This is a genomic window from Absiella sp. AM29-15 (assembly GCF_003434225.1).
Classification (GTDB): Bacteria; Bacillota_I; Bacilli_A; order Erysipelotrichales; family Erysipelotrichaceae; genus Hoskinsella; species Hoskinsella hominis.
Map to the genome: position 1 here is coordinate 1 of NZ_QVFL01000001.1, position 115,343 is coordinate 115,343.

115 protein-coding genes and 2 riboswitches (1 of these 117 running past the window's edge) are annotated in these 115,343 nt (G+C 33.8%); of the genes, 34 read left to right on the forward strand and 81 right to left on the reverse strand.

Translation table 11 applies throughout. From position 1 onward, the window contains the following. On the forward strand, nucleotides 1-1,367 hold a 1,367-nt coding region (locus DW761_RS00005; protein WP_394336538.1), incomplete at its 5' end, for an ISNCY family transposase. 189 nt (nucleotides 1,368-1,556) lie between these two features. Here the strand turns inward: DW761_RS00005 and DW761_RS00010 are convergent. The 5 genes from DW761_RS00010 to DW761_RS00030 form a co-directional block, all read right to left on the reverse strand. After that, nucleotides 1,557-2,759, reverse strand: a complete 1,203-nt coding sequence (locus DW761_RS00010; RefSeq protein WP_117516288.1) for a class I SAM-dependent rRNA methyltransferase — start codon at nucleotides 2,757-2,759, stop codon at nucleotides 1,557-1,559. A gap of 151 nt (nucleotides 2,760-2,910) precedes the next feature. Continuing rightward, complete coding sequence (gene thiE, locus DW761_RS00015) at nucleotides 2,911-3,543, reverse strand: thiamine phosphate synthase (protein ID WP_117516044.1); 633 nt, start codon at nucleotides 3,541-3,543, stop codon at nucleotides 2,911-2,913. Further along, nucleotides 3,540-4,358, reverse strand: coding sequence for a hydroxyethylthiazole kinase (gene thiM, locus DW761_RS00020; RefSeq protein ID WP_233511342.1), 819 nt, complete (start codon nucleotides 4,356-4,358; stop codon nucleotides 3,540-3,542). Before thiM ends, thiE begins: the two co-directional genes overlap by 4 nt. After that, nucleotides 4,303-4,872, reverse strand: a complete 570-nt coding sequence (gene thiW, locus DW761_RS00025; protein WP_117451505.1) for an energy coupling factor transporter S component ThiW — start codon at nucleotides 4,870-4,872, stop codon at nucleotides 4,303-4,305. The genes thiM and thiW overlap by 56 nt, the downstream gene beginning before the upstream one ends. A 232-nt stretch (nucleotides 4,873-5,104) precedes the next feature. Next, nucleotides 5,105-5,209, reverse strand: a riboswitch (TPP riboswitch). 85 nt (nucleotides 5,210-5,294) lie between these two features. Beyond that, entirely contained in the window at nucleotides 5,295-6,671 is a 1,377-nt protein-coding gene (locus DW761_RS00030) for an MATE family efflux transporter (RefSeq protein ID WP_117516045.1), read from the reverse strand. 181 nt (nucleotides 6,672-6,852) lie between these two features. Between DW761_RS00030 and DW761_RS00035 the strand changes: the two genes are divergently transcribed. After that, nucleotides 6,853-7,671 (forward strand): HAD family hydrolase, encoded by an 819-nt coding sequence (locus DW761_RS00035; protein WP_117516046.1) that lies wholly within the window; start codon nucleotides 6,853-6,855, stop codon nucleotides 7,669-7,671. 101 nt (nucleotides 7,672-7,772) lie between these two features. Here DW761_RS00035 and DW761_RS00040 read toward each other — a convergent pair whose 3' ends face one another. From DW761_RS00040 to DW761_RS00060, 5 genes are all read right to left on the reverse strand, one after another. Further along, nucleotides 7,773-8,630, reverse strand: a complete 858-nt coding sequence (locus DW761_RS00040) for a Fic/DOC family protein (RefSeq protein ID WP_117516047.1) — start codon at nucleotides 8,628-8,630, stop codon at nucleotides 7,773-7,775. A gap of 140 nt (nucleotides 8,631-8,770) precedes the next feature. Continuing rightward, the gene (locus DW761_RS00045) at nucleotides 8,771-10,681 is read right to left on the reverse strand and encodes an FAD-dependent oxidoreductase (RefSeq protein WP_117516048.1); all 1,911 of its coding nucleotides are present in this window, start codon (nucleotides 10,679-10,681) and stop codon (nucleotides 8,771-8,773) included. An 11-nt stretch (nucleotides 10,682-10,692) separates the two neighbouring features. Further along, the gene (locus DW761_RS00050) at nucleotides 10,693-12,042 is read right to left on the reverse strand and encodes a PTS transporter subunit EIIC (protein ID WP_117516049.1); all 1,350 of its coding nucleotides are present in this window, start codon (nucleotides 12,040-12,042) and stop codon (nucleotides 10,693-10,695) included. Between the two features lie 138 nt (nucleotides 12,043-12,180). Continuing rightward, on the reverse strand, nucleotides 12,181-13,005 hold the full coding sequence (locus tag DW761_RS00055) for a PRD domain-containing protein (RefSeq protein WP_117516050.1): 825 nt from the start codon (nucleotides 13,003-13,005) through the stop codon (nucleotides 12,181-12,183). 2 nt (nucleotides 13,006-13,007) lie between these two features. Continuing rightward, nucleotides 13,008-13,505: a PTS sugar transporter subunit IIA gene (locus DW761_RS00060; protein ID WP_117516051.1), complete on the reverse strand. Its 498-nt coding sequence runs from the start codon at nucleotides 13,503-13,505 to the stop codon at nucleotides 13,008-13,010. 969 nt (nucleotides 13,506-14,474) lie between these two features. On the opposite strand from DW761_RS00060, the gene DW761_RS00065 reads away from it, so the two are divergent. After that, complete coding sequence (locus tag DW761_RS00065) at nucleotides 14,475-14,969, forward strand: hypothetical protein (RefSeq protein WP_117516052.1); 495 nt, start codon at nucleotides 14,475-14,477, stop codon at nucleotides 14,967-14,969. Between the two features lie 53 nt (nucleotides 14,970-15,022). Here the strand turns inward: DW761_RS00065 and DW761_RS00070 are convergent, their stop codons facing one another. From DW761_RS00070 to DW761_RS00130, 13 genes are all read right to left on the reverse strand, one after another. Next, nucleotides 15,023-16,381 carry an MATE family efflux transporter gene (locus DW761_RS00070; RefSeq protein WP_117570486.1) on the reverse strand — a complete coding sequence of 453 codons (1,359 nt, stop codon included), beginning with the start codon at nucleotides 16,379-16,381 and terminating at the stop codon, nucleotides 15,023-15,025. 121 nt (nucleotides 16,382-16,502) lie between these two features. Then, nucleotides 16,503-17,732: a serine hydroxymethyltransferase gene (gene glyA / locus DW761_RS00075; RefSeq protein WP_117516054.1), complete on the reverse strand. Its 1,230-nt coding sequence runs from the start codon at nucleotides 17,730-17,732 to the stop codon at nucleotides 16,503-16,505. Further along, nucleotides 17,729-18,112: a transporter gene (locus DW761_RS00080; RefSeq protein ID WP_117516055.1), complete on the reverse strand. Its 384-nt coding sequence runs from the start codon at nucleotides 18,110-18,112 to the stop codon at nucleotides 17,729-17,731. The genes glyA and DW761_RS00080 overlap by 4 nt, the downstream gene beginning before the upstream one ends. Then, nucleotides 18,105-18,860 (reverse strand): DUF5131 family protein, encoded by a 756-nt coding sequence (locus tag DW761_RS00085; protein WP_117516056.1) that lies wholly within the window; start codon nucleotides 18,858-18,860, stop codon nucleotides 18,105-18,107. The genes DW761_RS00080 and DW761_RS00085 overlap by 8 nt, the downstream gene beginning before the upstream one ends. Further along, nucleotides 18,860-19,300, reverse strand: a complete 441-nt coding sequence (rpiB, locus tag DW761_RS00090; protein ID WP_117516057.1) for a ribose 5-phosphate isomerase B — start codon at nucleotides 19,298-19,300, stop codon at nucleotides 18,860-18,862. Before rpiB ends, DW761_RS00085 begins: the two co-directional genes overlap by 1 nt. Nucleotides 19,301-19,382: 82 nt before the next feature. Beyond that, nucleotides 19,383-20,570 carry an AfsR/SARP family transcriptional regulator gene (locus DW761_RS00095; RefSeq protein ID WP_117451485.1) on the reverse strand — a complete coding sequence of 396 codons (1,188 nt, stop codon included), beginning with the start codon at nucleotides 20,568-20,570 and terminating at the stop codon, nucleotides 19,383-19,385. A gap of 184 nt (nucleotides 20,571-20,754) precedes the next feature. After that, nucleotides 20,755-21,399 (reverse strand): L-threonylcarbamoyladenylate synthase, encoded by a 645-nt coding sequence (locus DW761_RS00100; RefSeq protein WP_243205918.1) that lies wholly within the window; start codon nucleotides 21,397-21,399, stop codon nucleotides 20,755-20,757. Nucleotides 21,400-21,437: 38 nt separating this feature from the next. Beyond that, nucleotides 21,438-22,787, reverse strand: a complete 1,350-nt coding sequence (locus tag DW761_RS00105; protein WP_158553715.1) for an AAA family ATPase — start codon at nucleotides 22,785-22,787, stop codon at nucleotides 21,438-21,440. Nucleotides 22,788-23,009: 222 nt separating this feature from the next. After that, the gene (locus tag DW761_RS00110) at nucleotides 23,010-24,470 is read right to left on the reverse strand and encodes a sulfatase (RefSeq protein ID WP_117516059.1); all 1,461 of its coding nucleotides are present in this window, start codon (nucleotides 24,468-24,470) and stop codon (nucleotides 23,010-23,012) included. Between the two features lie 15 nt (nucleotides 24,471-24,485). Then, the gene (locus DW761_RS00115) at nucleotides 24,486-25,496 is read right to left on the reverse strand and encodes a LacI family DNA-binding transcriptional regulator (RefSeq protein ID WP_117451478.1); all 1,011 of its coding nucleotides are present in this window, start codon (nucleotides 25,494-25,496) and stop codon (nucleotides 24,486-24,488) included. Nucleotides 25,497-25,567: 71 nt separating this feature from the next. Further along, nucleotides 25,568-26,887 (reverse strand): PTS sugar transporter subunit IIC, encoded by a 1,320-nt coding sequence (locus tag DW761_RS00120; RefSeq protein ID WP_117451476.1) that lies wholly within the window; start codon nucleotides 26,885-26,887, stop codon nucleotides 25,568-25,570. A gap of 212 nt (nucleotides 26,888-27,099) precedes the next feature. Continuing rightward, nucleotides 27,100-27,645, reverse strand: a complete 546-nt coding sequence (locus tag DW761_RS00125; RefSeq protein ID WP_117516289.1) for a nitroreductase family protein — start codon at nucleotides 27,643-27,645, stop codon at nucleotides 27,100-27,102. A 5-nt stretch (nucleotides 27,646-27,650) separates the two neighbouring features. After that, the gene (locus DW761_RS00130; protein WP_117516060.1) at nucleotides 27,651-28,523 is read right to left on the reverse strand and encodes an AraC family transcriptional regulator; all 873 of its coding nucleotides are present in this window, start codon (nucleotides 28,521-28,523) and stop codon (nucleotides 27,651-27,653) included. Nucleotides 28,524-28,682: 159 nt separating this feature from the next. Between DW761_RS00130 and DW761_RS00135 the strand changes: the two genes are divergently transcribed. Next, nucleotides 28,683-29,399, forward strand: a complete 717-nt coding sequence (locus DW761_RS00135) for a suppressor of fused domain protein (RefSeq protein ID WP_233512985.1) — start codon at nucleotides 28,683-28,685, stop codon at nucleotides 29,397-29,399. Between the two features lie 105 nt (nucleotides 29,400-29,504). Here DW761_RS00135 and DW761_RS00140 read toward each other — a convergent pair whose 3' ends face one another. From DW761_RS00140 to DW761_RS00220, 17 genes are all read right to left on the reverse strand, one after another. Beyond that, nucleotides 29,505-30,407: a homocysteine S-methyltransferase family protein gene (locus DW761_RS00140; RefSeq protein ID WP_199485562.1), complete on the reverse strand. Its 903-nt coding sequence runs from the start codon at nucleotides 30,405-30,407 to the stop codon at nucleotides 29,505-29,507. A 17-nt stretch (nucleotides 30,408-30,424) separates the two neighbouring features. After that, on the reverse strand, nucleotides 30,425-30,844 hold the full coding sequence (locus DW761_RS00145; protein ID WP_117451470.1) for a hypothetical protein: 420 nt from the start codon (nucleotides 30,842-30,844) through the stop codon (nucleotides 30,425-30,427). A gap of 78 nt (nucleotides 30,845-30,922) precedes the next feature. Next, nucleotides 30,923-31,717 (reverse strand): HAD family hydrolase, encoded by a 795-nt coding sequence (locus tag DW761_RS00150; RefSeq protein WP_117516061.1) that lies wholly within the window; start codon nucleotides 31,715-31,717, stop codon nucleotides 30,923-30,925. A 79-nt stretch (nucleotides 31,718-31,796) separates the two neighbouring features. Beyond that, entirely contained in the window at nucleotides 31,797-32,420 is a 624-nt protein-coding gene (locus tag DW761_RS00155; RefSeq protein WP_233509515.1) for an RDD family protein, read from the reverse strand. Nucleotides 32,421-32,537: 117 nt separating this feature from the next. After that, a complete protein-coding gene (locus DW761_RS00160; protein ID WP_233512986.1) occupies nucleotides 32,538-33,494 on the reverse strand; it encodes a D-2-hydroxyacid dehydrogenase in 957 nt (318 codons plus the stop codon). A gap of 15 nt (nucleotides 33,495-33,509) precedes the next feature. After that, nucleotides 33,510-34,820, reverse strand: coding sequence for an ATP-binding protein (locus DW761_RS00165; protein WP_117516063.1), 1,311 nt, complete (start codon nucleotides 34,818-34,820; stop codon nucleotides 33,510-33,512). A 185-nt stretch (nucleotides 34,821-35,005) separates the two neighbouring features. Continuing rightward, nucleotides 35,006-35,401: a PTS sugar transporter subunit IIA gene (locus DW761_RS00170; protein ID WP_117451462.1), complete on the reverse strand. Its 396-nt coding sequence runs from the start codon at nucleotides 35,399-35,401 to the stop codon at nucleotides 35,006-35,008. A 1-nt stretch (nucleotide 35,402) separates the two neighbouring features. Beyond that, on the reverse strand, nucleotides 35,403-36,197 hold the full coding sequence (locus DW761_RS00175) for a BtpA/SgcQ family protein (RefSeq protein ID WP_117516064.1): 795 nt from the start codon (nucleotides 36,195-36,197) through the stop codon (nucleotides 35,403-35,405). After that, the gene (locus DW761_RS00180) at nucleotides 36,190-37,173 is read right to left on the reverse strand and encodes a hypothetical protein (protein WP_117516065.1); all 984 of its coding nucleotides are present in this window, start codon (nucleotides 37,171-37,173) and stop codon (nucleotides 36,190-36,192) included. The genes DW761_RS00175 and DW761_RS00180 overlap by 8 nt, the downstream gene beginning before the upstream one ends. A 4-nt stretch (nucleotides 37,174-37,177) precedes the next feature. Further along, nucleotides 37,178-37,897 carry an amidohydrolase family protein gene (locus tag DW761_RS00185; RefSeq protein WP_117516066.1) on the reverse strand — a complete coding sequence of 240 codons (720 nt, stop codon included), beginning with the start codon at nucleotides 37,895-37,897 and terminating at the stop codon, nucleotides 37,178-37,180. A gap of 18 nt (nucleotides 37,898-37,915) precedes the next feature. Further along, nucleotides 37,916-38,734, reverse strand: coding sequence for a PTS system mannose/fructose/sorbose family transporter subunit IID (locus tag DW761_RS00190; protein ID WP_117451455.1), 819 nt, complete (start codon nucleotides 38,732-38,734; stop codon nucleotides 37,916-37,918). A 5-nt stretch (nucleotides 38,735-38,739) separates the two neighbouring features. Next, the gene (locus tag DW761_RS00195) at nucleotides 38,740-39,495 is read right to left on the reverse strand and encodes a PTS mannose/fructose/sorbose/N-acetylgalactosamine transporter subunit IIC (protein ID WP_117516067.1); all 756 of its coding nucleotides are present in this window, start codon (nucleotides 39,493-39,495) and stop codon (nucleotides 38,740-38,742) included. Nucleotides 39,496-39,517: 22 nt separating this feature from the next. Beyond that, nucleotides 39,518-39,985, reverse strand: a complete 468-nt coding sequence (locus DW761_RS00200) for a PTS system mannose/fructose/N-acetylgalactosamine-transporter subunit IIB (RefSeq protein WP_117451451.1) — start codon at nucleotides 39,983-39,985, stop codon at nucleotides 39,518-39,520. 13 nt (nucleotides 39,986-39,998) lie between these two features. After that, a complete protein-coding gene (locus DW761_RS00205; protein ID WP_117516068.1) occupies nucleotides 39,999-40,730 on the reverse strand; it encodes an amidohydrolase family protein in 732 nt (243 codons plus the stop codon). Nucleotides 40,731-40,929: 199 nt separating this feature from the next. Then, entirely contained in the window at nucleotides 40,930-41,664 is a 735-nt protein-coding gene (locus DW761_RS00210; RefSeq protein WP_117451449.1) for a GntR family transcriptional regulator, read from the reverse strand. 170 nt (nucleotides 41,665-41,834) lie between these two features. Beyond that, on the reverse strand, nucleotides 41,835-42,932 hold the full coding sequence (metK, locus tag DW761_RS00215) for a methionine adenosyltransferase (RefSeq protein ID WP_117451447.1): 1,098 nt from the start codon (nucleotides 42,930-42,932) through the stop codon (nucleotides 41,835-41,837). 43 nt (nucleotides 42,933-42,975) lie between these two features. Next, a riboswitch (SAM-I-IV-variant riboswitch) is annotated at nucleotides 42,976-43,095 on the reverse strand. Between the two features lie 361 nt (nucleotides 43,096-43,456). Then, the gene (locus DW761_RS00220) at nucleotides 43,457-44,734 is read right to left on the reverse strand and encodes a tetratricopeptide repeat protein (protein WP_158553716.1); all 1,278 of its coding nucleotides are present in this window, start codon (nucleotides 44,732-44,734) and stop codon (nucleotides 43,457-43,459) included. Between the two features lie 187 nt (nucleotides 44,735-44,921). On the opposite strand from DW761_RS00220, the gene DW761_RS00225 reads away from it, so the two are divergent. Genes DW761_RS00225 through DW761_RS00235 form a run of 3 tightly spaced genes read left to right on the forward strand, consistent with a single transcriptional unit; the run spans nucleotide 44,922 to nucleotide 46,451 of the window. After that, nucleotides 44,922-45,680, forward strand: a complete 759-nt coding sequence (locus tag DW761_RS00225) for a GDSL-type esterase/lipase family protein (RefSeq protein WP_117516070.1) — start codon at nucleotides 44,922-44,924, stop codon at nucleotides 45,678-45,680. Nucleotide 45,681: 1 nt separating this feature from the next. Then, nucleotides 45,682-46,146, forward strand: coding sequence for a DUF4358 domain-containing protein (locus DW761_RS00230; protein ID WP_158553717.1), 465 nt, complete (start codon nucleotides 45,682-45,684; stop codon nucleotides 46,144-46,146). A gap of 11 nt (nucleotides 46,147-46,157) precedes the next feature. Then, on the forward strand, nucleotides 46,158-46,451 hold the full coding sequence (locus DW761_RS00235; protein ID WP_117516072.1) for a hypothetical protein: 294 nt from the start codon (nucleotides 46,158-46,160) through the stop codon (nucleotides 46,449-46,451). 146 nt (nucleotides 46,452-46,597) lie between these two features. Here the strand turns inward: DW761_RS00235 and DW761_RS00245 are convergent, their stop codons facing one another. From DW761_RS00245 to DW761_RS00255, 3 genes are all read right to left on the reverse strand, one after another. Beyond that, nucleotides 46,598-47,791 carry a site-specific integrase gene (locus DW761_RS00245; RefSeq protein ID WP_117516073.1) on the reverse strand — a complete coding sequence of 398 codons (1,194 nt, stop codon included), beginning with the start codon at nucleotides 47,789-47,791 and terminating at the stop codon, nucleotides 46,598-46,600. A gap of 78 nt (nucleotides 47,792-47,869) precedes the next feature. After that, complete coding sequence (locus tag DW761_RS00250; protein ID WP_002607397.1) at nucleotides 47,870-48,073, reverse strand: excisionase; 204 nt, start codon at nucleotides 48,071-48,073, stop codon at nucleotides 47,870-47,872. After that, nucleotides 48,073-49,083: a replication initiation factor domain-containing protein gene (locus tag DW761_RS00255; RefSeq protein WP_117516074.1), complete on the reverse strand. Its 1,011-nt coding sequence runs from the start codon at nucleotides 49,081-49,083 to the stop codon at nucleotides 48,073-48,075. Before DW761_RS00255 ends, DW761_RS00250 begins: the two co-directional genes overlap by 1 nt. A gap of 538 nt (nucleotides 49,084-49,621) precedes the next feature. Here DW761_RS00255 and DW761_RS00260 point away from each other — a divergent pair. The 8 genes from DW761_RS00260 to DW761_RS00295 all read left to right on the forward strand — a co-directional run bounded on the left by DW761_RS00260 (nucleotide 49,622) and on the right by DW761_RS00295 (nucleotide 54,911). Beyond that, nucleotides 49,622-50,293 carry a helix-turn-helix domain-containing protein gene (locus DW761_RS00260; protein WP_117516075.1) on the forward strand — a complete coding sequence of 224 codons (672 nt, stop codon included), beginning with the start codon at nucleotides 49,622-49,624 and terminating at the stop codon, nucleotides 50,291-50,293. 242 nt (nucleotides 50,294-50,535) lie between these two features. Further along, a complete protein-coding gene (locus DW761_RS00265) occupies nucleotides 50,536-50,760 on the forward strand; it encodes a helix-turn-helix transcriptional regulator (protein WP_004613729.1) in 225 nt (74 codons plus the stop codon). Continuing rightward, nucleotides 50,757-51,074, forward strand: a complete 318-nt coding sequence (locus DW761_RS00270) for a hypothetical protein (protein WP_032519056.1) — start codon at nucleotides 50,757-50,759, stop codon at nucleotides 51,072-51,074. The genes DW761_RS00265 and DW761_RS00270 overlap by 4 nt, the downstream gene beginning before the upstream one ends. A gap of 146 nt (nucleotides 51,075-51,220) precedes the next feature. After that, on the forward strand, nucleotides 51,221-51,529 hold the full coding sequence (locus DW761_RS00275; RefSeq protein WP_117516076.1) for a hypothetical protein: 309 nt from the start codon (nucleotides 51,221-51,223) through the stop codon (nucleotides 51,527-51,529). 252 nt (nucleotides 51,530-51,781) lie between these two features. After that, nucleotides 51,782-52,201: an RNA polymerase sigma factor gene (locus DW761_RS00280; protein ID WP_199485563.1), complete on the forward strand. Its 420-nt coding sequence runs from the start codon at nucleotides 51,782-51,784 to the stop codon at nucleotides 52,199-52,201. Between the two features lie 4 nt (nucleotides 52,202-52,205). Next, complete coding sequence (locus tag DW761_RS00285; RefSeq protein WP_117516078.1) at nucleotides 52,206-52,445, forward strand: helix-turn-helix domain-containing protein; 240 nt, start codon at nucleotides 52,206-52,208, stop codon at nucleotides 52,443-52,445. A gap of 177 nt (nucleotides 52,446-52,622) precedes the next feature. Then, the gene (locus DW761_RS00290) at nucleotides 52,623-53,753 is read left to right on the forward strand and encodes an MBOAT family O-acyltransferase (protein ID WP_333782691.1); all 1,131 of its coding nucleotides are present in this window, start codon (nucleotides 52,623-52,625) and stop codon (nucleotides 53,751-53,753) included. 15 nt (nucleotides 53,754-53,768) lie between these two features. Further along, nucleotides 53,769-54,911, forward strand: coding sequence for a DHHW family protein (locus DW761_RS00295; RefSeq protein WP_158553718.1), 1,143 nt, complete (start codon nucleotides 53,769-53,771; stop codon nucleotides 54,909-54,911). A gap of 817 nt (nucleotides 54,912-55,728) precedes the next feature. Here DW761_RS00295 and DW761_RS00300 read toward each other — a convergent pair. From DW761_RS00300 to DW761_RS00395, 20 genes are all read right to left on the reverse strand, one after another. Continuing rightward, nucleotides 55,729-56,445, reverse strand: coding sequence for a glucosamine-6-phosphate deaminase (locus DW761_RS00300; protein WP_117516081.1), 717 nt, complete (start codon nucleotides 56,443-56,445; stop codon nucleotides 55,729-55,731). 11 nt (nucleotides 56,446-56,456) lie between these two features. Beyond that, complete coding sequence (locus DW761_RS00305; RefSeq protein WP_117516082.1) at nucleotides 56,457-58,340, reverse strand: beta-glucoside-specific PTS transporter subunit IIABC; 1,884 nt, start codon at nucleotides 58,338-58,340, stop codon at nucleotides 56,457-56,459. Between the two features lie 11 nt (nucleotides 58,341-58,351). Beyond that, nucleotides 58,352-59,185 (reverse strand): PRD domain-containing protein, encoded by an 834-nt coding sequence (locus tag DW761_RS00310; protein WP_117451431.1) that lies wholly within the window; start codon nucleotides 59,183-59,185, stop codon nucleotides 58,352-58,354. Between the two features lie 1,008 nt (nucleotides 59,186-60,193). Next, the gene (locus tag DW761_RS00315; protein WP_199483507.1) at nucleotides 60,194-61,621 is read right to left on the reverse strand and encodes a glycoside hydrolase family 32 protein; all 1,428 of its coding nucleotides are present in this window, start codon (nucleotides 61,619-61,621) and stop codon (nucleotides 60,194-60,196) included. Nucleotides 61,622-61,633: 12 nt separating this feature from the next. Continuing rightward, the gene (locus DW761_RS00320) at nucleotides 61,634-63,007 is read right to left on the reverse strand and encodes a PTS transporter subunit EIIC (RefSeq protein WP_117451429.1); all 1,374 of its coding nucleotides are present in this window, start codon (nucleotides 63,005-63,007) and stop codon (nucleotides 61,634-61,636) included. 184 nt (nucleotides 63,008-63,191) lie between these two features. Then, nucleotides 63,192-64,172: a LacI family DNA-binding transcriptional regulator gene (locus tag DW761_RS00325; protein ID WP_117451427.1), complete on the reverse strand. Its 981-nt coding sequence runs from the start codon at nucleotides 64,170-64,172 to the stop codon at nucleotides 63,192-63,194. 138 nt (nucleotides 64,173-64,310) lie between these two features. Next, nucleotides 64,311-65,381 carry a PTS fructose transporter subunit IIC gene (locus DW761_RS00330; protein WP_117451425.1) on the reverse strand — a complete coding sequence of 357 codons (1,071 nt, stop codon included), beginning with the start codon at nucleotides 65,379-65,381 and terminating at the stop codon, nucleotides 64,311-64,313. A gap of 14 nt (nucleotides 65,382-65,395) precedes the next feature. Next, nucleotides 65,396-65,710, reverse strand: coding sequence for a PTS fructose transporter subunit IIB (locus tag DW761_RS00335; RefSeq protein WP_117451423.1), 315 nt, complete (start codon nucleotides 65,708-65,710; stop codon nucleotides 65,396-65,398). Then, nucleotides 65,701-66,171 (reverse strand): PTS sugar transporter subunit IIA, encoded by a 471-nt coding sequence (locus DW761_RS00340; RefSeq protein ID WP_117451421.1) that lies wholly within the window; start codon nucleotides 66,169-66,171, stop codon nucleotides 65,701-65,703. The genes DW761_RS00335 and DW761_RS00340 overlap by 10 nt, the downstream gene beginning before the upstream one ends. Before the next feature lies 1 nt (nucleotide 66,172). After that, entirely contained in the window at nucleotides 66,173-68,065 is a 1,893-nt protein-coding gene (locus DW761_RS00345) for a BglG family transcription antiterminator (RefSeq protein WP_158552175.1), read from the reverse strand. Nucleotides 68,066-68,086: 21 nt separating this feature from the next. Then, on the reverse strand, nucleotides 68,087-68,698 hold the full coding sequence (locus tag DW761_RS00350) for a bifunctional 4-hydroxy-2-oxoglutarate aldolase/2-dehydro-3-deoxy-phosphogluconate aldolase (RefSeq protein WP_117451417.1): 612 nt from the start codon (nucleotides 68,696-68,698) through the stop codon (nucleotides 68,087-68,089). A 24-nt stretch (nucleotides 68,699-68,722) separates the two neighbouring features. Next, complete coding sequence (locus tag DW761_RS00355) at nucleotides 68,723-69,820, reverse strand: NAD(P)-binding domain-containing protein (RefSeq protein ID WP_158552174.1); 1,098 nt, start codon at nucleotides 69,818-69,820, stop codon at nucleotides 68,723-68,725. Then, nucleotides 69,817-70,701, reverse strand: a complete 885-nt coding sequence (locus DW761_RS00360) for a sugar phosphate isomerase/epimerase family protein (RefSeq protein WP_117451413.1) — start codon at nucleotides 70,699-70,701, stop codon at nucleotides 69,817-69,819. Before DW761_RS00360 ends, DW761_RS00355 begins: the two co-directional genes overlap by 4 nt. A 66-nt stretch (nucleotides 70,702-70,767) precedes the next feature. Further along, entirely contained in the window at nucleotides 70,768-71,511 is a 744-nt protein-coding gene (locus DW761_RS00365; RefSeq protein WP_117451985.1) for a phosphatase, read from the reverse strand. A gap of 152 nt (nucleotides 71,512-71,663) precedes the next feature. After that, nucleotides 71,664-72,791: a DUF362 domain-containing protein gene (locus tag DW761_RS00370; protein ID WP_117451411.1), complete on the reverse strand. Its 1,128-nt coding sequence runs from the start codon at nucleotides 72,789-72,791 to the stop codon at nucleotides 71,664-71,666. 136 nt (nucleotides 72,792-72,927) lie between these two features. Further along, nucleotides 72,928-73,458: a hypothetical protein gene (locus DW761_RS00375; protein ID WP_117451409.1), complete on the reverse strand. Its 531-nt coding sequence runs from the start codon at nucleotides 73,456-73,458 to the stop codon at nucleotides 72,928-72,930. Between the two features lie 197 nt (nucleotides 73,459-73,655). Further along, the gene (locus DW761_RS00380) at nucleotides 73,656-75,101 is read right to left on the reverse strand and encodes a glycoside hydrolase family 1 protein (RefSeq protein ID WP_117451407.1); all 1,446 of its coding nucleotides are present in this window, start codon (nucleotides 75,099-75,101) and stop codon (nucleotides 73,656-73,658) included. Continuing rightward, nucleotides 75,085-75,420: a PTS lactose/cellobiose transporter subunit IIA gene (locus DW761_RS00385; protein ID WP_117451405.1), complete on the reverse strand. Its 336-nt coding sequence runs from the start codon at nucleotides 75,418-75,420 to the stop codon at nucleotides 75,085-75,087. Before DW761_RS00385 ends, DW761_RS00380 begins: the two co-directional genes overlap by 17 nt. Nucleotides 75,421-75,437: 17 nt before the next feature. Then, a complete protein-coding gene (locus DW761_RS00390) occupies nucleotides 75,438-76,733 on the reverse strand; it encodes a PTS sugar transporter subunit IIC (RefSeq protein WP_117451403.1) in 1,296 nt (431 codons plus the stop codon). A gap of 26 nt (nucleotides 76,734-76,759) precedes the next feature. Beyond that, nucleotides 76,760-77,074, reverse strand: a complete 315-nt coding sequence (locus DW761_RS00395; protein WP_117451401.1) for a PTS sugar transporter subunit IIB — start codon at nucleotides 77,072-77,074, stop codon at nucleotides 76,760-76,762. Between the two features lie 193 nt (nucleotides 77,075-77,267). On the opposite strand from DW761_RS00395, the gene DW761_RS00400 reads away from it, so the two are divergent. Beyond that, nucleotides 77,268-79,163 carry a BglG family transcription antiterminator gene (locus DW761_RS00400; RefSeq protein WP_117451399.1) on the forward strand — a complete coding sequence of 632 codons (1,896 nt, stop codon included), beginning with the start codon at nucleotides 77,268-77,270 and terminating at the stop codon, nucleotides 79,161-79,163. A 41-nt stretch (nucleotides 79,164-79,204) separates the two neighbouring features. Here DW761_RS00400 and DW761_RS00405 read toward each other — a convergent pair whose 3' ends face one another. Continuing rightward, on the reverse strand, nucleotides 79,205-80,023 hold the full coding sequence (locus DW761_RS00405) for a Cof-type HAD-IIB family hydrolase (protein ID WP_117451397.1): 819 nt from the start codon (nucleotides 80,021-80,023) through the stop codon (nucleotides 79,205-79,207). A 295-nt stretch (nucleotides 80,024-80,318) separates the two neighbouring features. Then, nucleotides 80,319-82,088, reverse strand: coding sequence for an oleate hydratase (locus tag DW761_RS00410; RefSeq protein WP_117451395.1), 1,770 nt, complete (start codon nucleotides 82,086-82,088; stop codon nucleotides 80,319-80,321). A gap of 294 nt (nucleotides 82,089-82,382) precedes the next feature. On the opposite strand from DW761_RS00410, the gene DW761_RS00415 reads away from it, so the two are divergent. The 5 genes from DW761_RS00415 (at nucleotide 82,383) to DW761_RS00430 (ending at nucleotide 87,374) form a co-directional block, all read left to right on the forward strand. Further along, nucleotides 82,383-82,925 carry an RNA polymerase sigma factor gene (locus DW761_RS00415; RefSeq protein ID WP_117451393.1) on the forward strand — a complete coding sequence of 181 codons (543 nt, stop codon included), beginning with the start codon at nucleotides 82,383-82,385 and terminating at the stop codon, nucleotides 82,923-82,925. After that, the gene (locus tag DW761_RS20915; RefSeq protein WP_117451391.1) at nucleotides 82,915-83,637 is read left to right on the forward strand and encodes a hypothetical protein; all 723 of its coding nucleotides are present in this window, start codon (nucleotides 82,915-82,917) and stop codon (nucleotides 83,635-83,637) included. Before DW761_RS00415 ends, DW761_RS20915 begins: the two co-directional genes overlap by 11 nt. After that, nucleotides 83,612-84,487: an ABC transporter ATP-binding protein gene (locus DW761_RS00420; RefSeq protein ID WP_117451389.1), complete on the forward strand. Its 876-nt coding sequence runs from the start codon at nucleotides 83,612-83,614 to the stop codon at nucleotides 84,485-84,487. The genes DW761_RS20915 and DW761_RS00420 overlap by 26 nt, the downstream gene beginning before the upstream one ends. Next, entirely contained in the window at nucleotides 84,484-85,938 is a 1,455-nt protein-coding gene (locus DW761_RS00425) for an ABC transporter permease (protein WP_117451387.1), read from the forward strand. The genes DW761_RS00420 and DW761_RS00425 overlap by 4 nt, the downstream gene beginning before the upstream one ends. A gap of 140 nt (nucleotides 85,939-86,078) precedes the next feature. Next, nucleotides 86,079-87,374: a hypothetical protein gene (locus DW761_RS00430; RefSeq protein WP_233512987.1), complete on the forward strand. Its 1,296-nt coding sequence runs from the start codon at nucleotides 86,079-86,081 to the stop codon at nucleotides 87,372-87,374. 206 nt (nucleotides 87,375-87,580) lie between these two features. Here DW761_RS00430 and DW761_RS21605 read toward each other — a convergent pair whose 3' ends face one another. The 4 genes from DW761_RS21605 to DW761_RS00445 form a co-directional block, all read right to left on the reverse strand. Next, entirely contained in the window at nucleotides 87,581-87,712 is a 132-nt protein-coding gene (locus DW761_RS21605) for a hypothetical protein (protein WP_255412348.1), read from the reverse strand. 181 nt (nucleotides 87,713-87,893) lie between these two features. After that, nucleotides 87,894-88,625, reverse strand: a complete 732-nt coding sequence (locus tag DW761_RS00435) for a class I SAM-dependent methyltransferase (RefSeq protein ID WP_117451383.1) — start codon at nucleotides 88,623-88,625, stop codon at nucleotides 87,894-87,896. A 131-nt stretch (nucleotides 88,626-88,756) separates the two neighbouring features. Continuing rightward, nucleotides 88,757-89,317, reverse strand: a complete 561-nt coding sequence (locus tag DW761_RS00440; RefSeq protein ID WP_117451381.1) for a TetR-like C-terminal domain-containing protein — start codon at nucleotides 89,315-89,317, stop codon at nucleotides 88,757-88,759. Beyond that, nucleotides 89,250-89,594, reverse strand: coding sequence for a GIY-YIG nuclease family protein (locus DW761_RS00445; RefSeq protein ID WP_117451379.1), 345 nt, complete (start codon nucleotides 89,592-89,594; stop codon nucleotides 89,250-89,252). Before DW761_RS00445 ends, DW761_RS00440 begins: the two co-directional genes overlap by 68 nt. Before the next feature lie 105 nt (nucleotides 89,595-89,699). On the opposite strand from DW761_RS00445, the gene DW761_RS00450 reads away from it, so the two are divergent. Beyond that, entirely contained in the window at nucleotides 89,700-90,317 is a 618-nt protein-coding gene (locus DW761_RS00450) for a flavodoxin family protein (RefSeq protein ID WP_117451377.1), read from the forward strand. A gap of 75 nt (nucleotides 90,318-90,392) precedes the next feature. Here DW761_RS00450 and DW761_RS00455 read toward each other — a convergent pair whose 3' ends face one another. Then, nucleotides 90,393-91,280: a LysR family transcriptional regulator gene (locus tag DW761_RS00455; RefSeq protein WP_117516084.1), complete on the reverse strand. Its 888-nt coding sequence runs from the start codon at nucleotides 91,278-91,280 to the stop codon at nucleotides 90,393-90,395. Nucleotides 91,281-91,385: 105 nt separating this feature from the next. On the opposite strand from DW761_RS00455, the gene DW761_RS00460 reads away from it, so the two are divergent. Together DW761_RS00460 and DW761_RS00465 are read left to right on the forward strand one after the other, a co-directional pair. After that, entirely contained in the window at nucleotides 91,386-92,627 is a 1,242-nt protein-coding gene (locus DW761_RS00460) for a cation:proton antiporter (RefSeq protein WP_117516085.1), read from the forward strand. Between the two features lie 147 nt (nucleotides 92,628-92,774). Then, nucleotides 92,775-93,149 carry a helix-turn-helix domain-containing protein gene (locus DW761_RS00465; protein WP_117516086.1) on the forward strand — a complete coding sequence of 125 codons (375 nt, stop codon included), beginning with the start codon at nucleotides 92,775-92,777 and terminating at the stop codon, nucleotides 93,147-93,149. Nucleotides 93,150-93,186: 37 nt separating this feature from the next. On the opposite strand, the gene DW761_RS00470 is transcribed toward DW761_RS00465, so the two are convergent. From DW761_RS00470 to DW761_RS00480, 3 genes are all read right to left on the reverse strand, one after another. Then, nucleotides 93,187-94,083 carry an ROK family protein gene (locus DW761_RS00470; protein WP_117516087.1) on the reverse strand — a complete coding sequence of 299 codons (897 nt, stop codon included), beginning with the start codon at nucleotides 94,081-94,083 and terminating at the stop codon, nucleotides 93,187-93,189. A 62-nt stretch (nucleotides 94,084-94,145) separates the two neighbouring features. Then, complete coding sequence (locus DW761_RS00475; protein WP_117516088.1) at nucleotides 94,146-95,420, reverse strand: PTS sugar transporter subunit IIC; 1,275 nt, start codon at nucleotides 95,418-95,420, stop codon at nucleotides 94,146-94,148. A gap of 1 nt (nucleotide 95,421) precedes the next feature. Then, nucleotides 95,422-96,828 (reverse strand): glycoside hydrolase family 1 protein, encoded by a 1,407-nt coding sequence (locus tag DW761_RS00480; RefSeq protein WP_117516089.1) that lies wholly within the window; start codon nucleotides 96,826-96,828, stop codon nucleotides 95,422-95,424. A 143-nt stretch (nucleotides 96,829-96,971) separates the two neighbouring features. Here DW761_RS00480 and DW761_RS00485 point away from each other — a divergent pair, with 143 nt between their 5' ends. Beyond that, on the forward strand, nucleotides 96,972-97,766 hold the full coding sequence (locus DW761_RS00485) for a MurR/RpiR family transcriptional regulator (protein WP_117516090.1): 795 nt from the start codon (nucleotides 96,972-96,974) through the stop codon (nucleotides 97,764-97,766). Nucleotides 97,767-97,792: 26 nt separating this feature from the next. Here the strand turns inward: DW761_RS00485 and DW761_RS21115 are convergent, their stop codons facing one another. From DW761_RS21115 to DW761_RS00495, 3 genes are all read right to left on the reverse strand, one after another. Next, nucleotides 97,793-98,320 carry a DUF4143 domain-containing protein gene (locus tag DW761_RS21115; protein WP_199485564.1) on the reverse strand — a complete coding sequence of 176 codons (528 nt, stop codon included), beginning with the start codon at nucleotides 98,318-98,320 and terminating at the stop codon, nucleotides 97,793-97,795. Further along, nucleotides 98,278-99,141: an ATP-binding protein gene (locus tag DW761_RS21120; RefSeq protein WP_199485565.1), complete on the reverse strand. Its 864-nt coding sequence runs from the start codon at nucleotides 99,139-99,141 to the stop codon at nucleotides 98,278-98,280. Before DW761_RS21120 ends, DW761_RS21115 begins: the two co-directional genes overlap by 43 nt. A gap of 328 nt (nucleotides 99,142-99,469) precedes the next feature. Continuing rightward, nucleotides 99,470-100,738 (reverse strand): UDP-N-acetylglucosamine 1-carboxyvinyltransferase, encoded by a 1,269-nt coding sequence (locus DW761_RS00495; RefSeq protein ID WP_117451357.1) that lies wholly within the window; start codon nucleotides 100,736-100,738, stop codon nucleotides 99,470-99,472. Between the two features lie 925 nt (nucleotides 100,739-101,663). On the opposite strand from DW761_RS00495, the gene DW761_RS00500 reads away from it, so the two are divergent. Further along, nucleotides 101,664-103,148, forward strand: a complete 1,485-nt coding sequence (locus DW761_RS00500; RefSeq protein WP_117451354.1) for a DUF1846 domain-containing protein — start codon at nucleotides 101,664-101,666, stop codon at nucleotides 103,146-103,148. Nucleotides 103,149-103,192: 44 nt separating this feature from the next. Here the strand turns inward: DW761_RS00500 and DW761_RS00505 are convergent, their stop codons facing one another. From DW761_RS00505 to DW761_RS00525, 5 genes are all read right to left on the reverse strand, one after another. After that, nucleotides 103,193-103,468: a hypothetical protein gene (locus DW761_RS00505; RefSeq protein WP_233512988.1), complete on the reverse strand. Its 276-nt coding sequence runs from the start codon at nucleotides 103,466-103,468 to the stop codon at nucleotides 103,193-103,195. Between the two features lie 291 nt (nucleotides 103,469-103,759). Continuing rightward, the gene (locus DW761_RS00510; RefSeq protein ID WP_117516092.1) at nucleotides 103,760-104,602 is read right to left on the reverse strand and encodes a hypothetical protein; all 843 of its coding nucleotides are present in this window, start codon (nucleotides 104,600-104,602) and stop codon (nucleotides 103,760-103,762) included. A gap of 358 nt (nucleotides 104,603-104,960) precedes the next feature. Continuing rightward, nucleotides 104,961-105,182, reverse strand: coding sequence for a hypothetical protein (locus tag DW761_RS00515; protein WP_117516093.1), 222 nt, complete (start codon nucleotides 105,180-105,182; stop codon nucleotides 104,961-104,963). Between the two features lie 35 nt (nucleotides 105,183-105,217). After that, on the reverse strand, nucleotides 105,218-106,057 hold the full coding sequence (locus DW761_RS00520; RefSeq protein WP_117516094.1) for a hypothetical protein: 840 nt from the start codon (nucleotides 106,055-106,057) through the stop codon (nucleotides 105,218-105,220). A 222-nt stretch (nucleotides 106,058-106,279) separates the two neighbouring features. Further along, on the reverse strand, nucleotides 106,280-107,617 hold the full coding sequence (locus tag DW761_RS00525) for a glycosyl hydrolase family 18 protein (protein ID WP_117516095.1): 1,338 nt from the start codon (nucleotides 107,615-107,617) through the stop codon (nucleotides 106,280-106,282). Between the two features lie 246 nt (nucleotides 107,618-107,863). Between DW761_RS00525 and DW761_RS00530 the strand changes: the two genes are divergently transcribed. The 8 genes from DW761_RS00530 to DW761_RS00565 all read left to right on the forward strand — a co-directional run. Then, entirely contained in the window at nucleotides 107,864-108,841 is a 978-nt protein-coding gene (locus DW761_RS00530) for a zinc dependent phospholipase C family protein (protein ID WP_117516096.1), read from the forward strand. A 183-nt stretch (nucleotides 108,842-109,024) separates the two neighbouring features. Then, the gene (locus DW761_RS00535; protein ID WP_117451343.1) at nucleotides 109,025-109,855 is read left to right on the forward strand and encodes a PRD domain-containing protein; all 831 of its coding nucleotides are present in this window, start codon (nucleotides 109,025-109,027) and stop codon (nucleotides 109,853-109,855) included. Nucleotides 109,856-109,972: 117 nt separating this feature from the next. After that, nucleotides 109,973-111,571 (forward strand): PTS transporter subunit EIIC, encoded by a 1,599-nt coding sequence (locus DW761_RS00540; RefSeq protein ID WP_117516097.1) that lies wholly within the window; start codon nucleotides 109,973-109,975, stop codon nucleotides 111,569-111,571. Between the two features lies 1 nt (nucleotide 111,572). Beyond that, on the forward strand, nucleotides 111,573-112,895 hold the full coding sequence (locus DW761_RS00545) for a 6-phospho-alpha-glucosidase (RefSeq protein WP_117451339.1): 1,323 nt from the start codon (nucleotides 111,573-111,575) through the stop codon (nucleotides 112,893-112,895). Nucleotides 112,896-112,909: 14 nt separating this feature from the next. Then, nucleotides 112,910-113,377, forward strand: a complete 468-nt coding sequence (locus DW761_RS00550; protein ID WP_117451337.1) for a PTS sugar transporter subunit IIA — start codon at nucleotides 112,910-112,912, stop codon at nucleotides 113,375-113,377. Then, on the forward strand, nucleotides 113,358-113,582 hold the full coding sequence (locus DW761_RS00555; RefSeq protein ID WP_117451335.1) for a hypothetical protein: 225 nt from the start codon (nucleotides 113,358-113,360) through the stop codon (nucleotides 113,580-113,582). The genes DW761_RS00550 and DW761_RS00555 overlap by 20 nt, the downstream gene beginning before the upstream one ends. A gap of 170 nt (nucleotides 113,583-113,752) precedes the next feature. Next, a complete protein-coding gene (locus DW761_RS00560) occupies nucleotides 113,753-115,036 on the forward strand; it encodes an ATP-binding protein (protein ID WP_117516098.1) in 1,284 nt (427 codons plus the stop codon). 59 nt (nucleotides 115,037-115,095) lie between these two features. Continuing rightward, on the forward strand, nucleotides 115,096-115,343 hold the 5' portion of the coding sequence (locus DW761_RS00565; RefSeq protein ID WP_117516099.1) for a sugar O-acetyltransferase. The gene runs 337 nt beyond the window's last position; 248 of the gene's 585 nt are visible here — the first part of the coding sequence; it begins with the start codon at nucleotides 115,096-115,098; the stop codon falls past the right edge of the window.

A 115,343-nucleotide genomic window follows, 5' to 3' on the forward strand; every position in this document is an offset into this window, starting at 1 on the left:
ACAAATATGAGGTTATTAAAAAATTAGTTGATACACATGGAAACAAAAAGAATGCTGCTATCAAATTAAACTGCTCTGTTCGCACTATTGACAGATTGATTGTCAGATATAAAGCTGAAGGTAAGACTGGTTTTATCCACAAGAACAGAAACAGACAGCCTATCTCCACTTTCCCTGTCGAGGTCAAAAATAAAGTCATTGACCTTTATCGCACGAAATATTCTGGTGCCAATCTTCTTCATTTCTCACAGCTGCTTGCGAAGAAAGAGGATATCCATGTCAGTGACACTACTATCAATTATTGGCTCCGCAGTTGCGACATCCTTTCTCCTAAGGCTAGACGCAAAACTGTCAATACTCTTAACGCTGAACTGAGAAAACGTAAGAAAGCTGCCAAGACAAAAAAAGAAGCTGTTTCTATAGAAAATAAGCTTGATCTACTTGATCGCTTCGATGCACATCCCAGACGCCCTAGATGCGCTTATTTTGGCGAGTTAGTCCAAATGGATGCTTCTCCTCATCTTTGGTTCGGTACCTCCATCACTCATCTCCATCTGGCCATTGATGACGCCACTGGTAAGATACTTGGTGCTTATTTTGATACACAGGAAACGCTTAATGCGTATTATCAAATCACTCATCAAATCCTGATAGATTATGGCATCCCTGCCAAGTTTCTTACGGACCGCCGCACTGTGTTTGAGTACAAAAGAAAAAACGCATCCTCTGATGAAGAAGATACGTTCACGCAATTCTCTTATGCCTGCCATCAGTTAGGCATTGAATTGGAATGTACGAGCGTCCCGCAGGCGAAAGGTCGCGTAGAGCGTCTTAATCAGACCCTACAATCAAGATTGGTCATTGAACTTAGGCTTGCGGGCATTACAACCATAGAGGAAGCCAATGAATTCTTAAAATCCTACCTAAAAGAATTCAACGCTATGTTCTCTCTACCAATCAATGATACTAAAACTGTGTTTGAAAAGCAACCGTCAAAGCAAAAAATCAATCAGACGCTTGCCATTTTAAGCAACCGAAAACTTGATTCAGGTCATTGTATCCGCTATAAGAACAAGTATTTTATTCCTATAACGAAATCTGGTAGTAAAGCATATCTGAAAAAAGGTATGAATGTGATGGTGATCGAAGCATTTGATGGAAAGCTATATGCCAACATCCTAGATCATCTATTCGCTTTAGAAGAAATCCTAGAACGTGAGGCTACATCAAAGAACTTCGACACGCTTCCTATCGAGGTGAAACAGAAAAAGCCTTATATTCCCCCTATGTCACATCCTTGGAAACAGGCTTCTTATCTTGCTTATGTGGCAAAGCAAAAGCACCGTCAATCCGGTGCTAATGTTTAATTATTTTTAAGACATTTTCATTTTTGCTTGACATGCTAAAATTACGTATATGATTTACTTTTTAAATCAATAATTTTCATGACGTCTTATGAAAACGTGATATTATCATTAATATACCTTTTTGACTTTTTTCTTTGATTTCCTTATCAAAAAACTTTCTTATAAAAAAACGTGAATTGCTCACGTTTTTTATATAATCTGAAAGATATAAAATTTTAAATAAGATGTTTCTTCCATTGTCCAAAGGATTGGATGGTCATGATTTTGTTGTGTGACAGATACTTGTTTTAGAGTAACACCTGTTTCTTTCGCAGACTCTCTTAACATTTTTTCAAAGTTTGCTGTTTCCATAAAGCGTGAACAGCTGCATGTGATCAGATAACCGCCTCTGCCTAATAGTTTCATCGCCTGTTTATTGATCTTTTTATAACCTTGATATGCATGATCAATGGTTCTACGGGATTTTGTGAAAGCTGGTGGATCAAGAATGATAATATCATATTTTCCTGGTTCACATGTTTCTAAATAATCTAATACATCAGCTTTGATGAAAGACATTCGATCTTCTAAATGATTTAATTTTGCATTTTCATACGCTTGATCAAGAGCTGTTTGCGATACATCAACTGCATCTACATGTAGTGCTTTTCCATAAGCAGCATTAAGCGCAAAACCACCCGTATGTGTAAAACAATCTAAGACTTTTTTTCCATATGCCATATTTCTCAATAACACACGATTGCTTTTTTGATCAAGAAAATAACCGGTTTTTTGACCATTTTCCACATCCACATGAATCTGAAGTCCATTTTCATTGATAATTGTCTGTGTAGGCAAATCAGCATTTCGCCAGTACCCTTTTTCTAAAGGCAAGCCTTCTTTTGTACGAATTTTTACATCATTTCGCTCATAAATGCCTTTGACATCCTGACCATCTTCGCTTAATACTTCTAGTAGGATTTCATATAACATATCTTTGATTTGTTCCATTCCATATGTACTGATTTGTGCCACCAGAATATCATTATAACGATCTACGGTTAATCCTGGCAGTTCATCAGCTTCACCAAAAATCAATCGACAGTTTGTGATGTTGTCTTTTTCTAATGTCTTTCGGAAATCATAAGCAAATTGTATACGATGTTTAAAGAACTCACGATCAAATACTTCATCTGGGTTCTTTGATAGTATTCTAACAGTGATATGACTGATTCTTGATAAAAAACCAGTTCCTAAATAGTTGCCTTTCTCAGTCATAATATTTACAATTGCGCCATTTTCAGCATCATCATCAATAGAAACTACATTATTTTTATACATCCACATTTGGCCCTTTTCAAGCCATGATGCGCCTTCTTCTGATATGATGACCACAGGATATTTTTTCTTCATACATTTACCTCTCATTCACAAATACACCTCATTTTAACATAATCGTTTCCTTACATACAATCATTATCGTGAATTTTCATAATTAAAAAAGAGATTTAAAAAGAAAAAAACATAGAAAATCCAGTATTTGCATGGCTTTCTATGCTTCCTTCTATTTTAAAATTGTTTTGATTTTTTCTTTCAGTTCTTTAGCGGCCAATTCACAATCGGCCTGCTTCATAATAGCTGATACAACACAGATTCCATCGATATCGGTTTCTTGTAAAATATCGCAGTTATCTTTATTTAATCCACCAATGGCTCCTACAGGTATGGATACATGTTTACATATATCCTGTAATGTTTCAACTTTTGTGAGTACTGTTTTTACTTTTGTGGTAGTCGGATATATTGCGCCAACACCTAAATAATCTGCGCCATCAGCCTGCGCTTTTATGGCAGCTTCTACAGTTTTTGCGGTCGCACCAACGATTTTATCAGGTCCCAACAACTTTCTTGCGAGTGCCACTGGCATATCATCTGCACCAACATGAACGCCTGCGGCATCCACTGCCATTGCAACATCAATTCGATCATCAATCAGTAAAGGTAAATCATAACGATCACTAATCGCTTTTACTTTATTTGCTAAATCTATATATTCCTTCGTTGTCCGATTCTTTTCACGTAATTGGATAAGTGTGACACCACCTCTACATGCGGCTTCTACTTTTGATAAAAACTCTTCTTCTGTCATATTTGTAGAATCTGTGACCAGATATAATGTTAAATCTAATTTGCTCATAGCACTACCTCACTTATTTTTGCATATTTTAAATACTCTTCTTTTTCTAATGCATACAGCCAATCAAATAATTTATAATGAAAACTTCCCGGCATCGTGGTTTCTTTCAGACACTTTTCTGCGACAACGCCAAAATAGCTACATGCCAGCATACAAGCTTTTATAGGCTCCATACAGGATAAAAAAGTCGCAGTGATTACATTTAACATACAGCCTGTGCCCGTACATAAAGTCAATAATTCACAGCCGTTTTCTACTTTATAGGTATGTATCCCATCACTGATGATATCTATAGCTCCACTGCATAAGATACAACAGCCTGTTTGTTTCGCAAAGTCCTGAATCCAGATGGCACTGTCTTCTACACGTTCGATATCAGAATCTCCAACATCAATGCCAAGTGCATGTGCAGGCTTTCCTGCAATTGCACGAATCTCTGAAAGATTTCCTTTGATTACATCGATATGGTAAGCATCCATCATTGATTTTGCATAATTATAACGCAAGTCGCTACAGCCAACACCTACCAAATCTAAAACAACTGGTATGTAGTTTTCGTTAGCAGTTTTTATGGATACTATCATTGCTTTACTTCGGATATCATCAAAGTTTCCCAGATTTAAGGCTAGTGCTTTCGCGGTTTTGGTGATTTGTGCTACTTCATCCGGGTGTTGTGCCATAATTGGTTTTCCACCTAACGCAAGAACTGCATTAGCACAATCATTCATAGATATGGGATTGGTGATACAATGAATCAGATTATGCGTCAAGTGCAGCTTCGCTTTGTCCTGCCACAACTCCTCTTGTATATTCATAGGTCTTACCTCCAAGCTTTCTCTGCATTTTCGCAAGCATACCATTATGCTGCAGTTTCAACAGGAATGCGAAAGCAATACTTCCTCCAATGATGGTTCCCATCAGGAAACTTGGCACATAGAACATCCATGTTAATCCATTTTTACCCCATAGATATGCCATAACAGGATAGGATACGATAGCACCAATAATCCCTGTACCGATAATTTCTCCAAGCACAGCGGCCCAGATTTTTCCATTGCTTGCTCGATATAGTATGCCAGATAATGCTGCGCCAAAGACAGCTCCTGTTAATGCAAGTGGTGGAATTCCCATACATGCCATACGAATAATACCGATAGCTACAGCACACCCCAAAGAATACCATGGTCCCATCAATACTGCCATTGTGATATTGATCAAGTGGGCCATCGGACACATTCCTTCTACTCGAAGAATGGGTGATATTACCACACCTACCGCTACCATCATCGCAAAAAATACGCTACGAAAAATTTGATTTTGTTTGTTCATAAAAAACACCCTCCTATTTGTTCGCTGGAAATGCTGAACCAAATAAAAGGATACAAATAAAAATCAGCGCCGTTTATCGGGTTCAGTTTCCAGATATGGTACGGTCGAAACGCTTGCCAGTTTCCTCTCAGCCTGTCTGCAGGCTCCCTCGCTGATTATCTTTTAATGTAAGGCGCTCCCCTTCCATTAGCAGTAATAAAAAAGAGATATATCCACGTAAAGACATATCTCAGATTACCTCTGTTATACTCCCTACGCCGGCATTACCCGTATCAGGTTCACAGGGTCGAAACGTAATGTTTCCTCTCAGCACACATTGGCTCCCCTTTTTATTACATTAGTATGGTACCACTTTGAAATAAGGATTGCAAGAGCTTTTTTTCATAGTGATTTACATTAGAAATAAGATATATTCAGACTTTTTATGCAGTCACACTGCTTTCCTGCAGCTCCTTTTGTACAAGCGTTGTTTTAACCCATCGATTTTGTTGATAGATCCATTGCCCTACAATACATTCTAAAATATTACTTAACAACATCGCAAGCCATATACCGGTAATACCCAATTCCGTGAACTTATGAAACAGGATAATCATAGGAATGCGAAAGCCCCATAGCCGCAACATTGAAAGAATAAAGGTAGTATTGGTATGCCCGGATCCATTGAATACACTGTTTAAATTCATATACCAGCCCATAAAAACACCTGTCAATAATGCGAAAAAATTGTACTCAAATGCAATAGACAGTAACTCTTCACTGGCATCTGGAACAAATATACGGGTAAATGGATTGATCAACAGCATGCCGATAATCGTTAACGCAATGGCACTGATCACGGATATACGCATGGTTACCCAATAACATTTTCTTGCCCTTTCGATATTACCAGCACCTAAATTCTGACCGATAAATGTCGCAAGTATGGAACCGAAGGATACAATCGGTATATACATCAAATTCACAAGTTTACCACCAACACCATACGCAGATATCGCCACTGCTCCATAGAACACGATATATTTATTCATAATCACAAAGCCTAAACTTTCTAAGAATTGACCACTCGCTGCTGGTATACACAGACGTAGAATTGTTTTCCCATCAGATAATTGAAAAGGATATTTACGAAACGCCACATAAACTTCATTGTCTTTTGAGCGAATAGATCGATAAGCAAGTGGTAGTACAAGAATCTTTGATAATACTGTCGCTACTGCTGCCCCCATGATGCCCATATGGAACACAAAGATAAATAATGGATCTAAGAATACATTTAATATTGACGCAATCGCATTTAATTTTACACCGCTTTTACTATCCCCGGCACTTTGACGAATTGCCATATATAGATTTAATAAGATCAATCCCAGATAATCAAATGATATTCCAATCAGATAATCATGAGAATCCTGATATATTTCGGCTGGTGTATCCAGATATCCTAATATTGTATTTGAAAATAAGATTGTGCCAACGCTTAATATAATCGCAAAGATAAACGCAAAGTATACCAGGGCTGTCGCAAAACGGTTAGCTTCATCTTTTTGTTTTGCGCCTAGTTTCGTAGATATGATTGCAATCGCTGCCGCACTTAATCCAGATGCCACACTTTGTGCACACCACATAATTGGTCCAACAAGTGATACAGCCCCGACCTGTAGTTCACCAATCTGACCTACCCAGAACGTATCAATTACGTTATATAATGAGTTTAAAATATTAAGTAAAAATAAAGGAACCGCCATACGAAACAGTGCCTTTGTCAGATTTCCCTCTAAAATCCCTGTTTGATCCATAATCTCCCTCTTCTCTAAAATCTTGTAACTATTATACCACGTCATAAACGCCCTTGGCATGCGTAGTTTGGTTATCTTTTATGTGTTTTATATATTTCATTTCTTTTCTTAATCTTACACTGTTTTTTTCTCGTAAAAAGGCTATAATAGTCAATAGAGATACACTTTGAAAGGAGCTTATATGGACAAGAAAGTTGTTGTTTGTGATATTGATAATACCTTAATTGTAAAACATACGACCTTGACACCACGTGCAAAAGCAGTCATTCAAACGTTACAAAAGCATGGCATTTATTTTGGCATTGCTTCTGGGCGATCATTGATTGAAGTGAAGCGAATGATTCATGTATGGGGATTTGAGGATTTAGATTTATTGATTTCTTTAAATGGATCTATTTTATGGGATGGTATTGCAAAGAAAGAATATCAGTATTATCTAATGAAAAAGGAATGGATCAAAGAAGTCATTGCATTCATGAGCCAGTTTGATACCAATCCGATGATGTATAAAGGGAATCATTTGTTATGTGGAAAACTGGATGAAATGGTACGTTTGTCCACATCTTCTTCTAAAATGGAGCCTGTGGTTGTGGATTCTATGGCAGATTTTTATACTGAAGATAATGCGAAAATCATGTTTCGTACAAGTGAAGAGGATACCAAAAAGATAGAGGCTTATTTTAAGGAACATCCAAATGGTAAATATCGTGCATTTAAGACACAGTCTACATTAATAGAATTTTCAGATGATCGTGTATCAAAGGCTTATACGTTACAGAAGTTTTGTGATCTGCATGATTTATCTTTAGATGATGTGATTGCTTTTGGAGATACTTCTAATGATAACGATATGCTGATGGCGAGTGGATGGGGCGTCTGTTTACGTAATGGCAGTGAGGATACTAAGGCAATTGCAGATGAGATCACAGAGAAAACCTGTGCAGAAGATGGATGGGCAGATTATATGGAAACGCATGTGATTCAGCCAAAAGGATGGTAAAAGAAAAGGTTTGATTTGAAGTCAAGCCTTTTTATTAGTATGAAATTCATGAAAATCCTCTTTTATATTCACCGTGTGTTAAAACTACAGCTTAGTACCAATTATTCCTCAAATAATTCCTTTACAATCAAGTCACGATTATGTAAAACGTGCTGTTTATTCATTAAAAGATTCTCAAAGAAGCGAATTAAATATTCATTTGTCGCATAAACTTTTTTTGCATAATTTGAATAATTTGCTCTCACTAATGCATTTCTAAAATACAAAGAATGTTCTTTAAATATTTCATTTGTCACTAGATAACCCTTTGATCTAAGATATTTTTCTATAAATACTGCTGTTGTTCTTGTATTTCCTTTATCAAATGCATGTATTTGCCAAATAGATGAAGTAAATTCTGTAATTCTTTCTAATTGTTCTTTTAGTGTTTTATTCGCATAATCAAATTTCTTTTCTTCCTTAAAATCATAATCTAATGCATTTTCAATCATCATATGATTTGCATAATTTACAGTATCATTGTTTAAAATAACTTCTTCCTTTGTAATATTATATGTTCTAAATTTACCCGCAAAATCATATACATCTTGAAATAGATACTTATGGATCAATTTTAACGTGACTGGTGAAAATACAAAGCTTTCATCCTCTAATAACTCCTTAATTCTAAGTGAAACCATATCACATTCTAATTCACTTTCTAAAACTTGTTGTCTAGCTTCCTTTTCCTTATAGTAGGCTTTAATTGCTAATTCAATTTCATAATTACTTTTATTTCCTTCTACATTTTCTTTAATTAGTTCTTTGAAATATTGTGACGGTTTTAAATTATCAACATTATTTAAACCAATAGCGATATCCCAATATAGCTGTCTGGTTTTTTTGTCATATTTTATCTTTTCTTCATCTATTTTATTATACTGTTTTTCTTCATCAAGATTAATGTCATTTATATTCATTGTCATTTTCCTATCATTCTTTTATGGTACCATTCAACTCGTACTTTAACATACACACTCATTAATTTCAACCGTTTTAATATAAACAATTGATAAAAAAGCATGTTAAAAAAGAGTGGCTTTCACACCACTCTTACACATTATAAACTAGCACTTACATAATAACCATCATGAGTAGCTTCTGCTACTGTTGCTGGTCGATTTGCATCTCCTATGATATTAGTATCTTGTACAATACCATAAAATTCATTAGCGATATCACGACGAGATTTCATGCCAACAGATATAATTACAGTATCTGCATAGATTGTTTTTATTCCATCTTTTGTTTCTACAATAATCATATTTGAATGAATTTCTTTACATTCACTTTCTAATAAAATATCTATATCTCCACTCATGGATAGCTGCTGAAGCAACCCCATTCGCACATGTTCATTTAAGTTAGAACATAATTGCTTTTGATATTCCACAATGGTGACCTTCTTCTTTTGCTTTGCCAATAGTTTCGCAAGTTCAGTCCCTACAGAACCACCTCCAACAATCACAACATGTTCTTTTATTTCAGTTTGATGTTCATAAGCATATAAAGCATTCATAACATGAGGTTGATCAATCCCTTTGATATGTGGTACTACTGGTTGTGCCCCTACAGCCACGATTATAGAATCAGCATGTTTTAATTCTTCTTTACATTTTGTAGCGTCACAATGATAACGTACTTCAATATCTGATTTTTCAATCTGTCTAATCAGATAATCTTTATAACGTTTTAGATCCTGTTTCGATTCATCAAATTCACTACAGTATAATTGGCCCCCAAGATGATCTTCCTTTTCCATTATAATAACATCATGTCCACGCTCATAAGCTGTCAACGCTGCTTTACATCCTGCTGGCCCTCCACCGATTACATATACTTTTTTCTTATGCTCTGCCTTTGAAAGTTTCACAGGTACTCGATCCTCATGAAGATAACGTGGATTTACAGAACAACAGGTAATACTTTTCATACCATAATGTTTATCTTTTTCTCTTGCGTACATATTATAACAGTTTAAACATCGTAAACATGGCACGATATCTTCTGTTTTATCTTCCCATACTTTCTTTGTCCAGAAAGGATCCGCAATGATTTGTCTGCCAACAACTATTGCATCGGCTTCTTTATTTGCGATGATTCCTTCTGCTTCTTCTGGTGTCATGATAGCACCAACCACTGCGACAGGAATATGTACAGCTTCTTTCACCATTTTTGAATACTTTGTATTTACCATATGTGGAAAATAAGGAGATGTTGTCATCTTCGTCATTGCAGATAATTCTCTTTCCAATCCACATGATACATGTACCATGTCAATCTTATCTTCAATATGTTGAATAAATCTTATAATCTCTTGTGTATCAGTTCCATCTTCAATATATTCGTTTAAGCTGATACGCATATCTAAAGGATAATCTGGTCCTACCGCTTTTCTAACACGTTCCACAATCATTGTTGGAAATTTAATTCTGTTTTCAAAGCTTCCTCCATAGGCATCTGTTCGTTTATTAAAATGTGGAGATAAAAATTGTGTAGGCAGCCATCCATGTCCAAAATGCAGCATTACCATATCAAAACCATATTCTTTCGCATCCATTGCGCCCTTCGCAAAAGCATCTGCAACCTCATTCATCATTGTTTCATCCATAGCTTTTACTTCTGTACCATCTTCTCTAATAAATCCTACAGGGCCAATTGCATAATCCCCAGGTGCTACTTTCGCATATTGACCAACATGGCATAATTCAAATTCTGCTTTGGCGCCACGTTGACGTATAATGGATACCTGTTCTCTAACTTTTGTGCTTTGTATCATATCTTCAAAACAATAAGGCCCTGGAGCCATACGTGATCTACCATCCGGTACACAACCACTTGTTCCTCTGATAATCATACCAATTCCACTGATAGATTTATCAGTAAGACTGCCAAGCGGTGCAGATATGATTCGGTTTTTTATGATCATTTGATTTACCTTTAACGGTTCAAATAAATGTGGATATTTCATAATTTATACCTCTATTCTTCAGGGATATCCTTAAATCCCAAGAAATAAGTAATAGCGGCAGAACCAAAATATGCGACTAACATTAAGACACACCACATAACAAATGTATCACCTAAGAATAAAGGTATACCACCTAATCCACATAGTCCCAAGCCATAGGCTTTTACCATGAATACAAGGGATAAAGCCCCACAAATTCCTGACATAATACCAACAGCGATAAATGGTTTCTTTGTCGGTAATAAGACACCATATAATGCTGGTTCTGTAATACCAACAGCACCTATTACTGCAGAACTTAAACCTTCACCTCTTAAGTTTTTATTTTTAGTTTTTAAAGCAACACCTAGCGCTGCTCCGGCAACAGAAGCATTTCCAAATCCAAGAATCGGAAAGACAACAGAATATCCAACAGTTGCCAGCTCATTTAATACAATAGGGATTGCAGTCGCCTGGTGAATTCCTGTTAATACAAAGAATGGACAAGTTGCCCCAATAATGAGCCCACCGAAGATTGCAAAATTAGAATAAATATATGTAATTCCTTTACCTAATAATTCTGAAATGATCTGTGCCAGTGGCCCTGTCATAGCTAACATAATCGGTAATGCAACAAGGATTGTAATCGCAGGAACTAAAACGGATTTCAAAACCGTTGGTGATATTTTCTTTGCGATTTTTTCAATCCAATATACCACTGGCATAGTTAACATAATAGGTGTTAATGTTGATGAATAAGCAACAAGTTTCACTGGAATACCATAAAAAGATGCATAACTTTCACCAGAAGAAGCCAATGTTAATACAGAAGGATAAACCAATACACCGCCTAATACAGCCCCAATGTATGGATTCACACCTAATTTTTTCGCTGAGCTGAATCCTAATAAGATCGGCAAGAAATAGTAGCCAGCAGTTCCAGCAGCACTTACAATCTGATATCCATAGGTTGTCGCATCTACATTTAAATAAGATAACATCGCGATAATACCTTGAATTAATCCACAACCAATCAATACCGGGATAATTGGCTGAATGGTACCTGTGATATAATCAATAATCATTTGCCATGAAAACTTCTTATTTGTTTGATTCTCATAATTCTTTTCTTCTTTGATATCGGCAATCTTCATTAGTGCATCGTAGACATCATTACATTTTCCACCAAATACAATTTGATAGGTCATGTTGAAGAAAGAGGCACCTTTTACACCTTCTAAATGCCTGATAGCATCCTCATTTACCAATTCTTTATTTCTGACTTCGATTCTAACTCGTGTAAAGCAACTGATGATGCTGACAATATTATGATTACCGCCAACGTTGTCTAAAATCTGTTTTGCAATTTCTTCATAGTTCATTTTAATTTTCTCTCCTTTCATGGCTATTGACAGATTTGAGTTTTATCTTTTTTCGCCTCTCTTTCTAAAAAAACTCAAGTCCACAGTCTTTTACCATGTCTTGAGTTTAGCCTAATTAAATAGTAACTATCTCAGTGTCTATTTCAAATCCTTACAATTACGTAAATGAAGGATTAAATAGTTTTTCTCAGGGTTTTTGATTTCCCTTCCAAACGTTTTTTTCAAATGCTCACTTAACCGCTCAACACATTCATATTCTTTGATGAATACTTCTGTAATCGTCTTAGATAGTAATTGGTCATCTACATCATTCTCACTATCTTCTATATAGCGTTTCGCGAAATGTTTTACATGGTTTACTAATCGTGTATATGCAAGACTGTTTTCATCAATTGAAGTTAGATAATCTTCTTTGATAAAAGTGATTGTAGCATCTACAACATCTAATGTTTTACTTACATACCGTTTGCCCTGATTATGTGTATTTTCTATCAGATGTAATGCGATATAACCAATTTCTTCATCGGGAATATCCACACTATACATCTCATGTATCAGCTTTTTCGCATAGCATCCTATCTTAAATTCATCTTTGTAAAACTCTTTTACTTCTATCAAAAATGGATTATCTATATCCGTTTCTTCCTTGATTCGTTTTAATGCGAAGTAGATATGATCCGTTAGAGATAAATAAATATTTTCGCTTAATATCATTTCATAGTTGTTTTTTGCATAATCTACAATCTTTTCTGTTAGTTCTAAATATGAAGCAGGAATTTGTGAAATAAGTTCTCCAAGTTTTGTGTTTTCATTCAATACAAATACCTTCTGGATTTTATCATGACGTACATGATCACCAGCTTTTGCCTGAAAACCAATCCCTGTTCCCATCACGACAACTTCCCCTTTTCGACGATCCTTCGCAATCACAACATTGTTATTTAAGAGCTTTATAATTTTCATAATTACACCCTTTCTACTTCCAACACCTGCATACCAGGCTCCACTTCCCCCATTCTTTTATTTATGAAATGAAATTCCTCACTATTTTCAATTACCATCATCGTCGTTGCTTGATAATTTTTTGTAATTGTATGTAGATTAATTTTCATTATGAAACTTCCTGCATGTACTTTATCCCCAACATGTACATATGATTGAAATCCTTCACCATTTAATTCTACGGTGTCAATTCCTATGTGCAATATTACACGCATACCACTATCACTCTCTATACCAATTACATGCCCTGTAGGAAATACAACACTGATTTTACCATCAACAGGACTATATATTTTTCCATCTATTGATTCAATTGCGATACCATCTCCCATCATCTTACTACTGAAAACCATATCATCTACTAATTCAATCGGCTTCAACACCCCTTTTACAGGTGCATATAACGTATACGGATTTACGTTTTTAATATCAATCTTCTTTTCTTTTCTAAACAATGCCATATTATTCCTCCAAATAAACAAAAAACCAAAACTTACCGCATATCTCGGTCAGCTTTGGTTTCGCCTGCATTACCAGTGACAATCCAAATCAATACATCACATTCATCTTTTACATTTTCAGTTTACCATTCTAAATTCTAAAAGTCAACACATAGAATAAAAAGTACACTTGAAAATAATTTCCATTTCATTCTTTATTTTCGTTCTAATATTAATAGATCTAAAATCTGAACAGTAATAATTCCGTTATCAAAATAAACTAAATGAAGTTTTATGCTTGCTGTTAAGGTATAGATTTGCTAAGATATGAATACAATAAAAATGTCATATGGCATATATAGTTTGGCTTACTCATAATGATCTGGGCCACCGTAGACAGGGACATCTCCCTGTCTTTTTTTATAAGGAGGGTCATGAAAGAGTTAAGTATTTTTATTGATGAATCAGGTGACTTTGGTGTAGAAGATAGTAAATCGCCTTATTATTAGATTAAGCTCTTGCTGATTGTTATCATAATAAACAATGATTTTATCAAAACTTTGAAAGTAAGAAAGATTTGATAAAATCTTATTACAATTAGCTGATTTTGTATGCACATTAGAACTACTGAACATTAAATTCAAAGAAAAACATCTTAGTAAGAGTGAAAAATCTTTTTTCTATAAACCACAAGACCTTAAAAAATCTTTTTTAAAACTATTGGATAAGAAAAAGATTGGTTCACTTTGATTTTAAATGCGATTGAATAATATGATTAAATTCATAACTGTATTTTGATATTTGTCAAAAAGTTTATCAATTTTTATTAAACTTTCTGAATTTTTAGAAAAGCTTATCAATTTTTGATAAACTTCTAAAACATAAATTATGAAATATTCATAAATTTATACATAAATTTAAGTCCTTCGTAAGACTTGTCACACGTCATTTTTGTTACACTATAAATGTATAAGGAATGAGGGATAATTTATGAAAAATCGTATTTTCTTCTTATTATCATGTTTAGGTTTAGGATATATATTTACCACCATGGATATTTTTAATGGACCTATAATGCCTAAATTAAGCGATGCGCAAGAAAACTTAATTCATGATACGTTGGTTGATTATATGAAACATGATGATGTGGAATTAGTAGTAGTGGAATGTCATAAAGTATTGCGCAAAGAAGAAACACTGAAACATTTAAAAATTTATTTGCGTGCTTATGCTAGTTCATATACCAAAGATTTAAATGCTTATGAAGGCTTCCAGTCGCCTACTATTTTGACGTATACAAAAGAAAACAACAAATGGAAACTAAAAGACATCTGGTTTCCAAAAGATGGTAGCGAGTATGAAAGCAGTATAAGAAAAGCTTTTCCACCAAATTGCGTGAAAGAAGCAATGAATTTAGATGGTTATGATGAAGAAAAACATCAGGCTGAGCTTGAAGAAGTAAAAGCCTTATTTGATCAAGCATAAGAAAAGGATAGCAATCAATCACTTAGACTGACACTGCTATCCTTTTATAAAATCTATGCTGCTTTCAAAAGCGCTTTTCTTCTTACTACCAAGTAACATATCACATGCGCACTAAAAGTTAATATCCATGATATTGGATAAGATATATATAATGAGAATAATGTATGTTCCATCTGGAAAATCGTGAATATCCAAATCACACGGAATAAACATGCACCTGTTAAAGATACCAACATTGGCATGATGGAATACCCCATCCCCCTTAAACTGCCTACCATGACATCCATAATACCGCATAAGAAATATGAGGCACTCACAACACTTAAACGCGATATCCCATGCGTAATAACATCCTCACTGGAGGAATAAATACCTAATAATGTATGTCCACAAAGGAATGCACCTACGCCTAATACAAGTCCAACGGCTGTCACAACACCCAGACATTGTAGTAAGATCTTATCAATGCGATGATATTGTTTTGCGCCCATATTCTGTGATGTAAAGCTTAATGAAGTCTGATAAATTGCATTCATGGATGTATAAACAAATCCCTCTATATTACTGGCAGCTGTATTTCCAGCCATCACGACAGAACCAAAGGAATTAACAGATGATTGTATCAATATATTTGAAATATTGAAAATCATACCTTGTAGACCTGCAGGCAAACCAATTTTTAGCATACCGACTACCTTATCTTTATGAAACTTCATTTCCTTTAAATGAAGTCGCAGGATACCATCTGACTGCATCAGACTTAATATAATTAATCCAGCACTAATGGTTTCTGATATAATCGTTGCCAAAGCAACACCAGCAACTCCCATTTTGAATACAATTACAAATAACAGGTTAAACAATACATTGACGACACCGGCAACTGTTAAGAAATATAATGGTCGTTTTGTATCCCCAACAGCACGAAGTATGGCAGCACCAAAGTTATATATCATAAAAGCAGGCATTCCAATAAAGTAAATGCGCATATATAATACAGATAAATCAATAACATCCATTGGTGTTCCCATGAGTTCTAATAGTGGTCTTGCCAGTATTAATCCAGCAAAAATCATGATGACACCACCCCAAATAGCGATATAGATAGCTGTATGAACAGTTTCTGATGCGTTTTTATAATCCTGAGCACCGCAGAATTTTCCCAATAAGACATTGGCTCCTACGGAAACTCCAATGAATAAATTCACCAGCAGGTTAATCAAAGAGCTGGTAGAACCAACCGCAGCCAATGCATGACTCCCAGTAAAACGCCCAACCACAACAATATCTGCTGCATTAAACAGCAGCTGCAATACACCTGATAGTATCAAAGGTATCGCAAACATAATAATCTTGGAAAACAATGGACCATGACACATGTCCATCTCATAACTTCTTTTCAATCTTTTCATCCCTTTTCTTTTTTTTTTTGCTTTCCTATTATAGCAAGTTCTTATAAAGATGTTAATTTAATTTTTACATTTTTTTGCAAAAGAAAAGGATAAAGCGTTATATTCGCCTTATCCGAACCCTTTATTTATCATTTGGTAGTGGAAATTGTTCCGTTAATGCACAAACTTCTTTACGTACCTTCTGAATTACAGCCTCATCATCAGCGTGTTTTAATACTTCAGAAATCCATAAACCAACCTGTTTAAACTCTTCTTCTTTAAAACCTCTTGTTGTCATTGCAGCTGTTCCTAATCGAATACCGCTTGTCACAAATGGTTTTTCTGTTTCAAATGGGATGGTGTTTTTATTGCATGTGATACAAGCTTCATCTAATAATTTTTCTGCCTGTTTTCCACTCATACCAATAGATTTTTTCACATCAACTAAAATCAAATGATTATCTGTACCACCACTTACAATGCTAAAACCTTCTGCCTTTAATGTATCGCTTAATACTTTACAGTTTTTAATGATTTGTGCAGCATAGTCTTTAAATTCTGGCTGTAATGCTTCATAGAAACAAACTGCTTTTGCGGCAATAATATGCATCAAAGGACCCCCTTGCATACCTGGGAATACTTTTTTATCTAGCAATGCTGCGTATTTTTCTTTACATAATATCATACCGCCTCGTGGGCCTCTTAATGTTTTATGCGTTGTTGTTGTCACAAAATCTGCATAAGGTACAGGACTTGGATGTAAACCAGCTGCAACCAAACCAGCAATATGTGCCATATCTACCATAAAATATGCGCCTACTTCATCTGCGATTTCTCTGAATTTCGCAAAATCAATAATTCTTGGATAGGCACTGGCACCAGCAACAATCAGCTTTGGCTTGTTTTCTAAAGCAACGCGTCGCACATCTTCATAATCAATTGTTTCATCATCTTCACGAACGCCATAATCCACAAAATTATATAATGTACCTGAGAAGTTTAATGGGTGCCCATGTGTTAAATGACCACCTGCTGTCAGGTTCATACCTAAAACCGTATCACCTGGTTCAAGGATTGCCATATACACACCCATGTTTGCCTGAGAACCAGAGTGTGGCTGTACATTGACATGTTCCGCATGGAACAATTCCTTCGCACGTGCTCTTGCGATATCTTCCACTTCATCGACATTGACGCATCCACCGTAATAGCGTTTTCCAGGATAACCTTCTGCATATTTATTCGTAAGAATACTTCCAGCTGCCTGTAATACATCTTTTGATACATAGTTTTCTGATGCAATCAATTCAATATTATACAACTGCCTTTTTGCTTCTTTTTCTATTGCTGCTTCAATCATTTGATCTTTCATACTGCACCTCCATCGTTATTTTGTTTTTTATCACTTAATAAATATTTTTGGATCATAAAGATTACGGCTATTGCCGTTACACCAATCAAGTTATCTAAAGAACTGTCATGCGTGATGACAATCTGTCTTGCGACTGCATATAGCAGCACTTCAATCACACTTTGTGGTGTATGTAAAATCAACATTCGCACAAATTCAATACCAACAACCAGTGTCAGAATATTTTCCATAAATTCATTTAGCTGGAAAGAACCCTCCACAAATGCGCCTAGCGCATGACATACGCATATCACGGTAGATACGCCAATGGCAATCATGGATATTACCGCAATTGCGATTTCCATATATTTTACGATTTTTACCATCCATTCATTACTCATACTTGTTCTCCTTTATAAAATCACGGGGAATCTGTGCATCTACATTAATACATGCTTTTCTCGCCTGTTGATGCTGATATTTTCGTTGTATGCGATACAATCTGCCATTTTTGATAAATCTGGCTCCTGTCTGTTTAAAGTAAAATGATATTCCTTTTTCTATACATTGTTCACGGATATGTAAAATCCATGCATAATCACATGCACGTGCTTCATTACCGCTTTCTCCACCTGCTGTAATCTGTTTTATACTTTCATCTAGCATGCCATGAAAATCAATATCACTTAACAACGGTTCACAAATCAATTGTTTATGTCTGATTGGCATCTTGAGATAGATTGGCAAGCGGATATCTGCCTGTTTCTGATTTTCCATGGTACAACAAATCGTGACATTCTCATAACCATCGCCCCAATCTTCAGGTATACATTCCATAAAGCGGTGAATTCGTTTGGTTATCATAAAGAAATGTAAATCACTTCTTTCTTTTATGATCGCCCAGGCTTCTTTTCGCCATTCATCTGCTTCTTCGACAAAGAAGTCACTGGTAAAGCACGTATACAGCACTTCACCTGAAGGTATTTTATAGCTTCCATCCCGTTTTTTTGCGATTGGCAGATACATCGTTTTCAGTTTTGTCACAACACTGGCATCTTTACCATGTCGCTCATCCATACGATAGACATAACAATGCTCACAGCCTTCAGAGAACTTATGGCAGCCGTGCCATGGATTCCATTGTGGCATTATTTTTCTAAAGCCATTACTTTATCGATACGTCTTTGGTGGCGAGCATCATGACTGAATTCTGTACCCATCCATACACGTACGATTTCTTTCATTAATTCTACACCGATGATTCTTTGACCCATTGCTAAAACGTTTGAATTGTTGTGTTCTCTTGTAAGTTTTGCACTTACTGGGTCGCTGCATAACGCACAACGAATTCCTTTGATTTTATTGGCAGTGATACTTACACCAATACCAGTACCACAAATAACGATACCACGATCGTTCTTGCCATCCGCAACACTTTGTGCCGCAGGTCCTGCATAATCAGGATAATCTACACTTTCTGTGCTATAGCAGCCGAAATCTTCAACGATATGTCCTTCTTTAGTCAACATTTCCTTTACTATTTCCTTGTATTCAAATGCTCCATGATCACAAGCTAATGCTATTTTCATATGTATTTTTCCTCCTATTGTTTATATGGAACCATTATACCATAGGATAAGAAAAAACGAACAGAGAACTGCTCGTTTTATATTAAAGTATTGGTTTCATCTGATAGCTAACACTGACACAATCCTCTGTCTTGATTTGTTCATATTTTTCAAGAATACGGTTGATTGCTTTCTGGCAGCCTTCTTTTCTAGGTGTTGCGATAATCACAGAGTACTGTGTTAGATTACATTTAGAGAATACATCGTTTTTACGCAACATAGAATAGATAATATCTTTTAGTAAATCGCTTTCCTTCAATAAACGTTTTTCACTTAACTTGCCACTATCATCTTTTACAGTGATCAGCACTAAGAATCTTGCACGTGTAGAACGTTGTGCAGCACGTACATTGATACGATATATGTTTTTAAATACGTCAAAGTCACAATAGAATGTTCCCTGATCTTTTGTGGATTCATTCATTTCTCTTTCCAGTTCTTCTACACTGACTGGTGTTTTTGCGCTGGTTTCTTGAATCATTGCGTAGATTTCTTTCATACGTTCGCTGACTTCAATACCCAGACGACTGTAATAAAGATCAATGACTTTGTGATAGTATGACATTGCCATCGCAATCATGTCTAATTTATAATAAGCAAACAGCTTTAATTCGTGTACTTTGGTATTAGTAAATTCCTGATAATCTAATAAATCACATAAATTGATGATATCCTCATAACGTCCTAAATCCCCTAAACATTCTGCGACTTTACTGATGCATTCCAGTTTTAGATTGTTATAGTAGGTTCTCTGTAATACAATCCAGTTTTCATTTGGGAACTCAAACATGAATTCTTCTTTATATTCAGTAAGCATTTGACGGCATAATTCTAACGCCTTATCAATATCTTCTTCCTCTTTGATTTTTTCTGCCAGATTTTCAAATTTCACAATGTCAAGATCACATTCTAATTCACTGTTCCAAATATAAGAATTACTCTTTGAAAGGATACATTCTACATTTTCTCCAGGAAAGAATTTCTTTAGTTCTAAACGGGCACGATAAACCAGATTACGCAATGCTCCTTCTGGATTATCTGCGCTATTGTTTGGCCAAAGGATTTCCATTAATCTGGCCTTGTTTGTAAGTGTAGTACGATTAACGATTAAATAGGCAATCAGCATGATGACCTGCATGCTTTTTTTAGTTTCCTGTGGAAATTTATTGAATTCGTTACGGATAGAAAATTCACCTAACATCTCGATTTGTAAAGTATCTTCATATTTCATAATGTAACCTCTTTCTCTGCGTGAACATCACTGTCACAAATTTGCAGACTTTTTCCTACTTTAAATTTTAATGGGATGTTGGTGTGATGTCAACGAATCTTAAAAAATTAGAAATTTGTCTTAAATATATCGCAAAAAAGCAAAATTCATGGTCCTTTTTCCAAATTTCCATGAATTTTTTTCGCTATTTTAATGTATTCAAAATGGTTTCTTCATCAATTGGTCCACTTCTGATGATATTGATTTCCTCTTTGCTCATATCCACAATCGTACTTGCGACTTTTCCACCAGCTTCACCCAGCACAATTGCATCGATTCTGCCATCCAGTTGTGACAATACCTGTTCATCATTTACACCAGTTTCTTCACCGGATAAATTGGCACTTGTTACTAACAATGGCTTCTCACATTTTTCAATCATTTCCAGTACAAATGGATCATCTGGCATACGAATACCTACTGTATCAAATCCGTTTGTAATGTAATCCGGTAATGTATCTTTCTTTTTTAAAATGATAGTAAATGCCCCTGGCATAAATGCATTCACAAGCTTTCTTGCACGATCATCTACTTCTGCAATAGTTTCTATTTGTTCAAGACTTGCCACCATCGTTGGAATTGGCTTATTTTCTGGTCTGCCTTTGGCTTCTTTTAGAGCTTCTAATGCTTCTTCATTTTCATAAATGACGCCTAATCCATAAACTGTATCTGTAGGGAATGCGACAACGTTTCCTTCTTTCAACAGTTCTACAACTGCTTCTAAATCTTCTTTTTCAAAACGGATGGTATTCATCAAGCGTTCCTCCTTGCGTTTTTTTAACGTCATCATTCTACCACATTCTGTTTTTGATAGGAAGAAAATGTTATTTATTTTAATGTTTCATGTTTAGCTTTTCTAAATGCCCTCTTTATTTCATAGTTTTTTGTTTCCTCATACAATTGCTCACTTTGTCCACCTAACATAATATTTGTATAATAATAATCACGAATATTATTGTTTGGTTTTACTCCTGTTAAACGTATAAATCTGTTAGTTGGATTTACTGTTGTAAATATAATTGATTTATATGATAATTTTTCTAATGGTCTTAAATTATGTGAAGTAAATACAAATTGACCTTTTGCGGATTCATTCATGATTTCCAACAATTCTCCTAACAAGTATTCATAAATGCCCGAATCAAATTCATCGATCATTAAACATATTGAATTGTTATTATAGGCAGCAATTAAGGAGCTTGTTACTGAAATTATTCTCTTTATCCCCTCTGATTCATATTTTAGTGGTATAAATTTTGCATTTCTAACACTAACAACTTCAAAATTCATGCCCATAGAACCATCTTTTAAAAGCTGCTCTTTCTTGTGTATGATTTGTATATTCAAGGAAGGAATAATCGCTGATATTACTAGATCTATTTGCTGAATAATTTTTTCCATATCATGAAATAGTGCTAATGGCATCTCGTTAGGTTCTAAGATATTTACTGGTATTTCTCCAAGCTTTAATGAACCTTTTACAGGCAGGTAAACACTGATTGGCATAAATGTATTCATATTGATACTGCCCATCACATCATTCTCAATAATGATTAAACCAGTTTGTGCAAAGATATTTAATACTTCAATTGTTTTGATTAGATAATCTTCATTTTTATCTTTCAATTCAGAAATTAATGAATTCCTATTTCTTTCATAAAAAATAAAAGAAGCATCCTTTTGCATATCTTTCACAACCCTTAGTTCTATTAATAGATCCTTGGATATTTTATTTTTTAATTTTTTTAAAGTAATATCTCCAAAATCTGTTTGAATTAAAGTAACTTGTGGTTTCCATTTCTTTTTATCTTTATCGTATGATTTAGATAGTAGCTTTTCTGATGTTATATTAAAGTTACCATCTTCTAATTCTATTTTCACATGATATTCCACCAGCTGCATATTTGTTTCATGCTTTTCATTATTGATATACTGATCAATATTCTTTGGCAGGCACTCCCCTGACATGATTGTTTTAAGAATTTTAGTGGTCTCTAAAACGGCACTTTTTCCAGAACCATTTTGTCCATATATGCCTAGTACAGGGTGAAATGTGGATCTAATATCATCAAAGTTTCCTTTTAATATTTCACTATACTCCTGAAAAGCCACTTCACCATGAAGAATATTTTTAATGCCATTTATTTCAATTTGTTCAATTCTTACAAGATTATTCATATATAACACCTCCATGTCCATTGTAACACATGAGTATAACTTTCCAATCAAATTACGATTTCGTAACATTTTGTATCAAAATATATTTTTATAATGAATTTATTGGTAAAAAATATAATATAAAAAAGATACAAAAATGTTTTCATTCCTGTATCTCTACAAACTTTATAATTATCGTCTGTATCATTCTGCAAAAAATCAGATCATTAACAGCTTCTATTTTTAAATCAACAATCCCAAACGTTGAAATTCTTCTTCAGGCGCCTGATACTGTTTCAGTAATTCTTTTAATTTATTATCATATATTTGTGTATCTACTTTTCCCACAAGATTATATTTTTGATATTCATCTTCTTTGATATTAAACAATTGATCTCCAAAGATAGAAGCATCATAAAATGTTTTTATTGGAATTTTCAAATAAGATACCCCATTAGAATAAGCATCTCCTTTTACTAATTCTGCCTTATTGATTGCTTCACAAGGAATAAATCCTCTCATTTGGGTTGGCATTAATGTACACTCAACCAATGGATTTTCTGAATCAATATTGGCTTTCATATAAACATAAGATCCATCACTCATGCATGTAAAGCTTCCATGAACACCATATAATATAACATCTCTAGTATTTTGGTTATTCCTCATACATGTGATTAATGAAGAACCATCACATACACTATAATCAATATTAAAAAAGTCCAATAAAGTAGGAGCCACATCAATGGTCTGTGCTATAGCTTCACAGCTTTTATGCCCTTGATGATTTGGATCATATAGAAAAAAAGGTATATGTATAACTTCATCATACATTGGGCCAAAATTTTTGCCCATCATGCCATGTTCCCCCAGCAAAAATCCATGATCTGTATTCACAATAAACATTGTATCTTTCCATAAATCGTATTGATCCATTAAATCCAGCACTTTTCCTAGATAATGATCACACATTGTGATTAAAGAGGCATATTCTTTTCTAACTTCTTTTAAATTTTCCCCATGCAACTGTTCATCAATAGGACCATAAGCTGGCCAGTTGAATTCTGGTGCATTTTCAAGCTCATATAAATCACGATATCTTTGTGGAACATAAAATGGTTCATGTGGATCAAAACTTTCTATTTGAAGAAACCAGTTATCTTTATCAGCATGTTTTTTAATGAAATCTAGACCAGCATGAAATGTTTTTACACTGGACATATCTTCTTCTTTTTGTTGTCTTGTAATATTTGCATAATGTTGCTGAACTGAAATACCCTTTTTTGACAAAGCATTCCGTTGAGAAGGAAGCATTCCTTCATCTTGTGGTATCCAGCGATCACCTTCCTGTCCACGAAATCCTTCCCAAGTATTGTATCGATTATGATAGGTTGCACCTCCATCTTCGAAATAATGAGAATGATCTGTACATAAATGTGTATAAATTCCAGCTTTTTTTAACTCTTCAATCACAGAAAAATCAAATGGCTCTAATGGCCCCCAGCTTCTGTGAAGAAAATTATATTTTCCTGTATGCAATTCTCTTCTGGCAGGCATACATGGCATACTGCCTCCATAAAAATTATCAAAACGACAGCAATGTTCCTCTAGCCGTTTGAAATTTGGCGTTTTCACCCAGTCATTTCCATAGTTTTCTAAAAATCTTCTGCTCAGGGTATCAAACATGACCATGATCGCCTTCATAGTTTATTCTCCTTCTTATTTTTCCTTTACAGTTTCCCTTTCTACAACGTGTTCAATATCATTTTTACGATGATCTTTTGCTTTTTGAATTTCATCATATTCTTTATTTAATGCATGCATTAAGCAGTCAACTGCAAAATATGCACCCTTTTCCACCTGTAGATCAACTGTAGTTAATGCAGGACTTACAAGAGAAGATTCAGGAAGATTATTGCTTCCTATAATCGATATATCATCGGGAACTTGAATATTTCTATGTTGTAACGCACGCATGCCTCCCAAAGCAATATCGTCATTAGAATAATAGATAGCATCAATATTTTCTATTTGATCTATGATATTCATTGTTGCATCATATCCCCCAGCAAAGGTATTGCTACCAGCATCAAATACAAGTTCTTCACGATATGGAATACCAAATTTCAATAATGTGTTTTTGTATCCAGATAATCTTCTTGGTGTTCCCAAAGTTTTCATAGAGCCTTTGACAAAGGCGATACGTTTATGCCCTTTTGCGATTAAATATTCTACTGCTGCACTATAATCTGAAGCATATCTTTGAATATCATCGCTAAAGATATAATCCCCTTCTACATGATGTCCCATAATATACATAGGAAAATCTTCTCTTGCATAAGCCTGAATAAATTCATCTTCAATCTGATTGGTATAAATGATAACGCCATCTGCACGATGCTCTGATATAAACCTTTTCGCTGTACGTGAAGAGCTTTGTGTTGTCGCTATCAATAGATCATAACCATAAGATGCTACTCGTTCTTGGATTGCATGTAATGTTTTTGAGAAAAAAGAACGTGAAGCATCTGTTACTACAAACAATATAATATTGGTACATTTCTTTTGTAAATCTACCGCAATCCCATTTTTTACATATCCTAATTCTCTCGCTTTGTCCAAAACCATTTGTTTTGTTTGCTGCGAAATTCTTGAATTATCATTTAAAGCCATGGATACAGTCGAAACTCCCAGATTTAATTCTCTTGCTATATCCTTGATTGTTGCCATATCATCACCTTCTACCACATATTACTATTTTACTATAATAGGATGATGATAAGCAAATAGATAATCTTTAACTATTCATTTTCTTTCTTATTTTCATCAGCTAAAAGCTGTTTATCATATATTTTAATAAATGGCATTAAAATAATGATATCTAAAGCAAACAGTACTGCCCATAAGATGATAGTACGTATATCTCCACCTGTAGATAAGAATAAATTAAATACTCCAGGTATTGTAAATGGAAGCACAATATGAATACTGTTTACCAGCTCAGCACTCATTGCGATATATCCAATCGTACATGTGATTACGTTTGCTATCATAATTGGTAAAGCTACTGTTACATTCATTACAATTGGTACACCAAAGGTTAGTGGTTCATTGATATTAAAAATATCTGGAACCAAGGCTACTTTGCGAATAGATTTCAAAGTTGCACTTTTTGCAACTAGGAAGAAGCATACCATCATAGCAGGATAAGACATCCAATTACCGAAAATTGTAAGGAATGCACCTGATAATGGTGTTGGTGTTCCCTGTCCTGTAATATAATACTGTGCATTTAATGCGATATTTGCAGTTGTGATTGGTGTTAATACTCCACCAATCATGTTGTTTCCGTGGATACCAAAGAACCAGAATAAGCTTAATAAAATACTTAACAAAATTACTGCAGGCAGTGAAGATGACGCAAACATCAATGGTTTGATAACTGTGAAAATTAATGCACAAAGATTATTACCACTTAAAGATGTACAAATTGCATTTAGTATAATCATTCCAATTGTTAATACTGCAGCAGGAATCAATGCTTCGAATGGAGCTGTTACATTAGGTGGAACAGAATCTGGCATTTTGATTTTAATGTTTTTCTTCATAAAGAAACGCATAACTTCTACAGTTACAAAGGCAACAATGATTGCGTAAAACATACCAACAGCTCCCAGGTTGTTCATCTGTGATACTAATCCAAGTTTTTCATCTGTAATTGGTGCAGCACTTGTTAACCAGAATACAAATAGTGCAATCAATGCGCTGGACATTCCATTCATTTTGTATTCTTTTGCTAATGCATAGGCTACAGCAAATACAACATAAACAGATATAGCTCCAATAGTTAAATTATAAGGCGCCATTAGAATTGCATTATTTGAAACTGCCCATGACTGCCATGCAAGTAAGAATTGGTTAAAGATATTAGTTGGTTGTAAGCCAGCTGATACAGGTGGTACAGCCAATAACATTGCAAATCCTCCGATAATCGTTAAAGGAATCGTAATTGTCATACCATCTTTTAAAGCAGATAAGTGTGGTTCAGCGTTTAGTTTTGTAGCAATTGGAAACAAAATTTCTTGAAGCCTATCTTGAAATTTTTCTACAAAGTGGTTCATAATTTTCTCCTTTTTCTTTTTCTTCATTTACTCTTAAATCTTTTGTTGAAACGTTTCACATCATCATTATAACATCGTTGTAAGCGTTGTCAATATTTGTTTACAATTTTTTTATTTTTTTTAACGATTGCTTTTCTTTAAAATTCAGCAAAAAAAAGACTGCATATATAGAAAATAAAGTTCTAAAATACAATCTTTTTCACCCATATTTTTTACTTCAAAATTATTTCCTCCAACGTTTTTCTAGGACGTGGTGATGGTTGTTCATCCGCATATCCAACCGCAATACCAGACACCAGTAAATCATCAGTTCTCCCTAATTCTTCGCATATTTCTTCTCTTGTATAAACCGTATCTGCAATCCATACAGAACCTAAACCTTCATCCACTGCCTTTAAACAAATATGTTCTATGGCTGCACCTACAGATAACAAGTCGCTTTGTATCCATTCTTCATCTTTTGGGATAAATACCAATATCAATACTGGCGCATTCTTGATGATATTTGCGGAATTTCTAGAACTATTCATATAGCCATGTAGTTCTACATCATTTTGTTCAAAAAGGTTTAACATAATATCCGCAACACGATTTTTTCTATCTTCTGTAAGTACCATGAACCTCCATGGTTGACGGTTTTTCGCTGATTGGCATAACCTTGCACAGTCTAATATCGCTGTAATTTTCTCTGTTTCCACTGCTCGTTGGTGAAACTTGCGTATACTTCTTCGATTTTGTATTACCTGATCAAATTCCATATGCATTATCCTCTCTTTTTCACTGGTATCCAGATTTCACTTTGGTAATCACTTGCTGACATATCACCTTTAGAATACCATTCTAGATTCATACATCCATCAAATACATATTCTGGATGTTGTGGCAGCCATTCTTTATAAATTTGTGTATTCACAGATTGTAAGGCAGCAGGTAATGGTCCACTGCAACGAAACTTCACATAAGTTGCTTCTGGTATATTATAAACGATCATTCCTCGTGGTACTTCTTCTCCATGATATTGTCCTGCCATCAGATATTGAAAACCATCTTTTACACTTCCATCATCGATACAGATACCAAATTCTCCGACAAAACATGTCTTTTTTAGTTCCGTAAATTCATTTGATTGTTCACAATATATTTTCGTTAATTCATTCCATGCTTGCGGGATATCTTGATAAGCTGTTTCCTGCTTGATATCTTTGATAAAACCAATCACTTTCATTGCCTCCATGTGTTCTATCGTGTAGTCCATTTCATTTCCTCCTTGTATTGTAATGGATATTCTTAGAGGCAGGAATGGTTTCAGTTTGCGATTATCTTTTTTCAATTGCATTGGTGATATACCATGAAAACGGGTAAATGCTTTTGTGAAGCTTTCTGGTGTATCATAATGATATTTATATGCCAGATCAATTACTTTATCATTACCATCAATAATATCTAATGCGGCCAGATATAGTCTTCTACATCTGATATATTCTCCAATAGAATAACCGGTAATGATTTTAAAACCCTTCTGAAAATAAAAGGATGACATATAAACGATATCTGTAAGATCATCTGCATGGATATCTTCATAGATATGATCTTCTATATATTTCAATGCTGTTGCTAAACTTTCTGTCCATTCCATATCCTTACCTCCTGATTACATTCTAATCCTTGGGATGATTTGTTTCCTGTAATTTTTTGTTTCTTTTTGTCGCTTCTATCTTATTGTACCTTTATCTTTTCATGATTTATATATTTAAATAAAAAAACTTGTTTGACTTTCTTTTGTTTACATCATAAAATGAAGAAAATATGGTCCAATAAAAGGATAGAAAAGAGAGGAACTTATCATATGATGTCTTATGAAGAATTTGTTGAAAAAGCAGAAAAAGATGAAGAATGGGCACCTGGATGGGAAGCGATTGATGAAGTATTTGATCATCTGTATCCAAATCAACAGCCAAAGCATTTTGCCACAAATATGACAGCACGTGCAATGTTTGGTGGTAATGAATATCTGGATGGATATTCTATTTACACTTCCGCCAATGGTTATCAGCATATCGTTACTTATGGGATGACAAATCTTTATTTTGAAAAGGATAAATATGGTCAGGAATGGAATCGCTGGGGTTATGAAATGACAATGAAACTGCCTGTAGAAGATGTTCAGGATTGTATGTGGGCACTAGATGTGCTATCTAATATGGCTCGATATACATACACAACCAATCGTTTCTTTGAACCTTATCAATTAATTGGAAATAAAGGACAACCTATTAAGTTACATACCGATACTGCCATTACAGCACTACTTACCATCGCAGATACTGAGGCTCATGGCGTAGATACCGTTTATGGTAGAACGGATTTCATTCAATTGGTTGGGATCACACAGCCCGAATATGAAATGCTAAGCAACAATGTGCCAAGAATCAAAGAATTTGTGGAGATATTACGTAAAAAATATCCTAATCTGGAAACTGATTTGAATCGAACAGAATCTATAGTATTTTAATAATACATGATTCTTATAATATATCACTATTTATTTAATATTCCAGATACAAACTACAGGCTTATCATTGCTTGTAGTTTTTTAGATAGAAAAAAGCGTAATTGCTTACGCCTTTGTAGATATTATTTTTGCGATTTCTTCCATATGATGCTCATTTGTACCACAACATCCACCAAAGATCTGTAGTCCTAACGTTTTTAAACGAGCCATGGATTTTGCCAATGCTTCTGGATCACTGCTTTGTAGTTCTTCACTTTGATCTAATAGATCATAATCTAATGGAGAGGTATTTGCCTGAATTCCTTTAAAACGCTCTTTCACGAGTTCATTTTGATTACATGGTTGTGTCAATGCTTCATAAACGATATCTGGATGAACACAATTATTCATATAACAAGCAGGTTTTCTCAATGTACATGCATCAATATAAGCAATCGCATCATGAATGGTAGTACCATCTATCAGTTTCCCATCTTTACGGATTGTAAAACTAATAATATATGGTAATTCGGTGTCTGATAAAGCTTGTGCCATACCACATGCTTCAGGTAAAGTTGGCATAATACCAGCATATAAGAAATCAACACCTGCCACTTTTAATGCATTCGCCTGCCAGCTGTGGAATGCTTTTGCTTCTTCTTGAGATAATGCGCCTTCCCCAGTATAAGCATCCCCTTTGCATCCCATTAAACCGCCAATATACGACTTTGCTTTCGCATCCTTTGCGACTTCTTTTAAGAACTTTACATTTTCCACTAGTAATCGTTCATCATATGCAGCTTTTTCAATACGTTCTTTATTAGCTCTGCGCGTCGGTGTCGTCAGTAGAATTTCTAAATCATAACGCCTTGCGATATCAAGATATTGATTCCATAACACCTTCAATGCTTGTTTGCTTTTGGTATCATAGATCAAAGCTCCCATATCCACAAATTCGTTGAATTCTATTTGATACTCCCTTTTTAAGCGTTCTTTTAATGCGCCTTCCATTAATACACATCGTTCCATTTCTATCTCCTTCTTATTTACTTTGTATATGCTTCTTTATTCAAAACCCCTTGATCATATAAATACTGTTTCACTTCATCTGTGGCACGTTCTGCCTCAAACGCATATGTTTTTTCATAGATCTGCGTTGTGATTCCAACGGTATCATATAATTTTTTTAAGATACGAGAAAATTCTTCCTGATCAATGTGATTACTTACTTCCAAAAAGTAAAAATCTTTCCATTCATCACTAACAATATCAAAGATTTCTTCTACACTTTGACATGCATCAATGGCATCTTTTACTTCTTGAGTACCGCATGATGCAAAATCGGTTTCTATAATTTTGTTCAAAAATGGATATACCTGTTTTTCAGGATCATCTTTCTTTGGTCTGGTTTCTCCATAAGATAATTTATACTTCCATAAAAATTCTTTGTGACTTTGTAAATCCATCTGCTATTCCCCTTTTCTTTTACATCATATACTCATATGGATCATGACTTAAACATACAGCGATAATTACACATGTTTCTACTTTGATATATCTTCAGGTGATATCCATCCAAAGTGTAAACATGCTTTTTGGATACCATCCTCATCACTTCGATCTGTTACATAAGTTGCTAGTGCTTTTAATTCATCAATCGCATTGCCAACTGCTATCGACATAGGTGCCTGTTGAAACATTTTGATATCATTTTCTCCATCCCCAAATACCACAACATCCTCAATTGGTTCTTTTAAAATTTCCATCATTTTTTTGATACCCTTGAATTTATCATCTGGTTCTATCATAACATAGGCATCATCATATCGCTGTGGTACCAAATCAGGGAAAGAAGTTAACTTTTTCTGTTCTTCCTTATTTACATAGATCATTAAACGTTTCACCTGTGTTAAGTGTTCAGGATCAAAATCTGCTTCTTGTATAAACTGACTTAAAAAGTCATTATCTAATTTAGGCAGTGCCTTCATATCTTTTGTTAGGAAGTAGAAATCATCTGCCTGAGATATACAATAAGGAAATCCAAATGCAATGCATTCTCTTAATAACTCTTTTACATGAGCCTGATCCAAAGGTTCATTGTATATCTTTTCACCTTCATAAACAACGGTGTTCCCACCATTACAAATAAAGGAATCTATTTCTAAATCTTTTGCGACATCCTTACTCATCGCATATGGTCTTCCAGTCGCAATTGCCACTACATGACCGTTCTTTTTTAAAGCTTTTAATGTATTTCTGGCAGAATCAGGAATAAAGCTTCCCATACCTCCTGTTGTTAATGTGCCATCAATATCAAAAAATAAAAATTTCTTTTCCATACCAATACCTCTTTCTTCATCCACTATTATACAGGATTTTTTCCAGTTTCTTACAAGATAAAGAAAAAGAAACAGTTTTTTACTGTTCCTTCGTACTTATAATTTTGGTTTTTCCTACATAATCATGAATCATACGTCTGGAATCGGTTTTCAGTGCAATCAAAATAGATATGATACATAAAACGGAACTGACACATTTTAATGGTAAAATAATATTTACCTGTGCGATCAAAACAACAATCTGGAAAATATAATTTCCTACTGCCACAAGACTTGCTTCTAAAAGAAATCTTCCTAATACTTCTCTTTTCAGCATTGTCTTAAAATCAACATCACTTCCATCAAGTTTTACAACTTTCACATCCATAAATTTCTTACCATAGGTCTGTCCTTTATGAACTTTTACTGGAATATACACATAATAAATCATCGCAAACAGAAGGCTCAATCCACCTGCGATCAGTGCATAAGTGATAGTAGGGAAAGTTAGTAGATTTTGATTTAATTCTGTAGATTTCGTGTAAGACATATACATAAATACCGTTGGGAATGCAGTCACAAAGCTACCAAGTACCCAGTCAATGATATATGCGAATGCTCTTGTTGTCATATCTACGTTTGTTTGTTCATTATCCAATTTAGAAAATAGCTTGAAATACCATTTTACACGAATGGACTGTGTGTCTTTCATTGATTGTTCCATATATTGAACATCTCCTTTAAATAACCTGTATTTTTTAGTGGTCTATACCACTTGCAACTACAGTATACCACAGATGAAAGCGCATTCCAAGTCCTTTTTTTATAATTTGTGATACCGCTATGATTTCTTTAAAGCGTAACTTCGATACCCTTCTTTCACGTCCACGATATTACGAAGTGGTTCTTCATTTTTAAAAGCTTCCAGATTTTCACAAAGAATATCCACAAAGATATCTTTGGTTTTTGGTAATTGGAATGTTCCTGAAATATGTGGTGTGATAATGATATTTTCCTCTTTCCAGATAGGATGATCTGCAGGAATTGGCTCTGTATCACAAACATCCAGCACAGCACCTAAAATTTTCTTTTCTTTTACTGCATTTACCACATCCATTGTTTCCACAACATCACCTCGACCAACGTTTGCCCAGATGGCTGTTTCTTTCATTAAATCAAAATATTCTCCATGAAAGCTTTTTCTGGTTTCTTCTGTACTAGGTAATGCCATAACGACAACATCAGCTTTTGGTAATACATCTTCGATTTGATCCATGGTATATAATTGATCAATGTATTCTACAGATTGTTCTATGTGTTTTTTGATTCCTATCGTATAACCACCCAGTGCTTTGATTCGTTTCGCAAATTCTATTCCAAGATTGCCCAATCCCACAATTAAGAATGTCGATCCATAGATAGAATAAATAGGTCCTTCTATCTGCCATTTTGCCTGTTCTTGGTTTCTAACATATAAATTCATATTACGCATCAACATTAAGATCGTACAAATCAAATACTCGCTGATGGTCAAACCGAAGCTGCCTGTTGCATTGGTTAGTACACAGCCTTCTGGTAATAATCCTGCTTTACAATAGTGTTCACTTCCTGCACTATCTAGCTGTAGCCATTTTAAATTCTTTGCATATGGCAAAAGTTCAAAAGGCGGGCGTCCTACGATTACCTCTACATCTTTGATTTCTTCTTTGTTCAATTCTTTTGAGAATACATACTCGTATCCCTTTGGTAAGCGTTCTTTTTGTGCCTGTGTTAATTCTGTTAATACCCATGTTTTCATATTGATCATTCCTCTCTATTCATTTTCTAAAAATCCTGTCATATATAATGGTAAATATAACAACTTACCATCTTTTTCTATATTACCTTTACAAAAAACGATTGCCTGATCCATATCCGCATATTGCGACATAAATCGATCAAGCGATGGATGCTTTTTATAATCATCCCCTGATTTTACCTCAATAGGCAATATGCCTCCTTGATATTGTATCAAAAAATCAATCTCCATTTGTAATGGCTTTTTACAATCATAATAGTAAATATTGAATCCCTTTTTTAATATTCCGGCAGCAACATCATTTTCCACAACAGCTCCATTGTTTATTGTTAATTCTCCTTTTAAAATATTAGGCTGTATCCTACCATAACTCATTGCGGTTAAAAGTCCTGAATCGCATATGAATAATTTAAACAAATTACGTTTTTGATTAAACGATAATGGTAATTGTGGCTGCGTAACATTACAACACATGCTTGCAATACCAGCATCATTCAGCCATGTGATGGCACCTTCATAGCTTCGTAAAGCTGGTTCCGCTGTTAAGCTGCTGAAGTAAAATCTTTGATTTTTTTTATTTAATTGTTCTGGAATCGCCTCAAAAATTTCTTTAACTTTGGCTTTTTTTCCTTCTGCATACTTTAATATATCATCGCGATAAGAAGCGATAATATCCTTTTGTATACGGATGACTTCATTAATGTCATATGTTTCAATAAATTCATTCACAACATTAGGCATACCACCAACGATAAGATATTGATAATATAACTTCATCATTTTATCATGTATAAATGCTGGGACTGGACGTTGATCTTTGAAGCACTGTTTTAATTCTTGGATAACATCTTCGCCGATATGATTTGCCCACATAAACTCTTCAAAATCCAAAGAGTGCATCCTTATATGTTCTTCAAAGCCAACGGGATAAGATGATACATCTTTATAATTGATTCCAAGTAAGGAGCCTGATTCTATAAAATCATAACGTCCATCCTCCACAAGAAATTTTATTGCGGTTCTTGCTTGTGGACATGATTGAATTTCGTCAAAAAATATGAGCGTCTTGCCAGGTTTCATTGGACCTAGTCCCATTGCGGACATATTCATATAAATTGTCTTAGGCTCTAAATCATCCATGAAGATATCTTTTAATTTTGGATTTCGCTCAAAGTTTAATTCTATAAATGATTCATAATGTTGTTTTGCGAATGAGCGAATGGAAGTTGTTTTCCCTACCTGCCTGGCACCTTCTACCAATAAAGCTTGTTTATGTCTACGGTTTTTCCATTGTATTAAATCACTCTCAATTTTCCTTTTTAGCATGATTTATCATCTCTTTTCTATCTAAAGTATACCCTTATTCCATGTTTTTCTCAATCATCATAAATATAAATTACATGTTATTCTAATATTTTTATTTATTTTTCCCATGTTTTTCTGATGCTTTATCATCCTTTTCACCATTTTTTTCTATAACATAAAAAGGAAGGACTTTGCCTTCCTGATCATTATGCTTCTAATTTTATTTCCATTAACGCTTCTCTTGCATTTACAATACTTTGTGCAATTAATTGATCAATATCCTCTGTATAATCTTTGGATAGTGCAATTTCCATTAATACTGGAAAATTGATTCCGGTCAATGCCTTTACATGATCGTATTGAAAGGTTGCCAAAGCGGCGGCTTTAAATGGAGAACCACCAGGTAAATCTGTTAAGATAATCACTTTATCATTTTCAAACTTATCAATTTCTTTATTTAATTGTTCGCAAAGATCTTCAAAAGATGTTCCTTCTTGAAAGTCAATACTTACCAGTCCTTCACATTCTCCATTTAATAATCGAAGTGCACTATGCATACCACTCGCAAAATTTCCATGTCCTACTAAAATCAGTCCTGTCATATTAACCTTCTTTCTTTGCTCTTGCGCACTTTACTCCATTCATAAAGATTTCTGCACGTTTTGGGTCAATTGGATTTTTCATATCACCATTTTTTACCCATGTCGCCACCGATACACCATCATAATATTCTAGTAATTCTGTGATATTATCTCCAGTAGCTCCACCGCCTAAAATAACAGGTGTATCAGGTAGTTTTTTTCTAACTGCCTGTATCATTTCTAGACTTTCCTGTTTTGTTTTACCTGAAACAAATAATCCATCCGCAAATGCTTCATGTACCGCTTCCCATGCTGCAGCATCAATTGGTTTGCCACCTAGAGGTACGCCATGCACCTCCTGAATATCTGCATATACAGGGACTTTTGAACGTATTCTTTTTCTTAGTTGTGCAATTTCTACACACTGGCCTTCCAAGATACCTGCACTTGTCACATTCGCTCCAGTAAATAGATGTTCCACTCTGACAAAATCTGCATTTACAGCATCCGCAACTGCAAGACTTGCGACACCATCCCAATTTACAAGAATACCTAGAACCAGATAAGGGTAATGCTGTTTAATTTCAAACGCGATCCTTGTCATATAGGCGATTGCTTCAGGTGGTGCAATTTGTTTAATCGGCATATCATTCATATTTTGTAGAATTACACCATCAAAGCCATTATCTACAACCATCTGTGTTTCATCTAAAACTTCTTTGACAATATCATCTATGGTTTTATCTACATGACGATAACTACCAGGTAATGGACTTGGCTGTATCATCGCAAATGCAGTACAATTTGGTTTAAACATCTTCTTCACCTCTTAATTCTTTTATATATTGCATAGCAGTATCATATAACTGTATACTTGGAATTACCCCCTTTTCAGTGATAAAACCTTTGATATGTTCTGGACAAACACCAAGTAATTCTGGTGTATGATAATCAATATCTTTATGATTATCAGGATCTGCCACATCTTGTAACTTATCCTTTAAATCATTGATTACAGTCTTTTTTTCTTTTCCATATACTGGTCTGACATCTAGTTTTATGAGCGGTGATATAAAATATAATGGTTTTTTATAATAATCACATATCAACCCTACAATGTCTGACCCAGTTGTATTAAATCCAGTACCATCGGGATAAATGGATTCAGCACCCATGAATGCGCCATCACATTCTTTCATGTAATACATTAAACTTGCATCAGGTATGAAGTGAATCTGATGCCCTGCTTCTATACAAGGTTTTACAAACGGCTTTCCTCCATTGATAACGCGGCTTTCTGCGATATAGATTTTCTTACCAGCCTGCAATCCTCTTAAAAATGCTTCAACAGTACTTGAATAATCGTATACTAAAATATTCTGCATACGATTTCCTATTTCCACAGCATAGGATACTGCCTGATCAATTGCCTTTTTATTACTTTTCGCATATGAATCTTTCACATCAATAATTGCTTGTACAACTTCAGATGACTGTTCATGATTTGTATGATGATGAATACCTTTTATCATCTGATAAATTGCATTGGTAATTGCCTGACTTGCTTCACCTCTTGTTGCGATAAAAAAGTTACATACTTCATCGATTCTTTGAATCATTTCTTCTATATTACCATTTGTTTTATACTCTAAAGCAATCTGCTCAATCATATTGCCAATCATTTTGATATGGGTGCTTGCTCCTAATACTTTTTGTGTTACAATATCATCAAAATCCTGCACCACACTTTTTGGTAAAGCGGCTCTCGCCTTTTCTTTATCTACAACATACATAACTTCACCCCTGTCTTAAAAGTTGTTTTGCATTATCATGAAAATAAGCCTGTCTTGTATCTTTACTTAATGGGAATAAATCAAATATTTCAATTGCATTTCTCGTAAATCGTTCAGGATAACTACTTCCAAACAGAATTTTATTTTCCGGTAATTGTTGAAATGCTTTTCTTAGTATCTGCATTTCATATTGATTACTGGTTTCAATCCATGCATTATCATTTCGTTTTACAATATCAACACAGCTATAACCATAATCAAAGCACCCCATATGAAGAAAGATAAATGGAATATCTGGATATCTGTTTACATAGATTTCCCATTGATGAGGAAGTGCTTTGGCACCAATACCAGAAAATACTTTTACTGGAAGTTTTCTTTCTTGAATCAATGAAAATACTTCATCTAAAACAGGACAATCATCTGGCGCATATCCATGTTCATAAGAATTAAATTCTATCATTTGTATTTCTGGTGTTGCACATGCTAATTTTGTATCTTCAATAATTGTAGATAGAGAAGGATTCAATAAAGCACATCCAATCAAACGCGCAGGATAGGTTTTTACTGCTTCCGCAATCTGTTGTATTCCTTCCTGTATACCATCTACCCGTAAATCTGAAATTACTCGTTTTTGTATCTGAAAGCGATCCATATCTGCTAGAAGTTTTTCCAGCAGATATACGCCATTTTCTTTTTCGATATGAGAATGAATATCAATCATTCCTATACGCCTCCTTTATTATCCTAAGATACCTGCATATACTCCAAGAATTGCGACAACCATCGTAATAAAAATTAATTTAACTGCAGAAATCTTTTTCTTTGTGACGAAATAATACATTAAAAATGTGTAAGCTAATCCCAGAACACCTGGCATTAAACCATCTAATGTTTCCTGAATTTTGATAACTGTATCACCTGATGCTATTTCAATAGGTATATTCATAACAACTAAAGCTGGAATAAATCCTCCGACAATGGTGTATGCCGCAATTGCCGCAATATCTGTTATTTTTGAAATTAATCCACTTGAATTAATCTTTTCTACTAGTTTAATTCCTTGTTTATATCCCTGGAAAACACCTAAATATCGAATACCCAAAGATACAATACTCATACCAATAACGAAGAAGATTGGGCCAATCCAGCCTAATTTTGCATTCACTAAGGAAATCGCAAGACTTGCTAAAATTGGACGAGCTGTACCATTTAATAAGGAATCTCCCAAGCCAGCAAGTGGACCCATCAGGGCTGTTTTTACTGCATTGATTGCACCTGGATCCATATCAGGATCATTAGCGTGCATTTCTTCCATTGCTGCTGCGATACCTACAGGGATGGCACTGGTAATATCATTAGTTAAGAAGTACTCCATATGACGTTCATAAGCTTCCAGTTTTTCTTCATCTGTATCATAAACTTTTTCAATAACTGGCATCATTGCTTGGGTAAAACCAGCATTTTGTTGACGTTCATAGTTATTCGCTCCACGAATGGTCAATTGTCCAAAGAATACTTTCCATAAATCTTTCTTTGTTAATTTTTTATTATTTTCCATATGATTTACTCCTCTCCCTCACTTTGATCAGCTAATTTAAAGTAAAAGTATAATGCCGCAAAAACCACAGCTAATAATGCGATACCGACCATATTGATCTTTAAATATGCTGCAAAGAAGAAGCCTAAGAATAAGAACGGCCACATTGTTCGATTCTTAATAGAACTTAATAACAATGCAAATCCCACCGCGCCAACCATGTTGCCACCAACGGATAAACCTGTGATGATCTTATCAGGAATGGCCTTGATAATTGCTGCTACAAAATCAGCACCATAATATACTGCTAGAAACGTTGGCACGCCATATAATAAGGCATTCATTGCCATGGTATAGACAATATTATTCATTACCAGACCTCTGGTATTTAATTTTTCTATTGAATTTTCTGCACGATGCATAAACCATACATTAATAACAGAGTTCTGTACAGTTTCAGCAATTTGACCGATAAATGATACAGGAAGAGCAGTAGCAACAGCTAAATCTGTACCACCTCCTCCAAGAATTGCAACTGCGGTAGCGATTGCTGTAGAAATAGTAGGATTTGGTGGAACTGCTGTACCAACAAAGATAACAGCAAGAAACATCAATTCTACTGTAACACCAACTTGAGGTCCTGTTTGAAAATCGCCCATAATTGCCCCTACAACCGGTCCTATAAATATTGGACGGAAAATATGTGTCTGTGTTGTATGTGCATCAATAAATGCAATCGTTACAGCAACTGCCACAAGCAATGCCTGTAAAAATAAACTCATAATTTTATCCCTTTCCTTTCTTTTATAGTAAATGAACTAGAATTTTTTTCTGTTCATTAGGTACTGCACGAACTTCTACTTCAACTTTTTCTGCCAGTTTGCGGATATCAGCTTCTTCTTCCTCATTCAACCAGCAGTTGCCAAGAATTTTTCTTTTTCCTTTTTTCATATTGATATTTCCAACATTAATACTCTTTACATCTTTACAACTATCAATCAGATATAGTGCCTGTTTTGGCCCTCTTACTAATAATAAAGTTTTTGTATCTGATGTATCTGTTTCAATCATCTGCTTTGCTTCTTCTAAATTTTTAATGATCAGCTTCACGTTTTTAGGTGTTGCCATCTTCAATAATGATTGTTGAAGTGTATCTTTTGCTGCAGCATCATCACATACCAAAATCTGTTTTGCATCAGAATGAGCAATCCATGCAGTAACAACCTGTCCATGAATTAAACGATCATCAATACGGAATGTAGTAATATTCATAAAATGTTCCTCCTTATTTTTTTATCCATAGATATTCAGCATTTTTATAGAAGATATCTTCCAGCTGTTCTTCACTTAAGCCTAATTCTTCAAACTTGCTGATTTCTATATTTACTGGTTTATATGGCCAGTCTGTTCCAAAACATACTCGTTTTGAACCTAATACATCAATTGCTGTTTTTAACACTCTTGTATCCATTTGACCACTTGTTTCTACCCACACATTATCTAAATCTTTAACTGCCATAATCGTAGACATACCAAATTCATAATATCCGATATGTGTAAATACAAAGCGCAGATTTGGATGTTTTTTTGCATATTCTGCCCAGACGTATGGATTAGAAATCGGTGCAGTTCCTACATGTGTCTGCACATGAACGCCATATGTTTCAATTTTATCAAGAAGTCCATCTAAAGCAGGCGAGTTATCAGGATAATACCCATGCTTCCATGAGTGAAACTTTACTGCTTTCATATGATAAGTTCCTAAACACAAATCAATTTCTTCCAATGCTTTTGGATCTTTTGGATTAATGAAAGCATATCCTTCAATTATGTCTGGATATTCACACATTGCTTTATAGATAAAATCATTTTGATACCGTGTGGATATACCAGATAAACAGCTGATACCAACTTTTGTGATTCCATGTTTTTTCAAATCTTCAACCAGCTCTGTTGGCGTATTTTCTTCTCCAGAACTAGTTTTTCCCAAATGAGAATGAATGTCATAATATTTCAAATTATCTCCTCCTATCAGCATTTCATCTTGATATAACATGTTACATCTGTATAATAACTTATCATATCAAGTTTGTCAACATAATATATCATATTTTTACATATTTTATTAAAATTGATAACGTTTTCTTAAAATTTCACCATTATAAGGTATAAACTTGTTATAAAAAAACTATCTAGGTTGTATTACTAGATAGCTTTTATAATTCTTCTTTTTTTAAAGTGATTACATATTTATACTCATCAGCTTTATAGGAATTAATAGATAATTCTAATGGTCTATTCAAATAATCATAAGTAATTCTCTCTCTTCGGAAAAGCGGTTCTCCTTCATCCATATACAGTTCTTTTCTTAAATTAGGTGTTGGCATTACAGCTTCTATGGTTTCTACTGCACGTTCAATATGTAATCCCTGTTCCTCATACAACGCATAAATAGATGTTTTCTCGTTTAATTCTTCACCATGTATGACAACACCAGTATCACGGGATATAAATTGCTCATTCATACCAATAATTCGGCCATTTTTCAACCTTAGCCGTTTTAGTCGATATATATCTGCACCTTCCTCAAGCTGAAGATAATCACATACAATACCAGTTGCTTTTGTTTCCTCAAATTCCAAAATAATAGATGATGGACGTTCTCCAGCTTCTCTTGCTTCCTGAGAGAAACTGCTTACGCCAACTAAGTCTGAGTATTTTCTCATTGGCTGTACAATCGCCCCTTTTCCTTTTCTGATTTTTATGAAACCAGCTAGTTCAAGATCTTGCAGAGATCTGCGAATTGTTATACGACTGACATTAAATTCAGCCTGTAGAGAGGATTCAGAAGGTATTAATTCATTTTCTTTATACACACCATTTTCAATGCGTTTTTGCAGTTCTTTATAAATCTGTAAATATAATGGCGCATCTTTTTTCTGTTTCTGCATAAAAGCTTTCCCCTTTCCATATGACACTTACACTATAACATAACATGTCATAAAAATAAACACTACATGATATAACATCTTGTTAAATAAACAGAACTACATATAAAAAAACAGTAATCAACAAAAAAAGCCATAGCATATAAAACACCTGCTATGACTTATTTTATAATCTAGTACTTTAAATCAATAATCTTTTCCCATGTAAATTCTGGTCTGCCAAAGTGACCATAACATGCTGTTTGTTTGTAGATTGGTTTCTTTAAATCTAATTCATCAATGATATCTTTTACTTCAAAGCTAAAGTTTTCTTTGATGATATCTAAGATTTCCGCATCACTCTTTGTGCCAGTACCAAATGTATCCACCATAATAGATACTGGTTTTACTTTACCGATTGCATATGCTACCTGTACTTCACATTTGCTGGCAAGTCCTGCCGCAACAATATTCTTTGCCACATAACGACAATAATATGCTGCACTACGATCTACCTTACTAGGGTCTTTACTTGAGAAGCATCCTCCACCGATTCTTCCCATACCGCCATATGTATCACATACGATTTTTCTTCCTGTTGTACCACTGTCACCAAAAGATCCACCTACGACAAATGATCCACTTGGATTGATCAGATAAATTGTATCTTCATCGACTAAATCATCATTAATGACTGGATTGATAACTTCTTTCATTACTAATTCTGCGATTTCTTCCTGTGTAGCACTTGCGACATGTTGTGTAGAAACAACGATTGTATCGATACGTTTGATTTTATCATCTTCATATTCTACTGTTACCTGCGTTTTTCCATCTGGTAATAAGATATCACTTTTTCTTCTTACATCACTTAAACGTTTTGCTAACTGGTGTGCATAATCAATAGCGGCAGGCATGTAGTTTTCTGTATCATCACATGCATATCCAAACATGATCCCCTGATCACCTGCACCAATTTCACCATCTTCCCATACAACTGCATGGTTAATTTCAGATGACTGTTTATTTACTTTTGTCATAACCGTATAATCTTCGGTATAGCCAATTTCTTTGATCACATCTTTCGCAATCTTTTCGTAATCAATAACAGCTTTTGTATTTGCTTCTCCATAAACCAATACAAAATCATCTTTAATGGTTGCTTCTACTGCCATTTTACTTTCTGGATCCTGACGTAATGCTTCATCTAAAATACTGTCCGCAATCTGATCACAGATTTTATCTGGGTGTCCTTCTGTAATACTTTCACTTGTAAATAAATAATCCTTCATGTTTTAATCTCCTTTACACATATAAAAAGCCTCCTCAATAAGAGAAGGCAATCTTAGTTGAACTATTCTCTTATCGTTGTTAGCAGTACCACCTTATATGATGCTTCATACAGGTTGGCGTGGGCTGCGAGCTAACTCTCTAACCCAACTCTTGATAAAAAGGCTCTTATATTAAAACACACGCCAAGCTATTTGGCAACTCTTTTCGCAAAAAATATTACAATCATTTTGAAAACACCGATTGTCTGATTTTCAACTTGCAGGATAATCATTGGTTTTCAACTAGTTAACAGCTTTCAATGTATTGATGAAAAGCTGAAAATTCATTTATTTTACGTTCTCTCATGATTTTTATATAACCATTATCTTTATATTACTCTAACTGGGATTTTTCTAAAAGCCCATCATTCCATATCATCATTCCTGTTTTCACAATATTTTCTAAATCTGATGATGTCATTGACAGATTAAGTAGAGGATGTATATAATCTATAAATACTTCATTAATATCGTCTGATTCTATATTATCCTCTTAGCTTATATCCACCAAATAAGGATTTCTTAAATTTCTTTAATTGTGCATCTGTGTAATCACTCTTACCAGATACTGCCTGATAATAACGTACGGCCTCATTGTAGTTTACTTCCGTACCAAGCCCTAACATATAAGCATCACCAAGTCCATTAAACATTTCTACCATAACAACAGTAGAGAATGGTGAAATATTATTTTGAATATTTTCTTTATGATACTGATAAGCTTCTTGTAAATACTGGAAACCTTTATTTGGATCTGCGGCAGTTCCAATGCCTCTTAAAAGACATCTTCCATAATGTGGATATGCGGACATATGCTTGTTTTCAGCTGCTTTTTTTACCCATGCAAAACCTGTTGTTTCATCTTTTGTGATATCACGATTGCCATTTAACAACATAATTCCCAATAAACATGCGGATACATTAGAACCATCCTTAGCGGCAATTTCATAGGCTTCTGCGGCTTTTTTCATATCAATAGGAACACCACGTCCATGTTCATATGCATATCCTACATCATAGTATGCTTTTAGATATCCATGCTGAGCAGAACGTAAGAAATATTGGAAAGATGTATCATAATCTTCTAATTCATCATAATATTCTCCATAATCCTGTTCCCATTTTGGATTACCTTTTTCTACACAGAATTTAATAATCTGAACCTGTGCATCCCTGTTTTTTGGCAATCCTTCAGAACCACTGAATAAATTGTATAAATTATTCGCGCAATGTGTATAACCTGCACCTACGGCTTTTGCCAGCCATGGTAATGCCAGTTGTGCTGATTTTGTGTCTAAATCTTCTTGAGAACTGAATGTGTTTAATACATCTATCTCATCGATATCTATATAATCCTGAAAATAATATGTATTACCTATCACGTATTGCGCGAACGGATGCCCTGCTTGGGCCCATTCCAATACTTGATCACGTGCTTCTTTTAAGGTATACGGCATTCTTGCCTCGATTTCCTCATTCATTAATCCACAACGTTTTGCTATCAAAATACATAACATACTGCCTCTTGAAATACCTTCCAATAACAACTCATCTGCTTTTTCATCAGATTCTTCAAATCCTGCATATTCCCATACATACTGAAATCCCATGTAGGTTCTGGCAAGAAAACAATATGCTTCCGGATCACCTTCAGCGACTGCCTCTTCCAACAAACGTTTTCCTTCCTGTTGTTTTGTTTTATCAAATTGCATCCAGATCAAATCGAATGCCTGTTCGGTTTTATCTGAAAAAAATTGTCCCATTTCATTCTCCTCCTTTATTCTATACATTTACCTTTTTCTTGTTTACATTATATAGAAAAAAATAATAAAAGTCAGCTTTTCTAACATATTTGTTTGATTTTCAGTTTTTTTCTTAAATCCCCTTAATTTTAAATATAAAATCGCAAAAAAGAAGTATAATTTAAGTGTAGAATGCGTGGTGTTGTTTATGATGAGAAAATTCGTCAGATATTTATTTTTTATCGCCTTATGTTTTCCGTTAAGTTTATTTTTTATTCATCAACATATCGAAACAAAATCAGATGAAGATTTAAAAAATGGATTATCCAAGCTTCATGCTGTAAGTCATAAAGATTTAAATGATGTTACTTCACATGTACAAAAGGTGGGGAAACAAATAGAAGAAAAGAAAAGACAAAGTGCTATAAAGTCCAATCTTCCAATGTCTAGCCGATTCAAAAACACGGTAATTCTGGGGGATTCTTTATCTGAAGCATTTTTAGACTATCGTCTTTTGCCACAAAACATCGTACTTGCTTCACGTGGAAAACGTACAGATAATTGTGATACAGAAATACAATCCGCAATCTCTCTTTCACCAGATAAAGTATTTTTAAGCTTTGGCATGAATGATCTGCTTTATTGTAGAGGAAATGCACAGCGCTTTATCAATCAATATAAAAAACTTGTGACAACAATTCAGAAACAACTTCCGGATACAAAGATATACATTAATTCCATTATTCCAATGAATGAAAATGGTTATGCTACAGATCACAATATGCGAAAAGATAAGGCATTTAACACAGCTTTAAAATCTATGTGTAAAGAAATGCATATCACTTATATCAGTAACGATTCTTTAATTGATGGCAGCGGGGATCGTTATGAAAGAGATGGAATACATCCCAAATATGCATTTTATCCACTATGGCTTTCCCATATGGCAGAAACGGCAGGAATTTAATATGTTGAATAAATTTCGATTATTGTTAGAATTTGGATGTATGATTTTATTGTTAATTTTACCTTTTACAAATGTAGATAAAACCGTATCCATGAAACAGGTTTCTTCCATTATAGAATCCTATAGCAAAGCATCAAAGTATGAACACGAGGATACAAAGTTTATACGAAAATATTACCATTTAAATAAAGAAGATTATCAGAGTGCTGTTATCTATAAACATCCTTCCACAATGGAAGCTGAAGAACTTAGTGTATTTTATGAAACAGACGAGAATAAACAAAAAGCTATTTATGATAAACTAGAAAAACGTATGCAGGATAAAATGCAAAGTTTTAAGGGGTATGGACAGCGACAAAGTGATTTGATACAAAAAGGCTTTATTTTTCAAAAAGGACCATTCATCTTTTTGATGGTAGATGAACAGGCAGCAACTTTAAAAAATAAGATTTATCAATTATTTTAGGAGGGGAATTTATGGCATTTCAAAATTACATATTTATCTTTTTCCTTCTACCCTGTCTATTGATTCTCTATACCATTACACCAAAAAAATATAAATCTATCTTACTCATTGTGGCCAGTTTGATCTTTTATGCCTGGGGCGAGCCTGTATATATTATACTATTGATATTGCTTACGATATTTAACTATATCATGGCTTTATATATGCAAAAGAAACAAGACAGAAAACGTAAGTATATACTTGTGGAAATCATTGTGATTAATTTGTTTCTATTGTTTCTTCTAAAATTATATATGTCTTTTTGACTATCTTTTTATATCTTCTTAAATGTCCGCAAAGCCTTATTTTATCGGCTCTACGGGCATTTTGCTTTTGTGGTAAACCTCACATATCTAGGTCTATCTTCTTATATTTTCTCTATCAAACGTGGTTAAAATCGTGGTAAATACTTCTATGCAATTAGACGCTGAACCTCTGATTTTGCGGTATCTATGGACGCATGAGCGTACCAATTCATTGTGATACTAATGTTTGAATGCCCCATGATATACTGTAAATCTTTTGGGTTCATGTTCTTGCTTGCCAGCCTTGTGCAGAACGTATGGCGTAGCGTATGCGGTGTGATATGTGGCAAGGGATTGTCTTTGTGGTGCTTGTTGTATTTCTTTACCATACGGACAAATAAGGCGTTGTAATCAATCGCAACTTTGGGCTTGCCTTTATGATTGACAAATAGGAAATTGCCCCGTCCGTCTATCACAAATGGTTCTGCCTTTGGGCGTTTCTTCATAACCCGTTGAAATGCCTGTATCGTTTCTCTGCTTAATGGTACTTGCCTTATTCCGCTTTTCGTCTTAGGCGTTTCAATATAATAGCCTTGTTCCTTGCTCTTTAGTAACTGGTGGTCGATAATCACAACTTCATTCTTGAAATCAATATCGGCTACTGTCAGTCCGCACAGTTCCGAGATACGAAGTCCTGTTTTTAACAGTATCAGCACATCATCATAATGCTTGTGATACACATTGTCCGTCTTAATAAATGACAATAAGGCTTGTTCCTGTTCCTCTGTCAATGCGACTTTCTCTTTGGTATCATTTTCTAGGACTTCACTTAACTTGAAATCAAAAGGGTTTTTCCTTACACAATCGTCTTGTATGGCGATATAGAATGACGCTTTTAACGAGCGTTTATGGTTGTTAATGGTATTGTAGGAAAAGCCTTTGTCTTTCATGCGTAACGCCCATTCTTTAGCGTCAGAGGGTTTGATTGTATCAATGCTCCTAGCACCTAACTTGTCCTCTTTCAATAACCGCATGAGTTGTTTCCGTTGTTTCATTGTGCTTTTCTTCACATTTGCCCTCTGTGCGTTCTGTTTGGCATAGAGTTGGCAAAGCGTCATTTTCTTGCCTGTGCTGTCGATACCGTCCTCAATATCCCGTCTTATCTGCTGTTCCAGTTCTCGAAGTGAGAGTTTTTCCCGTTTTCCCTTTGGTGTCGGGTCTGTGGGTGTCAATCTCCAAGCATACACATATTTTGTGTTTCCAAATGCGTCCACATATTTATATAAGTATTTCCCGTCTGTTCGTTGGCTCTCTCCAGTATGCAGGATACGTCCTTTGTTATCCCGTCTTTTTTCTTTCATGGTGTCTGCTCCTTTCCTTGTTGGAAAGAGCCTTGATATGACTTGTGTTCATCATAACACATACAAGGCTCATTTGCACTAGATAGCGTCCAATTTGTCAATGACCTGTTCAAACTGTCGGCGTTTAATCTGTATGCGGTTGCCATTCATAATGAGCCAGCCAGCGTCCTTGTTTTCCTCTGCCAATCGTCTTAACTTGTTTTCTCCGATACGGAAATACTTTGACGCTTCTTCAATGGTAAGGGTGTATTTTTCCCATACGGGAATATCGTTGTTATTCATCAGATACCCCCTTTCCCATGTTTCGTGTCATACTGGATATAGGGGATAAGGTCGGTGCGGTTTATCCTCTGTAAATGGGCGGTTAATTTACTGGAAAGGGAATTGCTGTATCTTGCCTTATCAAGCATAGTTCCTACTTTTTTCAGTCCACCTAATGCGTCATGTTCTTCTAAGAAATAAAAACTTTTGACAGCGGAAATCACGCCACCCTCTGTGAGCCATTGCTGTGTTTCCTCAAGGGAATTTTGCTGTTTTGGTACTTGCAGTTTCAAGACCTCCACAGCCCCTAAAAAGCGTTCCCAAAATCGACACGTTTTCCACCTGCTTTTATTACTTTCGTTTCTGTTTGGCACGACAAAGCGTAGGTTGTTTGCCAGTAGCCCGAAAGCCAGTTCCCCAAGTTCCAGCGGTCTGTCCTTAAATGTCATGGCAAAAACATGAGCCTTATCATCACGCAGTTGCATTTCTGTTCGTTTCCAACTGCCGACTTCCTCAAGCGTCTTATTATGTTTTGAACAGACTTCCTTATCCTTATCATAAAAGCGGTAGGATAATCCAGATTTTCCAGCACCGATATAAACAGTCTTTGCGGTGTCGAAATCGTCAAACTTGCTTTCATCAAAGTGGTAGCCCTCACTATTGGAGATAAATTCCTCTTTTTCGCATTTCTTCTTTATCTGCTCTATGGTAAAGAATGGCTTTTCGTTCCTATCATCAATGGCAATATCAAGTCTTGTGAAATGGAAGTTATCCAGTCCGTATCTTCGCTCGCAACGTCGGAACATATCCCCAAAGGTATAATTCCTACTGTCGAGAATACGGAAAATATCATCACAACCTCTGCCAGTCATAACAAGATAACAGCCTAACCCTTGTGGGTTGTCCTCTGTTTTTCTTGCGTCCCCCGATACATAAATATCTCCAATCTGCCAGCGTGCTTGATAGGTCTTGAATTTAACGCTTGCCGAATAGACATTGAAAATGTCAGTCGGTAAACCTAAAATGTGCATGATAACATCTTCTGCGGTTACAGTATCAAATACAATGCTGATGTAATCAATCTTAACGGATAAATTTTTGTGTGTAGTTATAGTGCATTACTCCTTTCGTATGCCCCGTTTTTTTGCGGGGTAAAAATAGCGTTTTGTCCTTTATTTATCACAGTTTCTAGGTACTATGACATGTATGCGCAGGGCGGTGTTACATATACGCCCTCTGCGAACGCCTAAAGGCGTTCCCTTTCCAAAAGGAACTGCCTGTCCGAAACACGTCTGGGGGACGTGCCCCGTTCAGCCAGCCCCTTTTGGAAACCACTATTTTCTGTCTGATAGTCCATGCCTATTCATGCTATCAAAGTGAAAATATATCTTTTCTATGCTTACTCAAGCGTGTGATTGACCTTATCGTGCTTAATCACTCTATCTGATACGATAATAACGCCATTAGAATTACTTGTCAAGAAGTTTTTGTTGACTTTTAGATATATATTAAGTATGATATGCTTATAAGTGATGATAAAAGCAACGAAAGGAGCGATTATACTAAGTTATGGAGGGTTATATAAAGAAAATCAGTTTCTTAGGAGAGAACATACAGACCATAAGAAAACACAGAGGAATGAAACAACAGGAACTTGCGGACAAAATCGGTATCAATATGCAGAGCCTTTCCAAGATTGAACGTGGTGTGAATTATCCTACCTTTGATACGCTGGAAAAGATAATGGACGTGCTGGGTGTAACGCCCAATGAATTATTATCGGGGGAATGGAAATATATCGACCATACCGAGCCATATATCATGGATATTATCAAACGGGAACAGGACTTCAATGTTTCCTTAGATTATCTGTCTGAAAATGAGTTTTTCAATGATGAAAAAGAATACAGATTTTACATGGAAACCATATTGATTAGATACATCAGCAATTATCTTTCTAATGAGGTTGTAGAAGTGGAAGAACTTATGGAAATCAAACAGTTGATACAGCGTCAAAAAATAGAACGTATGATGAAAGTACATAAGGAAATGCGAGGATTAGACCGATACAGAGAACAGCCCAAAGAGTATAAATATCACAACCCTTATGATGACTGGATATTCCGTCAACTTGCGGATATTGACAATAGAAAAAACATTCCTAATACTTCTCCACAAGTAGACTTTAATGAGGCAGACTATGAAGATTATCTAAAGGCGAAATGGAACAGAGGTCTTTAATTTCCTCTTGCATGAAAGATACAGCAAACAAAAAGCCCAGTAAAGAGTGCAAAGCACCACCAATGGTGGCAAGGCTCTTGACAGGGCTTTTTCTTTTCTGTGGTGGGTAATCAAGAGGAAGAAAGGGATATAATCTGCTTTATGGCAAATCAGATAATACCAACACTGGTATTACAATAATTTCGCACAAAAAGTAAGGAATATGTTATAATAAGATGAATTTAAAATAAGGCGGTGGCTAAATGGCAAAGCAAAAGTATTCTTTTGACAGCAAGATACATATTTATAGAGCTACAAAACGAATGAGCCAACAGGAACTCGCTGACCTTGTTGGAGTATCTCGGCAAACAATTATACAGCTTGAAAGAAACCGATATAATCCGTCCATGTTGTTGGCATATAGCATTGCGAAAGTATTTGATGTAGCGATTGAAGATTTATTTGACTTTGAGGAGGCAGAAAAATGATAGAATTGTTTGAGTCGATTATCAATAATAAAACAATACTTGTAATAGGAACATATTACTGCGTTCCTATTACTATTGCTGTAATTGTACTATTCTTTTTGAAAACATCACGAGATGAAAGAGGACGGGCAATTATCGGCAAAGCAAGTATTATCTCGACGATTGCATTTATTATTCTTGTCAATGTTTTTGCGAAACTTTCTATGCGAACACCTATGGATTTTTATAGTATGGCTAATGGTGTACAATGGATATATAATATTGTATTAACGATACAAGTTGTTGCAATCTTGATATATAAGAAGATTGAATGATGAATATTTTTCGTGCTTGTTTTCCGTGTTAAAAAACAGGCACGATTTTTTAATACAAATAGTAAGAAATACTTTACAATTAGATTGAAAAAAATTATAATAAAAGAGGGAGATAACTTCCAATAATCTTGAAAGGAGTTGCTATTATGGCAGACAAACATTTAACAGAAAATTATTTTTCAAGTGAAAGAAAAGACATGAAGTTTTTAAAAGGCTTTACTTTAGTTGCTTTACTTCCTCTTTGGGCGGGATATGCTTTTGCCCTTTATAATGGGGATAGTAACAATTTATCAAACTACTCTTTATTGATTTTAGCATTTTCTCTGATGAATTTTAATGCTATATGCGGAGTAGAAAAAATAGAAAATAAAGTCTTGAATTTGGTTGCTAAGTTGGACGGTGTTCTATTTTTTGTTTGGGCATTCGTAACTATTATTCAATTACTCTTAAAATAAATAGAAAAGGTGTAATACGAGAAAGTGCTGTGAGGAGGGCTTATACTATGGAAAGTTTTAAGCATAATTCCATACGAGCAACAAAAACCTAACAGTATTTTATCAACAACTAAATATTTTACAATATTAAAAGTTCGTACAAACAAGGTATTTTGTGCGGACTTTTTTCTTGACCTTCTTTTCGTATTTTCCAAAGGTATAGACGGTATTTCCGTTTATATATTTCAGCGTATGCGGAAAGGAGGTGAGATTATGAACACATCTTCTTTCGAGCATATCGTTAGAATACAGTTTAATGCTTTGATGATGACTGTTATTAAATGTACAGTAAAAAGCAGAAACAGACAGTTTGCAAGACGTTCTAAGCGTGAAGTTTTATTCTGTGAATTATCAGATACAAAAAATCTTGAATGTGTAACAGAGGATAAATATTCTTGTGATTACATTTCTTTTGAAGTCTTGAATTTCACAATTCAAATATCAAACGAGAAACTTGCTGTTGCTTTATATAAGTTATCGAGTAAAGAGCGTGATGTAATTCTATTACGCTATTTTCAAAGCATGAGCGACCAAGAAATTGCAGAATTATATCATGTATCACGTTCTGCTATTTATCGCAGAAGAAGTAATGGATTGAAGAAATTAAAAACAGTATTGAAAGAAAGGAATTGAACCAATGAAAAAAGAATATGGCTACCCTACATTAAAAGTAATATGTCAAGCGTCTGCTGGAAATGAAACTGCCATAAGAGAGATTTTGAAGTTTTATGACGCTTATATCTGTAAATTATGCTTGCATCCGTTTTACCACTCTGAAAGTGGTAAAATCATTATGCAGGTTGATGAAGAATTAAAAGGTCAAACTCATACAGAAATGATGAAAGCAATCTTGAAATTTGAAATCAGAGTGAAGTAATCATATTACATGAATAAAAAACGGGAGATACACAGATGTTTGTGCTATCTCCCATGTTATTTTTTGTGTCATATCAAGGCTCATTCAATCGTGGTAAATTCGTGGTAAAATGAATGATTTTATATACTTACAAATGCTTGAAAGTGTAGTATTTATAAGGAAAATCAAAAATCAGATATAAAATTTCTTCTAAAATATTATAATTTTTTTCTACAAGAACTTTCTCATATCCTGCCAATACCAAAGCATAATGATATTTCCTCCATGCCTCTAGGTATTTCCTTTTATCTATTTACGATTTTATCATACCAATTTGATGTATATCGCAGACATATCAATGCAGAAAGCCATTTTATTACATATGCATTATACGTTACATGGTTTCCTAAATTAATTATGGGACCTATTATGCGTTATGAAGATTTCAAGAAACAGCTTCCCCTCATGAAAATTGATCGTAAACATTTAGAATCTGGTTTGACGTACTTTATCATCGGACTTGTGCAAAAGGTATGGATTGCGGATTCTTTATCCATAGTTTTCTCACAAACAAACGCATCTTTATCCTCCACTGGCATGTTCTGGCTGGGGATTCTGGCTTATACTTTACAGATATATTTCGATTTTCAGGGATACACGCAAATGGCCATTGGCATCTCAAAGATTTTCCATATCCAGCTTTATGAAAACTTCCATTATCCTTATATTGCGACCTCTGTCACAGACTTCTGGCGTCGCTGGCATATATCTTTATCCTTGTGGTTTCGTGATTATGTATATATTCCTTTAGGTGGTAATCGTAAAGGCCTATGCATACAAATACGTAATCTAATGATTGTATGGATGTTAACTGGTATCTGGCATGGTGCTAACTGGACATTTCTTTCATGGGGTATTTATTATGGATGTCTGTTAATCTTTGAAAAGTTTTTATGGAGTCATGTGCAATCTAAATTACCTGTTATTTTGAACTGGTTTCTTACCATGATTTGCATTATGATTGGCTGGGTATTCTTCTCTAGTGAAAGCATCTCACAGGCCTTTCAGTATTTACAAGGAATGTTCTTCCTTAAACAGTTACCCCTTATGAATGAAGAATTTTTATTTATCTTACATTCCTGCTGGTGGATTCTAATCATAGCTATGATATGGGCCAGTCCGCTATTCCATTATATTGGTAGATTGGTATCTAAACAAAAAGATTATGTTTGGATATTAAAGCCTTTAGGTATCTTATGCTTATGGTTGTTGGCATTATTATATAGTGTTGGCGGTCATGTACAATCATTTCTATATTTTCAATTTTAAAGGATGCGATGTCAAATGAAAACAATGAAAGAAATTATTCAGTCTTATGGTACAAGCATGGTATCCTTATGCTTTATTATAGGGGTTCCCTTATGTTATATGCTCATACCCGATCAAGTAAATTCAATAGAAGAAAACCGAACTTTGCAGCAAATGCCAAAGTTGCATATTGCGGATATCTTACAAAAACAATACCAGGATGATATGTCCTCTTATCTAAATGATCAATTCCCCAAACGTTTTGCGTTACATAAACAAAAGGTTTCATTGGAACATGCTTTAGGAAATAATGAATTTTCCTCTGTCTTAATTGGTAAAAACGATATGCTTTTTCAAGATATTCCAGCTATAGAGGATACGAAAATCAAGCAATTGAGTGATACCATTAACAGTTTTGTGAAACAGTATCATAAAATAAATATGCATATGTTGATAGCAGTTAATAAAGCCGAAATCTATCCTGAAAATCTCCCTGCGCATATCACGCTTCCCAGTCAGAAAAAAACACTTTCCAGCTTTTATAAAACATTGAATAAAAAGATAAAAATCACAGATATTGAGGATCATTTTCTTGATCAAAAAAAGGAAAACTTATATTATCGAAGTGATCATCACTGGACAACCAAGGGGGCATATGAAGCTTTTCAGGTCTATTTAAAAAATGATTTAAAAGCAAAAAACACTTTACATTATGAACCTTATGTTATTCATCAAACATTTCAGGGTGCTTTAGCTAATACCAGTGGTTATTATAGTAAGAAAGATGATCAGGTTGAAATCTATGTACCAGATAAAAATGATCCGGATGTATTAGTTGAATATGTGAATGAGAAAGAAAAGGCAGCCAGTGTTTATGTGGAAAGCAAAGCCTCATCCTCTAATCCTTATGAAGTATTCTTTGGTGGCAATCATGCGTTGATCCAGATGACCACAAGTAGTGAAACAGATAAACGTTTACTTGTTATTAAGGATTCTTATGCGAATGCTTTTCTTCCATTCTTAACTCCTTATTATCATGAAATTACAGTGATTGATCCACGTTATTATATGGACGATGTAAATGAACTGATGAAAAATAGAAATATTACAGATGTATTATTTCTATATAATTTTAATACCTTTTTCACAGATTCTTCTTTAGTAAATTTACTACAGTGAAGGATTTCCAACAAGATCGTGATATATGCTATTCTAGTACATAATCTTTATTCTCTTATCATTATTATTTAATAAAATATGATAAATAATATACATTTTATTAAATTTTTTAATATATATTTCTCACAAAGATTTCTATCATCATTTAGATATTGCCCTTTTTATATTTTCTATCATATAATTCCTTTAATTTCTTCAAATTTTAGCTATTATTTGTTGACTTCTTGTAGTACGAGTGTTAATATAATAGCGGATGGAGTCTATGGCTTGTAAAAGCCGAAGAAAAGAGAGTGTTGTGAGCACTCTCTTTTTTTGTTGAGGAATTCGGATGGAGTTGACATTGATATCAAAAAACAATATTCAATATCAAATAGTTTCACTATCTAGAATTCGTGAACTGAGTTATATTTCTTTTCCAAACAGGATGCAAATATATCTCAGGGTGACATTTGCTTCTGCAATGATTTTCCACACCAGAAACAGTGTAAAAATATCTTGCATAGCTTTTTTACCTCCTATGTAATCTTCGTCCGAAATCCCCTATTTGGAAATTCCAATAGACAAGTTCCTCCTTCTCTCAACACCCTTTCCATCATATACGTTTCTGAAAAGTTAAGCTTATTATAGCACTAAGCAACATAATTAGATATAGTATTTAGTTATCTTTTGATAATTAGAAATCAGATATTAAAATTGGTCAATTTAGCACATTTACTTTATATATTTCTGTTTTTTAATTACTTATATATGCTTTATTAAAATAAAAAATACTAGATAAATGATGTCATCTAGTATTTAAACTTATAAAGGATTTCAGTTATGGTAATAAGCTTGCGGCTTCTTCATCCATGATTAATGTAAAGTGTGGATGTAAGGTCAAGATTGTAGCTGGTTTATTTTCATCGACAATGCCTTCCATTAATGTTTTTATAATCTCAGCTTTTTTTACACCACTGGCAATCATGATGATATGTCTAGCACGCATAATGCTTCTAGGTCCCATCGTAATATAATAATCAGGCACATCTTCTTCCACATCATTAAATTCTGGGAGAATACGGTCTTTTAATCGACGATCACATTCCACACGTGTTGTAAGGTCACCAAATTTTGTCGTTTGAGGTAAGTTCCCACAGAAATGTCCATCAGCACCAACACCTAAAATTACCATATCCAAACCACCATCTTTTTCAATACGCTCATCCTGCGTTTGATAATTAAATTGATCCAGTTTATGAATTCTTTCTTCTGGTATACCTGCTGGTGTAAAGAACGCCTCTCTCAATCCTGAAATAGTAACTCCTTCGCGATCTTCTTTACGATAAGGAATTTCATCAAAGTTATAAAAGTGTACATGATCAAAACGATTGGTATCTTTTACTTGTGGAACTAATAATTCATACATACGCTTTGGTGTAGATCCTCCTGTAATGGATAAGTTCACACGCTGCTTTTCCTGATACATATAACTCATAACATAATCTGCGGCAATTTTACTCATTTCTTCTACATCTTTTCCAATTAAAACTTTCATTTTACGTCCTCCTATTGAATCACTGTCAGGATATCCATATCCTTTGTGACTGTTTTTATTTTTTGATTTGAAAATATATCTAAATAATCATCTGAATTTGTAATTACCATTATTACATGTGTATCATAATGTTCTTCAGCTACTTTTTGATAATCAAAGACAATCAACGTTTGCCCCTGAACCACTGTATCACCAATATTCACCTTTGCTTCAAAGTATTTACCATTCAAATTTACGGTATCAATGCCTATATGAATCAACACTTCTAAACCATCTTTTGTTTTCATACCAATGGCATGTTTGGTTGGAAATAAAGCTGTAATGATACCATCAGCAGGTGCACAGATTTGATTATCCTGTGGTAAAATAGCGATACCTTTTCCCATCATTTCTTTTGCGAATGTTTCATCTGATAAATCTTGTAAAGCACAGATTTCACCTTTTGTGGGAGCATTTAGTTTTAATAATTTATCATCCATATTCACACTAATTTTTGGTTTTATCATTTCTTCTGCTTTTGATGTATCTACACCTTGATCTTCTTCAATCACTTTATTCTTAAACACAAAGATGATAGCCATTGTTATGATAATGGATGCTGGTAAACCGATGATGATACCCATAAATCCATTACCAAATGTTGCTGGAATCGTGATTAAAGATGACATAACCATCGCATATTCTGCGGATCCAAATACTGATGATATCGCACCACCAATTCCACCGCCAATCATCGTTGCGATAAATGCGACTTTATATTTCACGATGATTCCATATAATCCTGGTTCTGTAACTCCAAGGAATCCTGAAACAGCTGCAGATAGTGATAAATTCTTCATTTTTTCGTTGTGTTTTCTTAATACAAAATAAATAGCAAGTGGTGCAGCGGCCTGTGCCATGGTACTCATATAATTCATAGCGCCTATTGTAGTATATCCATAAGTTGCTAACTGCTGAGATACAATTGCACGAACTGCATGATGTGTTCCAGTTAATACTGTAAATGGACGGATAGCACCAATTACAAATCCTGCCACAATTGGTGAGAAATCAATTAATACCTGAACACCCTGTGCAATATATTCGCCAATATAATAACCCAATGGACAAATCATGATCATACATACAGGAATGACAATAACCAATGTTAACATTGGTGTAAAAATCACACTTACAATGTCTGGTATTTTTTTCTCAAAGAATCGATATACATAACTCATTACCCATACAGATAATATAATCGGGATAACAGAGGAATTATAATCAAGATATGGTACACCAATAGAACCTATTACTTTTAAACTTTTTAATCCAGCATTAATGCCTTCATAAATGGTCGGATGCATCATAGATCCGGCAATCGCAAGTGCCATGTATGGATTTGTTTTAAAACGTTTTGCGGCACTGACTGCTAACAGGAATGGATAAAAATAGAACATTCCATCAGAAATAATATTTAATAGATTAAAGATATCACTTCCCCATTCAATCCATCCAAACTCCCAGAACATAAAGAGGAAACCTTTGATCATACCTCCGCCAATTACTGGTGGTAAGCTTGGAATCAATATAGAAGATATCGTTTCCAATATATTAGAAATCACTGATTTTTTCTTTCCCGTTTCTTTTGGACCATCCTCAGATAAAGCCAATTGTGGATTGCCGATTAATTCCTGGTAAACTTTATTCACTTTACTTCCTACAATGACCTGAAATTGTCCTCCCTGCTCCTGTACTCCCAGAACACCATCTAAATTCTCAATGGTTTTTTTATTTGCTTTTTTATCATCATATAACGTAAAACGTAATCTTGTAACACAATGTGTTAGATTTTTTATATTTTTCGCACCGCCAACATTTTCTAGAATCAGCTTAGCCAGTTCCTCATTTTTCATAAATCTTCTCCTTATTTTTTATTTAACAATCGGTTAATATGTAATGTTAGATATAACTTTTCACTATCTGCAGACTTACTTTGATATAAATGATCTAAATGATCGGTAATCATTTGTGCACAATGAAATGCTTCAGGGTATTTCTCTTTCACAATATCCAACAGCTCATCATTGATGGAATCATCAATTTCAAATTTCAGCTGACGAATCAAATAATATCGTAAGTGTGTAATGAATCTGGAAAATGAAGTACTGTCCTGATCGATGGTACAATGGAAATAATTCTCAATAAATGAAATTATTTTTGACATCATCTCTGTTAATTCTGCCACGTCATATGCTTCACTTAATCCACCTGCTGCATTTACGATATGCATTGTCATAAAGACGGCTTCCCCTTTTGGCAGTTTGATATTCATCTCTTTTTCTATTAACTGGATTGCATATCTGCCTACTTCCATTTCATTAGGGTAAAACTGTTTGATTTCATTTGCCAAAGGATGATCAATCAACATATTTTTAGATGATCGATCCAGCGCAAAGTTTAAGTGGTCCGCTAAGGAAAATATTAGATTATCTGACAATGGTTTTCCTAACAGTTCTCTGCCTTTTTCCACAATCTTCTCACATACCTTTATTTGTTCTAATGGTATATTCTTTAACATTTTTACGTAATAATCTTCATCACTGTTTTCCTGAAGGATAAAACGTTGTTCAATTAGACGTTCATTAATGCTATCCCCTGGATAAACCTTAAATCCCAATCCTTTTCCAGTGACGATTTTCTTTTGTGTACCATCTTTCACTAATACGACATTGTTATTGATTCGATTGATAACTCTCATAGTCACACCTCATTTTTTCGCAATTGCTAAATTAAACACAAGAATAAAAAAGACCCAAATGATTATAAAAAATCACTTAGGTCATGCCGGCTTATTCCGTAACAAATCCTGATACGTTTGTATTTAATTCGTTTATATCTTAACAGACAGTTTTACCATTGTCAATGGTTTTTATTTACATTTTGTAAGCGTTTTAATATAGTTGTGTGCATTGTGTTTATGCAACTCATTTTTATTTTCTTATTAAACATCTCCATATATTAGATAATATAATATCAATTATATAACATATATATTATATTTTTTTAATATAAACTGTTTCATTAATAATCATATGATAATTCAATATGCTTCTTCTAGTCTTTTTCTTCAGATTATATTCAATAATTCCTAAAATTTCCTTAAAATTTAGCTATTATTTGTTGACTTCTTGTAGTACTAGTGTTAATATAATAGCGGATGGAGTCTATGGCTTGTAAAAGCCGAAGAAAAGAGAGTGTTGTGAGCACTCTCTTTTTTTGTTGAGGAATTCGGATGGAGTTGACATTGATATCAAAAAACAATATTCAATATCAAATAGTTTCACTATCTAGAATTCGTGAACTGAGTTATATTTCTTTTCCAAACAGGATACAAATATATCTCAGGGTAACATTTGCTTCTGTAATGATTTTCCACACCAGAAACAGTGTAAAAATATCTTGCATAGCTTTCTACCTGTACTCTTCGTCCGAAATCCCTTAAATGGAAATTTCATTAAGACAGTTTCCTCCTTCTCTCAACTAACTTTTTTTGTGCACTTATGAAAAGTTAGGTTAATTATAGCACGATATAAACTAATTAGATATAATATCAAGTTAATTTCTCATAATTAGAAATATGATACATAATCTATGTAATTTTGTACAAAATTGAAGCTATTTTCTAATTTTATTTTTTTATGAAACAAAAAAGAGTTTAATTTATCAAATTAGATATTTTAAACTCTTTTTAATATTTATACTTTTACTAACAATTTTCAATTTCTATTGGCTTTAACGACCAATATTTTCCTTTTGCGTTTACAACTTTCATTTGTTTTATGTCATTTAAATAGAATCTCGAGGTAAATACTGTTTTTCCCTCATCCGCAAATATTTCAATGCTGGAATGATCAACAAATATCCTGATTTTTTGATTTTCTTTGATTAGTCTTTTAGCATAGCGTCTAGTTCCATACTTCTCATTATACATAAATGTCATATGACTACGATCTAAAATATAATCTTTTTCATTCATCTCAAAAAATATATAGTTTTCTTTACTTTCTAAAATCTCAATTTTAAAATAATCATTTACTTCCAATTCCAATTCAAATGCCGCTTGTTTTAAATTCATACATGTATCTATTTGACGTTCTTCATCACGTAACGATTTTAACTCTTCTAATGGTTCTTGCACAAGTCGATCACCATCAACAATAATTTTTCTAGGTATTGTAAGCATATGTGCCCAGTTATTTTTATCTGATGGATAAATACATTTTGAATTGCCTAGCCATCCAAATAGTATATATCTTCCACTCTCATCTTTGAAAATTTGTGGGGCATAAAAATCAAATCCTTTATCCATTTCATAATATGTCTGTGCGTTAAATTTCAAATCATTTTGAATAGGATCCCCGATTCCATAGGTGACAGAAAAAACATTTTGATAATCGTAATGATTAGAACTTTTTATTCCTTGTGGGGAAAAGAATAAAATTCCTTTCCCGTCTTGTTCAAAATAATTAGGACATTCTAACATATAACCAAAATTATGATTTTGCAAATTTAAATTTCCCTGATAGGTGAATGTGTGAAAAGTATCTCCATGATATACTGGCAATATTCCTATTCCATTTACTGATTCTCCTCCAACAAGCATCCAATATGTATCCTGTTTTTTGAAAACACATGGATCGCGAAAATTATCAGATGTAATTTTTTTATCCAAAGATACTATAACTCCTTGTTTATCAATCTTATCTTGTCTTAAAAGACCATAACATACATTTGCCTTGTCATCCTGATCAATTCCAGTGTAATATACATGACAATGTTTTCCTTCCTTAAAAGCCATGCCACTATAGCATCCATGTAAATCATATGAATCATCTGGATACATTGCACATCCGTAATCATCAAAGTGGATAAAGTCTTTTGTGGTTAAATGCCTCCAATGTTTTAATCCATGTACTGGTCCTAATGGAAACCATTGATAAAAAATATGATATGTTCCCTCTATTTGACATAATCCATTTGGATCATTCAATAGCCCATGTGGTGGTGCAATATGAAAAGATGGATACCAACGATCTTCGATAGTTGTTTGATGAATATAATTTATATATTCATCTGAAACATCCTCTATACGAACAAGTCTGTTTTGATGATTTGAAAAATCAATTAATTTCATACTATCACCAATTTATTCTACTTTTCCTTTCATAACGATTCTCGTTAACAAATATGCAACACCTATAGAGATAACAAGTACTAGTAGATATTGGATCATACCTCCTTGTAAATATAACAATGTTCCTGGCAACATACTTGCGCCTGTTCCTTTTGCTGCTAAAGATACAATTCCAGCAAATGCACCACCAGCTGCACCACCAATACATCCCATTAAAAATGGTTTAATCAGTGGGAAAGTTATCCCATACATAACAGGTTCAGATATACCAAATAATGCTGGAATTAAAGCTGGAATCATATTTGCCCGTTTTTGTTTATTTCTCGTCATCATTACAATCGCAAGCCCTGCACCAAGTTGACCTGCAATCGCTGCACTTCCCATAGGATTGATGAAATCAAGACCAGTTTCAGCATAAATAGACACAATTATTGGTGTAACAGTATGATGCATACCTACAGAACATAATAATTGAATTCCACCACCATATACAATACCACCGATACCAAATGGTAATTGTAGCATACTTAAAATAATATCTGTAAGTCCTTTCTCAATTGCACTTAATACAGGTCCCACAATAAATAATCCCAATAACAAAGATATTAATAATGTTAAAAATGGTACTAATAACATATCCACAATATCAGGGATAATCTTATGTAATTTTTTCTCTAAAGTTGCTGCAAACCAGCCTAAACAAATTGCTGGAATAACAGAACTTTGATATCCCGTAACATTTAAAGTTATTGGCCCAAGAACAAACTTCAATGGTTCTGCCAGACCATTCACAACATTCCATTTATCTGGAAGATTAGGTGAAACAAGCATTAAACCTAAAACGATACCTAAAATAGGTGATCCTCCAAATTTTTTACAAGCTGACCATGTGACTAATACTGGGATAAAAGTGTAGGCAGTTCCTGTAAGAACATTAAACAAAGTATTTAAATTATCATCAAATTCGATATGAAGTCCATTTGTCATAAAACTTTGTAATCCCATTAAAATACCTGTCGCTAATAATACAGGAATAATAGGGATAAATATATCTGAAATCATCTTTGTCAATTGTTGGAATTTACCTGTAGTTTCATTTGTACTTACTTCTTGACAATCTTGTTCATCATAAATACCAGTTATCTTTTGTACTTCATCACATACTTTATTCACAAAACCAGTACCTAAAATGATTTGATGTTGTCCACTTTTTTCAAAGTAACCAGCAACTCCAGGTGCTTTTTTAATATTTTCAATATCTATTTTAGACGTATTTTTCAATGATAAACGTAGACGGGTTGCGCAGTGCATAACACTTACAATGTTTTCTTTTCCACCAACTGCTGCAATAATTTGTTCAGCTGTGACTCTTGGATCTTTTTTCATATGTTTTCTCCTCTCATGTCAAACCGGTTTTATATTTTTCGAAAAATAAACGTCCAATATCATGATATGCATGCTTTATTATGATATCGAACCGGTTTTACACATTAATGATATACTGCAAAATTCACTTTGTCAATAGAAACAGCAAAATTTATGTATGCCTTTACATAAACTTTGCTGTTTTTCATAACGTAGTATCTCCTAATTGTACTTCTACATCTAATATGATTTCTTTCTTTGCAGTTATTTTTCCTTCTATCATTTGAACAATTGTATCAACACTAGCATTTGCCAGCTTTTCAATTGGTTGCTTTATCGCAGTTAATGTACGCTCACCAATTCTTGTAATATACGTACCATCAAACGCAATTAATTTTAAATCATTTGGTACATGAATATTCCGCTCTTTAGCAATTGCAAGACATTCCATAATTGCCATATCTACACCAATAATGGCATCAACGTCTGGATATAAATGAAATGCCATTTCTGCTGCTTTTTTATATTTTTCTGTTGTAAAAGTGTTATGTCCTACTTCCACCTGATGAACTTGTATTCCATGCTTCAAAAACAATTCATGACAACATGATGCATAATCATTTTCCGCTTTCACAAGTATCATACTTCCTACCAATTGTATAACATGACGGCATTTATTATTTAATAAAATCTCTAATGTTTTTTCTGCTGCCTGATAATGATTAGAACTAACAACTGGTATATGTTCCCCAATAAACCTGTCCAAGGCCACAATAGGTTGTTTAGTTTTTTTATATCGATCAATATCCAGTGTATGCGCCCCCATAATAATCCCATCCATCGCTTTTCGATCTAACATATCAAGATAACTTTCCTCAATTTGTTCTCGACCAATCGTGCCACATACCATAGTCATATAACCATAATGAAATAATTTTAATTCTGCATATTTTATAAATGTTGCAAAGAATGGATGCATCACATCTGGCATTACAATACCGACAATATTACTTCTTCTGCTTGAAAGATTTTTAGCTAATTGACTGGGTACATAATTAAGTTCTCTCATCGCTTCTTCTACTTTAGCTCTTGTTTTAGCAGATACATATCCACTATTATTTACGACTAATGAAACTGTACTTTTCGCAACATTCGCTTTTTTTGCAACATCATTGATACTTGCCATGATAACACCCCATTTTCTTTTATAATGATATCATTCTTTCCAATACTTTTCTACTTCAATCTCATAAAAAAGAAAAGCAGCTTTCGCTGCTTACTTATTTGATTATCAAATCAGATATTTTAAACTCTTTTTTAATATCTATGCTTTTTCTTCCACTTTTTTTACTTTATCCTGTTCAATTGGCTTCTTTAATATACCCATCATGACCGCTGCAACAATGGTACCTACAACGATTGCGACAACAAACCCTACTTTTCCACTAACCATTGGCAAAGTAATAAAACTACCATGAGGTACTGGAGATGTTACACCAGTTAAGGAAGCAATCACTGCTGCGACAATACAACCGGTAATTGTAGATGGAAGAATGTGTTTTAAATCTGCGATTACAAATGGAATTGCGCCTTCTGTAATGCCCATGATTCCCATAATACCAGCTGTTTTCGCGGCACTGCGATCTGCTGATGTCCATTTATTTTTGAACATAATTGTGGATAAAGCTATCGCCATAGGTGGAATACCAGGGCATACACGGTAGATACCATTTGGTCCCATAACGCCTTCTGAAATTAATGCGATTGTAAACATTGTTACAGTCTTTGTAATTGGTCCACCCATATCAATTTCGCAAATTGCGCCAATGATAATCGCAAATAAGATCTGGTTAGCACCGTTAAGATTTGTTAAAAACTCCATTAATACATTAATCAATGATCCCATTGGATTTGCAATACAATAGATATAGAATAATCCTAATACTCCAGTGGAAATAACTGGCACAATTAAAATTGGCATAATAGACTTAATAACATTAGGAACTTTCCATGACTTCATCCATTTTACAAGGTAACCTGCCATAATTCCAAGAACCAATGCTCCTAAGAAACCTGTTTTTGCACCCGTTTCGCCAATCGTATTATTCGCAAGATATCCTAAGATAAACCCTGGTACAAGTCCTGGTCTGCCAGCGATAGAATAAGCAACATAAGCTGCTAATACAGGAATCATCATGAATAATCCAGCTGCACCTATTGTTTTCAGATTTGCCATTAATGGATTCGCAACAACAATACCTGTAGACGTTGCATCCCCTCCTAATAAGGATAATGAGAACAGAATACCACCGGCCACAACCATTGGCATCATGTATGAAGTACCTGTTAATAATGCTTTTTGTATATTCTTTAGTTCTTTCTTAAACCCTTCCATTGAAATTCTCCTCTCTATTTCAAATTATAATGTTGTAAAGCTTTATCAACGACACGTTCTGGATAAGATATTGCTTCATCCACATTTCCATAATAAATATCTTTTCCTTCAAATCGCTCTTCTTCTTCAATTTGGATACTAACGGCTAAAATAATCATATCTGCACGTTCTATATCCTCTTCGCTTAATTCATTTTCAATACCAATACTTCCCTGTGTTTCAAAATGATATTCATACCCTCTTTTTTTACATTCACTTTCTAATGCTTCCTGTGCCATATAGGTGTGGGCAATCCCTGTAGGACACGCTGTGATACCAACTACAAACATACGATCTCCTTTCTGATGTCATCATTGATCTGTTTTAAAAACTCAAATGCTTCTTCTTTTGTATTACAGGATTTTAAATGCTCTCTAAATTCCGGTTTCATCAGATTTTTGGATATCTGTGAAATAAATTTTAGATGTAATACATTTTTATCCTTTAAAGGAACACCAATCATAAAGATTAATTCTACTGGTTTTGTTTCAGCTTCACCCCAGTTGATTTCTTTTTCTGTTTTCATATATGCGATAAACGCTTCATTAACTGCATCACTCATGCCATGTGGAATCGCAACATCAAAACCAACTGCTGTAGAAAATTCATGCTCCCTTTGATACACTGCTTTTTTATATTCTTCTTGATTGTTAAGCAAGCCTAATGTTTCTGCCTCTTTGCATAATCGATTAATCGCTTCCTCTTGTGTTGTCACTGGCTCATTTACCATGACCAATTCTTTGCAAATCATGTTACTCCTCCCAATCTATACATTCCAGGAAATTCTTTTTTGTGATTCCTGTTTCAAACAGTTTTTCCAATTCTTCTGATTTTATCAGGTGATAAATTTCATCCAGTATCGCTTTACAGCTCATAAGATCCTGTTTATTGACATTGAAGAAAATTGCCATATGTACACTATGATTGGTCCACTTTATTGGTTTTTCTCCAATCCAGATGGAAACTGTAGTCTTATTCACAAAGTTTAGATTTCCATGCGGAATTGCTACCCCATATCTGTTATCTGTTGCGCCTTGCTGTTCACGCTTCAAAAGTGTTGCTTCGTATTCTTTCTGTACAATACCCTTTTCTACCAAATGTGTTACCATATGATGAATCACTGTTTCTTTATCTGTTTCATTTCCAACAAGTATATTTTCAGCTCGTAGATACTGGGACAAAATACTTTTGTCTACACTTCTTTTTTTCTCTTTCTGAAAAACAATATCCTGATAAAAAGCTCGTATATTTTGAATATCCATATCGCCCATTAATGCTGATACAACAATGGTTGGTTTACGCATCTCAATTTCTACTGTAGATATGATGAAATCAATGGATTCCAAATTAATTCTTAGTGCTTTTTCAACGGAAGCAACCTCCAATATATCTAATGGCGGCAATACGTTTTTGATACGATTTAAAACCATTTGACTTGATGCGATACCTAAAGGACAAATCAATAATACTTTCTTGCTCTTCTTCTCAAGGTCTACAATGTTTTGAAAATGAATCATCACAAACCCTACTTCATCTTCACTTAATTTTATATGTAATGCTTCACTTTCACTGTCCAACACGAACCATGTTAATTCAAACATAGAACCGAATTCTTTTTTCGTTTGTTCTAAAAGTTCATTTTGTAAATTAATTCCTGTACGTAAGCGAAATACCATGGCATGTAAATGTAGTAAAAGATTTTTCACAATATCCTCATACTGAAAGATATTCACATTTAATAATTCTTCCATTTTATGAATGATTCGATAAAAGATTTCTATCTCTGTTTCAGGGATTGTTTCCGTGCTTGGAAACTGTATTCTATCCGCAATCAGATAATTTGCGAAATAGTGGTAGTCTGCTTCAGTAAATTCTACCGTGATCTTTTTTGTGATGAAAGATAAGATTTCCCTAGCCAGCAACATATTCGGCTGTTCCATGATTTTATCTAATAACAAAGCATCCTGAAGGGCTTGAATATGGTGATTTTGTATACATCTGGTTGTCAATATGACCATGATATTCACGATATGGTTAAAGTAATGCTCTGGTATTTCCATTTTTCTGATATCTTCAAAACTTCGTATGATATCAAAACATGTCTTTACGATAACATCATCATATATCTCTGTTAATTTCATGGATTGACTCACTGCATCTTCACTCGCCATCAACATCAATCTTTGAATCTGTTCCTCACTGCCTTTGATACAGATATGCATTTTTTCAACACATAACTGTGCTCCTGAAGTAACATAGCGACGATTCAAAATATCAATATCATTTCTGATAGAACTTACAGAAACATAAAACTCATCACTGATATCCTCTATTTGACAAGGTATTTCTTCAATAATGATTCGCTGTAACAGAATAAATCTTCTTGTTTCTGGATAATAATCCTCTTCTCCATCATCTATGTTATCGTACGTCGCCACATCTGTATTTTTCTGAACCCTGATTCCTTGTCCCGGCATTGTTTGTATTTGATAACCCTTTTTCTCCATTAACGGTTTTATCTTATCTAAATCAGAATAAATTGTACGTTTACTAACACCCAGCAATTCTGCATAGTCAGCTACCGTTAATACCTTTTTTTGTTTAATCAAGATTGCCATTAATTGATCTAACCTTTTTGAAACCATACCTTCACCTGCTTTCATTGATCAGGGCAGCTGTTCTTCAAAGATAAGAAGTGATTTTTTTAGATTTTCTACATTTTGTTGTAAAATATCTTCTTTTTTGAAAATACCGCCTGCACTTCCTGCGTATGTATATCCCCCTTTCGTTAATATCTCTTTTACATTGCCACTGTTTACGCCACCAACTGCCATCAATGGTAATGTTCCTAATGGTTCACAAACTTTATTTGCGTAATTTTGTGATACTTCATTTGCGGGGAAAACTTTAATAATATCAGCGCCTAATTGTATTTGATGATAAATCTCACTTGGTGTAAATGCTGCTGGTATAGAAGTCACATGATGTTCTTTACAATATTGAATCATTTCTTGTGTAAAACCAATTGGCGATAACACGAAGGAAACACCCAATGCAATTACTGCTTTTAAATCATCAAAATGTATGACAGTTCCTGCGCCTATACATAACGCTCCTTGATATTGTGATACGATTTTTTTAATTGTATCCAAAGCATTTTCTGTATTGAGCGTAATTTCTACATTTTTCACTTTGGATCCCATCTTTAATACTTCACATACGGTTTTTACTTGTTCATAAGTATAACCCCGCAATATAACTGTTACATAACCTTTCATTCCATCACCTTCCTTACAATTTCATTATACCTTGCATATTTCCTTTTCAAAGTCAGCCTGTTGCAATGGCTTGTTGCAACTTTTTTGCATATACTCTGTATAATATTTCTTAATGATTGTATAAGATTTATCATCTATTTCCATTGTTTCCAACAAGCGGACTCCTTGTTTAGATTCTTCCTTTTCATCATATACAAGCGCTGCTGCTATCGATTTCAAAAGGATATTTGCATCCTTTTGTGCTTGATGTAGTAATACAAAAGGCCTCATAAATCTTTCGTTTGCTTCCAGTTTACGCTTAACATCTCTACAATTACGCTGTATACTGTCCTGAATAAATGGATTTGAAAATTTATCTATTGCACCTTGCGCAAAAACCTGTTGATCATGTAATGATACATGAAAATAGTCTGCTAAAATAGGATTTAAAGATTGCATTAAATCTTCTGCATCTTTTCGTATTTCGATATCTAATGCTGCTTCATGTAACAGTTTGTATCCTTTTAAATATCCTGAGTAACAAAACAAAGCAGATAATAAATTATATGTATAAAGCTTACGTTCCATAAAAAGATGAAAATCTTCTATTGGAGTTACATTTTCCAGATATATTTGATCTAATGCTTTATTTTTGATTGGCAAGTAACATATATCCTGAGAGATGATATCAATTTCATGCATGGTATTGGTTGTACAAAAAATACTGCCTTCACTTATTTGAATATCTTCAACACCTAAAAATCCTTGTAATTTAGATGCTACATCTATTCCATTTTCAAATGTTACGATTGCTTTATCTTTCAGAAGATGGCAATATGGTTTCAAATTATTTGCCAATTCTTCATAATGCTCTAATCCTATAGAAACTGCGACCATATCACAATGTGTTAAACAGTATTGATAATTTTTCTGTGTCGCACAATAAGCCTGATAATTAAAAATATTCTTAGCAGGTTTCGTATTACCATAAAATGATATCTCATAATTTTTAGATGCTTCCAATTTATCAATGAGAGCTTCATCCTTATCCACAAACAAAATATGATCTTTTGAATCAATATATTGTGGTAAAAATCCTCTGCCACTTTTCCCAGCGCCTATAATCAGAATGGTATGATTCATTGGATAACATCCTGCAAAAAGTGATAACATTTATCTTCTAATGCCCATACTTTTTCCTTATCGCTTTCTCTGATTTCCATTGTGACAAGAATTTCTCCAGAACTGACTTCATCTAATGCTTCTAATATATCTCTTGCGACTTGTTGATTTAAAAATCCTTCTTCACATAAATCAATATGCCAATCACCAAAACGTGGATTCGTTTCATCTAAAATGGCATTCGCAAAATGTACACGTGAAATATATGGTGCTAAAGCTTGGATGCTTTCTTTGAAATCATCTTTGTTTAATGCCACATGTGCACTATCCCAGCTAATGGACAATTTTTGGTCTTGAAATACAGATTTATCGAATCTTGATAGGAACTCCAATGTTGTCTTGGTATCTCCCAACACATTCTTTTTATGTGCAAAAGCATCTAATGGTTCTACCAGAAGCTTTGTAGGATAGCCTTGTTCCTGTATATAAAGCAATAATTCTTTAAGGGATTTTTCAAATTGACATAAGCCATCTGCACGCTTGCCATCGACCATTTTTCCACTTGCTAATCCAATAAATTCTCCATGAGTTTTGGTAGAAGTTGTAATCATTTCTTTTACTTTTTCTACTGCTTTTATTCTGTTCTCTTCGCATAAATCACTAAGATTTAATCCAGCTCTACCTAACTGTCCTGTTGTCCAATAAGTAATTCTCCAATCTGGTTTCAAATCAAGAAATGCTTGAATAAATTCTTCTCCTTCCACTAGCCTGGTTTCAATACTTGTATAATGACCCTGTGTTTTTAATCTACGATATAGTTCTATAGAATCTTCTGGTGTTTTTATACAAGGATCAAAAACATTTGACACAAGTAATGATGGTATGTATGTAATATTTTTCATACGCTCGCTCCTTTCTTTCTGATTTCATACTATCATGTTTCCGTTTTGAAGTTTAATCAACGAATTTCAACTAGCTGTTGCAAAAATCTTCTTTTGTATGAATGAAAGAAAGTCATCTTTTGTATAATTCATAATGAGTTCATCTGGAAAATCAATATCATAAAAATATTGCTGAATCTCTTGATAGTTTTTGATATCTGAAGGATCATGCGCATCACTGCTTAAAAGTATCTTCACTTTGTAATATTTACACAGATTCAATAATAAATGATCATTTTCTATGACATTTTTTCTAATATCAAGATTTCTTAAAGAATTATTGTTTATCTCTATAAGGACATGATGATCTTTAGCCACCTGCACAATCTTCTCATAATCTAATGGAATGTTTGCGTCATCTGGATGTGAAATAATATGTATTTTAGGATGTTTCATTGCCTCTATCATATTTTCTGTATTTGTTTTTTTGTCTTTACTTTGATAACAATGCAAGTGAAAGCCCGCAATCGCATAATCTAATAAATCAAGTGTTTTATCGTCCATAGACAATTTTCCATCTAAGATATTTACTTCTGCACCATATAGTATTGGTAAACCATATAAACATTTTGGAGCTACATCTAAATTTCTAAAATAAATAGGATCACATGCCCCCGGTATCCCCTGATCATGCTCACTAAAACCTAAAAGCTGTAAGTTTTTTTCATACTTTGCTGCATATGCCATTTCACGAATTGTACCAAAAGCATGTCCACTGGCAATGGTATGTGTATGTACATCTAGTTCTATATCTTCTAATCTGATTTTCATTTTCATTCTTCCTTCCTGCTTTTTTATCACAGTACCATAGAGAGCCTTTCATTAAAAACTAGATTTCTGCAACAATAGGTTGAAAAATATATAATTAAAAAATACGTTATCCGCGTATTTTTCGCAAAAGAAAAGCAGCTTTCGCTGCTTACTTATTTCACTTCAATCAATTCATATTCTCTTGTACCTAAACCAATCTTTTCCGCATGTTCCAAGCATACCTTCCAATTTGTTTCAGGTGTTGTATTCGTAAAGTGATCATGATGATCATGGAATCCTTCCTCATGCATATGATCATTTAACAAACTGTTTGGCATTGGTGTTTGTGCATTGCAGGCATCTGCGCAAGCCTGATCTAATGCAACAGGATCAAAACTAGCAAACATACCAACATCAGGTAAAATCGGCGCATCATTTTCCGCATGACAATCGCAATATGGTGAAATATCAATAACTAAATTAATATGGAAGTTAGGTCTGCCGTCCACAACAGCTTTGCTATATTCCGCGATTTTTTTATTTAAATCATCATTTGCACTATCATTTTCGTTATAAATAGCATCATAATTACAAGCACCCATACAACGGCCACAACCAACACATTTATCATGATCAATAGAAGCGTGATTGTTTTCATCAAAACTGATCGCACCATGTGCACAATTTTTAAAGCACATATGACAACCTGTACAGATAGATTTATCTACACTTGGCTTACCAGATTTATGTTGATCCATTTTTCCTGCACGTGAACCACATCCCATACCAATATTCTTTAAAGTTCCTCCAAATCCAGTACATTCATGTCCTTTAAAGTGGCTTAATGAAATAAATACATCCGCATCCATAATCGCACGGCCAATTTTTGCACTCTTACATAATTCTCCATTCACAACAGGTACCTCTACATCATCAGTACCTTTTAAACCATCACCAATGATCACATGGCATCCAGTACTAAATGGTGAAAAGCCATTTTCATATGCTGCCTCCATATGATCTAATGCATTCTTTCTACGACCAACATAAAGTGTATTACAATCAGTCAAAAAAGGCATACCACCTAATGACTTCACAACATCAACGATAACTTTTGCATAGTTTGGGCGTAGATAAGAAAGATTTCCCGGTTCTCCAAAATGAATTTTTATCGCAACCATCTTTTTCTCAAAATCAATATTTCCGATACCAGCTACTCTGACTAACTTATTCAATTTCTGAGGCAGGTTTGTACCAGGCAATGCACGCATATCTGTAAAATAAACCTTTGATTTTTCCATATCCTATTTCCTCCTTATATTTACTAAATCCATTTTATACCAAATAAATTCACATAGCAATATTTAATCAGAATCACTTTTTAGAATATTAAAAAAATACTGCTATTTAAACAGTATTTTTATAAAAATTTATATTTTAATACGCCAAATCCAACAAGCCATCGAGATTACCGCAATAGCATAAATCAAGCTCTTTTATATCCATAAAATCATCTGGTAAAAATAAAGAACTGGATTTTTTTGAAGATATTACCTGACTGCTTTGTAGAATTTCTGCCACAAACTGTGAACAGAAATAGCGATGGTTGATTTTATGTCCGATATGCAAAAGACATAAAGCCACTCCCAATTTACTATACTTATAATGTTTAGATCTAGCCTCATGCCGTTTTAAGATGATACAAATTTCTTCATATACCTCATCACTAACATGAATTTTATATAACCGGCATGGCGTTTCTAACCTGCATTCTTTAGAGAATCTATGGAATTGTTCCCTGCGAAATCCTTTGGTCACAATACTATAAAATTCTTCGTATTTCTCATCAATACCAATAGAAGCATGCGTATAAGAAGATCTTGTCAATCCTCTGATGGCTTTAGAAGCTCTATCAGAAAATTTTGTTAATAATACATAAACGTATTTATCATTTGGTTGAATGGACATAGCTGCATCCTTTCTTATTTTTTTAAAGTCCAGTCCATTGTACCATACATGATATCTTTTCGTATACTGATTTTTTCAGAAACTTATACCAATTTCCAACAATGATTATAAAACGCCTTTATATTCCCCTGATTTTAATCTTTTGGTAAAAATTATAAAAGCAGTATAGCTTAAAATTGTTATACTGCTTTTACTATCTATTCTAAATTTTTTCCATTTGTTGCGATAACATTTTTATACCAATAGAATGAATCTTTTTTATATCGTTTGCATTCTTTCACATCATCATCGCTGCGGTCAACGTAAATAAATCCATAACGCTTGGCGATTCCATTGCTTGTGGATAGTAAGTCAAATGCGGACCATGGGTTATATGCAATCAGCTGCACACCATTTGAAATTGCATTTTTCATGGCTTTGATATGTTCTCTAATATATTCAATACGATAAGGATCATGTATTGTACCATCTTTTTCTAATGTATCATATGCGCCAAATCCATTTTCACAAATCATCATAGGTTTATGATAACGATCATTAATATCTTCTAACACATATTGTAGTCCCATTGGATCAATTGGCATAGAGAAATCTGTAGCGCCAATGAATTCATTTTTACAGCCTTCAAATAAATCTGGCTGCACTTCGTAAACAACATCTCCTCCTTTACCGATTTTATTGTTCTGTTTAGAGCGTCGTGCTGCCCCAGGTGTAGGTGCTTTTACACAGGCACTTTGGTAATAGTTGATGCCAAGGAAATCAAAACATTCTGAACCTTTTTTAATTAAATCCATATCACCTTCCTGTATTTCAAATTCAAGACCCTGACGTTTTAAATATGCCATAACAGAATCTGTATACACACCCTTAAAATATGCATCCATATAGAAATAATTTTTAAACGCATTCGCATTTTTAGCAGCAAGAACATCCTGAGGTGCACATGTATGTGGATAGTACGGTGCCATATCCAATGCTGCACCACATTGCCCATTTGGTACTATTTCATGAACAGCAATTGCAGCCTTTGCATGTGCTAAATTCATATAATGATTTGCCTGATAACGGAATTTCGGATTAAATTTATCTTCCATTGAGATTTTATTTTTACGGTCAATATAATTTACTACAATACTTTGTTCATTGATTGTTAACCAATAACGTACCTTATCTTTATATTCATTCAAAATAAATCTTGCATAATACTCAAAATCATCTACAATTTGGCGATTCGCCCATCCACCATATTTCTCAACTAAAGCCATGGGTAAATCATAATGCCACATAGTGACAATCGGTTCAATATGATGAGCTCTTAATTCATCAATTAAATTGTGATAAAATTCTACACCTTTTGGATTTGGTTCACCTACTCCATCTGGCAGTACTCTTGACCAGTTGATGGAAAAACGATAAGACGTAAATCCCATTTCTGCCATTAGTGCTACATCTTCTTTATAGTGATGATAATGATCACTTGTAACACTGGCATCTGCATATCCATATTCATCGTGAATTTCACGATTGATAACATCCTGTTGATTGTCTTTTTTTCCATCTTCGTTTGCAGCGCCTTCACATTGATAAGCACTCGTTGCGGCTCCCCATAAGAAGCCTTTAGGGAAACTATTTACATATTCCATTAATTTTTTCCTCCAGTTTTCTATTCATCTTCATCATTTGTTCCATCACATTCACTTCTGATGCAATTGTCATCAATGTATCCTGTGCATGTATAAACAATAAGCATATTTCGATTTTATCGCCTCTTGCTTCATCCTGAATTACCTTGGTCTGTGATAGATGTGCTTTTTTTACATTTTCTTTTGCAGAAACTAACAACTCCTGTGCTTTATCTTTTTCTCCATCCATTTCTGCAATCATCGCTTTTGTGGCCAAATTTCTTGCTTCACCTGCATGCAGAATGATTTCCATAGCTACATTTATAATTTTTTCATCCATATAACAACGTCACCCCTTTAAGCGATTGCTTTCGTTTCTGTATTCTTCACTTCTTTTCGTTCTTCTTTTTTTAAAAGTTTCATCTCTTCTTCTGCCATTGTTACTTTTTCAAATGTTTTGAAGAATGGATAATAAATGATGATATCCAACGCAAGAACGACTGCCCACCACAGAATTCCCATCATATCGCCTGTAAACATAACAGTTGAAATAGGTGCTGGAATAGTTGCGACCATTGCAAGTTCAATAGTAGGAACAGCTAATAATCCCATTTTCATAATAACATATACAATCGTTGCATTTACAAAGGTACAAATATACATTGGAAGCATTAGAACTGGATTAAATACCATTGGTGCTCCATACAATACTGGTTCATTAATGTTGAAAATAGAAGGTCCAATACATACTTTACCTAAAGTTTTTAATCGTTTACTTTTTGATGTTAGCAATAGAATATTAAATGCTAGTGTACATCCCATACCACCCAATACACATAAAGCGATTCCATTACATACTTCTGAAGTTGTTAGATTTGTCGCAATACCGCCAGCTGCTACTGCCGCAACATTGGCAGCCTGTGCAGGAATAAAGATAGCATTTCTAGGACCTGACCAAGTCCAGCCAGATATACCAAGAGAATAGAAGAATACTGGAATAAAGATAACCAATAAGAAACCAGGATATGTTTGTGCGATTGCCTGTACTGGTTCAAAAATCAATAATACCAATGGATATAAATCTACATCAAAATCGATAATTAATATCTTCATGGTAAGAATTGTTATAAAAATCGGTATAATATTTTTAATCCATTCCTGAACAAACTCTGGAACAGTTTTATTATTTTTAAACAATTTCATCTTAGCAACCATATGGAAGATAAATGCAACGTATAATCCTACAATAATTGCAACTACAATACCCGTAGGTCCAAAACGGTTCCATGTAACAGAATATACTCCATCCACAATGGTTCCTTTCATTGTTAGAATATATGCACAGATACCAGTTAACCCTCCGACAACCTGATATCCACGATGTTTCAAAGATCCCATTAACTGATACACCATCATAAATGATACTAACAGAGCTAACAGATTGAATGTATATGTCGTAACATCACTTAGATTTGGTAAAAAGTTTGGAAAATATGGTTGTACAACATTATAGAAGAAAATGACACAACCGGTTAAGATAAATGGTAAACATTTGACGATACCTGCAGAAAATCCAGATACCCATGGCCTATTAGTAAATCTTTGTACTGCTGGCGTTAATGAATTCTGAAGCCAGTCCATTAATTTTTTCATATTTGCTCTCCTTGTTTTACATAATATTATTTTTCTAATTGCTCTAATGCGAAATCTACAAGTCCTTCTCCATCAAGCGCTCCATAGATTTTTTGTGGAATCACTGCGACTGGAATATCATATGGCTCTGCCATTTCCTCAAATTCATCTAAGTGTGATTCATAATGAGGTCCTAAGAGTAATAATTGATAATCCTCTAATACATCTTCTACCACACTTTGACTTTTGGCATCGATATTGATATCTGCTTGTTTCATGTCTGCAGCTTTTTGTGCTCGTTGTGCTAAAAATCCAGAACTCATTCCTGCTCCACAGCACAATAAGATATTATATTTTGGCATTTGTTTTTGCCTCCTTTCAACTTACACCACTATTATGCGAAAACTTACATAACAAAAAAAGTTTAGCATTTTCATTCAATGACGAAATTTTGGAACTTTTTTAAAATACCATGAAACGGTATAATTTGATTGTAAATTAAGATATAATATGTATCATGTTTCATAAAATGGTTCATATTGGGAGGTATATGAAATGGTCACGAAAAGAGATATCATACAATTCTTAAACAATTCTCATACAGAATTATTAACTACCAAATCTATTGCTGCTCATTTTAATGTTACTCAAAGAACCATACAAAATTACTTAAAAGAGATCAAAGAAGAGTATCAGGATTGTATAGAAACTACATCAAAAGGAATTATCGTTAAGCAATCATTAGAGTTAAAAGAAGATTACTCTATTCCTTTGACCTATGAAGAAAGAAAATCCTATATTCTACGAAATCTTTTGGTAAATAATTATCGCTTTGATATAGATAATCTTGCTGAATATTTATGTATTTCAGAAGTTACCCTACAAAATGAAATAAAAAAGATCAGACGCAGTATTGAAAAATATGGTCTGGTCCTTAAAACAAAAAATAATCAATTATTTATCAATGGTACCACAAAAGATAAAAAAGCTCTTATGATTCAGCTAATTTATGGTGAAGCAGAAAATTCACTGGTCAGTCTGTCAACACTGAATGATATCTTTCAAAATTATAATGCAGAAGAAATCCGTGATATTCTCATACAAAAGCTAAACGATGCACATTTCTTTATGGATGAATATTCCCTGATTAATTTATTACTTCATATATTAATCGCGATGGATCAGCAGCAATCTTTATCTCTGACACAAATCAATGAGGATATGCATCAAGAATTTAGAGATTTAAATCACCATTTTGTATCAATTATTGATGAAGTGTGCAAATCACTCGAAGAAATTTATAAAGTGAAATTCACTAGTAGTAATCGTTATCAGTTTACACTGCTCTTAATGACAAGAGCTATCAGAAATAAAGAAATCGAAGGAATTGATCGTACAAAATTATCTGTAAGTAATGAAATATTATCATTGGTAAGCTACATCATATCTGAAATTTACAAAATTTATGACATTGATTTAAATACCAATGAATTCGTCATCGCATTTTCTTTACATATTAAAAATATGTTGATTCGCCTAAAAGAACAAATTTCCATTCATAATCCATTATTATATAATATAAAATCTACTTCCCCATTTATCTATGACATTGCTGTTTATATTTCTAATTTAATCAGCAAGGAACAACATGTGGAAGTATATGATGATGAAATCGCCTATATTGCTTTACATATCGGTGCTCGAATAGAGGAATTAAATAGCATCAGAGATAAGTTAAAAGCAGTTTTGGTCTGTCCACAATATTATTCTTATTATAATCAACAGTTTAAAAAAATTGAAACGTACTTTCACGATGATATGATGATTTCATCTATTGTCACAAATCCTATTGAATTAGAGGATATATCATGTGATATTATTCTTTCCACAATTCCTGTGAATAAAGGAAATCATTGTGTGTTGATATCAAATTTTTTCAATGAAAATGATAAAGACAATATCAGCATCATGATCAAACGATTAAAAAAAGCAAAAGCAAGGGATAAAACAATTGATTTACTAAGAAAGCTCATTGATAAAAAGTTGTTTACCCTCCATGCAAAGTACCAATCAAAAGAAGATGCTATCAATCAAATGAGTGATGCTTTACACTCTCTTGGTTATGTACAAGAAGAATTTAAACAGAAAATATTTGATAGAGAAAAGATATCCGCTACCAATTTTGGTATGATTGCAATACCACATCCTATTGATTTTTACGCTAACAAAACAGTGATAGAAGTATCAATATTAAAAACTCCTGTTTTATGGGGAAATACTTCCGTAAGAATTATCTTTATGGTATGTATTAATAAGCGTGACTTTTCTAATTTTTCAGATGTATTTTCCTTTCTTGCAGGAACATGCAGTGATGATGAAAATCTAGAACGATTAGTTAATGTCAAATCATATGATGAATTTATGAATACCATTATTGCTTTATATGAATAAAAAAATACCATTTCCTGCCCATTGGAAACGGTATTTTTCTTCTACAATAAATATTTTTCCACAAACTCCGCAATACCATCATGGTCACAATCGCCTGTGATATAATCCGCAACACTCTTTGTCAGCTCACTGCCATTTTCCATGACCACACCAACACCAGCGTTTAACGTCATGTCATGATCATTATCAGCATCCCCAAAGGTACAAAGATTATCCATTGTCCAGCCGTGTAATCCCATAATTTCCTCCAAGCCATATGTCTTTGTGACTCTTGGATCCATATATTCATACAATACACTTGCCGTAATTAATCCTGATGATTTATAGTTATCATTATGGAATGTCTTACTTCTTTCAATTACTGTATCCATGTATTCTGGCTCAAATACCAACATTACTTTTGGTTTTGGCTCCGCTAAAAATTCATCAAAATCTACGACACGATAATCAATACCATCTGCCTTAGAAAGCATTTTAATTAAATCATCATCCTTTGGCGCAAACAACAATCCATCATATGGAATCGCAAAATTTACATTTAAATCTTCATAATGCGCAATAATTTCTTTGATCAATGCACCATCTAAAGGAAAACTTGCTTTATCAAAATCCAACGTTACATCAAAAACTTCACCGCCACCGCTTCCAACAATGGCATCTACTAGACCTTCAATTCCCCATTCACCAAGCTGATTTCTTACACTCTTTACATCACGCCCTGTACATAAACCAAAAAGAATACCTTTTTCTTTTAACTTTTTGATTGCTTTGACTGTCTTTTCAGTCACAACTCCAGCATTACCCAATATTGTACCATCTACATCACACATAACTGCTTTTATATCTAATCCATTTACCATGTACCTTAACCTCCTAGCCTTTTTCTCATACACAATCGTACCTTATTTTGGAGTTACATACAATGGATTACGTTTTCATAGAATAGAAAATTTCGTACAAATTCACAAAACCCTTTAAAATGGGCATTTAAAGCAGATAAATCACGTTTTTAGGGGGACTTTTTCAAGAAAAATCACATTTTTTGGACGAGTTTTATGCAAATCATCACGTTTTTAGGGCGACTTTTATCAAAATCATCACGTTTTCCTGAAAAATAAAGAAAGAAAAGCCGTATGCATCGCATACGACCCCTTATTAAATCAAATGATATCGCTGTAATAATTCTTCGATAACGGTTCCCTGAATCTTCTTTAAACCTTTCTTTTCAATGACTTTCATCATCCAAGGCAATTCAATTTCTGATAGTTTTTTACCATCCATCATCTTATACGTACTATCCAATAATACACGAACGTCGTAACAAGAATTAAATACTTCAGGAACACCACGATCAACATCTAATAATGTATATACAGCTTCCATTGCTGTTCTTACGGAATATTCGGTTGTAAAGACTGTATCACGAACTGTATCCGCAAACTGACCGATAAATGCAAAGTTTACACATCCATCAGGCACAACCTTTGGTCGATCTCCTTTGGTACGAGGCATAAAGAATGCAGTAATATAAGGCATCATACATGGGATACAACGTGCAGAATTGACTGCCATATCATGGATTTCATCTTCTGGAACACCTAAGTGATATAACCATTCTTCTGTGATTTCTATACCTGTACATTCTCTCATCGGTTTCTTAATATAGTTTCCTGGCACATCGCCAAATAATCCATAGAACCAGATGACTAGCTGATCTTTGGGCTGATCTTTGAAGTGTGGCTGGCGGTTGATTGTCCAACTTAATAACCAGTTAGAATCTTTTGCGGTTACAATACCACCGGTTGTGACTTTCCCTGCGAATGGATCACGTTTACAAATCTTCTCCAAATATGGTGGAATCTTATCATCTAATGTTGTAATGGTTGCGGATTCCCAATATGTTTTTTCTGTATCAGTACAGAATTTATCCGGATGTCCAAAGCTTGGATCCTGTGCTGCGATATTTCTCCATAACTGCCAACAGCCACCATTTTCCGTTTTAAATTCTGGGGCATGGTTTTCATCACCAAGACTGGAATTTTCTGTACAGCTGCCATTTGTCACAAATACCAAATCATCTTCGATTAAATCGATTGTTTCTTCTTTTCCACCATGGATACATACAATCTGTTTTGCGACTTTTTTATCATCTTTGATATCAAAAATTACGTTTGTGACTTTAGTATCATACTGGAATTGCACATGATGTGCTTCCAAGTATTTAATCATAGGCAAAATCAAAGATTCATATTGATTATATTTTGTGAACTTTAATGCAGAGAAATCTGGTAAACCACCAATATGGTGAATAAAACGCTGGATATATAACTTCATTTCCAAAGCACTGTGCCATTGTTCAAAGGCAAACATGGTTCTCCAATATAACCAGAAATTACTCTTAAAAAATTCTTCATCAAATACATCATTGATGGTTTTATCATATAAATCTTCATCCTTCGTAAAGAACAATTTCATGATTTCCATAGCAGCTTCATCACTTAGCGCAAATTTTCCATCTGTATGAGCATCTTCTCCACGATTAATTGTCGCACGCATCAAAGAATAGTTAGGATCTGCTTTATTTAACCAATAATATTCATCTAAAACAGATACACCCTCTGTTTCAATAGAAGGAATAGAACGGAACAAATCCCATAAACATTCAAAATGATTTTCCATTTCACGACCACCACGGATAATAAATCCTTTGGTTGGATCTTTGATACCATCACATGCACCACCTGCGATATTTAATTCTTCTAAAATATGTATATGTTCCCCTTTCAACTGTCCATCACGAACCAGGAAACATGCGGCTGCCAAAGATGCTAAACCAGAACCAACAAGATACGCTGATTTACGATCAACTCCAGCTGGTTTTAAAGGACGTGCAAATGCTTCATAATTACCATTACTATAATACATATCCATTACCTCCGTTTGTTTTTACACCTATAGGATAACGTGAATTTTAAATTGCCACCATAGACACGACTTTGCCCGTGTTGAAAGTTTTCACACTTGCCTGTATCTGTCTAAAATTTTGACATAACCCCTTTGGTGTCTAGTTTCTTTATTTAAGTATATCTGTTTGAATTGCGAAATTTGGAGATATCTGGAAGGCTTTTCTATTTTGTGCGAAACCCTGTATAATTATTTTATGAAATATATGAAACTATTTTTTTATATCTAGTGTTATATGGGTGAAGGAGGGGAAAAATGAATGAGAAAGCTTATCTAAAGGAAATCAGAAAAGGGAATCAAGAAGCTTTAAATGCATTTATTGAAACATTATATCCTTCCGTATATCGCTATGTTTTCTGCAAAGTATCAGGAAAAGAGGAAGCAAAAGATATTACACAGGAAGTCTTTCTACGTTTTATCAAACAGATTCACAATTATCAAAGTAATGGAAAAGTGCTGGCATATTTATACACCATTGCGATGAATTGTTGTCACACCTATTATCGAAAAGAAAAACGCTTTGATTACACAGAATTAAATGATGAGATATCAAAAGATGATTACAATCTGTCAGAAGATGTCCTTCACACATTGACCTTTGAAGAATTAAGATTATGCTTACAAAAACTGCCAGATAAAGATCAGGATATTTTAATCTTTCATTATCTGAAACAAATGACATTCAAAGAGATCTCACAAATCACAAATGAAAGTGAAAACACATTAAAAACCAGACATTATCGTGCCCTTGCCAAAATGAAAAAAATAATAAAGGATGGTGATCAACATGTATCATGACTTTGATGAGATTGATATTCCAGAAGAAGGTTTGGAAACGACCAAGCAACAATGCTACAACGTATTAAAAGAAACGATACCGCCTACAAAGCTATCCACCATATTTCAGCTTTATATGTTAGATACTGCTTATTATATCAAAAGTGCATGCTTGGGTATCGTGATGCTTCTTTCTATTGGCTTCTTTTTCCCAGATATGTTTCTTGCGAGTTCTACTATTTATTTTATGATATTAGGAGCGCTCTCTGCTTATGAAACACATAAACATCACATCTATGAAATGAACGAATTATTAGATGTCACCTATTTGAATTCTGGAAGGACCTTTCTTTATAAGAGCATTTTGATTTCCACATTACAAATCATTGGGTTTATATTTATTCTTTTGATTCAATTAAATTTACCAAATGCAAACATCAGCTTATTAATATTAAATACAATTTTACCAATTTATTTGATACAGTGCATTTCTATGGTATTTGAAAGATTTATTCATACAAAGTTCAGTGCCATTATTTTATATGCATCTTGTTATGGTATTTATACAACATTAAAAGAGGTTATTATTTACCAATTAATGAGCATTCCTATGCTTTATGTCTATACTGTATTTGGTATCATTACAATTTTATTAATCATTTTATTATTTATATTTTACAAAAACACCGAAAAGGAGGAAACGTTTTATGGAATTAGTAATGAAGGATATTAGTAAATCATTTAAAGAAAAAAAAGCAGTCGATCACATTTCACTTACATTAAACAATGGAATTCATGCGTTACTTGGCGCAAATGGCAGTGGGAAAACAACACTGATACGTATGATCTGCGGGTTATTACCAAGTAGTGAAGGTGAAATTTATGCCGATGGGGTTTCCATCAAAAAACAATATGACATCTTTTGCGATATGTTAGGTTATATGCCTCAACATTTTGGTTTTTATCCAAATTATACGATTGATGAATTTTTAAACTATATGGCCATTGTAAAACGTATTCCAAAAAAAGATGCCCAGATACGGATTGATCATTGGATCAAGGAATTAAACCTGCAAGAACATCGTCGTAAAAAAATGAAGAACTTGTCAGGTGGTATGTTGAAAAGAGTTGGAATCATTCAGGCATTATTAAATGAACCAAAGATTTTAATTTTGGATGAACCAACTGCTGGTTTAGATCCAAAAGAACGTATTGTATTTAGAAATCTGATTGCGTCTTTATCAAAAAAATGTTTGGTATTATTATCTACACATATTGTCAGTGATATTGAAACCATTGCGGATGATATTATCGTTATGAAACAAGGAACTGTAATTATGCATGATACCTGCGAAAATCTATTGAAAAGTATGGAGCATAAGGTATGGAATGTTCATGTAAGCGATCAAGAGGCAACACAATTGATGAATCAATACATCATCGTAAAAAGCCATCAAGTTGCGGATGGGGTAGATTTACGTATGGTATCGGATGTGAAGCCAAATGCACAAGCCATAGAAGTTGAAAGTGATTTAGATGATTTATATTTATATCATTTTAATGAAGAAGGTGATGAAGCATGATGCGCCTGATTCTCAATGAAGTCAAAAAGATCTTAAAGAATAAGCTTAATTTATTCGTCATTCTTGCGATGATCATAGGAATGGGGATTGTTAGTTATCTTAACTTATCACCAGAAGACATACCACTTTATCTTGATCAAACACCAATTGTTTTAAAAACGTTTGATGGCAAAGAATTAAAAAATATAGAAGAAGTAAAAGCCTATAAGCATGAGATATTATCCAAATATCATAAAAAGGCAGATGCGTCTTTGTGGGAACAATACAAAAAAGATTACAACAATTACTACAAAGAATTTACAAAACAATATAATGATGCCATGATGAAAAAAACGTATGGCAAAGATTATTTGGACATATTCAATAAAATAAAAGGTCAGGTTTCAGAAGAAGATGCAAATAAGTATATGAGTATGGAAAGAAATAGCCCTTATTCAATTAGTCCATCGAGTATTAGTGATTACAACGCCGAAACAAAAACAGTGATCCTTCCTGCCTTTTATGAAAAGCAAGGCGAGCTATATATGTTAAATTATATCTATCGAGGAACTTATGATGCATCTTATGTATCTCAAGCACAAGGTAGCGGCGATGCTTTACTAACTGATTATGATGAATTTTATAATAATCCTTTATACTATATGTCACACAAAGATAAGCTTGAAGAAAGTGCCTTATCTTCTATTGAAATGAAAAATAGTGCGCTAAAAACATTGAACCTGAATCAAATCAAACAAACGATCAAAAACAATGATTTTGTATTTGGTGATACCAGTGATATGGAACAGTTTATCGGATTATTAACTAAATTTACATTCTTCACATTACTTGTTTCTGCGATTGTTTTGGCAAATTCATTTTCTATTGAAAATCATAACAAAACAGACCAAGTGATTGTCCCATCAAAAACAGGGTATAAAAATATTACAATTGCGAAATTGACTGCAGGTTTTCTTGTGGCTTTCACAACCGTTTTACTACAACTACTGGTAGTGTTTATGATCGCAAATTTAAAGTTAAATTTAGATAGTTGGGATTGCAGTATGACGGAGGAAATATTTTTAAGCATGTATTCCTATAAAGAATATACACTCCTATTTATTGGCTTATTATTACTGGCAACCTTTGTCATTTCCATGCTTACGATGGCATTATCTTTCTTCACAAAAAATCAATTTATCACCATTATCATCATGTTCCTATTTGTTATGACTCCTTATTTCGCAACACTATTTCTGCCTGTAGATATATTAAGATTTACACCTAGTATTATGTTGGAACCAAACCATTACCTAATTCCAAATGTGTACTATGGATTCCCTTATTTGTCTGTTTTCTCTCATGCCCTTATGTGGAAAAATTTCATTACGATGTTCTGGTTATTATGTGGAGTTGTCCTCATTGCAGTCATGCTAGTGAAAGCAAAAAGGCATTATGTAGAAAATCGTTAGGGGTTTTTATGATACGTTTAATTTTAAGTGAAGTGAAGAAAGTATTTAAAAATAAAATAAATATATTAATGATTTTATGTGTTTGTGGATTCATGACCTATACAACATGGGATTGTTATCATGAAGAACCAATAATTCCTTTGAAAACTTTTGAAGGAAAAAAACTTACAAAGATGAATGATGTATATCGCTATACAGATAAAATCATATCAAAATATGAAGGTGTTGCAACCGAAGAAACATGGAATCAGTTTTGTGATGATTATAATGCCTATTATGATCAATTCACAAAAGAAGTTGATGATGAAATCATGATAAAAATATACGGTAATAATTATAAAGAACTATTCGAAGAAGTTTCAAAAAATTTGAATGAAGATCGATATTTTGCAATTGAGAATCAATATGGTGAAAACATTCATAAATATATGGGAACATATGCTGGAATAGATTATGATTCAGAAACAAAAACTGCAGCTCTACCTATTGTCTATAAGCATCAAGACGAATTAAATATGTTAAATTTTATATATTTAGATTCATATGAAACTATATCTTATAAGAAGCCTGATATCCGGTCTTATAAAGCTTTACCATTATATGTTTTATCACATAAAGAGGATAATATTAAAAGTTTAGAAGATGCAAAAAAAGTGTATTTATCACAAAATGAAAATGCATTGATAGATATAGAAAGCTATAACAAATTTATTGAGGATAAAATACATCATACAACTTTTTACTTTGGTGGTACGGCATCCCTAAATCCTTTATATACCTCATTATCACGATTTAGTTTTCTTAATCTTATTCCTATCGCAATTATTCTCGCAAATATTTTTTCCATTGAGAAAAAAACTAAAGTGGATCAGATCATCGTTCCTACAAGAGAAGGGCCTATAAAAATAGCAATTGCGAAAGTCTGTGCTGGACTTACAATCGGATTATTTACAACTTTGCTTCAGTTATTTTGTATTTTTGCAATTGCTTATCTTACATTAAAGCCTACAAGAATGCATCTACCAGAATATGCTTTAGGCACAGGATATAGTTTTAATCCATCCATGATTAGCGGTATTTATACAAACAATGCATTTATTATTGGAAGTCAAATCCAAATGCTTCTATTAGGAACCTTTGCAATTATTATATTCACTGTTTTTCTTTCTTCTATAACAAAAAACCAGTTTGTCACAATCATTATTGTATTATTATTTATTTATGTGCCTTTCTACTTCCAAAGTGGTGAATTTGATATAAACCAAATCATCTATCCTTGTTTTTATATGTATACTTCAGGAACTAGCCCTATTTCCATAGGTAGTCAGATATTTTATTTAAAAGATATTTCTACGATATTATGGTTGAGTATTGCTGTTATTTTTTCCATTATCATATTCATACAAGCCAAAATCAAATATGTTAGTAATAGGTAAAGACAGATAGATTTAAAAAAAATACGATATCCTATTTATATTAAATATAGAAAAAACATCTACATTGCATTTTGTAGATGCTTTTTTACTATTCTGGAATCCTATAAATATTCATCTTCTAAATCGCCATATTCATCCCCTGAATACTTCCATAAAAACTCACTAAATGATTCACTTACCAAATGATTGTCCAATGTGTAAAATAATCATATACAAGAAGTAAACATTCTAAATCTTCTAGCTTCGCTTTTTTGAAAAAAAGGATTTTTTTCATTCTCTTTCACACCATTCTTTTCAAAAACCATCTTAAGACGTTTCATTACATCATCATAATTCATTTAGGATTCATTTTCAATATCTCCTTGCATAATATTTTATTATCTTTAATTTCCAAAATACGTTCTATATACTTTTTTCTCTAAGGCATGCTAATCACATCGTTATCGATTATAGTCGATAAACACATTGATTTTGTTTGCTGTATCTATTGTAGTCGATGAACGAAGATTCTTTTGTGATTCATCGTTTTCTAGCGGACACCAATAACATCATGGGTCTGCGCATTTCATCTTTCATACCAGGAAGATCTAACATATCCTGTGGTGGTTGTGGTTCAATGATATGTTCAATCACAAAATCATTCACTAGCAATGTATTCAAGTAAGTAGTCAATGTTCTATGATATTTTGTGACCTTTTCACCCAGAAATATCGCATCCCTTTTTCCTTCATAATAATAGCGATCGACTGGAAAATGTAAGATATTTCCATCATCATCATAATACCAGTCCTGTGTTCCAAATGATGTAAAGACCGGATGTTCTACAGAAAAAACAAATGTTCCATCTTTTTCTATCCAATGACTGATATGCTCTACCAGTGTTGTAAAATCTTTCACATAATGAAATGCCAGTGAGCTTAATACAACATCAAAAGAGTTTTCAGGAAAATCTAAATCTTCCATCGCTTTTTGTTCATATGTGATGACATCTGCACTGTTTTTCTCTTTTGCAACTTCCAGCATCTTTTCTGAGATATCAATACCGTGAACAAGCTTTGCGCCATGATTTGCGGCATATAAACAATGCCAACCATAGCCACAACCTAAATCTAAAACACGTTTTCCTTCAAAATCAGGTAACAGTTTTTGTAGCTCTGACCATTCGCCAGCCCCCTGTAAACCTTTTTTTGAACGTTCCATTTCACTATATTTCTTAAAAAATACTTCATCATCATATTTATTTTCTTTCATTATCCTTTACCTCCCATGCAAAAAATGATATATGTTCTGACTTCTGCATGGGTCTATGCTCTTTTATGACCAATAATTCCTTTTCTCATAACACCCATCCTTTCTTCTCAAACATAATAGATTTCCTATATCTATACAATATGTTGAAATCCTTTTAACGCCTTATCAATATCTCCATGAATCACGATATCTAATCGATCAATAATTTTCTTAGGAGAATCTTTCATTCCTTTTCCAATCCACTCCAGAATTAATCCAACAAATCCATATTTATAAAAGTTCGCAATGAATGCTTTATCTTCCTCTCGCACAGATTTATCCTTTGCCTGTTCTTCCACCACATCCATCAACAAACGATAGGTTTCCTGGTATAAAAAATTTTCTAAATGTTCTCTTGAAACAGAATGATAGGTACTCATCACAAAATCACGATTGTTTTCTATGTATTCAAAGATATGAAAGAATCCTTCCTGCCAAGTCGCATACGTCTTTTTATCACCAATCACCTTTAAAGCTTCACTGGTATAGATCCATTCAATTAAATCATAAATATCTTGAAAGTGATAATAAAAAGTTTGACGATTAACTTCACAATCTTCCACAATATCCACGATGGTGATTTTATCAAGTGGTTTCGTTTTCAATAATGTTTTCAGTGACATCGCTAATGCTTTTTTCGTTGTTTGTGACATGTTCCTTCCCCCTATCCATTAGTTTTAATTTATCTTGTCGATTCATTTGTTTTATCTCATATTCTCTTTTTCGCGCTGTAGTCGCATCTTTACATACTTCATAATAATAAACTTCCATTGGTGGATGTGCTTTCGTATATTTTGCGCCTTTACCATTCACATGTTTTTCGTAACGTTTTAATAAATTTGTTGTCCAGCCACAATATAATGTTTCATCTATACATCGCAGCAGATAAACATAATATCCATCAGCTTTCGGCAGTTCATTTAATAGCATTTATCCACCAGCTTTCTATTCATCATTTTACCATATTTTAAGTATCATGAGAAAGAAGGATTGACAAAAATGTTACAATAGAATTAGAAAGAAGGTTGATTGGTTATGAAGGTTATTTTATTCAATGGAAGTCCTAATATTCATGGTTGTACGTATACTGCATTACATGAAATTGAGGAAACGTTACAAAAAAATGGTATTGAAACAGAAGTATTTCAGGTAGGCTCCAAAAATGTCCGTGGATGTATCGGGTGTGGTAAATGCCGTGAAAGTGGAAAATGCATTTTTGATGATATCGTGAATGAAGCAATTGATAAAATCAAAGAAGCAGATGGTGTAGTCTTTGGTTCCCCGGTATATTATGCAAGTGCCAATGGTACCATGATTTCATTCTTGGATCGTTTATTCTATGCGGCATCACAACATTTGGCTTATAAACCAGGTGCCGTTGTAGTAAGTGCAAGGCGTGCTGGAACAACCGCTACTTATGATGAACTGAATAAATATCTAGGCATTAGCAATATGTTAATTGTTCCTGCCCCATATTGGAATATGGTACATGGAAATACTGCAGAAGAAGTTAAGCAGGATAGAGAAGGTTTGTATATCATGCGTCAGATTGGTGAAAATATGACATGGATGTTAAAGATGTTAGAAAATGCCAAAGCAAATGGTATTGCCCCTGCAATACTTGAAAAAGAAAGAACAAATTTCATTCGATAAATCAAAGGATAATTTTATAAATAACGATAAAAAGAAGAATCGTCAAAATAAATGAGGATTCTTCCTTTTTTATGATTAATGAAGTTTACTATATGTTTTCTTCAACTCTAATAAGACATCTACATGTTGAAAATCTTTTGGATATACCAAGTTAATTTCACGAATCATAGTGGAATTCATAATCGGAATCGTTTTTAATCTGCCTTTTTGTTCATCCTCTTTACAAGCATTATGTGACATGATCGACACACCCATATTACTCATAACCAGTTCTTTGATTGTCGCAAGGGAATCTGTTTCAATTAATATACGATAATTCCTGATAGAATCACGTTGAGATTCTAAGTAGCTTTCAAATATCTCTCGTGTTCCTGCTTCTTTTGATCGAAGTATAAATTTTTCATCCCGTAATTCACTCATTTTCACACTAGAGCGCTTTGCCAAAGGATGCTTAGGTGAAATAATCAGACATAAATAATCAGTATCCAATAAGATAGAATGATATCGATCAGAAGTGAGTCGTCCATCTATAATCGCAAAATCTGCTTCATATAATTTCAGTTTATTATAAATATTATTTATAGAGTCCGTAATCAGATTTATACGAACATCACTATGTTCGCTGCAATATGCCGCAAGTAACTGTGGGATATAGTATTCCCCTGCTGTTGGTGTTGTCGCTATCACAAAGCGGCGAAGATGATTTTTTGCGTCCTCTAAAGCTTGATGTGTACTATTATATACAGACATCATTCGATGTGCATACTTTTCTAAAATCTCTCCTTCAGGCGTTAAAATTAGGCTTTTTTTACTCTTGTGAAAAATTTTTACCTGAAACTCTTCTTCAAGCTGGCGTATCTGATGACTAATTGCTGGCTGTGTTAGATGTAGCTGTTGAGCAGCCTTTGTATAACTTTTACATTCAATAAGTGTCAAAAAGGAAACAATTCTAGTATCTATCATATGATAGCACCTCCTTATTATAAATTATTTTCATAAACCTCTAAATAATTATAATTAGATTTTATCATTAATCCACACTATAATCAATCATGGGGAGGCGGTTATATGATAGCAGAATTCTTAGATACGCAAGGAAACGCAGGCATTATTATCTCTATTTCCATAATATTACTTGCTGGTTTTCTTTGTACCCGTATCACAAAAAAACTTCACTTTCCAAATGTAAGTGGTTATATCATTTCAGGAATATTTATTGGTCCATGTGTGCTTCATCTGATTCCTTCTGATATTATTCAGGGCATGGATTTTATGACAGATATTGCACTCGCTTTTATTGCTTTTGGTGTTGGTAAATATTTTAAGAAAGAAACATTGATGAAACAAGGTGGCAAAGTTATGATCATTACAATTTTTGAAGCGTTGACAGCTGGCTTATGTATCACTTTATCCATGGTGTTATTATTTCATCTGCCTTGGTCTTTTTCCCTTCTACTTGGCGCAATTGGTTGTGCAACTGCACCAGCATCTACGATTATGACGATACGACAATATCATGCGAAAGGAAATTTTGTGGATACCATTCTACAGGTCACTGCTCTGGATGATGCTGTGGCACTCATTGCTTTCAGTATTTGTACAGCTTTAGTTGAATTTATGCATGCAGATCAAACACTACAGCTTTCTATCATTTTACTTCCTGTGGTATGGAATATCCTTGCGGTTTTTATTGGCATTAGCTTTGCCTATATCCTAAATCATATCATCACGGAGCATCGTTCAGATGATCATCGTTTGGTAATCACAATTGCTATGATTCTTCTATTGACAGGAGTATGCAGCTGTTTCAATATTTCTCCATTGTTATCATGCATGGTACTTGGTGGAGTATATATTAATCTATCGGGAAATAAAGATGTTTTCCGTCAGGTAAATAATTTTACACCACCAATTACATTAACATTTTTTGTGCTATCAGGTATGCGCTTAGACTTACATGCTTTGGTATCCTGTGGATTGATTGGGATAGTTTATTTCTTTGTTAGGATCATGGGAAAAGCTTCCGGTGCATGGGCTGGCGCAAAACTTTCACATGCCAGTACGAATGTGCAGCTATATCTTGGCTTAGCTTTGATTCCACAAGCAGGTGTATCCATTGGACTTGCCATATTAGGTCAACGCATCCTTCCAACATATGAAGGAACCATGTTATCTTTGATCATATTGTCCAGTGCAGTTTTATATGAAATGATTGGTCCAGCATGTGCAAAGCTTTCTTTGAAATTATCTGGTAGTATACAAAGTGAACAACAGCATAAACCTTCACATGCCATCACTGCTCATTCTTAATCTAATCATAGCGTATTATTAGAAGGATCATCATCCTTCTTTTCATATTTTTGTGAAAAAAGTAAAGTTGACGTAATACTTTTGATAAATATCTGTGTCTTTATGACTTCATCGTATATGATTAAGAAAAGAAAGAGGCATAACATTATGACAAAACATATGACAGATATCGGAACTAAACTAAAACTACTTCGTGAAAATGCTAACCTGACACAGAAACAAATCGCTAAATATTTATCAATTGATCGAAGTCTTGTATCAAAAATTGAAAAAGGAGAATGTTCAATTAACTCAGATACCTTAAATCAATTATCCACATTATATGGTTGTCCAGTGTCGTTATTAATTTCAAATGATGCTTCATCTCCAGCTTTTTCGCAAGCATTTAAAGCAGCATCGCTTGACTTTACAGAGCAACAAGCATTATCCATCCTAAATAAAATTGCATTAAATCAATTTACAATGGATCAATTAGACGAACTTATCAAAGATGATAAAAATAAACTGAGTTTCAAAAAATAAGCCAGAGGAACAAATCCTTTGGCTTATCATTTTATCATTATTCTTTCATAATCAGTTTATAATTTGCTAATGCTCCCATTAGATTAGAATCATTAAAGTATTTACAATTCACGATTTGAACACGTGGAATATTAAATGGTATTGCTGCATAAATTTCATCTAATGACTTTTGAATATATTCAAATAATATTGGCTGTTTACTGATACCACCACCAATTGCGATTTTTTCAGGATCAACACATGCTTGTAAGTTATATAATCCAGCAGCTAGATAATCTGTAAATTCTTTTAGGCAGCTAAGTGCTACTTCATCTTTTTGATTACATAATTCAAATACAGCTTTTCCATCTAACTGATCTTTATCCAATTGTTTTTTAGCAGCAACATTTGCAATGAGTGCATAAACACTATTTACGGCGCCCCATTTTTCATTAAAACCACAGCAGTTTTTCCAATCTGAGCTTAAGTAGCTAAATTCTCCCGCAAAGCCATGTACACCTGTCAATACATTGTTTCCAATGGTCACAGCACCACCTATGCCACTGCCAATGATACAAACAGCGCCAACTCCAGTATCTTTCAAGCTGCCCAAAGTCACTTCACATAAAGCAGCACATTTGGCATCATTTGCGATTGTTAATTGATTGGTTGTGACAGATTTTAGTTCTGCCTCAATATCAACGCCATCATTATATAACAAGAATCCTGGAATCTGCATTTTATTCGTTTTCTTGTTAATCATACCAGGTAAAGATATCGCAATACCTTCTACTTCATCTTGATATTTTACATAGATATCATGAATTGCCTTTTTAAAACTGTCTAAAGAATCAAGTGGTGTTGGTACACTGTCCTTTTCCAGTAATTCATATGCATCATTCATCAACGCATATTTAATTGCACTTCCACCAACATCAAATACTAAATATTTCATAATCCTTTTCCTCCTGTAGATAACATATTAGTTACCAGCCATATGCTATCTATATTATATACCTATGCTTCTTTATTTTCATTAGCTAATGCTTGTTTATCAGCAATTCTGAAGAATGGATAGTAAATAACCATTGAAATTATTACAATTACCAGTTCAAGAATGACACCCTGGAAACCACAGTTGATAAATCCTCTAAATAATGCAGGTACATAAGATAAGTTCATAATACCAAGTGGTGCAGGTACAATCTGCAGTACCACAATTGCGAAATATGCGATAATAACTGCTAATACTGGAGCTAAGATAAATGGAATAATGAATAAAGGATTCAACATCAAAGGCATAGAGAATACCATAGGTTCATTGATATTAAATAATCCACAAGGCAAGAATAATTTACCATATGTTTTATTCTGTTTAGATTTAGAGAACAAACATAATAGAATAGATAAGCCAAGTGTACAACCACATCCACCAATTGTGGTGAAGTCAAAGAATGTAACGTTAATAGGATTCAATACTGGTCCACCAGCTGCTACAGAAGCACTGTTTTCTGCATACATTGCAATCCACAAAGGGAAGATAACACCTAATACAGTCATAGATCCATGAATACCGAAGAACCATAAAATCTGACATAAAATAACAATGATAATCATAGAGAACATATTTCCTGCCAATGATTGTAATGGTGCTTGTAATAGAGAATATAAACATGAGAAGATATTTCCATAAGGAGTTAATGTTAATAAGAAATTTACAAGTAAGAAAATAACTGCGACAACAAGTGCTGGAATGATTCCTGTAAATGAATTTGCGACATTCATAGGCACTCCATCAGGAAGTTTAATTGTAATATCTTTATCCAATACCCATCCATAAATTAATGAAGTGAAGTATCCTGTCACAATACCTACAAACATTCCCATAGAGCCTAAATATGTAAATTCAAAGAACTTTGTGCCTGCTTCATTTACCCCAAATGGTAATAAAATGAAGAAACATGCCACTGCCAACATACCAATTGTAGAAGATTGATCTTTATGTTTTCTACTAGAGAAGCTTTTTGCGATAAAATATGTCATATAGATAGAAATCAAATCCGTCGTCATTGTTGTTCCAAGGGCAAAGAATTTTGCCAGACCAATATCTGCGATAAATGTTTTATATGCGTCAATTGGCAGATTTGTCAGAATTGAAAAGATTGCGCCAATCATCATGATTGGTAGAACAGACATCATCCCTCCACTCAATGCCTGCATAAATTTACTGCTAGATAATTTTGTTGAAATTGGAATTAATGTTTTCTCCAACCATGCTTGTACTTTTTCCATTTTAAATTTCCCTTCCTTTTTCTTTTATTTGTTTTTGATACCAGTAAAATGATTGTTTCTTGATACGTTGTAATGTACCTTTATTTCCTTCTTGATGATCAATATAGACCAAACCATAACGCTTTTTATATCCCTGAGAACCACTTAACAAGTCAATAAAAGACCAAAGATGATATCCTATTACAGGAATTCCCTCACTAATTGTTTCTTTGATTGCATGTAAGTGATCTTTAAGATATGTAATGCGTTCTGTATCATTGATGATACCATTTACTGGCTCCTCAGTTTGTGGATATCCATTTTCTGTAATCATTAATGGCAGCTGATATCGATCATATAGTTTCCTTAATGCTAATTTAAATCCGAGTGGATCATAGCTTCCTCTTAGCCATGTCGTTGTTTTAATGATTGGGTTGTTTACGATTGTGTAATTCTCTGTATTGAAGAAAAACAAATCAGCTTTTGGATCTGGATCTCCAGGTTTACGTACCGTCAATGAAGCGTAATAATTAACACCGATAAAATCAGGTCTTTCTTTTTTCAACAGCTTCTGTTCCTCTTCACTGATTACAGGGTATGCTTGTTCCTGTTTCAAATACGCTTTTAATGTTGCCGGAAATTCTCCACGAACACTTAAATCTAAAACTAAATAGCTTAAGAATTCTTCCGCATCCATCGCTGCCTGAACATCCATTGCATCACATGTTAATGGGTAACATAGCTGATAGGCACTTGATGGTCCGATTTTCGCATCTGGGATAATTTCATGACATAACTGAAACGCTTTTTTCTCTGCCAGTGACATATTTACACATGCCTGCATATTGTATTTCAGCCCTTCTTTATATGAAATTTTCTTGCCTTTTCCCAACAACATTTCAGTATTCATTACCATCATCATCTGTTCATTAATGGATATCCAGTATTTTACCCGGTCGCCATATGCTTCAAATACTGTTCTTGCATATCGTTCAAAGTGATGAATTGTTTCCTTCCCAAGCCATCCATGGTATGCTTCTTCTAAATGATTTGGTAAATCAAAATGCCATAATGTCGCAATTGGCGTAATATCATTTTTGATTAATTCATCAATCAAATCACTATAAAACTGAATTCCTTTAGGATTTGGTTGTTCATCATCCCCATTTGGATAAATACGTGTCCATGCGATGGAAAATCGATAAGATTTTAAACCTGCCTCTTTCATCAAAGCGATATCTTCTTTGTATCGATGATAATGATCAGCCGCAATGGATGCATCTGATAAACCGGCAGGTACTGGTCTTACATCCTGAGTAGATAATCCTTTGCCATCTTCTGTATTAGCTCCCTCTACTTGAAACGCGCTTGTACTGGCTCCCCATAAAAAATCATCTGGAAATGTTTGTATCGTTTCTATTTTCACCATTGGTCCTCCTTTTCTTGACACAAACAGTATATCAGTGAAAATGCGAATGTAAGCGTTCTTATTATGAAACTAAAAATTATTTTAGAAATTAGTTTCAATATCTGAAACTACTTGTTAAAATATAAGATGAAAGAAGGTGCTTCATGATGGATATGATATTACATAAGCTCATGTTGTTTATCAATGGTGCGCAAGAAGGCAGTACACATCGCAATTTAGCGATTGAATTAGTTAAACATATTGATGAATTAAAAGACTTAAACATTTATGAAATTGCAGAATTATGCTTTGTATCTACTTCTACACTCAGTCGGTTTTGTCGTATATTAGGCTATAAAAATTTCAATAGTTTTAAAGAAGCTTTAGAAAAATCCTATGGTTTTGAGATTGATTATGATAAAGATTACCTCCAAGTAAAAGATGATATAGATCATGGGATCACGTATATGAAACAGATATATGCCCATTCCATAAATGATATGAATGAGCACTTTCAAAAAGAAAAACTTATAGAACTTGCGAAACAGATACATGAACATGAAAGCATCTATATCTTTGGGAATATCGGATATCAGTTTTTAGCAATGTATCTGCAAGAACGGTTGGGATTATTTAAGAAAATCATTCATGTTTCTGCGGATATTTTACAACAAGATAAAGTTGCTTCCCGATTAAAAGAGAATGATCTTGCGATCGTTGTATCTCCTAGAGGAAGCAGTACTGTTCAATCTATTACATTACCTTTCTTATACAAAAAAAGAGCATATACTGTGTTGATAACGCAGAATGATCACTCAATATATAAAGAGCGCTATCATTTATTAATCCAAATCGGAGGAACATTTGATAATAATCTTGGTATGATTTCTTTCATGTATTTTATTGATCAGCTTGTTATGATCTATTACGCATTGTATCATGATGATTTGATTGTATAAAAAAGAATACATGCTTGTATTCCTTTTTAATGTAGTCCATTTAAATCAAGTTTATAAATAGGATTTTCTAATTTCATATTTTCGATAAACATAATCATATAGATTGGCAGATAGACTTTTTTATCTTTTACTTCAACATTTCCATTCGATAAGATATAGGCTCTATGAATATCAAATATCGCCTCATGTAATACATTTTCTAAAGCACTGTGTTTTTTATAATCCTTCCCTGATTTGACTTCGATTGGGACGACCTCACCATCTAATTCGCACACAAAATCAAGTTCACCAAATTTTTTACTATTATAATAATATAAATCAACATGGTGTGCAGCTAATTCCTGAGCAATTACATTTTCAAATAAAGCGCCATTATTGATATCTTTATCTTTATTTAAAATTTTCATTTTCACGATATCGGAATACAAACTTGTCAATAATCCAACATCGGAATAGAATAATTTAAACAGGCTTCTTTGCGTATTCAATAACAATGGCTGTTTGGGTTCTTCTATATTATAAACAGGTATGCAACACCTGCATCTTTTAGCCATAAAAAATCATTTTTTATACGATCATAACTTATTCCAGTTTTAACGGAATTCAATTTGAACCGTTTATTTCGTTTATTTAATTCACTAGCCATCGTTGTGTATATTTCTTTTAACATTAAACGATATTTATCTTCATATTTAGTGAAATCTTGTTCATATAAATGGATAATATTTTTATGAGTTTGTGATACGTTTTGAATATTATTTGTTTCTATATAATTTACGACTGCTTCTGGCATACCTCCAACAATAAGATATAGGTAGAATATATCTAACATCTTTTTATGGATGAATTCATCGACAGGTTTTCTATTTTCAAAGCATTCTTTTAGCTTTTGTATTACATTTTCTCCAATACCATTCGCAAGTAAAAATTCTTCAAAATCTAAAGGAAACATATCAAGAATTTCTACATAACCAACAGGTGCTGAACGAAGATTGTGTAATTCTACACCTAGCAAAGAGCCACTCATGATAAAGCGATAGGTTCCATCATCTACTAAAAATTTGATTCTCGTCATGATATCTTTAAATTCCTGAATTTCATCGAAAAAGATTACTGTTTTACCTTTTATTAAAGGCTCTTTAGATACAACACTTAATCTTAATAACAAATCTTGTGTAGAGGTTGCCTTTTCAAATAATTCTATTAGTTCTGGCTGTTTTTTAAAGTTCAATTCTATAAAACTGTGATGTGTTGATTTTAAACATTCCTGAATGATTGTCGTTTTTCCAATACGATCTGTACCTGATACAAGAAGTGCTTTCTTTCCTGTATGCAGCCATTCCATAATATCATTTGATATTTTACGATAAAGCATATGACCACCTCTATTTCATTTTTCCATCCCTATTATGCTGCTATTATGCAACTTTTCCAACTTTTTTTATATGAATTCTTCCATTTATCCAACTTTTTTACGATTTATCCCACGATAGTATATAAAAACCCTATCCAATATAAGATAAGGCTTTTTGTTCCATTCTGTTATTATTAAAATCCTAATAACGTTCTGTTCGATGGGATGCTCACTTTGATCTGTAAATGTAATCTGTGTTACCTATTATTAGCACGCTATGAGCGAGGATAGATCTAATCATCATAAAGACGAAAAAAACCTTACAGTCTATAACTATAAGGTCAATATATTAATCTTCAATTGTTTCACGCCAAATTTTTGCGCCTAAAGCTGTTAGTTTGCCATCTAAATCTTCGTATCCTCGATCGATATGATAAATATCATGAATGGTTGTCACACCATCTGCAATTAATCCGGCAATTACAAGACATGCCCCACAACGTAAATCTGTCGCACATACTTCTGCACCATATAAAGGTGTTGGACCATTGATAAAGGAGCTAGGAATCATAACATTAATATTTGCGCCCATTTTATTTAATTCATAACAGTGTTTAAAACGTTCTGTATAAATAGTTTCTGTCACAATAGATTGTCCCGTTGTCTGTGTTAAAAGTGCAGTTAATGGCTGTTGAATATCTGTGGCAAAGCCTGGATATGGCAATGTTTTAATATCAGTAGCCTTAATATTGCCATCATGTCCTTTTACATGCACACGATCGACACCAACTTCCATCTGGATACCAATTTCATGAAGTTTTGATAATAGTGATTCCAAATGCTGCGGTATAATATTTTCGATCATCACATCTTCTGCAGCAGCAGCTGCTAATACAATATACGTAGCTGCTTCGATACGATCTGGTATAATTTCATGGAAACATCCACTAAGTTCATCAACACCATCAATGGTGATAACATTAGTACCAACTCCACGAATATTTGCGCCCATTTTATTTAATAAGGTTGCGACATCTATAATTTCTGGTTCTTTTGCGGCATTTTCTATCGTTGTTCTACCTTTGGCATGAACAGCTGCCATCATGATGTTGATCGTTGCGCCAACACTGGATATATCTAAGAAAATTTTTGTCCCGACAAGTTCTTTGGCATCTAATATATAAGCGCCATGATCATAAGTAACCGTTGCGCCCAATGCCTCAAAACCTTTCAGATGCAAATCAATCGGACGAGGTCCTAAATAACATCCTCCTGGCATTTTGATTTCCGCATGTCCATATTTTCCCAGCAAAGCCCCCATAAAATAATAAGAAGCTCTTAGTTTACTGACTGCCTCATGAATCATAGGTTTATTTTGCATATCCGTTGTATCAATGACGATGCGATCACTGCTTTTAATATCTACAACAACACCCAGGTCTTGTAGTAATACTGATAGTGATTCTACATCACTGATATTCGGCACACCACAGATTGTGACAGGCCCGTTTGCTAATATGGCTGCTGGAATCAGTGCGACGGTAGCGTTTTTTGATCCGCTGATACGTACTGTTCCACGTAATTTATGTTTCCCTTCAATTTTTATAACTTTTTCCATTGCGATATCTCCTTTTTTGATTCTGATTTATAGGACATCACATATTGCGTGATGGTAGTGTTGCAAAAGTGCATTACTATTATAAAGCATTTTCCGTTTGATAGCTATTTTTTTCCGTACTTTTTTGACATTCTAATTATTTCCAAATAAAAATCATCAAAAGTTCCTTAATTGTATCCATTTTTATCATGTTTACATTATTATATATGCAAATACACAGATTTTGCTACTATCTGTATAGTGTTGTCAACGTAACAAAAAAGCCTTTTTAATGGCTTTTCGTATTACCTTATCATTATACCTTTTACTGGTAAATAAACAAAGTCTTTAAAAATGACAATTTCTTAAGAATTATGGAAGCTTCTAAAATAGTATGCAAAAAAATGCCCTATAAGGTATAAAACTTATTTGTTTTTCCCTACTTAATTATAATCCTATAAAGTCCTGAAAAAAACATATCATAGGGTGTACATGACATGGCTTTGAACGTACAATTTATATAATAGGAATATATCTATAAAAGTCTATGAGCGGTTGATTGTTTCTTTGAACGGTCGATTTATGTACTTAAAGCCAGATATTTAAATTTTTATGTGCTCTAAAAAGCCTGACAAGCAAAACACTCTCTGCTTTTTCAATTATTTTTGTTTCTTTACTTGTAGATCATTCCATATATTTTCTGTTCTTAATTAATTCTCTTAGATATAAAACATTTTAAAATTCTATTTTTTACGATAATTACAGTAATTCATTCATCTTTCCACATTCTTTGAAATATTTGCATAAACATAGAAATAGCTTACATTTTTTCTGCTTTCACGACTCGTTGTTTTTTTCTTTTGAAAAACTGTTTTATGTTAGTAAATGACCGATATTTTTGGTATAATACATAAAGTGAGAGTTTTTTTAGATAAGGAGTGAGAAGATGAAAGAAATAGCTTTTGATAATGACAAATATATTGAACTGCAATCAAAGCATATTTTAGAAAGAATCAGTAAGTTTGGCAATAAGTTATATCTTGAATTTGGCGGTAAATTATTTGATGATCACCATGCTGCACGTGTGTTGCCTGGATTTCAGCCTGATTCAAAACTGAAGATGTTGTTAAACCTGAAAGATGAAGTAGAAATCGTTATCGCTGTCAGTGCGAATGATATCGCAAAAAATAAAATTCGCAGTGATATTGGTATCACATATGATGCTGAAGTATTACGTCTCATCGATGCATTCCGTGGAACCGGCTTATATGTAGGAAGTGTCGTAATTACGCAATATGCAAATCAATCCAGTGCTGATGTTTTTAAAGCGCATCTGGAACATTTAGGTATTAAGGTTTTCCAGCATTATGTAATCCCTGGATATCCTAACAACATACCAATGATTGTATCAGAAGATGGATATGGTAAAAATGAATATATAGAAACAACAAAACCTTTGGTCGTTGTGACAGCACCTGGTCCTGGTTCAGGAAAAATGGCCACTTGTTTATCACAGTTATACCATGAACATAAACGTGGTATCAAAGCAGGCTATGCGAAATTTGAAACATTCCCTATATGGAATCTTCCATTAAAGCATCCTGTGAATCTGGCATATGAAGCTGCAACTGCTGATCTAAATGATATCAATATGATCGATCCATTCCACTTAGAAGCATATGGTGTCACTACTGTAAACTATAACCGTGATGTGGAAATCTTCCCTGTATTAAATGCCATGTTTGAAAAGATTTTAGGAGAATCTCCTTATAAATCACCTACAGATATGGGCGTGAATATGGCAGGTTATTGTATTGTGAATGATGATGCCGCAAGAAAAGCAAGCAGTGAAGAAATCCTTCGCCGTTATTATGCCGCAAAAGTTGATTTTAAAATAGGTCATACTACTGAAGATACCATTAAGAAAATTGAACTGATTATGTCACAGGCTAATATCACTCCTTTAGAAAGACGTTGTGTGATTCCAGCATTACAGAAAGCTGAAGAAACGGATGCTCCTGCTTTCGCAATAGAGCTTCCAGATGGATCTATTGTGACTGGTAAAACAAGCTCCCTGCTTGGTGCATGCAGTGCTGCATTATTAAATGCTTTAAAAGCATTAGGCAACATCAATGATGAAATACCATTGATTTCACCTAATATTATAGAACCAATACAGAAATTGAAAGTGAATTCTCTTGGTAATCATAATCCTCGTTTACATACAGATGAAGTTTTGATTGCTCTTGCGATATCCGCAACAACCAATCCTGTATCTCATTTGGCAATGCAGCAGCTGGATAAGCTAAAAGGCTGTGAAGCACATAGTACCGTTATTTTATCACAAGTGGATGTAAATACATTCCGTAAACTGAATTGTAATTTAACTTGTGAAGATCAATATCAGACTAAAAAATTATATCATCGTTAAACAACAAAAAGATGAACAAAAGCTAATGCGAATGTTCATCTTTTTTATATCAAATTAGAAAAATCAAAAATATACTTGCCACAAGGTTTTATCGTATCATCAAATGTCACATTTATGATTGGCATAGGAAAAGCGAATGCTTCACTTGCCCATTTGATTGCGGAAACCATTAATGCTTCTTGTTGGATATTACAATCTGAAAACAGAATACTTCGCAGCTGAATCAGAGAGGACTTATGATTTACTTTATCCATGATTTGATCACTTACTAAATGAAGTCCTTTACAAAAATCGTTTATTTCTTCATCTGAAAGTTGCACACTGTTGGAATTAGGCACAAAAGCGATTGAGAAATATAGGTTCTCACATACTCTAATATATTCACTACAATCTTCATTCTCATGTAATTTTCTGTATCCAGCTTCAAGGATTACTGCTATTTCTCATTTGCGGATAAAAAGCTTATAATTGCTTTTTTTCATTTCAAATTCATGCATATGAACTACCCACAGAAATCTTTATATCTGCCTTATTTCCCTTCTGATTATAACTTATTGAACAAACATATTATAAGTCCTCTATAATAGGTGAACAAGAAAAAAGTACAGATTTTACTCTGTACTCTGTTTGTTGTTTTTTACTATTTCTAAATAATCCCGTTTTTTATCCTTTGGTTTTGGTATAAATCGTTTAACAAAACGACCTTTCCCACGTTTTTTCACATAGAAATAACCAAAGATTGAAAATACAACGGCACCAATAAAGTTCACAAACAAATCTTCCATGGTATCAATTAGACCAATATCCAGATAACCACCTAATCCTAATGCTTGTCCATTGACAATCACATCATTGATACCACTCATTGTCACTGGTCGATTACTGTTTGTAGGATCTAATGCCACACTGGTAATATAGTTTATCACTGTATCTTTCTGCATATCCGTACCAATTAGATGATCCATGCCAAATTCAAAGAACTCCCATAATACGCCAATCGTCATAGAGAAACAAAATGCTACTAATGCCATAAAGACAGGTGACATTTTAAACTGTAAACGATCATTGTTATTTAGGATATCCACAAGTGAGAAACCAATTGCCGCTGCCAGAAATCCATTGAGTGTATGAAGTATGGTATCCCACATAGGAAATACGATATAAAACGATTTTATTTCTCCAAGTATTTCTGCAGAGAATATAAACACCAAAATAATAATTTCTAATGTAGTTGGCAGTTCTATTTTAAATTCTACCTGAATAAAACTTGGCACAATCAATAATGCCAATGTCAAAATACATAAGAATACATTTTCATAATTCCGGTTAAATATCTGAAGAATCATTGTTAATATCACCAATGCTCTGAGTGTAAAATATACGATGGAAGAGCTTTTATGTTCTCTGATTTCCATTTTGATTGCTTCTTTTGAGTGATGTAATCTTTTAAGCATCCCAATCCCTCCGTTTTTTATCTCTTATGATAACGCAAATTAGAGAATTATGCAATTTACTATTTACGCACATCCTTGTATTTCTTCTGTATACTATGCAAATGAAAGGAAAGCAAGATACCATTCTCATATAAAGATAGTTTTATCTTTTTTACATATTTTCCTGATGAATAATTTTTGTTTATCACATATGTTTATAAAGCCTACAACAATTCATAAACAGCCGCAACTTACAATTAGTTATTTTTGAACAATGTGAATTGTGACATGAGATTATAGAATGTTATCCTCTTTATATAATGATGTTCCTATAAAAAAGACGTATTTTTGATTTTTCATCAGAATACGTCTTTTAATTCTATTTTTCTTTATTTATTTCTTCGATTACATTTTTACGGATATCCTGTGGTAGATCTAGTAATGCCATAGCTTTATAAACATCTATTTCGCTGCTTTTTATTAGATTTTTGGTTAATTTAATTGCGGAAATTAATTCACCTTCTTGTATACCTTGTGCTTTTCCTATTTCTATTCCTTGTTCTAGTCCTTGTTTCAATATACCTTCACTAAGATTGCACATATATTCTACCTCCTCATCCATGTTCTTCGTCATTATTATACCATATTTTTTTCCAATAATCTCTTTTTTTCTTCTGCACTTATTTTCATTGTGAACAATATATTTAACATCTCTAATAACCCATGTTCTTCGCCTTGATCATAATCATATTGTGTACCTGGATACAACATGATCAATTCCATTAGATCGTAGTCTTTTTGTGGGCAATGCCATTCTTTTTTTAAACATTTTTCTTTGACATGATAAATATTGATTACATCATTTTTTTCTTTTTTATGAACTGGGCATATCCAAATCGAATAGACCTTTTGGATATCGTTGAAATTTGAATTTTCAAATCCATCAGCTGCATTTTTTTGACGTGCTAAGATTCTGCAAGTATAATAGATACCTCTTCTCACTAGTGAATACCCTGGATTATCATCTATTTGTATTTCAAAATTCATAAAGATTCCTACGCACTCTGTTCCACCATCTGCTGTTGGCAGATTTGCTTTAAATAATACATCATATCGAATGGGTGCTCCGATAATACATTCATCCTCTACATTCATTCCGATAATCTGATCATGATCTTTCACAATCGCAATGACTTGAGGATCATTTTCAATACAATTGACGATTTCATCTACCGTCATATCTTTACATTCTTTCATCACACGTTTCATGATACGCGACACAACCGGTTTATTGCTTAATACCAATTTACATATATGATCATACGCTTTTGTTTTTTCCATTGTGACTAGCGATTCCCCTAATATCATATTCTTTGGTCTATTTACTATTGCAGTATCTAGTATGCTTGGTCTTAAAAAAATCTTCTTTCCTTTTTTCATTTCTTCATTCAATAAATTTGATTGTTCAACGCTCATTCACATACCTCCGTTCTCATAATAGGTAACATTATACACAAAAAAGGAGGGCTTGTTACAAAAAGCATAAATAATTATATTTTTAGCTAAAATCTTAAAATAAATCATTACTTTTTATTTTAAAACGTTGGTTTTTAAATATGAAAAGGACTCCATTTTAACCAAAAAGCAGGCAGAAGTCCCCCACTTCTATGCTTTGCATAAGTGGTGGGAGTACGTCACTTATTTAGATAGTTCATCCGCTATTACTTTCAGCAAGCTCATGTTGTCATCACTACTATCTTGACTCAATTCCCAAATCATGATCCCACCACAGTTTTTCTTAGCGTACTGTGCTTTTTTCTTCATAGTTTCTAAACCATTATAATATACATCCATCCCATTATAGGTAACATGATCTTTCTTTGATGCACCTTTATTTTCCTTAATAATATCTCCATAGCCTGCCCAACTTGGCCTTGCGTAAAATGGTACTCCCAATATGACTTTATTAGGGTCAACATTTCTAGTATCTGTCCAATATTCTATGCTGTTTACTGAAAAATCATATGGAGAATGACGCTCTCCATCCCCACCATCATAAGCCATCACATGAATACGGTCTACTGCCTTCAAGACTGCATCACTATGCGCTGCTGCATCATAATATATATTGCCATCTGCAGTAGCTCCACTTAAAACAGCACTTGTCAGAAGCTTTTTTTCATCATGTAATTTATCTGCCAGATACAACATCAACGCTTCATATCGTTTCCCAGTATTTCCATCGACACGTGGATGCTCCCAATCCATGTCTATTCCATCAAATCCATATTGATCACACATGTTTATAATAGCATCGCCAAATTTCTTTATCTTTTGATCGTTTTCTGTAGCGGAAACAAATGTCGCTTCTAATGGAACATCATTATAACTCCATCCACCTACTGCTAATAACACACGAACGTTTTGTTTATGAGCCTTCGTGATAATTTGTTTTGCGATATCTGCATTATCTAAGGGGCGTAAATCTCCATCACTTGTTGGTATGGCGAATGCATAAATAATATCTGTCAATTCATCATAGCGAAGATCATCCGCCTTTGCTGGTTTCCATGAAGGAAAATAACCGACAATCTTTTTATCTCCTGTTTCCACATGCTTCTTATTGGTAACTGTATCCTTTTTCTTTTCATCTTTTACAGGTGTAATACTTTCTTTTGTATCCTCCCAAACATCACTGTTCCCTGGTATTTCTCCCTGTGTCCACCATTTTGCTTTATAAATCTTTTTCTCATATATCACCTTATCTCCTCCATTATATACGGCAGATTTATCCCATGAAGGATATTGGGAAGTGTTCTCTTCTTGTTTTGTTTCTTTATCTTTTTCTTCGTTTTTTTCCTTGTCCTTAGCTGTATCTTTTTCTGCAATTTTTTCCTCTTTCACAGCGTCTTTTCCACTAGGTGAACTTTGAAAATGTTGTAAAGAAGTCATAAGCAGTACTCCTGATAATAATCCAATGATAAAAATCAAAATTCCTTTTTGTATCGATTTATTTTTTAAATTAAACTTTTTCATTTATGATTTCCCCTTTTATACTTTTACAAAGTATAACAAATCTCATACACACGCACAAGGGATTCAAAAATATTCAGAAATACGGTAACTTCATCTCCTGTATTGTACAATTTTTACTATTCATATCTATTTCTATATCAAATGTAATTCACAATCTTCTCTATCATCCTATATTTTGTTCTTGTATGCGGTTTCTTTTCATATTATAATGTCTTTATAGTACACGTAAGATACAAGGAGAACAATATGCCAAACTTAATTACTCACAAGATTTTTGCGGAAGAAGTATTAAAACGATTACATCATGAAGATATCATTCAAATGATCAAAGATAATGAACAGCTCTATTATATCGGTAGTAATGGTCCTGATCCTTTGTTTTTCTATGGCGCAACCCCATGGAATTTATTTCATGATAACCTGGTTTCACAAATAGGGAATACGTTGCATTGTGGCCATGTCAATGACTTTTTCAGATGTGGTCTTGATGAAATCTTAAAACAGAAAAAAGATGATATCAAAACACGAATGTCTGTATATCTATTTGGTCATTTATGTCATTGGGCTATTGACAGCAGTGCCCATCCATATGTCTATTATCGTACAGGCGATTGTACTGGCATGAGTCTGAATTATCATCATCGATTTGAATCCGTATTAGATGAAACAATGTTGAGAACCTATCGAAACTGTAGTATTAAAGAATACCATTTTCCTGATATCTGCTTATACAATCAAGAAATTTTACAAGCAATTGCCCGTATTTATGTTCCAACAGTTAAGAAGCTGTTTCAAAGTGATATCCGCGTTTATGATATTAGAAAAGCATTAGATGGATGGCGTCACGCACAGGAATGGCTATATGATCCACATCATTATAAGATTGATGCATGGCTTGGATATGAAATGCTTCGTCATCAGAAATGGCAAATGTCAGGTAATATTGTGCCAAATCAGGATGAGAATGATTTTGATGTTTTAAATCTTAAGAAAGAAGTATGGAAACATCCTTGTGACCATGAAATCATAAGCAATGATTCTTTCCCGGAAATATTTGAAAAAGCTGTTCGATTAGCTGTAAAAGCCATTGAAGTTGCTTATCAGTACACGTTGAATGAAGCATCTTTACAAGCGCTTATGGATATCTTGCAAGATCGTGCATATGACACTGGAATGGCTGGCTTTCAAGAGATGAAATATTTCGATATCATTTTTGAAAAGTAAAACGCTATCATTTTTATTTAATTTGACATAAAAGTGTTGACAAAAGTAAATTAATGTTTAAAATAATAGCTGTAATACTTGGATTGTTACTGATGTGATCAGGCAAGACCTTTGAATAACATGACTATATTTTTATTATAGTTTTTGTAATTCTTAGGTCTTTATTTTTATCGGAGGGAGATTATGAAAATTATTAAGATTTTCAACAACAACGCAGTGGCCACTATTTCTGACAATAAAAATGATCTCATACTGACTGGTTCAGGTATTGGATTCCAGAAAAAAATTGGAGATGAAGTAGATGAACGCCGCATTGAAAAGCGCTACGTCTATGAGGGTGGCGAAAAAAACGCGATGTATCAGTTGTTTTTACGCACACCTGAAAAATACTTCAAGCTTTCTCAAACGATTATGGAAGAAGCTGTCAAACGATTAAACATATCCTTTCAGGATCAAACCATCGTAGCATTGACAGATCATATCTGTTTTGCGGTAGAACGTTATGAAACAGGTACAGAACTTCCCAATCTGGTACTAACAGAAATAAAAACCTTATACAAAGAGGAGTATAAAATTGGTTTATGGAGTATCCAATTGATTGAAAAAGAACTTGGTATCCATTTGCAGGAGGATGAAGCCGGATATATCGCCTTGCATATTATCAATGGATCCAGTGATACCAATTCCAATTCCACAATGGAAACACTTCAACTGATTGAGGGTTGTATACAGGTAATTTCTGATACACTGGATGTTCGCTTTGATGAAGAGAGTCTGGATTATATTCGTTTAACAACACATCTGAAATTTATGGCGCAACGCATCTTCAATGGTGAACATGAGGAAGAAAGCTTTGAAGATAAAGAAATGGCTGTGTTCTTAGCGAAAAAGAATAAAAAAATTCTGTCATGTGTACATGCAGTGCGTGATTTCATTTATGAAACCTTCGGCTATATGCTGACAGAAAAAGAGCTATTATATTTGATGATTCATATTTATAAGATTAACAACTGAATGGATTGTTACTGATTCGATCAGGCAAGACCTAAATTCAACAGATAAACAAAGCTTTTTGTTTTGTGACGGCTGTAGTTTTTAGGTCTTTTCTATTATAAGAGAGAGGACGATAGTATGAAAGAAAAATTTGTTGGAGCAATGCAGACATTCTCCAAAGCCATTGTGGCACCCGTACTTTATTTACCCGCTGTAGGATTGATTCTTGTTATTTGTAACTTTATGATCAACCCTAACATTGTATCCGCAGTACCATTTTTAGGAAATGAGGTTATCCAGATCATCTTTAAGGTCATGTATAATGGCTTGATGTCCGTATTTAATAACTTAGGACCAATTTTTGCGATTGGTGTTGCATTTGGTCTTGCGAAAAAGAAAAAGGAACATGCGGCGCTGGTTGCTTTCCTTTGTCTGTTTATCTTCTGTGCTGCACAGAATTCATTCTTATCCTTAACAGGTATGTTACATGAAGCAACTGGCAATGGTCAAAACATGATGCTAGGCTTCCAGATTGTGGATATGGGTGTATTCCTTGGGATTATCATTGGTGTAATCGTAGGATGCTTGCACAATAAATATTGTGATAAAGACTTAGGTGAAGTACTTTCTGTATATGGTGGAACACGTTTTGTATTCTTGATTTCTATTCCAGTGATGCTGATTATGGCAATTGCATTTGCTTATTTATGGCCACCTGTACAATCCTTGATCACTTCTGTTGCAACCTTTATTTCAACATCTGGTGGTATTGGATTCTTCACATTTGGTTTCTTAGAACGTTTATTGATTCCTACAGGTTTACATCACTTGATTGGTAGTGCATTATGGTATACCGATTTAGGTGGTGTTGCTACTGTTGCCGGTGAAACTTATTCTGGTGCTTGGGCGATCGCATTAGCACAGTTAGGTGACCCTGAAACTGCAAAATTATCATTAACTACCATTTTCAATAACGTTACATTAGTAAAAGTATTTGGTTTATCTGGTGCTGGTCTAGCAATGCTGCATTGTGCAAAACCTGCATTAAAAAACAAAGCCAGAGCAATTTATGTACCAGCAATCCTGACAAGCTGTCTTGCTGCGATTACAGAACCAATTGAATTTACATTCTTATTTGTTAGCCCTGTACTATTCCTGATTCACTCTGTATTAACAGGTATCTTCTTCTATCTGTTGTACTTCTTCCAGATCACATGCTGTACTGCTGGAGGTATTTTTGAAACATTGCTATACAATGTACCTGCGGGTGTCGCAAAAACCGGATGGCCTTGGTTCATTTTATTAGGACTTGTACAGATGGCTGTATACTACTTCGTATTTAAATGGTTCATCTTGAAATTTGATGTAAAAATCCCTGGTAGAGATGAAAGTGATGAAGATGTCAAACTGGTAACAAAGAAAGATTATGAAGCAGCAAAGAAAAATACCGCAACACCATCCTCTGCTGGTATGAACAATTCCCTGGGTGCCCAGATTTATGAAGCTGTTGGTGGTATTCAGAATATCAAAAATATAGACAATTGTTTCACACGTTTACGTATTGTTGTGGATTCTTTAGATCTTGTAGATGAAGAAAAACTAAAAGAAACAGGCTCTAAAGGACTTGTGAAAAGAGGCAATGAAATCCAGATTATCTATGGTGTGAATGTAAATAAATTTAGAAAGAGTTTAGAAGATTATTTAGAAGCTAATCATTTAGCAATAGAAGGAGAATAACATGGAACCAAAAATTATCACAATCGTTGGTGGAGGAAGTACTTATACACCAGGTGTCGTAAAGGCAATTTTATCAAAAAAGGATACCTTTCCTGTAAAGGAAATCCGTGCATATGATATCGATGAAGAACGTCAAAACGATGTCGCAATCATCGTAAAAGAAGTTGTAAAGGCGAATTGTCCAGAATGTAACTTCTTTACAACAACTGATCCGGAAACTGCATTTAAAGATTCAGATTTTATCTTCGCACAGATTCGTGTTGGTAAATATGCAATGCGTGAACAAGATGAAAAAATCGCATTAAAGCATGGTGCAGTTGGACAGGAAACATGTGGCTGTGGTGGTCTTGCTTATGGACTTAGAACGATTTATCCAATGGTGGAAATCTTGGATATGGTAGAAAAGTATGCCGCACCAAATCACTGGATTTTAAACTACTCCAACCCTGCCGCTATCGTTGCATTGGCATTAAAGAAATTAAGACCAAATGCACGTATCATTAATATTTGTGATATGCCAGTCGCAATCATTAACAGCTTTGCGGATATTCTGCATTGTGACCCTCATGATATCAAACCTGATTACTTTGGTTTAAATCACTTTGGCTGGTTCACTGATATCTGGGTAAATGGCGAAAGTCGTTTTGAAGAATTAAGACAACATGCCATTGCACATGGATATTTATGTGATGTACCAGATGAACAGCACTGGGAACCTTCTTGGGTACATACTTATGGCAATGTTAAACCAATGATGGAACGTTTCCCTGATTATCTTCCAAATACATATTTACAGTATTACTTATTAAGTCAGGATATCGTGAATGATGCCAACCCTGATTATACAAGAGCAAATGAAGTTATGGATGGCAGAGAAAAAACATTATTTGATGCAATCAGACGTTATAAGGAAACTGGAAAATATGATGATGGCATGTTTGTGGTAGGTGCACATGGTACATTTATCGTTGATCTTGCGGAATCTTTATGTAGAGAAAATGGTGGACGCTATCTGCTTATCGTGAAAAATGAAGGTGCCATCGCTGATTTACCAGATGACGCCATGGTGGAAATCCCATGTTATGTATCCCCTCGTGGAGTAGAAAAAATCTCAGTTGGACATATCCCAACATTCTATAAAGGCATGATTGAACAGCAATACGCTTGTGAAAAATGTCTGGTAGAAGGTGCTATTGAAAACTCTTATACAAAAGTTTTACAGGCATTCGCATTAAATAAAACTATCAAATCATCTACACAGGCCAAAGCAATCCTGGATGATATGATTATCGCAAATAAAGATTATTGGCCAGAATTAAAGTAAAGGAGTAAATGATTATGTGGAACCTATTCAAAAACAAAAAGAAACAGGCAATCGGATCACCAGTACAAGGCAGGTTGATTGACTTATCATCTGTAAAAGATGAAGCCTTTGCCAGTAAAGCCATGGGAGATGGCTTTGCGATAGAACCATCTTCTGATATCTTTGTATCACCCATTGATGGTACGATTGCGGCAGTTTTCCCTACTGGACATGCCTTTGGAATTACAAATGATGATATGGAAATCATTGTACATATTGGAATTGATACTGTTGAACTACAGGGAAATGGGTTTCACAGTTATGTAAATCAAGGCGATCAGGTAAAAAAAGGAGATCCTGTTGTGAAAGCTGATATCGCATCTATCAAAGCAAAAGGGTATGATGTTACCACAATGGTAATTTTCACAGATGGTAAACAACCAGTAGTAGAAAAATTAAACGAATTGGTAAAAGAAGGTGAAGATGTTGCAAGCATTGCATGAATTTAGAATCGTATCAGTAAAAGAAAAACTGCTCACGATACTTTCCTTGATCATCAGTTATTTGATGCCAATCATCGGCTTCATCATTATATACTGTCAAAAGAAAAAACAAAATTCTTCCCTTATAAAAAAGGCTTCATGGACAGGTATCATTCTTGCATTTACACTATTCTTCTTAGATTATTTAGCATTTATTCTTCGTTAATCATTGAGCATGGCATCGTTTATCGTGTCATGCTTTTTATTTTTTATAAACGTTCCTTAGAAAAAGTTGTATTTTTATGACTTTTTCAAACGAATAAGTTTAAATATATTGATTTTTTTCTAAGGAAAAATGCATAATATGGTTATATCATAAGACGAGGAGATGTGCATATGGAAAGAAAATTCATGAAACGGCTATTAGAATGGAAAGACTCTACGCAAAAGATGCCAATGCTTTTGTTTGGGGCCAGACAAGTGGGTAAAAGTTATTTAATCTTAGATTTTGCGAAGAAAAATTATAAGGACTATGTGTATTTAAATTTTGAAAAAGACCAAATACTATCTTCCTTTTTTGATATTAGTCTTGATCCAAAATCAATTATCGATCAATTAGATAAATACTTTCATCTTCAAATTACAAAAGAAACACTTTTAATATTTGATGAAATTCAAATTTGTCCACGTGCCATCACTTCATTAAAATATTTCTGTGAAGAAATGAATGAGCAACCTGTGATTGCGGCTAGTAGTTTATTAGGTGTTGCCATACATCGTGAGAACATTTCATTTCCTGTAGGAAAAGTACTGCTAGAACAACTATATCCATTAGATTTTGAAGAATTCTTAATGGCAAAAGATGAAGAATCATTAATCACAATGATCAAAACTTGTTATGAAGAGAAAAAGCCAATGCCAGATGTATGGCATTTAAAAGCAGTGCAATATTATAAAGAATATGTTTTATGCGGAGGAATGCCTGCTGTTGTATTATCATATCTTACACAAAGCCCTATTTCCTATGATATGATTCAACAAAATATCATAAATGCATACCTGGCAGATATGGCAAAATATGCAACACCTTCCGAAGCTATGAAAATACGTTCCTGTTTTCAGTCCATACCTGAACAATTAAGTAAAGACAATCATAAGTTCCAATATAAAATCATAGAAAAGGGTGCCACAAAATCAAAATATCAAGATGCGATTGAATGGTTGATGGATAGTGGGTTGATTATCAAGGTTTCTAAAATAAAAAATAATCTTTTGCCAATGAAATGCTATGCTGATTCAGATTTCTTTAAAATTTATATGAGTGATACAGGTTTATTATCTAATCTATATGGATTAGATATGTCTGTATGTATCAAAGATGAGTATGCAATATTTAAAGGTGGCTTAACCGAAAACTATGTTGCACAACAATTAAAAACAAAAGGGTATGATGCCTGTTACTATGAATCAAATGGTATTGCGGAAATTGATTTCATGATTACTAAATCTCATCAAGTGATTCCTATGGAAGTAAAAGCTTCTTTCAATACAAAATCTAAAAGCTTAAAAATGTATATGGATAAATATCAACCAGAATATGCAATCCGCTGTTCATTAAAGAACTTTGGAAATAAAGATGGTGTTTTATACCTTCCTCTATATGCCCTATTTTGTTTATAATCAGCATTGACAATCATGTACGTACATATTATAATGACGCTGTTAGAAAGAGGTATGGTATGACAGAAAAAGAAAAAGCGGCACAAGGCCTATTGTATGATGCAAATTATGATGAGCATTTAAAAAAAGAACGTTTGGAATCTATCGAAAAATGTTTTGACTACAACCATATACGCCCTAGCAAAAAAGAAGAACGCCGAGCACTTTTACACTCCCTTTTAGGACATGTAGGTGAGCATGTAACCATTGAACAGCCATTTCATTGTGATTATGGGTATAACATTGAGGTTGGTGACAATTTTTTCAT

Excerpts from the sequence above, each read along its gene's own strand:
- DW761_RS00420 (WP_117451389.1), top strand. The coding sequence starts at position 83,612 with ATGGAATTAGTAATGAAGGATATTAGTAAATCATTTAAAGAAAAAAAA.
- DW761_RS21605 (WP_255412348.1), bottom strand. The coding sequence starts at position 87,712 with ATGAATTATGATGATGTAATGAAACGTCTTAAGATGGTTTTTGAAAAG.
- DW761_RS00170 (WP_117451462.1), bottom strand. The coding sequence starts at position 35,401 with ATGACAGGACTGATTTTAGTAGGACATGGAAATTTTGCGAGTGGTATG.
- DW761_RS00495 (WP_117451357.1), bottom strand. The coding sequence starts at position 100,738 with ATGGAAAAAGTTATAAAAATTGAAGGGAAACATAAATTACGTGGAACA.
- DW761_RS00070 (WP_117570486.1), bottom strand. The coding sequence starts at position 16,381 with ATGAAAAGATTGAAAAGAAGTTATGAGATGGACATGTGTCATGGTCCA.
- DW761_RS00450 (WP_117451377.1), top strand. The coding sequence starts at position 89,700 with ATGAAGGTTATTTTATTCAATGGAAGTCCTAATATTCATGGTTGTACG.
- DW761_RS00085 (WP_117516056.1), bottom strand. The coding sequence starts at position 18,860 with ATGCCACAATGGAATCCATGGCACGGCTGCCATAAGTTCTCTGAAGGC.
- DW761_RS00190 (WP_117451455.1), bottom strand. The coding sequence starts at position 38,734 with ATGGAAAATAATAAAAAATTAACAAAGAAAGATTTATGGAAAGTATTC.
- DW761_RS20915 (WP_117451391.1), top strand. The coding sequence starts at position 82,915 with ATGTATCATGACTTTGATGAGATTGATATTCCAGAAGAAGGTTTGGAA.
- DW761_RS00410 (WP_117451395.1), bottom strand. The coding sequence starts at position 82,088 with ATGTATTATAGTAATGGTAATTATGAAGCATTTGCACGTCCTTTAAAA.
- DW761_RS00200 (WP_117451451.1), bottom strand. The coding sequence starts at position 39,985 with ATGAATATTACTACATTCCGTATTGATGATCGTTTAATTCATGGACAG.
- rpiB (WP_117516057.1), bottom strand. The coding sequence starts at position 19,300 with ATGAAAATAGCATTAGCTTGTGATCATGGAGCATTTGAATACAAGGAA.
- DW761_RS00515 (WP_117516093.1), bottom strand. The coding sequence starts at position 105,182 with ATGTGCAATCTTAGTGAAGGTATATTGAAACAAGGACTAGAACAAGGA.
- DW761_RS00445 (WP_117451379.1), bottom strand. The coding sequence starts at position 89,594 with ATGCTATTAAATGAACTGCCGAAAGCTGATGGATATTATGTTTATCTG.
- DW761_RS00340 (WP_117451421.1), bottom strand. The coding sequence starts at position 66,171 with ATGATTTGCAAAGAATTGGTCATGGTAAATGAGCCAGTGACAACACAA.
- DW761_RS00335 (WP_117451423.1), bottom strand. The coding sequence starts at position 65,710 with ATGTTTGTAGTTGGTATCACAGCGTGTCCTACAGGGATTGCCCACACC.
- DW761_RS00485 (WP_117516090.1), top strand. The coding sequence starts at position 96,972 with ATGATGGATATGATATTACATAAGCTCATGTTGTTTATCAATGGTGCG.
- DW761_RS00035 (WP_117516046.1), top strand. The coding sequence starts at position 6,853 with ATGGACAAGAAAGTTGTTGTTTGTGATATTGATAATACCTTAATTGTA.
- DW761_RS00315 (WP_199483507.1), bottom strand. The coding sequence starts at position 61,621 with ATGAAATTAATTGATTTTTCAAATCATCAAAACAGACTTGTTCGTATA.
- DW761_RS21120 (WP_199485565.1), bottom strand. The coding sequence starts at position 99,141 with ATGCTTTATCGTAAAATATCAAATGATATTATGGAATGGCTGCATACA.
- DW761_RS00530 (WP_117516096.1), top strand. The coding sequence starts at position 107,864 with ATGCCAAACTTAATTACTCACAAGATTTTTGCGGAAGAAGTATTAAAA.
- DW761_RS00050 (WP_117516049.1), bottom strand. The coding sequence starts at position 12,042 with ATGAACTATGAAGAAATTGCAAAACAGATTTTAGACAACGTTGGCGGT.
- DW761_RS00345 (WP_158552175.1), bottom strand. The coding sequence starts at position 68,065 with ATGGTTTCAAAAAGGTTAGATCAATTAATGGCAATCTTGATTAAACAA.
- DW761_RS00310 (WP_117451431.1), bottom strand. The coding sequence starts at position 59,185 with ATGAGAGTTATCAATCGAATCAATAACAATGTCGTATTAGTGAAAGAT.
- DW761_RS00110 (WP_117516059.1), bottom strand. The coding sequence starts at position 24,470 with ATGAAGGCGATCATGGTCATGTTTGATACCCTGAGCAGAAGATTTTTA.
- DW761_RS00120 (WP_117451476.1), bottom strand. The coding sequence starts at position 26,887 with ATGAACCACTTTGTAGAAAAATTTCAAGATAGGCTTCAAGAAATTTTG.
- DW761_RS00065 (WP_117516052.1), top strand. The coding sequence starts at position 14,475 with ATGAAAAATCGTATTTTCTTCTTATTATCATGTTTAGGTTTAGGATAT.
- DW761_RS00010 (WP_117516288.1), bottom strand. The coding sequence starts at position 2,759 with ATGAAGAAAAAATATCCTGTGGTCATCATATCAGAAGAAGGCGCATCA.
- DW761_RS00285 (WP_117516078.1), top strand. The coding sequence starts at position 52,206 with ATGAAAAAAGAATATGGCTACCCTACATTAAAAGTAATATGTCAAGCG.
- DW761_RS00230 (WP_158553717.1), top strand. The coding sequence starts at position 45,682 with ATGTTGAATAAATTTCGATTATTGTTAGAATTTGGATGTATGATTTTA.
- DW761_RS00400 (WP_117451399.1), top strand. The coding sequence starts at position 77,268 with ATGGTCACGAAAAGAGATATCATACAATTCTTAAACAATTCTCATACA.
- DW761_RS00415 (WP_117451393.1), top strand. The coding sequence starts at position 82,383 with ATGAATGAGAAAGCTTATCTAAAGGAAATCAGAAAAGGGAATCAAGAA.
- DW761_RS00185 (WP_117516066.1), bottom strand. The coding sequence starts at position 37,897 with ATGATTGATATTCATTCTCATATCGAAAAAGAAAATGGCGTATATCTG.
- DW761_RS00145 (WP_117451470.1), bottom strand. The coding sequence starts at position 30,844 with ATGGATTTACAAAGTCACAAAGAATTTTTATGGAAGTATAAATTATCT.
- DW761_RS00165 (WP_117516063.1), bottom strand. The coding sequence starts at position 34,820 with ATGCTAAAAAGGAAAATTGAGAGTGATTTAATACAATGGAAAAACCGT.
- DW761_RS00460 (WP_117516085.1), top strand. The coding sequence starts at position 91,386 with ATGATAGCAGAATTCTTAGATACGCAAGGAAACGCAGGCATTATTATC.
- DW761_RS00470 (WP_117516087.1), bottom strand. The coding sequence starts at position 94,083 with ATGAAATATTTAGTATTTGATGTTGGTGGAAGTGCAATTAAATATGCG.
- DW761_RS00195 (WP_117516067.1), bottom strand. The coding sequence starts at position 39,495 with ATGAGTTTATTTTTACAGGCATTGCTTGTGGCAGTTGCTGTAACGATT.
- DW761_RS00220 (WP_158553716.1), bottom strand. The coding sequence starts at position 44,734 with ATGGGACAATTTTTTTCAGATAAAACCGAACAGGCATTCGATTTGATC.
- DW761_RS00360 (WP_117451413.1), bottom strand. The coding sequence starts at position 70,701 with ATGAAAAATATTACATACATACCATCATTACTTGTGTCAAATGTTTTT.
- DW761_RS00480 (WP_117516089.1), bottom strand. The coding sequence starts at position 96,828 with ATGGTGAAAATAGAAACGATACAAACATTTCCAGATGATTTTTTATGG.
- DW761_RS00390 (WP_117451403.1), bottom strand. The coding sequence starts at position 76,733 with ATGAAAAAATTAATGGACTGGCTTCAGAATTCATTAACGCCAGCAGTA.
- DW761_RS00095 (WP_117451485.1), bottom strand. The coding sequence starts at position 20,570 with ATGAAATATGAAGATACTTTACAAATCGAGATGTTAGGTGAATTTTCT.
- DW761_RS00160 (WP_233512986.1), bottom strand. The coding sequence starts at position 33,494 with ATGAAAACATGGGTATTAACAGAATTAACACAGGCACAAAAAGAACGC.
- DW761_RS00455 (WP_117516084.1), bottom strand. The coding sequence starts at position 91,280 with ATGATAGATACTAGAATTGTTTCCTTTTTGACACTTATTGAATGTAAA.
- DW761_RS00305 (WP_117516082.1), bottom strand. The coding sequence starts at position 58,340 with ATGAAAAATGAGGAACTGGCTAAGCTGATTCTAGAAAATGTTGGCGGT.
- DW761_RS00320 (WP_117451429.1), bottom strand. The coding sequence starts at position 63,007 with ATGAAAAAAGATCCAAGAGTCACAGCTGAACAAATTATTGCAGCAGTT.
- DW761_RS00545 (WP_117451339.1), top strand. The coding sequence starts at position 111,573 with ATGGAACCAAAAATTATCACAATCGTTGGTGGAGGAAGTACTTATACA.
- DW761_RS00175 (WP_117516064.1), bottom strand. The coding sequence starts at position 36,197 with ATGTTTAAACCAAATTGTACTGCATTTGCGATGATACAGCCAAGTCCA.
- DW761_RS00365 (WP_117451985.1), bottom strand. The coding sequence starts at position 71,511 with ATGAAAATCAGATTAGAAGATATAGAACTAGATGTACATACACATACC.
- DW761_RS00385 (WP_117451405.1), bottom strand. The coding sequence starts at position 75,420 with ATGGATGAAAAAATTATAAATGTAGCTATGGAAATCATTCTGCATGCA.
- metK (WP_117451447.1), bottom strand. The coding sequence starts at position 42,932 with ATGAAGGATTATTTATTTACAAGTGAAAGTATTACAGAAGGACACCCA.
- DW761_RS00555 (WP_117451335.1), top strand. The coding sequence starts at position 113,358 with ATGTTGCAAGCATTGCATGAATTTAGAATCGTATCAGTAAAAGAAAAA.
- DW761_RS00370 (WP_117451411.1), bottom strand. The coding sequence starts at position 72,791 with ATGGAAAAATCAAAGGTTTATTTTACAGATATGCGTGCATTGCCTGGT.
- DW761_RS00325 (WP_117451427.1), bottom strand. The coding sequence starts at position 64,172 with ATGGCAAGTATCAATGATGTTGCAAAAAAAGCGAATGTTGCGAAAAGT.
- DW761_RS00030 (WP_117516045.1), bottom strand. The coding sequence starts at position 6,671 with ATGGATCAAACAGGGATTTTAGAGGGAAATCTGACAAAGGCACTGTTT.
- DW761_RS00510 (WP_117516092.1), bottom strand. The coding sequence starts at position 104,602 with ATGCTTAAAAGATTACATCACTCAAAAGAAGCAATCAAAATGGAAATC.
- DW761_RS00350 (WP_117451417.1), bottom strand. The coding sequence starts at position 68,698 with ATGAAAGGTTATGTAACAGTTATATTGCGGGGTTATACTTATGAACAA.
- DW761_RS00225 (WP_117516070.1), top strand. The coding sequence starts at position 44,922 with ATGATGAGAAAATTCGTCAGATATTTATTTTTTATCGCCTTATGTTTT.
- DW761_RS00435 (WP_117451383.1), bottom strand. The coding sequence starts at position 88,625 with ATGAAAGAAAATAAATATGATGATGAAGTATTTTTTAAGAAATATAGT.
- DW761_RS00040 (WP_117516047.1), bottom strand. The coding sequence starts at position 8,630 with ATGAATATAAATGACATTAATCTTGATGAAGAAAAACAGTATAATAAA.
- DW761_RS00295 (WP_158553718.1), top strand. The coding sequence starts at position 53,769 with ATGAAAACAATGAAAGAAATTATTCAGTCTTATGGTACAAGCATGGTA.
- DW761_RS00500 (WP_117451354.1), top strand. The coding sequence starts at position 101,664 with ATGAAAGAAATAGCTTTTGATAATGACAAATATATTGAACTGCAATCA.
- DW761_RS00275 (WP_117516076.1), top strand. The coding sequence starts at position 51,221 with ATGGCAGACAAACATTTAACAGAAAATTATTTTTCAAGTGAAAGAAAA.
- thiW (WP_117451505.1), bottom strand. The coding sequence starts at position 4,872 with ATGAACAAACAAAATCAAATTTTTCGTAGCGTATTTTTTGCGATGATG.
- DW761_RS00180 (WP_117516065.1), bottom strand. The coding sequence starts at position 37,173 with ATGTATGTTGTAGATAAAGAAAAGGCGAGAGCCGCTTTACCAAAAAGT.
- DW761_RS00045 (WP_117516048.1), bottom strand. The coding sequence starts at position 10,681 with ATGAAATATCCACATTTATTTGAACCGTTAAAGGTAAATCAAATGATC.
- DW761_RS00520 (WP_117516094.1), bottom strand. The coding sequence starts at position 106,057 with ATGAGCGTTGAACAATCAAATTTATTGAATGAAGAAATGAAAAAAGGA.
- DW761_RS00475 (WP_117516088.1), bottom strand. The coding sequence starts at position 95,420 with ATGGAAAAAGTACAAGCATGGTTGGAGAAAACATTAATTCCAATTTCA.
- DW761_RS00425 (WP_117451387.1), top strand. The coding sequence starts at position 84,484 with ATGATGCGCCTGATTCTCAATGAAGTCAAAAAGATCTTAAAGAATAAG.
- DW761_RS00535 (WP_117451343.1), top strand. The coding sequence starts at position 109,025 with ATGAAAATTATTAAGATTTTCAACAACAACGCAGTGGCCACTATTTCT.
- DW761_RS00380 (WP_117451407.1), bottom strand. The coding sequence starts at position 75,101 with ATGGAATATGTAAATAGTTTCCCTAAAGGCTTCTTATGGGGAGCCGCA.
- DW761_RS00150 (WP_117516061.1), bottom strand. The coding sequence starts at position 31,717 with ATGGAAAAGAAATTTTTATTTTTTGATATTGATGGCACATTAACAACA.
- DW761_RS00245 (WP_117516073.1), bottom strand. The coding sequence starts at position 47,791 with ATGAAAGAAAAAAGACGGGATAACAAAGGACGTATCCTGCATACTGGA.
- DW761_RS00270 (WP_032519056.1), top strand. The coding sequence starts at position 50,757 with ATGATAGAATTGTTTGAGTCGATTATCAATAATAAAACAATACTTGTA.
- DW761_RS00130 (WP_117516060.1), bottom strand. The coding sequence starts at position 28,523 with ATGGAATGGACAGAAAGTTTAGCAACAGCATTGAAATATATAGAAGAT.
- thiE (WP_117516044.1), bottom strand. The coding sequence starts at position 3,543 with ATGAGCAAATTAGATTTAACATTATATCTGGTCACAGATTCTACAAAT.
- DW761_RS00255 (WP_117516074.1), bottom strand. The coding sequence starts at position 49,083 with ATGCACATTTTAGGTTTACCGACTGACATTTTCAATGTCTATTCGGCA.
- DW761_RS00260 (WP_117516075.1), top strand. The coding sequence starts at position 49,622 with ATGGAGGGTTATATAAAGAAAATCAGTTTCTTAGGAGAGAACATACAG.
- DW761_RS00210 (WP_117451449.1), bottom strand. The coding sequence starts at position 41,664 with ATGCAGAAACAGAAAAAAGATGCGCCATTATATTTACAGATTTATAAA.
- DW761_RS00140 (WP_199485562.1), bottom strand. The coding sequence starts at position 30,407 with ATGGAACGATGTGTATTAATGGAAGGCGCATTAAAAGAACGCTTAAAA.
- DW761_RS21115 (WP_199485564.1), bottom strand. The coding sequence starts at position 98,320 with ATGGCTAAAAGATGCAGGTGTTGCATACCTGTTTATAATATAGAAGAA.
- DW761_RS00280 (WP_199485563.1), top strand. The coding sequence starts at position 51,782 with ATGAACACATCTTCTTTCGAGCATATCGTTAGAATACAGTTTAATGCT.
- glyA (WP_117516054.1), bottom strand. The coding sequence starts at position 17,732 with ATGAAAGATCAAATGATTGAAGCAGCAATAGAAAAAGAAGCAAAAAGG.
- DW761_RS00060 (WP_117516051.1), bottom strand. The coding sequence starts at position 13,505 with ATGGCATTGTTTAGAAAAGAAAAGAAGATTGATATTAAAAACGTAAAT.
- DW761_RS00465 (WP_117516086.1), top strand. The coding sequence starts at position 92,775 with ATGACAAAACATATGACAGATATCGGAACTAAACTAAAACTACTTCGT.
- DW761_RS00405 (WP_117451397.1), bottom strand. The coding sequence starts at position 80,023 with ATGGTAAATGGATTAGATATAAAAGCAGTTATGTGTGATGTAGATGGT.
- DW761_RS00300 (WP_117516081.1), bottom strand. The coding sequence starts at position 56,445 with ATGAAAGTTTTAATTGGAAAAGATGTAGAAGAAATGAGTAAAATTGCC.
- thiM (WP_233511342.1), bottom strand. The coding sequence starts at position 4,358 with ATGAATATACAAGAGGAGTTGTGGCAGGACAAAGCGAAGCTGCACTTG.
- DW761_RS00235 (WP_117516072.1), top strand. The coding sequence starts at position 46,158 with ATGGCATTTCAAAATTACATATTTATCTTTTTCCTTCTACCCTGTCTA.
- DW761_RS00155 (WP_233509515.1), bottom strand. The coding sequence starts at position 32,420 with ATGGAACAATCAATGAAAGACACACAGTCCATTCGTGTAAAATGGTAT.
- DW761_RS00395 (WP_117451401.1), bottom strand. The coding sequence starts at position 77,074 with ATGCCAAAATATAATATCTTATTGTGCTGTGGAGCAGGAATGAGTTCT.
- DW761_RS00055 (WP_117516050.1), bottom strand. The coding sequence starts at position 13,005 with ATGAAAATTATAAAGCTCTTAAATAACAATGTTGTGATTGCGAAGGAT.
- DW761_RS00525 (WP_117516095.1), bottom strand. The coding sequence starts at position 107,617 with ATGAAAAAGTTTAATTTAAAAAATAAATCGATACAAAAAGGAATTTTG.
- DW761_RS00540 (WP_117516097.1), top strand. The coding sequence starts at position 109,973 with ATGAAAGAAAAATTTGTTGGAGCAATGCAGACATTCTCCAAAGCCATT.
- DW761_RS00080 (WP_117516055.1), bottom strand. The coding sequence starts at position 18,112 with ATGAGTAATGAATGGATGGTAAAAATCGTAAAATATATGGAAATCGCA.
- DW761_RS00265 (WP_004613729.1), top strand. The coding sequence starts at position 50,536 with ATGGCAAAGCAAAAGTATTCTTTTGACAGCAAGATACATATTTATAGA.
- DW761_RS00375 (WP_117451409.1), bottom strand. The coding sequence starts at position 73,458 with ATGTCCATTCAACCAAATGATAAATACGTTTATGTATTATTAACAAAA.
- DW761_RS00105 (WP_158553715.1), bottom strand. The coding sequence starts at position 22,787 with ATGAATAATCTTGTAAGAATTGAACAAATTGAAATAAATGGCATTAAA.
- DW761_RS00250 (WP_002607397.1), bottom strand. The coding sequence starts at position 48,073 with ATGAATAACAACGATATTCCCGTATGGGAAAAATACACCCTTACCATT.
- DW761_RS00355 (WP_158552174.1), bottom strand. The coding sequence starts at position 69,820 with ATGAATCATACCATTCTGATTATAGGCGCTGGGAAAAGTGGCAGAGGA.
- DW761_RS00100 (WP_243205918.1), bottom strand. The coding sequence starts at position 21,399 with ATGATGACGTTAAAAAAACGCAAGGAGGAACGCTTGATGAATACCATC.
- DW761_RS00115 (WP_117451478.1), bottom strand. The coding sequence starts at position 25,496 with ATGGCAACAATCAAGGATATAGCAAGAGAATTAAATCTGGGAGTTTCG.
- DW761_RS00440 (WP_117451381.1), bottom strand. The coding sequence starts at position 89,317 with ATGTCACAAACAACGAAAAAAGCATTAGCGATGTCACTGAAAACATTA.
- DW761_RS00550 (WP_117451337.1), top strand. The coding sequence starts at position 112,910 with ATGTGGAACCTATTCAAAAACAAAAAGAAACAGGCAATCGGATCACCA.
- DW761_RS00560 (WP_117516098.1), top strand. The coding sequence starts at position 113,753 with ATGGAAAGAAAATTCATGAAACGGCTATTAGAATGGAAAGACTCTACG.
- DW761_RS00330 (WP_117451425.1), bottom strand. The coding sequence starts at position 65,381 with ATGGAAGGGTTTAAGAAAGAACTAAAGAATATACAAAAAGCATTATTA.
- DW761_RS00125 (WP_117516289.1), bottom strand. The coding sequence starts at position 27,645 with ATGGAATTTGATCAGGTAATACAAAATCGAAGAAGTATACGCAAGTTT.
- DW761_RS00135 (WP_233512985.1), top strand. The coding sequence starts at position 28,683 with ATGAAGAAAATATGGTCCAATAAAAGGATAGAAAAGAGAGGAACTTAT.